The sequence below is a fragment of the Ancylobacter crimeensis genome (genome assembly GCF_023016805.1).
Classification (GTDB): Bacteria; Pseudomonadota; Alphaproteobacteria; order Rhizobiales; family Xanthobacteraceae; genus Ancylobacter; species Ancylobacter crimeensis.
The window spans coordinates 1-108,218 of record NZ_JALKCH010000014.1; the positions used below are offsets into that span (position 1 = coordinate 1).

General features: G+C 67.4%; 94 protein-coding genes. 29 read left to right on the top strand and 65 right to left on the bottom strand.

Going from position 1 to position 108,218, the window contains the following annotated elements; genetic code table 11:
- Nucleotides 1–485: 485 nt before the first annotated feature.
- From ssuD to MWN34_RS17575, 8 genes are all read right to left on the bottom strand, one after another.
- Entirely contained in the window at nt 486–1,646 is a 1,161-nt protein-coding gene (ssuD, locus tag MWN34_RS17540; RefSeq protein WP_247030607.1) for an FMNH2-dependent alkanesulfonate monooxygenase, read from the bottom strand.
- A gap of 188 nt (nt 1,647–1,834) precedes the next feature.
- On the bottom strand, nt 1,835–2,611 hold the full coding sequence (locus MWN34_RS17545; protein WP_247030694.1) for an ABC transporter ATP-binding protein: 777 nt from the start codon (nt 2,609–2,611) through the stop codon (nt 1,835–1,837).
- Nucleotides 2,612–2,809: 198 nt separating this feature from the next.
- The gene (locus MWN34_RS17550) at nt 2,810–4,141 is read right to left on the bottom strand and encodes an ABC transporter substrate-binding protein (protein WP_247030608.1); all 1,332 of its coding nucleotides are present in this window, start codon (nt 4,139–4,141) and stop codon (nt 2,810–2,812) included.
- 69 nt (nt 4,142–4,210) lie between these two features.
- Nucleotides 4,211–5,218 carry a branched-chain amino acid ABC transporter permease gene (locus tag MWN34_RS17555; protein WP_247030609.1) on the bottom strand — a complete coding sequence of 336 codons (1,008 nt, stop codon included), beginning with the start codon at nt 5,216–5,218 and terminating at the stop codon, nt 4,211–4,213.
- Between the two features lie 73 nt (nt 5,219–5,291).
- Complete coding sequence (locus tag MWN34_RS17560) at nt 5,292–6,173, bottom strand: branched-chain amino acid ABC transporter permease (protein ID WP_247030610.1); 882 nt, start codon at nt 6,171–6,173, stop codon at nt 5,292–5,294.
- A gap of 10 nt (nt 6,174–6,183) precedes the next feature.
- Complete coding sequence (locus MWN34_RS17565) at nt 6,184–6,978, bottom strand: ABC transporter ATP-binding protein (RefSeq protein WP_247030611.1); 795 nt, start codon at nt 6,976–6,978, stop codon at nt 6,184–6,186.
- Nucleotides 6,979–7,145: 167 nt separating this feature from the next.
- Nucleotides 7,146–8,273 (bottom strand): dimethylsulfone monooxygenase SfnG, encoded by a 1,128-nt coding sequence (gene sfnG / locus MWN34_RS17570; RefSeq protein ID WP_247030612.1) that lies wholly within the window; start codon nt 8,271–8,273, stop codon nt 7,146–7,148.
- Nucleotides 8,274–8,368: 95 nt separating this feature from the next.
- Nucleotides 8,369–9,757: an LLM class flavin-dependent oxidoreductase gene (locus MWN34_RS17575; protein ID WP_247030613.1), complete on the bottom strand. Its 1,389-nt coding sequence runs from the start codon at nt 9,755–9,757 to the stop codon at nt 8,369–8,371.
- A gap of 373 nt (nt 9,758–10,130) precedes the next feature.
- Here MWN34_RS17575 and MWN34_RS17580 point away from each other — a divergent pair, with 373 nt between their 5' ends.
- From MWN34_RS17580 to MWN34_RS17595, 4 genes are all read left to right on the top strand, one after another.
- Complete coding sequence (locus MWN34_RS17580; protein WP_247030614.1) at nt 10,131–11,561, top strand: LLM class flavin-dependent oxidoreductase; 1,431 nt, start codon at nt 10,131–10,133, stop codon at nt 11,559–11,561.
- A 56-nt stretch (nt 11,562–11,617) separates the two neighbouring features.
- Nucleotides 11,618–12,901 carry an acyl-CoA dehydrogenase family protein gene (locus tag MWN34_RS17585; RefSeq protein WP_247030615.1) on the top strand — a complete coding sequence of 428 codons (1,284 nt, stop codon included), beginning with the start codon at nt 11,618–11,620 and terminating at the stop codon, nt 12,899–12,901.
- 120 nt (nt 12,902–13,021) lie between these two features.
- Nucleotides 13,022–14,164, top strand: coding sequence for a helix-turn-helix transcriptional regulator (locus MWN34_RS17590; protein WP_247030616.1), 1,143 nt, complete (start codon nt 13,022–13,024; stop codon nt 14,162–14,164).
- Nucleotides 14,165–14,328: 164 nt separating this feature from the next.
- Nucleotides 14,329–14,823, top strand: coding sequence for a hypothetical protein (locus tag MWN34_RS17595; protein WP_247030617.1), 495 nt, complete (start codon nt 14,329–14,331; stop codon nt 14,821–14,823).
- Between the two features lie 278 nt (nt 14,824–15,101).
- Here MWN34_RS17595 and MWN34_RS17600 read toward each other — a convergent pair whose 3' ends face one another.
- Nucleotides 15,102–15,683 carry an NAD(P)H-dependent oxidoreductase gene (locus MWN34_RS17600; protein WP_247030618.1) on the bottom strand — a complete coding sequence of 194 codons (582 nt, stop codon included), beginning with the start codon at nt 15,681–15,683 and terminating at the stop codon, nt 15,102–15,104.
- A 101-nt stretch (nt 15,684–15,784) separates the two neighbouring features.
- Nucleotides 15,785–17,458: a SulP family inorganic anion transporter gene (locus tag MWN34_RS17605; protein ID WP_247030619.1), complete on the bottom strand. Its 1,674-nt coding sequence runs from the start codon at nt 17,456–17,458 to the stop codon at nt 15,785–15,787.
- A gap of 200 nt (nt 17,459–17,658) precedes the next feature.
- Here MWN34_RS17605 and MWN34_RS17610 point away from each other — a divergent pair, with 200 nt between their 5' ends.
- Nucleotides 17,659–18,216: a hypothetical protein gene (locus MWN34_RS17610; protein ID WP_247030620.1), complete on the top strand. Its 558-nt coding sequence runs from the start codon at nt 17,659–17,661 to the stop codon at nt 18,214–18,216.
- Between the two features lie 12 nt (nt 18,217–18,228).
- Here the strand turns inward: MWN34_RS17610 and MWN34_RS17615 are convergent, their stop codons facing one another.
- The 10 genes from MWN34_RS17615 to MWN34_RS17660 form a co-directional block, all read right to left on the bottom strand.
- Nucleotides 18,229–19,134, bottom strand: coding sequence for a DUF2950 domain-containing protein (locus MWN34_RS17615; RefSeq protein WP_247030621.1), 906 nt, complete (start codon nt 19,132–19,134; stop codon nt 18,229–18,231).
- A gap of 10 nt (nt 19,135–19,144) precedes the next feature.
- Nucleotides 19,145–20,464: a DUF3300 domain-containing protein gene (locus MWN34_RS17620; protein ID WP_247030622.1), complete on the bottom strand. Its 1,320-nt coding sequence runs from the start codon at nt 20,462–20,464 to the stop codon at nt 19,145–19,147.
- A gap of 34 nt (nt 20,465–20,498) precedes the next feature.
- A complete protein-coding gene (locus MWN34_RS17625; RefSeq protein ID WP_247030623.1) occupies nt 20,499–21,734 on the bottom strand; it encodes an HlyD family secretion protein in 1,236 nt (411 codons plus the stop codon).
- Nucleotides 21,727–22,170: a hypothetical protein gene (locus tag MWN34_RS17630; RefSeq protein ID WP_247030624.1), complete on the bottom strand. Its 444-nt coding sequence runs from the start codon at nt 22,168–22,170 to the stop codon at nt 21,727–21,729. The genes MWN34_RS17625 and MWN34_RS17630 overlap by 8 nt, the downstream gene beginning before the upstream one ends.
- Nucleotides 22,171–22,203: 33 nt before the next feature.
- Entirely contained in the window at nt 22,204–22,689 is a 486-nt protein-coding gene (locus tag MWN34_RS17635) for a hypothetical protein (RefSeq protein WP_247030625.1), read from the bottom strand.
- A gap of 39 nt (nt 22,690–22,728) precedes the next feature.
- Nucleotides 22,729–23,547, bottom strand: a complete 819-nt coding sequence (gene ppk2 / locus MWN34_RS17640) for a polyphosphate kinase 2 (RefSeq protein WP_247030626.1) — start codon at nt 23,545–23,547, stop codon at nt 22,729–22,731.
- 178 nt (nt 23,548–23,725) lie between these two features.
- A complete protein-coding gene (gene aspT / locus MWN34_RS17645) occupies nt 23,726–25,411 on the bottom strand; it encodes an aspartate-alanine antiporter (protein WP_247030627.1) in 1,686 nt (561 codons plus the stop codon).
- A 28-nt stretch (nt 25,412–25,439) separates the two neighbouring features.
- Complete coding sequence (locus MWN34_RS17650) at nt 25,440–27,140, bottom strand: aspartate:alanine exchanger family transporter (protein WP_247030628.1); 1,701 nt, start codon at nt 27,138–27,140, stop codon at nt 25,440–25,442.
- A 9-nt stretch (nt 27,141–27,149) separates the two neighbouring features.
- On the bottom strand, nt 27,150–29,879 hold the full coding sequence (locus MWN34_RS17655) for a decarboxylase (protein ID WP_247030629.1): 2,730 nt from the start codon (nt 29,877–29,879) through the stop codon (nt 27,150–27,152).
- A 136-nt stretch (nt 29,880–30,015) separates the two neighbouring features.
- Nucleotides 30,016–31,002: a hypothetical protein gene (locus tag MWN34_RS17660; protein WP_247030630.1), complete on the bottom strand. Its 987-nt coding sequence runs from the start codon at nt 31,000–31,002 to the stop codon at nt 30,016–30,018.
- 238 nt (nt 31,003–31,240) lie between these two features.
- On the opposite strand from MWN34_RS17660, the gene MWN34_RS17665 reads away from it, so the two are divergent.
- The 3 genes from MWN34_RS17665 (at nt 31,241) to MWN34_RS17675 (ending at nt 34,266) form a co-directional block, all read left to right on the top strand.
- Nucleotides 31,241–33,145 carry a sensor histidine kinase gene (locus MWN34_RS17665; protein ID WP_247030631.1) on the top strand — a complete coding sequence of 635 codons (1,905 nt, stop codon included), beginning with the start codon at nt 31,241–31,243 and terminating at the stop codon, nt 33,143–33,145.
- Nucleotides 33,142–33,768, top strand: coding sequence for a response regulator transcription factor (locus MWN34_RS17670; RefSeq protein WP_247030632.1), 627 nt, complete (start codon nt 33,142–33,144; stop codon nt 33,766–33,768). Before MWN34_RS17665 ends, MWN34_RS17670 begins: the two co-directional genes overlap by 4 nt.
- Before the next feature lie 126 nt (nt 33,769–33,894).
- Nucleotides 33,895–34,266, top strand: a complete 372-nt coding sequence (locus MWN34_RS17675; RefSeq protein WP_247030633.1) for a response regulator transcription factor — start codon at nt 33,895–33,897, stop codon at nt 34,264–34,266.
- A gap of 24 nt (nt 34,267–34,290) precedes the next feature.
- On the opposite strand, the gene MWN34_RS17680 is transcribed toward MWN34_RS17675, so the two are convergent.
- The 6 genes from MWN34_RS17680 to MWN34_RS17705 all read right to left on the bottom strand — a co-directional run bounded on the left by MWN34_RS17680 (nt 34,291) and on the right by MWN34_RS17705 (nt 38,719).
- Nucleotides 34,291–35,160 carry an IclR family transcriptional regulator gene (locus MWN34_RS17680; protein WP_247030634.1) on the bottom strand — a complete coding sequence of 290 codons (870 nt, stop codon included), beginning with the start codon at nt 35,158–35,160 and terminating at the stop codon, nt 34,291–34,293.
- A gap of 49 nt (nt 35,161–35,209) precedes the next feature.
- Nucleotides 35,210–35,599 carry a RidA family protein gene (locus MWN34_RS17685; protein ID WP_247030635.1) on the bottom strand — a complete coding sequence of 130 codons (390 nt, stop codon included), beginning with the start codon at nt 35,597–35,599 and terminating at the stop codon, nt 35,210–35,212.
- Between the two features lie 13 nt (nt 35,600–35,612).
- A complete protein-coding gene (locus MWN34_RS17690; protein ID WP_247030636.1) occupies nt 35,613–36,383 on the bottom strand; it encodes an amino acid ABC transporter ATP-binding protein in 771 nt (256 codons plus the stop codon).
- 12 nt (nt 36,384–36,395) lie between these two features.
- Nucleotides 36,396–37,061, bottom strand: a complete 666-nt coding sequence (locus tag MWN34_RS17695) for an amino acid ABC transporter permease (RefSeq protein ID WP_247030637.1) — start codon at nt 37,059–37,061, stop codon at nt 36,396–36,398.
- 10 nt (nt 37,062–37,071) lie between these two features.
- Entirely contained in the window at nt 37,072–37,734 is a 663-nt protein-coding gene (locus MWN34_RS17700; protein ID WP_247030638.1) for an amino acid ABC transporter permease, read from the bottom strand.
- A gap of 139 nt (nt 37,735–37,873) precedes the next feature.
- Nucleotides 37,874–38,719 (bottom strand): transporter substrate-binding protein, encoded by an 846-nt coding sequence (locus MWN34_RS17705; RefSeq protein WP_247030639.1) that lies wholly within the window; start codon nt 38,717–38,719, stop codon nt 37,874–37,876.
- Nucleotides 38,720–38,870: 151 nt separating this feature from the next.
- Here MWN34_RS17705 and MWN34_RS17710 point away from each other — a divergent pair, with 151 nt between their 5' ends.
- The 7 genes from MWN34_RS17710 to MWN34_RS17740 all read left to right on the top strand — a co-directional run bounded on the left by MWN34_RS17710 (nt 38,871) and on the right by MWN34_RS17740 (nt 51,066).
- Nucleotides 38,871–39,980: a D-TA family PLP-dependent enzyme gene (locus MWN34_RS17710; protein ID WP_247030640.1), complete on the top strand. Its 1,110-nt coding sequence runs from the start codon at nt 38,871–38,873 to the stop codon at nt 39,978–39,980.
- Nucleotides 39,981–40,509: 529 nt separating this feature from the next.
- Complete coding sequence (locus tag MWN34_RS17715; RefSeq protein ID WP_247030641.1) at nt 40,510–43,479, top strand: hypothetical protein; 2,970 nt, start codon at nt 40,510–40,512, stop codon at nt 43,477–43,479.
- Nucleotides 43,476–43,940 (top strand): hypothetical protein, encoded by a 465-nt coding sequence (locus MWN34_RS17720; RefSeq protein WP_247030642.1) that lies wholly within the window; start codon nt 43,476–43,478, stop codon nt 43,938–43,940. Before MWN34_RS17715 ends, MWN34_RS17720 begins: the two co-directional genes overlap by 4 nt.
- A 21-nt stretch (nt 43,941–43,961) precedes the next feature.
- Nucleotides 43,962–47,321 (top strand): CHAT domain-containing protein, encoded by a 3,360-nt coding sequence (locus MWN34_RS17725; RefSeq protein WP_247030643.1) that lies wholly within the window; start codon nt 43,962–43,964, stop codon nt 47,319–47,321.
- Between the two features lie 76 nt (nt 47,322–47,397).
- A complete protein-coding gene (locus MWN34_RS17730) occupies nt 47,398–47,868 on the top strand; it encodes a MarR family winged helix-turn-helix transcriptional regulator (protein WP_247030644.1) in 471 nt (156 codons plus the stop codon).
- Nucleotides 47,865–48,998 (top strand): FUSC family protein, encoded by a 1,134-nt coding sequence (locus tag MWN34_RS17735; protein WP_247030645.1) that lies wholly within the window; start codon nt 47,865–47,867, stop codon nt 48,996–48,998. Before MWN34_RS17730 ends, MWN34_RS17735 begins: the two co-directional genes overlap by 4 nt.
- A 115-nt stretch (nt 48,999–49,113) precedes the next feature.
- A complete protein-coding gene (locus MWN34_RS17740; protein WP_247030646.1) occupies nt 49,114–51,066 on the top strand; it encodes an EAL domain-containing protein in 1,953 nt (650 codons plus the stop codon).
- Here the strand turns inward: MWN34_RS17740 and MWN34_RS17745 are convergent.
- From MWN34_RS17745 to MWN34_RS17790, 10 genes are all read right to left on the bottom strand, one after another.
- Nucleotides 51,061–52,479 carry an amidase gene (locus MWN34_RS17745; protein ID WP_247030647.1) on the bottom strand — a complete coding sequence of 473 codons (1,419 nt, stop codon included), beginning with the start codon at nt 52,477–52,479 and terminating at the stop codon, nt 51,061–51,063. The two genes, MWN34_RS17740 and MWN34_RS17745, sit on opposite strands and share 6 nt — an antisense overlap.
- On the bottom strand, nt 52,476–53,396 hold the full coding sequence (locus MWN34_RS17750) for a DUF1028 domain-containing protein (protein ID WP_247030648.1): 921 nt from the start codon (nt 53,394–53,396) through the stop codon (nt 52,476–52,478). Before MWN34_RS17750 ends, MWN34_RS17745 begins: the two co-directional genes overlap by 4 nt.
- Nucleotides 53,397–53,405: 9 nt before the next feature.
- The gene (locus tag MWN34_RS17755; protein ID WP_247030649.1) at nt 53,406–54,110 is read right to left on the bottom strand and encodes an ABC transporter ATP-binding protein; all 705 of its coding nucleotides are present in this window, start codon (nt 54,108–54,110) and stop codon (nt 53,406–53,408) included.
- Nucleotides 54,107–55,930 (bottom strand): branched-chain amino acid ABC transporter ATP-binding protein/permease, encoded by a 1,824-nt coding sequence (locus MWN34_RS17760; RefSeq protein WP_247030650.1) that lies wholly within the window; start codon nt 55,928–55,930, stop codon nt 54,107–54,109. Before MWN34_RS17760 ends, MWN34_RS17755 begins: the two co-directional genes overlap by 4 nt.
- Nucleotides 55,923–56,759 (bottom strand): branched-chain amino acid ABC transporter permease, encoded by an 837-nt coding sequence (locus tag MWN34_RS17765; protein WP_247030651.1) that lies wholly within the window; start codon nt 56,757–56,759, stop codon nt 55,923–55,925. Before MWN34_RS17765 ends, MWN34_RS17760 begins: the two co-directional genes overlap by 8 nt.
- A gap of 91 nt (nt 56,760–56,850) precedes the next feature.
- Nucleotides 56,851–58,029: a substrate-binding protein gene (locus tag MWN34_RS17770; protein WP_425532140.1), complete on the bottom strand. Its 1,179-nt coding sequence runs from the start codon at nt 58,027–58,029 to the stop codon at nt 56,851–56,853.
- A gap of 63 nt (nt 58,030–58,092) precedes the next feature.
- Nucleotides 58,093–58,962 carry a nitrilase family protein gene (locus MWN34_RS17775; RefSeq protein WP_247030652.1) on the bottom strand — a complete coding sequence of 290 codons (870 nt, stop codon included), beginning with the start codon at nt 58,960–58,962 and terminating at the stop codon, nt 58,093–58,095.
- 242 nt (nt 58,963–59,204) lie between these two features.
- Nucleotides 59,205–59,813, bottom strand: coding sequence for an ANTAR domain-containing response regulator (locus MWN34_RS17780; protein ID WP_247030653.1), 609 nt, complete (start codon nt 59,811–59,813; stop codon nt 59,205–59,207).
- Between the two features lie 27 nt (nt 59,814–59,840).
- The gene (locus MWN34_RS17785) at nt 59,841–61,001 is read right to left on the bottom strand and encodes a transporter substrate-binding domain-containing protein (RefSeq protein ID WP_247030654.1); all 1,161 of its coding nucleotides are present in this window, start codon (nt 60,999–61,001) and stop codon (nt 59,841–59,843) included.
- 71 nt (nt 61,002–61,072) lie between these two features.
- Entirely contained in the window at nt 61,073–62,140 is a 1,068-nt protein-coding gene (locus MWN34_RS17790) for an LLM class flavin-dependent oxidoreductase (RefSeq protein WP_247030655.1), read from the bottom strand.
- Nucleotides 62,141–62,244: 104 nt separating this feature from the next.
- On the opposite strand from MWN34_RS17790, the gene MWN34_RS17795 reads away from it, so the two are divergent.
- The 5 genes from MWN34_RS17795 (at nt 62,245) to MWN34_RS17815 (ending at nt 67,804) form a co-directional block, all read left to right on the top strand.
- Complete coding sequence (locus tag MWN34_RS17795) at nt 62,245–63,255, top strand: ABC transporter substrate-binding protein (RefSeq protein WP_247030656.1); 1,011 nt, start codon at nt 62,245–62,247, stop codon at nt 63,253–63,255.
- Nucleotides 63,256–63,259: 4 nt separating this feature from the next.
- A complete protein-coding gene (locus tag MWN34_RS17800) occupies nt 63,260–64,126 on the top strand; it encodes an ABC transporter ATP-binding protein (RefSeq protein ID WP_247030657.1) in 867 nt (288 codons plus the stop codon).
- Nucleotides 64,116–64,928, top strand: a complete 813-nt coding sequence (locus MWN34_RS17805) for an ABC transporter permease (RefSeq protein ID WP_247030658.1) — start codon at nt 64,116–64,118, stop codon at nt 64,926–64,928. The genes MWN34_RS17800 and MWN34_RS17805 overlap by 11 nt, the downstream gene beginning before the upstream one ends.
- A 110-nt stretch (nt 64,929–65,038) precedes the next feature.
- On the top strand, nt 65,039–65,980 hold the full coding sequence (locus MWN34_RS17810; RefSeq protein ID WP_247030659.1) for a LysR substrate-binding domain-containing protein: 942 nt from the start codon (nt 65,039–65,041) through the stop codon (nt 65,978–65,980).
- Between the two features lie 195 nt (nt 65,981–66,175).
- The gene (locus MWN34_RS17815; RefSeq protein WP_247030660.1) at nt 66,176–67,804 is read left to right on the top strand and encodes a phytoene desaturase family protein; all 1,629 of its coding nucleotides are present in this window, start codon (nt 66,176–66,178) and stop codon (nt 67,802–67,804) included.
- A 124-nt stretch (nt 67,805–67,928) separates the two neighbouring features.
- Here MWN34_RS17815 and MWN34_RS17820 read toward each other — a convergent pair whose 3' ends face one another.
- The 11 genes from MWN34_RS17820 to ehuR form a co-directional block, all read right to left on the bottom strand.
- On the bottom strand, nt 67,929–69,320 hold the full coding sequence (locus tag MWN34_RS17820; RefSeq protein WP_247030661.1) for an aspartate aminotransferase family protein: 1,392 nt from the start codon (nt 69,318–69,320) through the stop codon (nt 67,929–67,931).
- 45 nt (nt 69,321–69,365) lie between these two features.
- Nucleotides 69,366–70,901, bottom strand: a complete 1,536-nt coding sequence (locus MWN34_RS17825; protein ID WP_247030662.1) for an NAD-dependent succinate-semialdehyde dehydrogenase — start codon at nt 70,899–70,901, stop codon at nt 69,366–69,368.
- Between the two features lie 141 nt (nt 70,902–71,042).
- Nucleotides 71,043–71,822 carry an ectoine/hydroxyectoine ABC transporter ATP-binding protein EhuA gene (ehuA, locus tag MWN34_RS17830; RefSeq protein WP_247030663.1) on the bottom strand — a complete coding sequence of 260 codons (780 nt, stop codon included), beginning with the start codon at nt 71,820–71,822 and terminating at the stop codon, nt 71,043–71,045.
- On the bottom strand, nt 71,819–72,508 hold the full coding sequence (gene ehuD, locus MWN34_RS17835; protein WP_247030664.1) for an ectoine/hydroxyectoine ABC transporter permease subunit EhuD: 690 nt from the start codon (nt 72,506–72,508) through the stop codon (nt 71,819–71,821). The genes ehuA and ehuD overlap by 4 nt, the downstream gene beginning before the upstream one ends.
- Nucleotides 72,509–72,520: 12 nt before the next feature.
- Nucleotides 72,521–73,186: an ectoine/hydroxyectoine ABC transporter permease subunit EhuC gene (ehuC, locus tag MWN34_RS17840; RefSeq protein WP_247030665.1), complete on the bottom strand. Its 666-nt coding sequence runs from the start codon at nt 73,184–73,186 to the stop codon at nt 72,521–72,523.
- Between the two features lie 109 nt (nt 73,187–73,295).
- On the bottom strand, nt 73,296–74,156 hold the full coding sequence (gene ehuB / locus MWN34_RS17845) for an ectoine/hydroxyectoine ABC transporter substrate-binding protein EhuB (RefSeq protein ID WP_425532141.1): 861 nt from the start codon (nt 74,154–74,156) through the stop codon (nt 73,296–73,298).
- Between the two features lie 127 nt (nt 74,157–74,283).
- Nucleotides 74,284–75,294, bottom strand: coding sequence for a N(2)-acetyl-L-2,4-diaminobutanoate deacetylase DoeB (doeB, locus tag MWN34_RS17850; RefSeq protein WP_247030666.1), 1,011 nt, complete (start codon nt 75,292–75,294; stop codon nt 74,284–74,286).
- Nucleotides 75,295–75,298: 4 nt separating this feature from the next.
- Nucleotides 75,299–76,477 (bottom strand): ectoine hydrolase DoeA, encoded by a 1,179-nt coding sequence (gene doeA, locus MWN34_RS17855; RefSeq protein WP_247030667.1) that lies wholly within the window; start codon nt 76,475–76,477, stop codon nt 75,299–75,301.
- Nucleotides 76,474–77,487: an ectoine utilization protein EutC gene (eutC, locus tag MWN34_RS17860; protein WP_247030668.1), complete on the bottom strand. Its 1,014-nt coding sequence runs from the start codon at nt 77,485–77,487 to the stop codon at nt 76,474–76,476. Before eutC ends, doeA begins: the two co-directional genes overlap by 4 nt.
- Nucleotides 77,484–78,491, bottom strand: coding sequence for a hydroxyectoine utilization dehydratase EutB (eutB, locus tag MWN34_RS17865; RefSeq protein ID WP_247030669.1), 1,008 nt, complete (start codon nt 78,489–78,491; stop codon nt 77,484–77,486). Before eutB ends, eutC begins: the two co-directional genes overlap by 4 nt.
- Before the next feature lie 93 nt (nt 78,492–78,584).
- The gene (ehuR, locus tag MWN34_RS17870) at nt 78,585–80,042 is read right to left on the bottom strand and encodes a MocR-like ectoine utilization transcription factor EhuR (protein WP_247030670.1); all 1,458 of its coding nucleotides are present in this window, start codon (nt 80,040–80,042) and stop codon (nt 78,585–78,587) included.
- 94 nt (nt 80,043–80,136) lie between these two features.
- On the opposite strand from ehuR, the gene MWN34_RS17875 reads away from it, so the two are divergent.
- A complete protein-coding gene (locus MWN34_RS17875; RefSeq protein ID WP_247030671.1) occupies nt 80,137–80,586 on the top strand; it encodes an Lrp/AsnC family transcriptional regulator in 450 nt (149 codons plus the stop codon).
- An 11-nt stretch (nt 80,587–80,597) separates the two neighbouring features.
- Here MWN34_RS17875 and MWN34_RS17880 read toward each other — a convergent pair whose 3' ends face one another.
- Both MWN34_RS17880 and MWN34_RS17885 read right to left on the bottom strand, forming a co-directional pair.
- Complete coding sequence (locus tag MWN34_RS17880; RefSeq protein WP_247030672.1) at nt 80,598–81,806, bottom strand: GGDEF domain-containing protein; 1,209 nt, start codon at nt 81,804–81,806, stop codon at nt 80,598–80,600.
- A gap of 225 nt (nt 81,807–82,031) precedes the next feature.
- On the bottom strand, nt 82,032–83,462 hold the full coding sequence (locus MWN34_RS17885) for an aldehyde dehydrogenase family protein (RefSeq protein ID WP_247030673.1): 1,431 nt from the start codon (nt 83,460–83,462) through the stop codon (nt 82,032–82,034).
- A 228-nt stretch (nt 83,463–83,690) separates the two neighbouring features.
- On the opposite strand from MWN34_RS17885, the gene MWN34_RS17890 reads away from it, so the two are divergent.
- Complete coding sequence (locus tag MWN34_RS17890) at nt 83,691–84,926, top strand: MFS transporter (protein WP_247030674.1); 1,236 nt, start codon at nt 83,691–83,693, stop codon at nt 84,924–84,926.
- A gap of 59 nt (nt 84,927–84,985) precedes the next feature.
- On the opposite strand, the gene MWN34_RS17895 is transcribed toward MWN34_RS17890, so the two are convergent.
- From MWN34_RS17895 to MWN34_RS19730, 3 genes are all read right to left on the bottom strand, one after another.
- Nucleotides 84,986–85,417, bottom strand: coding sequence for an organic hydroperoxide resistance protein (locus tag MWN34_RS17895; protein WP_247030675.1), 432 nt, complete (start codon nt 85,415–85,417; stop codon nt 84,986–84,988).
- A gap of 154 nt (nt 85,418–85,571) precedes the next feature.
- Nucleotides 85,572–86,942, bottom strand: a complete 1,371-nt coding sequence (locus MWN34_RS17900; RefSeq protein ID WP_247030676.1) for an LLM class flavin-dependent oxidoreductase — start codon at nt 86,940–86,942, stop codon at nt 85,572–85,574.
- Nucleotides 86,943–87,038: 96 nt separating this feature from the next.
- Nucleotides 87,039–88,328: a PAS domain S-box protein gene (locus MWN34_RS19730; protein ID WP_343311950.1), complete on the bottom strand. Its 1,290-nt coding sequence runs from the start codon at nt 88,326–88,328 to the stop codon at nt 87,039–87,041.
- 191 nt (nt 88,329–88,519) lie between these two features.
- Between MWN34_RS19730 and MWN34_RS17915 the strand changes: the two genes are divergently transcribed.
- Complete coding sequence (locus MWN34_RS17915) at nt 88,520–89,560, top strand: HPP family protein (RefSeq protein WP_247030677.1); 1,041 nt, start codon at nt 88,520–88,522, stop codon at nt 89,558–89,560.
- A gap of 8 nt (nt 89,561–89,568) precedes the next feature.
- Here the strand turns inward: MWN34_RS17915 and MWN34_RS17920 are convergent, their stop codons facing one another.
- A complete protein-coding gene (locus MWN34_RS17920) occupies nt 89,569–89,964 on the bottom strand; it encodes a group III truncated hemoglobin (RefSeq protein ID WP_247030678.1) in 396 nt (131 codons plus the stop codon).
- A 107-nt stretch (nt 89,965–90,071) separates the two neighbouring features.
- Between MWN34_RS17920 and MWN34_RS17925 the strand changes: the two genes are divergently transcribed.
- Nucleotides 90,072–90,524 (top strand): Rrf2 family transcriptional regulator, encoded by a 453-nt coding sequence (locus tag MWN34_RS17925; protein WP_247030679.1) that lies wholly within the window; start codon nt 90,072–90,074, stop codon nt 90,522–90,524.
- On the opposite strand, the gene hemN is transcribed toward MWN34_RS17925, so the two are convergent.
- From hemN to MWN34_RS17975, 10 genes are all read right to left on the bottom strand, one after another.
- Entirely contained in the window at nt 90,508–91,851 is a 1,344-nt protein-coding gene (gene hemN / locus MWN34_RS17930; RefSeq protein WP_247030680.1) for an oxygen-independent coproporphyrinogen III oxidase, read from the bottom strand. The two genes, MWN34_RS17925 and hemN, sit on opposite strands and share 17 nt — an antisense overlap.
- Nucleotides 91,852–91,963: 112 nt before the next feature.
- Nucleotides 91,964–93,790 carry a methanol/ethanol family PQQ-dependent dehydrogenase gene (locus MWN34_RS17935; protein WP_247030698.1) on the bottom strand — a complete coding sequence of 609 codons (1,827 nt, stop codon included), beginning with the start codon at nt 93,788–93,790 and terminating at the stop codon, nt 91,964–91,966.
- A 119-nt stretch (nt 93,791–93,909) separates the two neighbouring features.
- Nucleotides 93,910–94,797 carry a patatin-like phospholipase family protein gene (locus MWN34_RS17940; RefSeq protein WP_247030681.1) on the bottom strand — a complete coding sequence of 296 codons (888 nt, stop codon included), beginning with the start codon at nt 94,795–94,797 and terminating at the stop codon, nt 93,910–93,912.
- A 51-nt stretch (nt 94,798–94,848) separates the two neighbouring features.
- The gene (purD, locus tag MWN34_RS17945) at nt 94,849–96,117 is read right to left on the bottom strand and encodes a phosphoribosylamine--glycine ligase (protein ID WP_247030682.1); all 1,269 of its coding nucleotides are present in this window, start codon (nt 96,115–96,117) and stop codon (nt 94,849–94,851) included.
- A gap of 101 nt (nt 96,118–96,218) precedes the next feature.
- Entirely contained in the window at nt 96,219–98,150 is a 1,932-nt protein-coding gene (locus tag MWN34_RS17950) for a MacB family efflux pump subunit (protein WP_247030699.1), read from the bottom strand.
- A gap of 121 nt (nt 98,151–98,271) precedes the next feature.
- The gene (locus MWN34_RS17955; RefSeq protein WP_247030683.1) at nt 98,272–99,417 is read right to left on the bottom strand and encodes an efflux RND transporter periplasmic adaptor subunit; all 1,146 of its coding nucleotides are present in this window, start codon (nt 99,415–99,417) and stop codon (nt 98,272–98,274) included.
- 213 nt (nt 99,418–99,630) lie between these two features.
- Nucleotides 99,631–99,816, bottom strand: a complete 186-nt coding sequence (locus tag MWN34_RS17960; RefSeq protein ID WP_247030684.1) for a hypothetical protein — start codon at nt 99,814–99,816, stop codon at nt 99,631–99,633.
- A 25-nt stretch (nt 99,817–99,841) separates the two neighbouring features.
- Complete coding sequence (locus tag MWN34_RS17965) at nt 99,842–100,771, bottom strand: S49 family peptidase (RefSeq protein WP_247030685.1); 930 nt, start codon at nt 100,769–100,771, stop codon at nt 99,842–99,844.
- A gap of 56 nt (nt 100,772–100,827) precedes the next feature.
- Nucleotides 100,828–101,610: a tRNA1(Val) (adenine(37)-N6)-methyltransferase gene (locus tag MWN34_RS17970; protein ID WP_247030686.1), complete on the bottom strand. Its 783-nt coding sequence runs from the start codon at nt 101,608–101,610 to the stop codon at nt 100,828–100,830.
- Entirely contained in the window at nt 101,594–101,815 is a 222-nt protein-coding gene (locus tag MWN34_RS17975; RefSeq protein WP_247030687.1) for a putative signal transducing protein, read from the bottom strand. Before MWN34_RS17975 ends, MWN34_RS17970 begins: the two co-directional genes overlap by 17 nt.
- Nucleotides 101,816–101,957: 142 nt before the next feature.
- On the opposite strand from MWN34_RS17975, the gene MWN34_RS17980 reads away from it, so the two are divergent.
- Nucleotides 101,958–102,968, top strand: coding sequence for a polyprenyl synthetase family protein (locus MWN34_RS17980; protein WP_247030688.1), 1,011 nt, complete (start codon nt 101,958–101,960; stop codon nt 102,966–102,968).
- On the opposite strand, the gene MWN34_RS17985 is transcribed toward MWN34_RS17980, so the two are convergent.
- Together MWN34_RS17985 and MWN34_RS17990 are read right to left on the bottom strand one after the other, a co-directional pair.
- Complete coding sequence (locus MWN34_RS17985) at nt 102,969–103,304, bottom strand: YnfA family protein (protein ID WP_247030700.1); 336 nt, start codon at nt 103,302–103,304, stop codon at nt 102,969–102,971.
- 17 nt (nt 103,305–103,321) lie between these two features.
- A complete protein-coding gene (locus tag MWN34_RS17990) occupies nt 103,322–104,239 on the bottom strand; it encodes a 4-(cytidine 5'-diphospho)-2-C-methyl-D-erythritol kinase (RefSeq protein ID WP_247030689.1) in 918 nt (305 codons plus the stop codon).
- Nucleotides 104,240–104,550: 311 nt separating this feature from the next.
- Here MWN34_RS17990 and rimP point away from each other — a divergent pair, with 311 nt between their 5' ends.
- The 4 genes from rimP to MWN34_RS18010 all read left to right on the top strand — a co-directional run.
- Nucleotides 104,551–105,357 carry a ribosome maturation factor RimP gene (gene rimP / locus MWN34_RS17995; RefSeq protein WP_247030690.1) on the top strand — a complete coding sequence of 269 codons (807 nt, stop codon included), beginning with the start codon at nt 104,551–104,553 and terminating at the stop codon, nt 105,355–105,357.
- The gene (gene nusA, locus MWN34_RS18000) at nt 105,357–106,964 is read left to right on the top strand and encodes a transcription termination factor NusA (RefSeq protein ID WP_247030691.1); all 1,608 of its coding nucleotides are present in this window, start codon (nt 105,357–105,359) and stop codon (nt 106,962–106,964) included. Before rimP ends, nusA begins: the two co-directional genes overlap by 1 nt.
- 127 nt (nt 106,965–107,091) lie before the next feature.
- Complete coding sequence (locus MWN34_RS18005) at nt 107,092–107,844, top strand: DUF448 domain-containing protein (RefSeq protein WP_247030692.1); 753 nt, start codon at nt 107,092–107,094, stop codon at nt 107,842–107,844.
- A gap of 65 nt (nt 107,845–107,909) precedes the next feature.
- A partial coding sequence (locus MWN34_RS18010; RefSeq protein WP_247030693.1) for a translation initiation factor IF-2 associated domain-containing protein occupies nt 107,910–108,218 on the top strand: 309 nt, incomplete at its 3' end.

Consider the following 108,218-nt stretch of genomic DNA (forward strand, 5'->3'; position numbering starts at 1 on the left):
CGCCGCCCTCGACCATTCGGCCCTGGTGAAGGCGCTCGAGCTCCTCGCCAACCACACCGTCGCCCCGGATAAGTGAGATGAAAATCCCGAGGTGTGGCCGTTTAGGACGCCGGCCACGCCAAGGATATAGACTCAACAGGAGGTGCTCGTCGTGCGCAGGCACGGCGGGCGTCCCACAGGGCACGACCCACCGCTGGAATCTTCTTGCGGAGCCGGAATCAGATCCCGCCTCTCATTTCAAATGGGTCCTGATCCTGGAAACCGACCGCAGGGGGTGCTTTGCCCGCCGGCGTCGGCCTCTCATGACGCTTGCATGCTGCAGACCACCCGTCCCCCTTTCCAGACCGGCGACCGTCTTCCGGACGCCAGATTGACTGTGACCTTGCTCGTTCGACTCACCATCGCCGCCATATGAGCGACACCGGAAAAGACGGCTGCCGCTTCAAGAATGTCCCGCCAAGGCCAGCCACGCGCGTCTGCAGCGCTCAGGGCAGTTTGACATTGCCGCCATGCCCGCCCCCACCGAACACCTGACGCTCGCCGAAAGAGGAGCGCAACCGGCCGCGCGAACCGGGCAGCCCGAGCTCGGGAAAGAGCAGTTCCGAGACACGGTAAGCCTCTTCCAGATGCGGATAGCCCGACGCGATGAGCGTATCGATGCCCAGCGCCTGATATTCGCGCAGCCGCGCACCCACCGTCTTCGGTGAGCCAACCAGCGCCGTTCCGGCTCCCGAGCGCACGAGGCCGATGCCCGCCCAGAGATTCGGCGAAACCTCCAGCTGATCGCGGCGGCCATTATGCAGCGCGAGCATGCGCGCCTGACCGACGGAATCCGAGTTCTTCGTCAACCGCTCCTGCGCAGCGGCGATGGTCTCGTCGGAGAGCTTCGAGATCAGACGGTCCGCCGCTTCCCACGCTTCGTCGTCGGTCTCGCGCACGATGAGGTGCAGCCGGATCCCGAAGGAGGCTTCCCGCCCCCTGGCTGCGGCGACCTTCCGGGCGTGGGCGATCTTCTCCGCCACCTGATCGGGCGGCTCGCCCCAGGTCAGATACTTGTCGACGAACCCGCCGGCGAATGCGATGGCGGCGTCCGAGGAGCCGCCGAAATAGATGGGTGGGCGCGGCCGCTGCACCGGCGGCAGACCGAGCCGTGCGTCGATCGCCTTGATGTAGCGGCCGTCGAGCGTGGATTGCCCCGTTTCGATCAGTTCGTTGAAAACCTGGAAGAACTCGGAAGCATGATCGTAGCGCTCGTCATGCGGAAGGAAGATGCCGTCGCCGGCCAGTTCCTCCGCGCTTCCGCCGACCACGATGTTGAGCAGCAAGCGGCCATTCGAAACACGGTCGAGCGTCGATGCAAGGCGCGCATAATAGGCCGGAGTGGCGGTGCCGGGGCGAATGGCGACGAGAAAGTTCAGCTTTTCCGTCCGAGCAGCCAGATCCGCGGCGAGCACGAAGGATTCCTCGCAGGCGGCCCCCACCGGAATGAGAACGCCCGAATAGCCGAGCCGATCCGCCGCCACGGCTATCTCGCGGAAATAGCCGGGATCCGCTGGTCGGGCCAGGTCGTCGGAACCGAGATAAGAGCCGTCGCCAGAGCTCGGGATGAACCAGAGCACATCGAGCGGCGGGTGGTCTTGGACCATGAACGTCTCCTACGTGAGCATAGGCCGGGCGCTTCGCTATATTACGACGATGAGGCTCGGAGGAATCGGTCGCCGACCGACCGGCATCGGGCAGCAACACCATGAGTTATCCGGGTCCATCGGACGAAACGCGCCAGCGGCGTCATGGGGTTGACGCTCGTCCTTCCGACGACGAGCGCTGGCACATTTCAGACGCCGAGATAGATATCCGCCAAATTGCCGCGCGCCAGAAGTTCATCTGCGTTCGCCTCGATAGCCACGCGCCCGTTGTCGAGCACATAGCCGCGATGGGCATGACGCAACGAAACCGCGACGTTCTGTTCGGCAATGAGGAAAGCCGTGCCGTTGCTGCGGTTGAGCGCCGTGATGATCTCGAAGATCTCCTCGACGATGATCGGTGCCAGTCCCATGGATGGCTCGTCCAGCAGGACCAGTTCCGGTCGCGTCAGCAGGGCGCGACCGATCGCGAGCATCTGCTGCTCGCCACCGGACGTCAGCCCGGCAGGCGTGGAGCGCTTGGTCCTGAGGCGCGGAAAGTAACCGTAGATCTCCTCGATGCCACGTTCCATCTCACGCCGCCCGGGTCGCCGCAGGAAGGTACCCGCGCGCAGGTTCTCCTCGACGGTGAGGTGTCCGAAGACGTGCCGCCCCTCCAGCACATGCACGATCCCTCGTGCGGCCAGCAGGTTTGCAGCGATCCCCGCCACGCTTTCGCCGCGCAGCCTGATGTCACCGCGGCTGACGACGGCCCGATCCGCGAGCACGAGGCCCGAGATCGCCTTCAGCGTCGTGCTCTTGCCCGCACCATTGGCGCCGAGCAGGGCGACGATCTCGCCCGGCCCGACGCGGAGCGAGACATCCGCCACCGCAAGGATCGAGCTCTCATAAAAGACCTCGATCGCCGTCACCTCAAGCAAGGGAGAGATCGCGGCAACAACGGCCGGCGTCGAAGAGAACTTGGTCATGATGAAGCGTCCCCTGAGATGATCTTCACGCCGCCGGGTCACGGGCCTGGCAGGCGTGCGCATGCCGCAAGGGGCGCGCGTGGGTGGGAGGCAACGGTTAAAAGGCAGGTCATCATCGCGATCGGCAAGAGGGGTGCCGTTCGCGCGTGAGTGACAGTCGTGCCGGGACGCCCTCGGAACGCCCCGGCACCGGCTTCGTCAGTTCTCTGCGGTCGCGTTGCGCGGAACGATGTTGTGCTCCTTGGCGTAAGCCGCGGCCTTCGCCTCGATCAGGGGGCGAAGGGTCTCGCGATCCGCCTGTATCCAGTCCGTGACCAGCACCCATTTGGCGCCGTCCCACTGCTGGATCCGGGCCGCGCCGCCGCCCTCATGATCGGTCGTGCTGAGTTTGATCGGCTGCAGCAACCCTTCGAAGCCGATCTGCTTGAGGCGGGCATCGTCGATCGTCAGGTGCTCGAAGCCCCAGCGTCCCTCTTCGCCGTTCAGCGCGCGCTTGCCGAAATGAGCCTGACCGGTTCGCAATGCCTCGACCGCGAGCACCGCATTGATGAGCCCGATATTGTAATAGACCGCACCAAAGAACTTCGGATCCTTCAGGTCGCTCTTGCCCGTGTCGAGAATGGTCTTGCGCAGCCGGTCGTGAATCTCGAAATTCGCTCCGCCCGGATAAGGCGCCAGCGCCTGATAGCCTTTGGCTGCGGTCCCCGCCGGAATCACGTCCGCCTCGGAACCCGCCCAGACATCGCCTATGATGTGATCGGCCGGAATGCCGAAGCGCTGCGCGGTCTTGATCGCCACGGGCGTGGAGACGCCCCAGGTACGGAGGAAGACCCAATCCGGCTTGACTTCGCGAACCTGCCGCCACTGCGGCGACTGCTCGTTGCCCGGATCGGCCACCGGTACCTGAATGTTTTCGAAGCCGTATTTCTTTGCCAGAAGTTCGACGGCCGCCTGCGTCTCCCGGCCATAGGCGCTGTCGTGATAGACGGTGACGATCTTCTTGCCTTTCAGCTTGTCGAGACCGCCTTCCTTCTGTGCGATGTAGTTGATGCCAACCGACGCCTGGCTGAAATAGTTGAAGAGCAGCGGGAAGGCATAGGGAAACACGGTGCCGTCGGTGGACTCGGTGCGGCCGCCCGCCGGGTCGATCAGCGGAATCTGGTCCGTCGCAGCTTTCTCGATGAGCGCATAGGAAGCCGGCGTCCCGTGGGTGAAGAAAAACGCGACGGGCTCGCCGTTCTTGCCGTTCTTCACCCGCTCATAGACCTCGACGGTGCGATCCGGGCTCCACTCGGTTTCGAACTCCTCGACATCGAGCTTCACGCCGTTGATGCCGCCTTCCACCTCGTTGATATAGCGGAAATAATCGCGCTCGCCGGCCCACCACAGGGTGCCGGACGACGCATAGGCGCCGACGCGGTAGGTCGGTAGCGGCACATATTGCGCCGGGCCGTCAGCGCGAGCCGCCGGTGCCAGGAAGGTGCTGGCAAGCACCCCCGCCATCAGGGCGGAAAGCAGGTGTCGTCGCATGTTAAGTCTCCTCGAAACAGGAACGTGGCGATGTCGGTGATGGGCAACGGGCGGACGCGGCGCGCCCTTTCAGGGTCGCAGCCAGTTCGCGAGGCGTGCGCCGATGGTCTGGAACAGGCGCGCGAGGCCGTCCGGCTCCTTGATCAGGAACCAGATGATCAGCACCCCGAAGACGGCCTTCTCGATGTTCTGCAAAAGCCCGGCGTCGACATGGCCCGCGAACAGCGCCTGGGCGACATGATCGATCGCAAGCGGGAGCAGGCTGATGAAGGCGGCGCCGATGAAATTGCCGGCTATCGAGCCCATGCCACCAATGATGATGATGAACAGGATCTGGAACGAGCGGGAGATGCCAAAACTCTGCACACTGGCGGAGCCGAGATAGGCGAAGGCCCAGAGCGCGCCGGCGATGCCGAGATAGAAGGAGCTCACCGCGAAGGCCAGCAGCTTGGCCCGATACACCGGGATGCCGATGACCGCCGCGGCAGTGTCCATATCCCGGACCGCCATGAAGCTGCGGCCGGTCTGGCTGCGCATCAGATTTGCCGCAAACCAGGTGAGCCCTGCGACGATCGTGAGCGTGAGATAGTAGCGTCCCAACGTCGACCCGACGTCGAGGCCGAACACCGCGATCCTGGGCAACGCGATGGTTCCCGAGGAGCCGTAATTGTAGAACCACGGGAATTTCTGGAACAGCCACTCGAAGAAGAACTGCGCTGCGAGGCTGCTGACCATGAGGTAGAATCCCTTGATGCGGTCGCTTGGCAGGCCAAACACGAGGCCCGCGCCGGCCGCGGCAAGTCCGGCGAGGAGCAGCGCAAGAGGTAGCGGCACCCCGCCATGGACGACGAAGCCGAAAGTCGCGAAGGCACCCACCGCCATAAAGCCGCCGGAACCGATCGACGTCTGGCCCGCATAGCCCGTCAACAGGTTGAGTCCCAGCCCGGCCAGCGAAAGGACGAGGAAGGGCAGGAGGATGGCGCCGATCCAGTACTCGGTGCCGACCAGGGGCACGCCAACGAAGGCAAGCAGGAGCAGCAGCGGAATGGCGAGGCCCGCGCGGGCACGGCGCGGCACGGCGGCATTCCGTCGAGGCGGGTGATGGAGCCCTTGAGCGGAGGAACCGGAAAGAAGTGTCTGGCTCACGGCATCAGACCCTTTCGAGCGCGCGTTCCCCGAACAGCCCGGCAGGCCGGACATAGAGGAACGCGATCGCGAGGACATAGGGAAACCACGGGGTGATGCCCCCGCCGATGAACGGGCCGATATAGGTTTCCGCGAGATTTTCCGCGGCCCCCACGATGAGCCCACCGACGATGGCTCCGCCGATGGAGGTGAAGCCGCCGATGATCAGCACCGGCAGGGCTTTCAGCACCACCAGCGAGAGCGAGAACTGGACGCCCTGTCGGGCGCCCCACATGACCCCCGCGACCAGCCCCACCATGCCGGCCACCGCCCAGACGATCTGCCAGATGCGGTTGAGGTTGATGCCGATCGAAAGTGCCGCCCGGGTGTCGTCCGCCACCGCGCGCAGCGAGATACCGATGCGGGTGCGGTTGAACAGCAGTGCCAGTACGAGGGCCAGCGTGCCCGCCGTCGTCGCGGCAATGAGATCGAACTGGCTGACAAGGACGTCGCCGAAGAAGATCGGGACATCCTCGATGCCGAGATCCAGCGCATGGACCTGCGCGCCCATGAGCCCCTGTGCGGTGCCTTCGACTACATAGGAAAGGCCCAGCGTCGCCATGAACAGGGTCATGGGACTGCGATTGGCCAGCGGGCGCAGCACCGTGTGCTCGATGACCACGGCGCCCGCGATCAACACCAGCATGGTCAGCGCCGCGGAGAGAACGAAGGGCAGCCCCGCTTCGTGCAGCGTTACCAGCAGCAGCGCCGAGAACAGCAGGATGGAGCCTTGTGCGAAGTTGAAAACCCCGCTCGCCTTGTAGATCAGGACGAAGCCGATCGCGACCAGCGAATACATGGTGCCGGCAAGCAGGCCGCCGATCAGCGTTTCGAGGAAGAGGCTCATCGTCCCGCCTTCAGTGCCGCGTGCCGAGATAGGCGGCGATGACGTCGGGACTGGCCCGCACCTGTGCGGGAGTGCCGTCTCCGATCTTCCGGCCGTAATCCAGCACGACGATGTGGCCGGCGAGATTCATGACGATGCCCACGTCGTGCTCGATGAGCACGACGGTCACGCCGAGATGCCGGTTGATGGCGGCGATGAAGCCGCTCATTTCCGCCTTTTCCCCGGCATTCATTCCCGCCAGCGGCTCGTCGAGCAGCAACAATGTAGGCCGGCCGACGAGCGCGCGTGCCAGCTCCACACGCTTTTGCACGCCATAGGGGAGCGTGCCGACCACCACATGGCGATGCGGCTGCAGGTCGAGAAAGGCGAGGATATCTTCCGCCTGCTCACGCAGGCGCGCCTCCTCGCGGCGCGCCGAAGGCAGCCGCAGCCCCTGCGCCAGGAAGCTGCTGGCGGTGTGGCGGGCAAGGCCGGCCAGGATGTTGTCGATAACGCTCATCTTCTTGAACAGCGCATTGTTCTGGAACGTGCGGGCGATGCCCCGACGCGCCGCTTCCAGCGGCTCGATGCGGTGGAAATGCTCGCCGGCGAAGACGATCTCGCCGCTATCGGCGAGATAGACCCCGTTCAGGATGTTCAGCAGCGAACTCTTCCCCGCCCCGTTCGGGCCGATCAGCGCGCAGATCTCGCCGCGCTCCACGGAAAAAGACAGATCCGATATGGCCTTGACGCCCTTGAAGGCGAGCGAGACCGAGCGCACGTCGAGAAGCAGCTCGCTCGCGATGGTTGAAGTCGGGTGCGTCATCGTGGTCCTCACACCGAAGGTGCGGCTACGGCCGAGGCGGTATTCGGGGATGGTTCGACGAGATGTCGGGCAGGCGCGTTCATCCGCTCCTCCGGGCGCTGTAGCCGGCGGTTTGACGATGGGTGGTGAGTGCAGTCAGGTGGGTGGTGAGTGCAGCCTCGGCCGCGTCAGCCGACCGGCGCGGGCTCCGGGCGACATCGCGCCGCCTCGGCCTCGATCTCGCGCACCAGCGGCAGGACCCGGCGGCCGAAATATTCGACCTCCTCCTGGAAATGGAGGAAGCCGGCGAGGATGAGGTCGACGCCCGCCTGCTTCAGCGCCACGATGCGCCGGGCGACCTCCTCGGGGGTGCCGATGAGGTTGGTCCTGAAGCCGTCATTGGGCTGCACCAGATCGGCCGCGCCGGATCTCGCCCAGTTGCCGATTCCATCCTTAGTAGACGCCCCGGCCTCCTTCACCGCCTCTGCGAAGCCGGCGACGGCGGCGAGATCGGCCCGGGCGAGGATCTCGGCATGAACCGCGCGGGCCTCGGCCTCGCTGTCGCGAGCGATGATGAAGGCGTTGGCACCGACCCGTAGCTGGCGGCCGAACCCCGCGGCGCCCTGCTTCACCTGCCGGGCCTGGGCGCCGAGTTCCTCGACCGTGCCGCCATTGGTGAAATACCAGTCGGAATGGGCGGCGGCCATGTGGCGGGCGGCGGTGGAGGAGCCGCCCTGGAAGATCAGCGGGTGCGGCTTGAAGCTGGGCTTCGGGTTCAGGTGGTAGCTGTCGATGTTGTAGTGATCGCCATGAAAGCTGAAGACGTCCTCGGTCCAGATCCCCTTCAGCACCTGGATGAATTCCGCCGAACGCCGATAGCGCTCGTCATGTTCCAGCCACGGCACGCCGAGCACGTCGAACTCGTGCTTGAACCAGCCGCTGACGATGTTGAGATGCCAGCGCCCGCCGGAGATATGATCGGCGGTGGCGCCCAGCTTGGCCACCACGGCGGGGTGCCAGAAGCCTGTCATCACCGCGACGATGACATTGAGGCGCTCGGTGGCATTCAGCAGCGACATGGCGAAGGCGCTGGCCTCGTGCTGGCCGTCCGCCCGATAGCCGCCGACCAACCGCGTCGCGGTGAGCGCGAAGTCGAAGCCCGCGGCCTCGGCGGCACGGGCCAGCTTCACATTGTAAGCGAAATCCCAGCCGGTCCGCTGCTCGATGCCGCTGACCACCTGCCCGCCGGAGAGGTTCGACACCCAATAGGCGAACCGCACCGGCTCGGCGAGATAGGGGGTGAGGGCATCGGTCATGAAAAGGTCCGCGGATCCAGAAGATTTAATAATCTATGGCTAAAGTATATTTTTAGAGATGGCAAGCGGCATGCGAAATTTTTTGCACCGCCGCATCAGGGGCGTCGTGGAGCCTGCGTTCCCGACGCGCACCGCAGGCGCCCTGCGGGATGGGAGCAATCAAGGCGGGCGCGCCCGAACAGCTTCTCCCGCAAGGTTCCGGACCCGTAGCTGCGCTTGTAGCGTCCCCGGCGCGTCAGCTCCGGCACCAGCAGGTCCGCGATATCCTCGAAGCTCTCCGGCAGCACCGCGTAGCAGAGGTTGAACCCGTCGACATCGGTCGCCTGCGCGAAGGCCTCGAGCCGGTCCGCCACCTGCCCGGGATCGCCGACCATCACCGGCCCGATACCGCCGATCCCGACATGCTCGGCGACCTGCCGGACTGTCCAGACGCGGTCGGGATCGGCGCGGGTGATGTTGTCCATCGCCGTTCGCCCGGCGTCGTTCTCGACATGGCGCACCTCCTCGTCGAGCCGGAGCCGGGAGAAATCGACCCCCGTCCAGCCCGACATCAGCGCGAGCGCGCCGACCGGATCGGCATAGGCTAGGTAATCCTCGTGCCGGGCATGGGCGGCCGCTTCGGTCTCGCCGAGGATGACGGTCATCATCGCGAACACAAGGATGTCGTCGGGATCCCGCCCGGCCTCGGCGGCCGCCTGCCGGATGGCGCGCACGCGCGGGGCGACGACGGCCGCCGACGGGCCGGACACGAAGACGCATTCGGCATGGCGCCCGGCAAAGGCCCGGCCGCGGCTGGAGGAGCCGGCCTGGTAGAGCACCGGGGTGCGCTGGGGCGAAGGCTCGCTCAGATGCAGGGCGTCGAGCTGGAAATGGGTGCCGTCATGGCGGATGCGGCGTACCTTCGCCGGGTCGGTGAAGACGCCGGACGCGCGGTCGCGCAGCACCGCGTCGTCGTCCCAGCTCTCCTCCCACAGCCGATAGACGACCTCCATATACTCCTCCGCGAGATCGTAGCGCGCATCATGCGCGACCTGGCGGGGCCGGCCGGCGGCGCGGGCGGCGCTGTCGAGATAGCCGGTGACCACATTCCAGCCGACCCGCCCGCCGGTGAGGTGATCGAGCGTCGACATGCGCCGGGCGAAAGGAAAGGGCGGCTCATAGGTCAGCGTCGCGGTGACCCCGAAACCCAGATGCTCCGTCACCGCCGCCATGGCGGGCACCAGCAGCAGGGGATCGTTGGCCGGCACCTGAATCGCCGCGCGCAGGGCCGCGTCGGGCGTGCCGCCATAGACGTCGTACACGCCGAGCACGTCGGCGAAGAAGATGCCGTCGAACCGGCCGCGCTCCAGCGTACGGGCGAGATCAAGCCAATGGGCCAGGTGCCGGTAGTCCGCCGAGCGATCGCGCGGATGGCGCCACAGGCCGGGCGACTGATGACCGACCGTGTTCATCGCGAAGGCATTGAGCCGGATTTCATCTTTCATTCCAGTTGGTTCCATCAGAGTGACAGCGAGCGGCAGGACGTCGCCCGGCCGGCTGTCCCGCATCGGAGCGAAGAAAAACGAGCCGGCTCAGAGGCGGCACGCTTGACATATTATTTAGTTTATCGAATTTATATATTAATCAATGGCCGCACGGGAGTGCCGACGTGCCCCACACTGCCATCCGCCATCCGAGCGGCCCCGCCCTCCGCACATGCGGCTCGCCCGATCGGCGCGCCCTGCCGGTCCGGCACGGGTTGCCGCGCGATCCGATATCCCAGCGAGCCGGGTGTCGAAGCTCTCTCTGAGTGTCGCTCCGCACCGATCCACCCTTTCCTTTTCGACCGAACCGGCCGCCCACCGGCAGGAACACCTCATGCCGCAGACCACCCAGCGTCACATCCGTTTCAACGCCTTCGACATGAACTGCGTCGCGCACCAGTCGCCCGGCCTCTGGGCGCATCCGCGCGACCGCTCCTGGACCTACAAGGATCTCGACTATTGGCAGGATCTCGCCCGCACGCTGGAGCGCGGCATCTTCGACGGCATCTTCATTGCCGACGTGATCGGCTATTACGACGTCTACAAGGGCTCCAACCGGCACGCGATCCGCGAGGGCGCGCAGATCCCGGTCAACGACCCGCTCCAGCTCGCCGCGCCGATCGCGCTCGCCACCGAGCATCTGGGCATCGGCATCACCGCCTCGACCTCGTTCGAGCATCCCTACACCTTCGCCCGCCGCCTCGCGACTGCCGACCACCACAGCAAGGGGCGGGTCGGCTGGAACATCGTGACCTCCTATCTGGAGAGCGGCGCGAAGAATGTGGGACAGGCCGGCCTCAAGCGGCATGACAACCGCTACGAGGTCGCGAGCGAATATGTCGAGGTGCTCTACAAGCTGCTCGAAGGCTCGTGGGAAGACGGCGCCGTGGTGCGCGACCGCGCGCGCCGCATCTTCGCCGACCCCTCGAAGGTCCATGAGATCGCGCATAAGGGCACCTATTTCGACGTGCCCGGCTATGGCCTCACCGAGCCCTCCCCGCAGCGCACGCCGGTGCTCTACCAGGCCGGCGCGTCGGGGCCGGGCAAGGCCTTCGCCGCCGCCCATGCCGAATGCGTGTTCGTCGGCGCCCCCACCAAGGGCCTGCTGAAGGCCTATGTCGCCGACATCCGGCGGCAGGCCGCCGCGGCCGGACGCGATCCGCGCAAGGTCTACATCTACAATCTCGTCACCCTGATCGTGGACGAGACCGACGCGAAGGCGCGCGCGCGCTTCGAGGAGTACAGCCGGCATGCCTCCCATGACGGCTCGCTCGTCTTCATGTCCGGCTGGACCGGCATCGACTTCGGCCAATACGCCGCGACCGACCCGCTGAAGACGGTCGAGACCAATGCCATCGTCTCGATGGTCGAGCATTTCAGCGGCAAGGACCGGACCTGGACGGTGGAGGAGCTGGCCCGCTGGGGCGGCATCGGCGGGGTCGGGCCGGTCTTCGTCGGCTCGCCGGAGACGCTCGCCGATCTCCTGCAGGAGTGGGTGGACGAGACCGACGTCGACGGCTTCAACCTCGCTTATGCGGTGACGCCGGAAAGCTTCGAAGGGGTCGTCGATCTGCTGGTGCCGGAGCTGCAGAAGCGCGGCGCCTACCCCACCGCCTACCGGCCCGGCACGCTGCGCGAGAAGCTGTTCGGCGCCGGCCCCTATCTGCCGGCCAGCCACCCGGCCCACACCTATCGCGACATCGAGGCGGTGAAGCGGCGCGAGGCCGAGGCCCGCCGCTCCACGCCGCCCGTCGCCGCCGAATGACCTCCCGCCCGCCCGTTATGGGTCCGGGTCCCTTCTTCCTGAAAAGGCCGTCGTCCATGAGCCAGACCGAATCCGAAGGCCAGATCGAATCCGCCTGGGGTGCCGGGCCGAGCGCACGCTACGAGGCGCTCGCCGAACCGTTCCGCCCGGTATTCGCCCGCATCGCCGAGGGCGCGCGCGCCCGCGAGCTCAACCGCACGCGCGTTCATGAGCCGATCCGCTGGCTGAAGGAGGCCGGCTTCACCGCGGTGCGGCTTCCCGTCGAGGCCGGCGGGCAGGGCGCCAGCCTGCCGGAACTCGCCAACCTGCTGATCGAGCTCAGCGCGGCCGATTCCAACGTCACCCAGGCCCTGCGCGTGCATTTCGGCGTGGTCGAGGACATCCTCAACACCGGCGACGACGCCCGCCGCGCCCGCTGGCTGCTCCGCATCGCCGCCGGCGAGACGACCGGCAGCGCCTGGACCGAGGCGGGCGGGCCGCTGGAGGGCTTCGGCACCCGGCTGACCGAGACCGCCGGCGGCCTCGTCGTCAACGGGACGAAATACTACACCACCGGCTCGCTCTATGCGGACTGGATCGACCTCGGAGTCGCCGGCCCGCAGGGCGAGGAACTCTCGGTTTTCGTGCGCACCGATGCGCCGGGCGTCGCCATCGTCGACGACTGGGACGGCTTCGGCCAGATCGCCTCGGCGAGCGGGACGACCACCTTCACCGACGTGCCGGTGGCGCGCGAGGAGGTGGTGCCCGACGCCGAGCGCTTCCGTTATTCGGCGGCGTTCTACCAGCTCTACCACCTCGCCACCCTCGCCGGCATCGGCCGGGCGGTGACCGCCGAGGTGGCCGGCGCGGTGAAGGCGCGCACCCGCACCTACACCCACGCCAACGGCCCGCGCTCGGCGGCCGACCCGCAGGTGCTCGCGGTGGTCGGACGCATCCGCGGCGCTGCCTACGCGGCGGGCGCGATCGCGCTCAAGGCCGCCGAGTCGCTGCAGCGCGCCTTCGAGAGCCGCTTCGCCGGCGACGAGGCCGCCGAGGAACGCGCCAACGCCATCGCCGAACTCGAGACGGCGCAGGCGCAGACGGTGGTGACGAACCTGATCCTCGACGGCGCCACCACCCTGTTCGACGCGCTCGGCGCCTCGGCCACGCGCGCCCCGCTCGGCCTCGACCGGCACTGGCGCAATGTGCGCACCCTCTCCTCGCACAATCCGCGCATCTACAAGGACCGCATCGTCGGCGACTTCGCCGTCAACGGCACGCTGCCGCCCTATCAGTGGCGGATCGGACAGCCGCACCCGCAGCCGGCGGACGCCGAACCCGCGCGCCAGGCGGCGGAATAGCCGCGCCGCCGGTCGACGCCCTCGCCATGCGACCAGGCGGCAAAGGCCGATGATCCGTGTGGCGTGCTTTCCGGTACCGTGATAGGGAATGTATTCCCTCTCCTTTCCGGACATCTGTCCATGCATGCGGCCATGCCGGATGACCTGATCGGACATCTCTACGATGCCGCCGTCGACGCGCGTCTATGGCAGGGTATGGCCGGACGGATCGCCCGCGCCTTCGATTCCACCAGTACCGTCGTCAAGTTCCACGGGGCAGCCGGCGACGTGGAACTCCTGGAAACGACGGAGAACATGATCGTTCCCGAGGCCCGGCAGTCGTGGGCGGAGGACTGGCACCGGCGCGATCTCTGGGTTCAGCGCACCGTCGCGTTCGGCATGGACAGGATCGTCACCGCCGAGATGCTGGTGACCCCCGAGGAGCAGCGGAACAGCGACTTCTACCGCGAATGGCTGGCGGCTTTCGACATCTTCCATGTCGTCGGTGCCGCCTTCTCACTTGGCGAGGGCGCGGTCGGCGTGCTCGGCATCCATCGGCCGCGGCGTGGCGCTGCCTATGATGGACTCGACCGGGAGAAGACGGCGCTGCTGCTGCCGCATCTGGCCCGCGCCGTGCGGCTCGGCCGGCATCTGGCGAAAGCGGGTATCGCGCAGGCCGCCGCCCTTGATGCGCTCGATCGCCTCGATACCGGCATTCTCGTCCTCGATCGCCTCGGCCGGATCCTTCATGCCAATATGCCGGCGGAAGACATTCTGCGCGGCAGCTCCGATTTCGGCGTGCTGCACAGGCGCTTCCATCTGCGCGATCCGCTGCTTCAGGACCGCTTCGCGCTGGCGCTGCGCGAAGCCCTTGCCGTGGCGGCGGGCAAGCCGCCGGGCCGGGCCCCGGCCGCGCTGCTGGTCGGGCGTGCGGGGCGGCTGCCACTTACCCTGTCCGTCGCGCCGCTGCGCCCCCGCTGGTCGCGGGACGTCGATCCGGGCCCGATAGCGCTTGTCTTCCTGAAAGACCCGGAGCGGCCCACCTTCCAGCTTCGCCGGTTGCGCGAGCTGTTCGGCCTGACGCCGGCGGAAGCGGTCATCGCGGCGGATCTCGGCACCGGCACCTCGCCGGAGTCTATCGCGCGCCGACGGCGCATCGGCATCGGCACCGTCCGCTGGCACCTGAAGAGCATCCTCGCCAAGACCGGCACGACGCGACAGGTGGAAGCCGTCGCGCTGCTCGCGCGCAGTGTGGCGGCACTGCCGGAGAGAAACGATCCCTAGCCTTCTCGCCCCTCCCATATGGGAGGGGAAACCCCCGCTGGCGCGCGGCACTCTGGCCCGCGGAAAACCCGTCTTCGCCGGTCCCGATGCACCGCTCCCACGGCGCATGTCCGCCGCCGGGATGGACGGCGATTGGCGCAGGCGCACGCGGCAAAGAGGTTCGCATGAAGGAAGTTCGGGGTGTCCTGAAGCGCATCGGCGCCAAGGAGGGCGACATGATCGTCAATACGCAGGCCAATAGCGCCGTCGGCAATGTGCGCGTGTCGGGCAAGGTCTCGGTGATCGAGATCGGCGACACGGTGTTGCGCGATGTCGGCTGCACGCGGGACATCTACGACCTGCTCGATATCGGCAAGGAGGCGATCCTCTACGTCCACTTCAACAATTTTCGCAAGCCGATCATCCTCGGCGTCGCCTATCCCGGGCAGAGGCGCGGCTTCGTGGTGCCGCTGATGGCCGTGATCGCCAACACCATCATGTCGCTGTTCCTGTACCCGATCATCTTCATCATTCTTGGTCTGGTCCTGAGCGGGCTCAGCACCCTGCTCGGCGCCCTCGTCGCGATCGGCGGCATCGGCTTCACGATCTACGGCGTCTTCAACCTTATCCGGGGCTACATGCAGGCCTCCGCCGGCGTGCGGGCGCTGCGACCGGCATGAGCACCGCCGCCGCGAGGCGGTGGATTACCCAACTGCCGTCGGTCACCTGGATGATGCCGGCATCAACCGCCGCGACGTGAAGGTGATCGCGGCGTCTTCCTTCCGTTTCCAAGCATCCATGAGGAATGTGCGCGTCTTGCGGAAGGCGGGACGCAGGGTTCGATCGAGCGAGGAGCGCCCCAGACCTCGGCCAGCGCACCCTGCCCCAGATCCCGGAGATCGTCGGGTTGGCTGAAAACCCGGGACGCGACCGCCATGCTCCCGCTCGACCGGCGGCATCACGCCGCTTCGATGATCCGCTCGGGTTCGGTGATCCGGCCCGCCAGCGCCTGCCCGGCCTCGCGCACCAGTCGCTCGAAGCGCTGTGCCGGCGCACCCTCGGCGATGAGGCCGTCCTTGAACTCCCGCTCGGTAAAGAAGATTCCGGTACCGAGCGGCTGCGCCTGGAAGAAGGCGAAAAGCGGCCGCAACTGATGCTCGATCACCAGCGCATGGCGGTCGCTGCCGCCCGTCGCCAGCAGCGCCACCGGCACCCCGTCGAGGCCGCGATAATCGAGCAGATCGACGAAGTGCTTGAACAGCCCCGAATACGACCCCTTGTAGACCGGAGAACCGACGACGAGCAGATCGGCCGTCTCCACGGCGCGCAGAGCCGCCTCCTCCTCCGGGCCGGCGCCCGCGCGGTCACGCAGGAGACCGATGCCGGACAAAGCGGCGATGTCGACGATCCGGCTCTGTGCCTCCAGCCCCCGTCGCAGCGCGGCCTCGGAGATGCGGCGGGTGGCGAGTTGCACCAGCGACAGGGTGCGCGAAGGCGTGGAAAGCCCACCGCTCAGTCCGACGATATTGATGCCTGGCATGATCCCTCCAACGCGATGAGGAACGCAGCCTGACAGAAGATACCTGATTTGTCTATCTATATAGTATTCTATTAGCGAGACAGAGGTGTTCCGGCCTTATGCTAAGAACCGTGTTCCGGAGCGGGAGCGCGCAGAATGTCCTCAAGGTCTTCAAACACCATGTCAGGTCCGATGGCCTCCAGAACCCCGGCACGGCGCAGGATGTCCATCGGCTCCCTGTGAAGCTCGGCAATGCCGAGCAGGATGCCCTGGGCAGCAAGGTCGTTTCTCAGTTCGCCCAGCATCGTGGCCGCGGTGGAATCCATCTGGGCGATGGCACTGGCGTCGAGGATGAACCAGCGGCTATCGGCGGGAAGACCGGAGGCGACGTTCTTCAGCCGCTGACGGACGTGGTCGACATTGAAGAAGAGCAAGCTGCCCTGGACCATGAACACCGCAATGCCCGGCAGAGGCCGGGCTGCGGGCGTGCGATGCAACTTGTAGAAGCCCTGCCGACCGGGACAGCGGCCCAGCATGGCGTCTCGCGGGCGCATTTCCTTTAGAAGCACATAGGCCAGCGTCGCCACGATGGCCACGATCACGCCGCTCAAAACGCCAAGGCTCAGGACGCCCCAGAGCGCGATCAAGGCAAAGACGAACTCCATCCGGCTGATCCGCCAGAGTTCGGCAAAGCCATCCAGATCGATGAGCCCAAGCGCCGCGGCAACGAGGATGGCACCGAGCGCCGGAACGGGGAGAATACGGACAGCCTCGTTGAGATAGAGCAGCATCACGGCAAGACTGAAAGCGGCGACCAGCCCGACGCATTGCGAGCGCCCTCCCACCGATAGATTCACCGCCGTGCGGGAATCGGCGACCGTAACGGGAAAGCCGCTGAAGAGACCCGTGGCGATATTGGCCGCGCCGAGCCCCACCAACTCGGCGTCGGGATCGACTTCGAACCGAGCCCGCGCGCCGAAGCTGCGTGCCGCGACGATGCCGGATCCGAAGCTGACGAGCCAAACCGCCGCCGCCCCGAGCAGGATATCGCGGACCGAAAGATCGGCGGGATGGGGAATGGAAGGGACGGGGAAGCCTTGTGGAATTGGCCCCACGACCTTGATGCCCATGGCGTCGAAGTCGAAGAGCCACGAGGCCAGCACCGCGAGGATCACGACCACCAGAGGCCCTGGGATGGGCGATTTCCACCGCCCGAGCAGCAGGAGCAGTGTCAGCAGCGAAACGCCGAGGGCGACCGACGGCCAATGGATGCCCTTCGCCTTGGCGATCAGTTCGAGGATCGGCGGAACGAGGCCGTCGGACTGGATAGTCAGGCCGGTGAAGCGGCCGATCTGACCGACCATGATCGAGAGCGACACACCGCTGATGAAGCCGAGCAGGATAGGCTTCGACAGGAAGGCTGCTACCACCCCGAAATGAAAACGGCCGGCGACGAGACACATCACGCCGACCACGAGCGCCAGCAACGAGGCCGCCGCCACCCGATCCGGCCCGCCGGCGAAGGACATGGTGGCCAACACAGCCGCAAGCACCGTCATTGTGGCGGCGTCGGGACCGACGATGATTTGCCGCGAAGGTCCCAGCAGCGCATAGCCGAGCAACGCGAACAGGGCGGAATAGATGCCCACTTCCGGCGGCAGGCCGGCAATGGCGGGATATGCGATCGCGCTCGGCACGGACACGGTCGCAACGGCAAGGCCCGCCGGGATCTCGGCACGAAGCCCGGCAATACTCGAACCGGAAAAACCCTTCAGAAGCGGCAACTCCTTACGCATCTGAAAAACTCCGGCCTATAAATATATATCTCGTATAAACTGAAATATTATTTATGTTATTTCTATATTTTACTCGCGAAAACGCAATTCGGGAGATTGGAATGCACGACTCCATAAAATCTCCGCGAACGGAACTTAGAACGCCGAAGGCAGCCGCAGTTGCGGGGATTGTGTTCTCGGCTCTGCTCGTTCCGATACTCGTGCTGCTCCGCACCGCGGTGCCCGCCGATCCGCTCGAACCCGGCCGCTGGCTGAAGACGGGGCGCGAGGATGTCACCCTGGCGCTGAACCTGATGCCATTCGCGGGGCTTGCGTTCCTCTGGTTCGTCGGCGTGCTGCGTGATCGACTTGCCGAAAAGGAGGATCGTTTCTTCGCAACAGTGTTCCTCGGCAGCGCCGTGCTGCTGCTGGCCGTGCTGTTCGTCTCCGCCGCGATCATCGGCGCCCTTCTGCTGGTCAGCACGGCTGGGGCGGACGATTTCGCCGGGACGACCACGTTCCACATCGCACGCGCCACGATCTTCATCCTGGTGAATGTCTATGCTCTCAAGCTCGCCGGCATGTTCATGATCTCCACATCCACGGTCGTCATCTACACGCGCATCGCACCGCGGGGGATCGCAATCGTGGGCTATCTGTTCGCCCTGGTCCTGCTGTTCGGCAGCTCGCTGGTTTCCTGGGCTTTCATCCTGCTGCCGGCATGGGTGCTTCTCCTGAGCCTCCACATCGTGATCGAGACCTTCCGTCGGCCGGCATAAGCGGGTTTGACCCTATTCCTCGACCGGCCTCCACCCGGCGCCGGGGTCGAAGCTGTCGATCCCGGAGACCCGATGCGCGGTATCCGGGCCGAGATTGATCTCGTGGACATCTCCATTCTGGCCGCACAGGAAGGTCATCACCCCCGTCTCACCCCATTTCGCGGGATAGGCGAGCATCGCGAAGCCTGCGAGCAGTCGGCCCTTGACCATGTAGTCATAGGCGCCTCCGGGGGCATGCGGCCCCTGGCGGGTCAGGATACGGTAGACGTAGCCGTTGAACGCCGAAGATGTGCGCTCGCCGGCCTCGCGCGCCGCGTCGGCAAGGCCCTCGCCGAGCGGGCTGCGGTCGTCCGGCGTTTGCGGCGGCCAATAGAGGCCATCATGGCGTCCAGGCTGGCTCATGAAACGACGGGCATATTGCGCGACCGGCTCATCGTCGTGCAACGCGCCGAAATATTCGTGCTGCGCGGCGACGAAATCCGCGCAGACCCCGATCGCGGTGAGTTCGTTGCGCCCCACCGCGCGGTCGATGATCTCCTGCTGCCCGGCCACGAGGTCGAACGACCATCCGGCCTCGGTCTGCTTCAGCGGAATCGGAAAGCGCCAGCCGATCTTGCCGAACACCAGCACCTTCTCGCCGCCTTCGCCGTCGACGACATCCACCCAACCCGCCGCCAGATTGAGGAAGACCTCGCGGCGGAATGCATCGGTCTGTGAATCACCGGAACTGAGCAAGGAGCGCCCTTTGGGGCCGAAGATCCGGTCGAGTGCGCCCTCGCCCGCACGTGCACCCTCGACAAGCGCGGACGCTGCGGCTTCGGGCGAGGGAAAATGCTCCTGAGCGGATGCCGGTCCACGCCCGAACAACAGACTGCCCGCCAGCAGCCCCGCATGAAAGATCCAATGACGCTTCGACATGGCTGCCTCCTCAGCGTCCACGTCCGCCGCCGCGACCGCCGCCCCCCCCGCCACCCCGCGGCACGGGCGGGCGGCTGATGGATTGCCGGCTCGCCGCGCCCCGATGGCCATAGGACGCGGCTCGGCCACCAGCCCGGATGTCGTTGAAGGCATCCGGCCGTGGCCGGGCCCGGGCGGGTGGCCGGTTGGCAACCGGAGCCCTGGGTTGCGGCCTTGGCTGGGCTGCGGGCTTCTGGGTCGGCCTCTGCGCCGGCTTGCCGGCCGAAGGCCGGGATGCACCGTCCGGCCGCCCGGCTGCCGTCCCGTCGCGACGCGGCGGCGGCGCGGCGCCCGGAACGTTCGGACGACCTCCGGATGCAGGGCGATCCAATCCCGCGGCCCCGCCGGGCCGGGCGGCATCCGGTCGTCTGCCCGCCGCACCGGCAAGACCCGGCTTGCTCCCCTGGCCGGGATGGTAGCGGCCGGGATCCGGCCGCCATGGGCGTGCATCGCCACCGCCGTTCACGCCGGGCGGTCGCTGGCCGGGAGGTGGTCGTTGGCCGGGAGGGGGTGGGTGATGGCCGAGATAGCCGGGCCAGGGCGGTGGATAGACCCAGCCGCGGCCCCAATCCCACGCACTGTCCAGGACACCTCCGACAATGACCCCGGCCCCAAACCCGATCACCCCTGTACCAACCGTGGAAAGGCCGTCGCCATAGACCACATCGGGATCGTAGCTCGGCACGTAAATGGTGCCAGGCTCGTTGGATTCGATAACGATGTACTGGGTCTCACCCTCGGTCTGCGTCGTGACCACCTGCTGCTGCGTGGTCTTGAGAGCTCCGCTCCCCTTGGCCTGCTGGCGCAGAGCCTGAATCGCATCGGCCACATCCTTGGGCTGGTTCACGAAGGCATCCCCGATATCGCTGGTAGCGTCGAGATCATCGTTCAGCTTCGCGATCACGTCGGGAAAGCGCGCTAGGGCCTTTACCGCCGGATCCCAGGACTGGGAATCGACACCGGAAAAATCGCCGGCGGCGACGGCGGCCTTGTTCTTTTCGATCCAGCGCGAAGCCTGGACGATCTCGATCGGATAGGCGCTGACCGGCAGCACCTGCGCGAGCAGCTCGTCGGGGTAGAGTGCGTAAGGCGCGAGCAGCTTGCGCAGTTCCTCGGCCGTGAAGACGGACGGTGCCCGTGCAACGGTGCCGGCCTGCTTTTCCGCGGCCGGCGCTTCAACGGTATCGGGAGCCGCGCTCTGGGCCGTTGCCTTCCCCGACCCGCCGACGCCGAGAGAAATGACGAAGGCAAAGGCGGTGACCACACTCGCCGCTATCCTCCCGTCACCCATACTCGCCTCCCCGCCCCTGCACATGTCCCATCGTTCAATGACCCCCGCTGAAGACGAGGGTCTCGATCGGCAGAATGAGCGCCTGGATGCGCAGCAACAGGGCATGCACCAGCGCAACGGTGTCGACGACGTGCAGATAGGTCGCCCTCAAGATGCCGACGTCGCCGGACGCGATGAGGGCGTGATTGTCGGAATAGGCGTTCGCCACGCAGCTCGAGCCGGGCGGCACGTCATCGAGCCCACCCGCATAGAGCGGCTCGAGGAACACCGTGATGGTGCCGGGCTGCTGCACCTGCTGGGCATCGAGAAGCTGTTCGCCGGCACGGAATTGTCCCGCCGCGATGAAGCCCTGCACCTTGGTGACCACCATGGGTATGATGGTGAAGGGCTTGGAGATGCAGGTCGCCTCCGCCACCATGCCGGGCCTCATGATCTGCGCTTCGATCTGGCCGAAGCCGGCGATGAGCCGGTTGCGACCGATGCCATCCGGAATAAGTACGCCGGCCGGGCGCGCCAGCGGATTGACGATATCGCCGACCTGCAGCGCGAACTGTTCGACCCGCCCGCTGACGCCGGCGCGGACGACCATCTTGGCGATTTCGACCTCCGCCTCCGCCAGTGCCGCCGCCGCGCTCGCGCGCTGGGCCGGCAGCAATGTGTCGAGCCGGGCCTTAGCGCTCTCTCTCGCCGCGTCGGCGGATGCGACCGCGCCCGTGCGCTGGTCAACGACATTCTGCAGCCGCTCCATCTCCCGCTTCGTGACCACGTCCGCGTTGCGCCGAAACAGCTCCTGCTTGGTGGCGAGTTCATCGTTCGCCTGCTGCAGCGCCTCGCGGGCCTGCGTAACCCCGCCTTCGGCAGCAGCGACGTCGGACCGCGCCGCCACCATCGCGGCATCGGCTTCCGCGATCCGGCGGCGCGCGCTTTCCGCAGCGGCCTCCTGGCGCGAACTGTCCAGTCGGAAGATCGGCTTGCCGGCCTCGACATGGTCCGTCTGGCCTACATAGATCTCGGCCACCCGCCCGATGGTTTCCGGCGCGATCGGGATCGTGCGGAAATAGGCAGTCACGTTTCCGGTCGCCGGGTGATTGTAGAAGATGATGGTGATGAGCCCGACCGTGAGCATCAGGCAGGATACGATGCCGTATCGCAGCTCGTACCAGACCGAGTAGATGTTGATCTCGTATCCGAACCGCTTGCCCTGCCAATAGCGGCGATAGAGATAGTCCGGCAGAACGGTCAGCATCGAGCAGAGCAGAAGCTCAAGCATGCTCGCCTTCCCCGATTGCGCGCGGGACGTGCCCGGTACCGGATGCGTGCGCGGATGAGAGGTCTGCCCGATCACCCGGCGCCGGCGGTGGCGGCAGGCCAGCCACGGCTTCCGACGCGCGGGCGATGCGGTTCAGCGGTGTGCCGAAATCGGGCAGGTCGATGAAGGCGAGCAGCAAGGCCGCCACCCAGAACAGGTGCACATGGGTGAAGAGGGCGAGCAGGCACAGAACGCCGACGATCTCAAGCTGCAGCTTCTGGCTGCGATGGGCCATGCGCTCGGGCAGCGAATGCAGATAAAGGAAGAACACGCCGGCAAACAGCACGGCGCCGATCAACGTCAAGGCGGCGATGATCATGAGGATGTCGGCATCGCCGGGCGCCGTTATGAAGAAGGGCAGATGTTCCGGCGGGGCCGGATTGATTGCGGGTGTCATGAAATGCTCCCTCGAAATGGCACGCCGTTGCGGCTAGTTCCCCCAGGAGAGGAACATGCCGACATCGCCGGGCATGCCGTTCGGCCACTCGACGATCATGGCGGATAGCCTGTAGCCGGCGGGCTTCAGCCGCTCCTGCCAGAGTTCGAAGGCCTGGCGCGGCCGCCCTGTGAGGGTTTCGGGCCAATGGGCCTGCGTGTTGTTGATAGCCCGCCCGTGGTCGGTGCACAGACTGACCGGAAAGCGCATCACCATGATCTCGGTGTCGCCGCGCTCGGCGGCCATCTTGAGCTTGGCCAGCAGGTTTCTGGTGATTTCGTGGACCTTCTCCGGGGTCAGCGCGATGGGCGTCGCGAGTTGCTTTTCCAACTCCTTCCGTGCCTTCTGCGCCGCATCCATGGTGTCGACCGCCTCATGCGCCCGAACGGCCGCGATCTTGTCCATGTAGCCCCGCAGATCCGTTGCGGACATGAAGCTCTCGTCGCCCAATTCGGTCTGGGCTTTCGCCGCATCGCTCATCTTCTTCCTCCCTTGCAGATCGCGACCGGATATCCCGGCTCAGAACACCGCCGGCACATGATGCATGACGTCTTCCGGCTCGACATAACCATGGGGCTTCTGTCGCTTTGGCAGGGTGATCTTTTCCGACTTTGGTTTTTCATAAGGAATTTTCGACAAAAGGTGCGTGATGATGTTGAGACGCGCCTTCTTCTTGTCATTTGAGTCGGCGACATACCATGGCGCCCAGTCGCTGTCGGATGCCACAAACATCGCATCACGGGCCCGCGAATAGTCGTACCAGCGACTATAGGACCTGAGATCCATCGGCGAGAGCTTCCACGACTTGCGCGGATCGCTCATCCGGCTTTCGATGCGCCGCGTCTGCTCATCCGGAGTGACCTCGAGCCAGTATTTCAGCAGTACGACGCCGGATTCGGCGATCACGCGCTCGACCGAGGAAATACCTGCAAGAAACTTCTCGGCCTGATCTTCCGTGCAGAAACCCATCACGCGCTCGACGCCGGCCCTGTTGTACCAACTGCGGTCGAAGATGACGACTTCGCCTGCCGCGGGAAGATGAGGCAGGTAACGCTGCGAATACATCTGGCTCTTCTCGCGCTCGGTTGGTGCCGGCAGCGCCACGACACGGAAGACACGCGGACTGACGCGTTCCATGATGGCCTTGATCGTGCCGCCCTTTCCCGCTCCGTCACGTCCTTCGAAGATGATGCAGATCTTGGCGCCGGTCGCGCAGACCCATTCCTGCAAAGCCACCAGTTCGCCGTGAAGACGCCGCAGCTCCTCCTCATACGCCTTGCGGGAGAGCTTCTGCCCTGCGGGCCGCTGCTCCTCCACGGATTTCCGTTGCTTGCCCATGATACCATCTCTTGCCGATGATGAACGCCAATGGTGCGCCGGCTCCGGTCGACGGTGGGGATCGTGCGTGCCGGCCATATGATCGCACGGCATCAAGATCTCCGGGCGTATCATACTGTAGGTTACGGAGCGCCTGCTCTATCCGATCGATGCAGGTGCCCCTTTCGAAGATGTTCGCTCACGACCCGGTGGTGGCCACGATGATCGTCCCCCACAAGGTGAGCAGAATCTGCGCAATCGGATAGGCGGGCGTGTACCCCAGAACCGCCACCGGGCTCTTCGAGCGATCCTGAACGGCCGCCATGGCCGCCGTCATCGTCAATGCACCGGCAACTCCGCCAAGCAGGAGGATAGGATTCATGCGCAATACGTAGCGACCGAAATAAAGACCCACCAGAAGAGGCGTAAGCGTCACCACCGCTCCCCCGATCAGAAGGCTGATCCCGACCTCGCGGATCGCCGACAGGAAGACCGGCCCGGCGTGAAGTCCGGTGAGCGCGACGAAGGCGGCGAGACCAAGCGAGGTCATCAGCGACACCGCGCTATCGGGAATGCGGCCGAAGAGCGGATATGTGGTGCGCAGATGCCCCACCACGAGACCTGCCATCAGCGCCCCGACGCTGGTACCGAGCGACACTAAGATACCGCCGATTGGGATCTGGATGAGCGCGCCGACGAGACCGCCCAGAAAGATGGCAAAGCCCAGCGTCACGAAGTCCGTCGCCGTTGTGCTGGTGATCAGCGAGCCGAGCTCGCCGGCAGCCCGCGTCACCACCCCCTCGGGACCCACAATGGTCAGGATGTCGCCCCGCTGCAGGACCAGATCGGGGATCAGCGGCAGCTCGGCACCTCCCCGCGTGACCGAACGCAGGTAGAGATAGCGAGCCCACTCCTCCTGTGACGCATCCAGCACCGTCATGCCGTGGCGCCGCGTCAGCAGCACGTCGCTGATCAGGAAAGGGAACTCAAGAAGCGTTCGGTCCTCCACCTCTTCTGCTTCCGCGCCGAGCAACTGGACAATGGCCTCGCGACGCCCGCTCACCGCCACGACATCACCGATCGCGAGACGCAGATCGGGTGTGGCGTCTCGCGTGGCGCCGCCACGATTGACGCGCAGGATGAACAGGCGGCTGTCCGGAACCAGATGCTCGGCCTCGATGACCGTCTTGCCTGCGGCCCGGCCGCCTTCCACGACGCGATAGGCCCGGAATTCGAACTGCCGATAACCGGATACCGTATCTGCAAGCGGACGTTTGATGCCCAGCGCTTTTTCGAGCTTGCCAGCCTCCGCCTGCAAATCGATGCCGAGCAGGCGCGGCGCGGCGGCACTGCAGAACCAGATCGCACCCGCGGCTCCGAAGAGATAGCAGACGGCATCGGCGACAGCGACGTGGGCGATGAGCAGGGCCCTCTCGGGCTCGCTAATTGGCAGGGAACCGATGGCCTCCGTTGCGGTGCCCATCGCCGGGCTCTGGGTCAGGGCTCCCGACAGCAGCCCCGCCGCGAAGCCGGCATCCAGATGGAGCAGGCGGGCCACGACGAGAGCGGTGAACAGGCCGGTGACGGTACACACCAGGGCAAGCGCCACCGACCTCAATCCGTCCTTCCGGAGGGTCGGCAGAAATTGCGGACCTACCGAATATCCGATGCCGAACAAGAACAGCAGGAAGAGAAAGGCCTTCGTCATGGCCGAGATCGGCACCTCGGCGAATTGGCCGATCAGAATGCCCGCGAACAGCGATCCCGTGACCGGCCCGAACGAAAACCCTCCGAACCTCATGGACCCGATCAGATAGCCCATCGCAATGGTGAGGTAGAGTGCGAGCTCGGGATATCTGACGAGGAAGGACGCGACAGCGGCCATCTGGGAAGACTCCGGACGCGGCGGCAGATCAGCCGGCGAGGACCATGGCGAAATAGCCGAACACGGTCAGCAGAACACCCGACACCGCGTATCCGACCGGGAATCCGATCCAGGGCACGTTGGACTGGATCTCCACCGTCGCCTCGCGGCAGGGGCCGCTATGGCTGCGCGCACCGGCGACACCCCCCATCAGCACGGCCGGATTGATGCGGAATATGTGATAGCCGATCGCCCACACGACAAAGGGCGGGATCGAACAGGCGAGGAAACCGATCACGAAGATCTTCAGTGCGATCGCGCCGGTCAACTGCGAGAGCAGGGATGCGCCCGCATTGATGCCGACGATCGACACGAAGACCACCAGACCGAGATCCTCAAGCACGTTGCGCGCCGCCGTGGGCGTGTTCCCAAAGAAGCGCAGCCGCGCCACGATCGAGGACACGATCACGCCCGACACCAGAAGGCCACCGGCATTGCCGAGCCCAACCGACGCGCCAAAGGCCGGGAACTCGATGGATCCGATCAGGAAACCGAGGATCATGCCGAAGGAGAGCGTCAAAAGATCGGTCGCGGTGGATGGACGCACGATGCGCCCCACCAGGCCGCCCACCTGCTGGACCGCACTCTTCAGGCCGATGACCGACACGATGTCCATGCGCTGCAGCCTGGTGTCGTTGCCGACCGGCAGCGGCACGCCACCGCGCTCGACGCTGGTCACCTGCAGTTGGTCCACGCCGGGAAGGGCACGCAGCTCCGCCTGCGACATGCGGGTGACGTCCCTGTTGGCCACCACGATCTCGGCGCGATCGAGCGGCACGTCCAATGCGAGGCGGTCGGCGACCTCCGGCCCGATCAGGCCCATTTTCTCCATCATGGCCTCGCGTCGGCCACCAATCGCGATGATGTCGCCGCGCTTGAACGTCACGTCGTCGGCCAGATCCACGACGCCGCCATCGCGGACCAGATTGACGACGCGGTACTCGGGATTCGCCCGCACGAGATCCTGCAGGGAACGTCCCACCAGAGCCTCGTTCTCCAGGCGATAGGCGCGCAGGGAGCCCGGCCGCCAGCCTGTCAGCACGGGCCCGTCGCCGCTCGCAACGCCGTGCTCCTTCTCATAGGCCCGTGCCGCCTCGGCCGCGTCGACCCCCCACCATTTCGGCAGATATTTGGTGATGAGGATGATGCCGACCGTACCCCAGATATAGGTAATGCCGTAGGACACCGCAATCATGGCGGTCGCCTGTTGGGCGGTCGAGCCCGGCGGCAGGGTGACGACACCGCTGGTCACGGCCTGCTCCGCCGACCCGATGGCCGCCGACATTGTCATGGCGCCGGCAAGCATTCCGCCCGCGGCACCCACCGGCAGGCCGAACATCTTCGCGCCGAGGACGACGATGGCGAGACCGATGACGGAGCTGACAACGGCCAAGAACGTAAACTTCAGGCCGTCACCGCCCAGGCTGTTGATGAAGGAAGGACCGACACGCAGGCCCACCCCGTACATGAACAGATAGTAGAAGAGGCTTTTGGCGAAGTTATCGATCGCGAGCTTGATGTCGTAGGTCGACGCCACGATTGCAAGGCCGGCTCCGATGACGATCGCGGCGGCCACCATGCCGAGCCCGTAGCCGCCGATCGACTGGCGGCCGAGCCAGACCGCAAGACCAACCGTCAGGAACAGAAGGATGAACGGATTGACCGCAAGCCACTGGAAGAAAGACTGCATGTGATCCTCCTATGCCCGTGCTTTCGCAGCGATGACATCCGGCTGGAGCAGTTTCAGCCCCTTTGTCCGCTCGTAGCCGTGGATTTCCTTGACATCGAGCTTGCGCATGAAGTCGATGGTCTCTGCAGTGATCACCTGGCCCGGGACCATGATCGGAAAGCCGGGGGGATAGGGGATCACGAAGTTCGCGGAAACCATCTCAGGCCCTTCTTTCAGTCGTCGGTCGCATTCCTCCGAAAAGAGGGGGACATATTCGGTGGCCGCCCGGTCATAACCTCCGTAGAAGGCCATCCTCATATCCCCCTCGGGCGTGAGATCTCCGGCATCGCGGCGAAATACTTCGTGGAAACGGCTGAAATTCGGCAGATCCGGCACATCCGTCATCAACGACTTGACGCGATTCCCGAAGGCCTCGCGGCTCGGTCCGCCGTTTCGTGCGAGGCGCTCTTCGATGTCCTTGCTGATCTCCAGCAAAACCCGGATGAGATGCGCAACGTCGCTCCGCGTATTGTTGATGTTCGACTGCAGGAGAACCGAATTGCGCGATGTCTTGTTCAACTGGATATCGTAAGTATTGGCCAGCAACGCCTTGAATTCGGTGCCGTCGAACCCCGCCAGGCCGCACACGAGCGTCATACGAGTGGGATCGAGGCAGAATTCGTCCTCGTGCATGCTGCGGACCTGATCGACCCAGGTCATGCCGGGATCGAGGAAGTCCGTGAAGCCGCTGCTCCGGTATTCGGGCGGCACCATCTGGTCCGCGCCGAGCACGCGGAAATATTTCGAGATGAGCGGATGACCATTCACCTCGCGCCGGATGTCGAGCGCGATCTCGATGGCATTCGCGACCAGCCCGTACCCCTCGAGTTCCATCTGCCGCCGCGCAATGTCGAGGCTGGCGATGAGCTGCTGGTTCGGGCTGGTCGAGGCATGGGTGAAGACGGCCTCGCGGAACTGCGTCTCCACCGAGGGAAAGTCCACATCCTTGACCAGAACCATGGAACCTTGCCGAAGTGCCGACATCGATTTGTGGGTGGAGTTGGTCTGATAGACGCGGAGACGGATCTGCCGCGGATCGGGAATCAGTCGCATCGCGAGCAGATCCTCCCGTCTCGGCGAGGGTCGGAGTTCCTGCTGCTGGCGCTCATACTGGGTGATGGCTTCGGGGGTCTTCATCCAGTTCTCGATCTCCCCGGCGGCGCCCATTGCCGTGCGGGCGCGCAAGAACGGCGAGAACCGCGCGAAGCCGAACCATGCCTCGTCCCATAGGAAGATCAGGTCCGGCTTTATCGCCAGACACTCTTCCATCACGCGGCGCGTATTGTAGATGTGACCGTCGAAGGTGCAGTTCGTCAGATCGACGATCTTGAGACGATCGAGCCGACTCTCCTCCTTCAGGTCAAGCAGAGCTTTCTTGATGCTGGCGAGCGGAACCGCGCCATACATCGAATACTCGACCATCGGAAAGGCTTCGACATACAGAGGCTGGCCGCCGGCGAGCACCAGGCCGTAATGGTGCGATTTGTGGCAGTTGCGATCGAGGATCACGATGTCACCTGGCGCGACCAGCGCCTGATGCACCATCTTGTTCGAGGTGCTGGTGCCGTTGGTCACAAAGAACACCCGGTCGGCGCCGAAGGCACGCGCCGCCATTTCCTGGGCTTCCTTGATGGTGCCGGTCGGCTCCAGCAGGCTGTCGAGCCCACCAGTCGTCGCGCTGCTTTCGGCAAGCAGAAGATTGAGGCCGTAGAATTCGCCCATGTCGCGGATCCAGTCCGATCGCAGGATGGATTTGCCGCGCGCCAGGGGCAGGGCGTGGAATGTGCTGATCGGGCGCCGGGCGTATTTCTTGAGGTTGTCGAAGAAGGGCGTGCGGTAACGGCCAGCGACCCCTTCCAGCACGGTCAGATGAAGTTCCAGCAGTTCCTCGACCGAATAGAGCACGCGACGTATCGCGCTGGACCTGTCATCGCCGGCGAGCTTTTCGACCTGGCGGTCCGCCAGCAGGTAGATGTCGAGTTCCGGCCGGATGCGCTTCAGCGCGTCCGCCAGGGCGAGCGGGCGATCATCCCGCGCAACATGCTGCGCCCCGAAGCCGATGGCATCAAGGAAGCTGCGCAGGAGAGGCGTTTCGTACACCGATGTCTGGCCGAATCCTTCATACAGCGTCACCGCCGCGATCGACGGATTGATGATGATGGCGCAGATGGCATCCTCGAAGGAGGAAACCTGTACCGCCTCGTAGATGAAGTCGTCTTCAGTCCGACGCAGCCGCCGCATCTCGTCGATCAGCCGGTTGCTGCGCATCGATGCCTCCGGCGTGACCAGCAGCATCTCGAAATAGGGCCGCTCGCCTCCGCCCTGGATCGGGGTGTCGACGGTGGATTCATCGAGCTGGACGGTGAGGTCGTCGCTCTCCCAATCGGCGGCGCTGTGCTTGTACTGCCGTGTGATGATCGAGCGCGAAATGCGCCGCGCGAGCTCCGCGAATGCACTCGGCACGCCCATATGGAGGGACTCGCGCAGACTCGCCATAAGCCGGCGGCCGGGGAATGCGTGAAAATTCTCGATGGATCCGAGCGCATCCAGAGCCTGGACGACCCCGGAGCTATCCGCCTCTCCTCTCGCCCAATCTCCGGCGATCCCTGTGAGATCCCGCCACCGGTCCGCGCGGGCTGCCGGCATGGAAAAGAAGTGGTCGATGCGCTGTTGTTCCGTGGAGGACTGGGCAGTCGTCATGGTACGCCCCTATCGCGTTCGGCGTTGGTTCAGGCGTGCGGCACCCTACGCCCGGCGGCTACTGCCGGGGCAAAAAATAGATCCGACGCTGATCTTGGAAGATACGTCCGATAAATATCAATAAGCGCAGTGTATCTTACGGTATTTTCGGAAATAACCGCGAACGATCGCGGATGTAACTCAGGGATGCTACCCCGCGTACCGCATGATCATTTTCTTGATCCTGTGCAGGTGCCGCTTGTTCACGATACGAGCCGATCCGTTCGACCAGCTCGTCGGGCGTGGGAAGGGCCTGCACGATGCAATGCGCCAACGCATCACGGGCATGAAGCAGGCCTCCGGGACAGATGGAGCGCTGAAAGCTGCAGCCCCAGAGCACCCTTCCCGGACCGGCGTGGAGCAGGACGGCCTTCACCTCCATCGTCCTGTCGGAGACGATTCGACTGCCCGTGAGCACGAGATCGGCCCCGGCATCCGAGCCCTGTCTTGGCGTGGGCCACGTGCGCACCCATTCTCCAACGCCTGCGTCGATGACGCCGAGCCGCGGGTATCGGCTGAGGCCGATCATGAGCTGATAGGCGAGCCCGAGGTCATGGGCATGTAGTCGCGTCTCATCTCCTTCGATCGCGAATGGCCCCACGACGATCGAGGCGAGGGTTGCGTCACAGGATGGCGCAAAGGCCATAGCGGGCGCCGTGTCCGAGACGTTGCGTGGTGCCTCCTGGAAATCCGGGACATATCCACCCTTAGGCAGCGCAATCCTCACGCCGTTTTCGCGACCTTCCGTCAGATAGAATCGCTCGAGCGCCCGGCGCAAACGCTGCGCTTCCATGCGAACCACGGGATCGATCTGGGGATTGAAGTCCATGCCCCGGCCGAAGACGCTCGTGGCGATGACATAGGCCTTGATGCGATCACCTCGACCGGCCAGCGTTTCCTCCACGACATAGCGCAGAAATCGACGGTTTCTCTCGGATGCATCGAAAGCCGGGGAAGAATTGATCCGGCGCAACTCGTCCCTGACACCATGTGCAAAAGCAGACTCGATGCAGGTCGATCGTTTGCGCGCATCCAATATGTCGGCTTCGTACCCGTCTGCGAGATCGTTATTGCCGTTTTGCATGCTTCCCGCCCTCCAGGGTATTGACCGGCGCCTCTCGAAAGATGTCCGGCTTATTGACATTCCCCACAGTGACAGCGAGCCTAATCCTCGGGAGGAATGCCTTGTATTGAACATTTAGGCCTTGTACCGAGGGACAATGTCTCGAAGGACCCGCGATGTTCGATACTCCGGCAGGCTGGGATACGAATAAGAGTTCTCCAGCAATCAGGCTGGTCTCATGTGGGTAAAGGGGAGCCTTATGTCGTGGCCTGCGCGTGCGCAGGTGCAGCGGTGTTTTGCCCACCGCTTGCTGGAGACGATCTTCCTCGGCGCTCTTTGCGTCCTCTGTGCCGGCCATTCGCTGCCATGCCGCGCAGATCAGGCACCCAGATCCATCCTCGTACTGGAACAATCCGATGTACGAGGACCGTTCTACGCCGCGATCTTCTCCGGACTGCGTTCGATTGTGAACAGCACGGCAAAGGCGCCGGTCACGATCTACGTCGAAAATCTCGATCTCAACAGGTTCAGCGGCGAGGATTACGAACAGAGTCTTCGACAGCACCTGAACGTGAAGTACAAAGACAAGCCGATCGGCGTCCTCGTCTCGGTGGGAGCCGGCGCGCTCGATTACGCGCTTCGCCTCCGCGAAGCCCTCTGGCCCGGCACGCCGCTCGTCTTCAGCTTCATCGACGAGGCGAGCCTTGCGGCACAGACGCTTCCACCCGGCGTGACCGGCCAAACCGTCCGGCTGCGGCTCGAGGACATGGTGACGGCGGCCGCAATCATTGTGCCGGATCTCGCACATGTCGCGCTGGTGGGAGACCGCTTCGACACCCAGCCGGTGTTCAGATCGTTCGGAGCGGAGGCCCGCGGGATCGCGGAAAGGCTGGACGTTATCGACCTTACGGGTCTGCCGATGACCGAACTTCTGGAGCGCGTGGCTCTATTGCCGGAGCGAACCGCCATCCTCTACACCGCGGTCTATTCCGACGGTCGCGGCACCTATTTCACACCCGCCGATGCGATGGCGATGATCGCGGCCAAGGCGAACCGGCCGATCATCGGGCCGGTGGAGAGCTATATCGGCCGCGGCACGACGGGAGGATTCGTGGCCATTCCGACGACGATCGGCGAACAGTCGGGCGCATTGGCGCTCCGGATCATCGACGGCGAGACCCCCTCACTCCCGCCGGTGGCATCGGTGGCGGACCCGACGCCCGTCTTCGACTGGCGCGAACTGCAGCGATGGGGCGTCGACGAGGCCCGGCTGCCGAAAGGAAGCGACATCCGCTTTCGCTCGCCACGCATCTGGCAGGAGTACCCGCTGCAGATCGCCGGCACGATCGCCGTGGTCGTGTTCCAGAGCGGTCTCATCGCGGCGCTTCTTTATGAATATCGCCGCCGGCGGCTTGCCGAGGTCGAAGCCCGCACCCGGCTCGACGAACTGGCACATGTGAACCGCTACGCGATCGCCGGAGAGTTGTCGGCGTCGATCGCTCATCAGGTGAACCAGCCGCTTGGGGCCGTTCTGGCGAATGCAGAGGCCGCCGCACTGCTGCTCGACCGGCCCGTTCCCGACCGCGACGAGATCCGGGAGATTCTCGATGACATCAAGCGGGACGGCCTGCGGGCCAGCGGCGTCATCGCCGGGCTGCGCCGGATGCTCAAGAAGGCGGATTCCGTCCAGCACCATGTCGATCTCAACCAGGTTCTCGACGAAACCTTTCGCTTCGTCGCGGCGAAGGCGGCCGATGCGCATGTCGATCTCGTCCGGGATCCCAGCCCCCGGCCGCTCGTGGTTCACGGCGATCCGGTCCAGCTCCAGCAGGTGGTCCTCAATCTGGCGATCAATGCCATCGAGGCCATCGGCGCCACCAACAGGGGCTCGGGCAAGATCACCGGCCGGGTCCGCTCACCGGAGCCGGGAATCGCGGAACTCTCCATCTCCGATAATGGCCATGGTCTCCCCGACGAAGACAGGCGGCAAATTTTCGAGGCATTCTACTCCAGCAAACCCGACGGCATGGGGATGGGCCTTTCGATCGCACGCACGATCGTCGAACGTCACGGCGGTTCGATCATGGCCGAGAGCAACCCCGGCGGTGGCAGCGTCTTCCTTGTGAAGCTGCCGCTCGGCCGGGAGGGGATGGGAGCGTCATGACAAGACGGGTACACATTATCGACGACGAGGAAACCTTCCGAGTGGCGATCGGCCGGCTGCTGCGTGCGCATGGCTACGACACCGCCGAATATCCCTCTGCAGAGCGCTTCCTTGAACAGGTGAGCGGACGGACCAATGGCTGCATCCTGCTGGATGTCGCCATGCCCGGCCTGTCGGGTCCCGAGCTGCAGGCGCGGCTGAGCGCTGCGAGCATCCATCTGCCGATCGTCTTCCTCACCGGGCATGGCGACGTGCCCACCTCGGTGAGAGCGATCAAGGCGGGCGCCGAGGACTTCCTCGTCAAGCCAATCGCCGGAACGGAACTGATCGAGATCATCGAGAAGGCATTGGCGCGCCACGACAAGCAACATGCGCACCTCGAATGGATCGATGACGCGCGCGCGATGCTCGCAACGCTCACGCCACGCGAGCGCGAAGTGTTCGATCAGGTCGTGCGCGGCAAGCTCAACAAGCAGACGGCGCATCTGCTCGGAATAACGGAGCGCACCATCAAGGCGCATCGGCAACGTATCTTCGACAAGCTGAAGGCGCATACCGTAGCGGAACTGGTATCCTTGGCCGAACGGCTTGGAATTCTTGGTACCGAGGGCGCAGAACGGTAGGCCGCGCATGGGAGCCCTGTCCCTCGGGACGATTTACAGCAACGCCGTGCTCGCCTTATCTGGGAAAAGACGTTCAGGCTTGAACCTCAGTCAGCTCTCATAAGTGATCGGCGGCGCCGGAAAGCAATGCTTGCAGGCAAGCGCATCTATATCGTCGACGACGATAGCGGATTCCTGAAAGGGATCGAGCGCCTGCTGCGCGCCCATGGACTGAGAGCCCGGACCTTCCTCTCCGCGCAGGCGTTCGAGGCGGAAGCCGACCTGAGGGACGCCGCCTGCCTGATCGTCGACGTTCACCTCGGCGACGTATCGGGGATCGACCTGATCCGAAGAATGCTCGCCGGACCCGCCGCCGTTCCCTTTATCGTGGTGACGGGAAACAGCAGCGAAACCACGCGGCTGGCAGCGGCGGCGGCGGGATGCTGCGCCTATCTGGAAAAGCCATTTTCTTCCAAGGCGCTTCTCGATTCCATCCGGTCCGCCATCGAGCTCCACTGATGCCCGCCGGTGGAGAGGCCTGCATCATCGGGTACCGGCGCGTGCGGCGTCCCCCGCCGTTGCACCAGGCGTGCGGCGGCCGGCATAGCCGAGCTGCTCGGACAGCTCTCCGGCAGCCGCCAGCAGGCTGCCCAGATAGGCGTCGCGGTGGCGAAGCCCATCCTCGCGCGGCGTCACGAGGCAGAGCGTGGCAATGCAGGCCCCGTCCGCCTGGAAGACGGGCACGGCGAAGCAATAGGTGAAATTCTCCACCGCGCTGTTGAAGGTGAAGAAGCCGTCTTCGGCCGCCCGCCGCACCTCGGCGATGAACCGGGCCGGCTCCAGAAGCCGCCCGTTCGGCAGCACGAAATCCTCTGGCGGGATGAAGGCGATGATCTCCTCGTCGCTCATGTGGCTGACGAGCAGCCGCCCCGACGCCGTCCACGGCACCGGAACCACCTCACCGACATCGGAGGAGATACGGAACGGACGCAGCCCCTCGCGCATCATGGCGACGGTGTATTTGTTGCCGTCCAGCATGCACATCTGCGAGGTCTCGCGGGTTTCCTCCGCGAGGCGCTGCAGCAGCACGGCGCTTTCCCGCATCAGATCGAACTGCGCGGAATAGGCCATGCCGAGGAAATAGAGACGGCGACCCAGGAAAACCCGGCCCTCGCCGCCGGAATATTCCAACATCCCTTGGCGCAGCAGCAGGTTCACCAGTTCGTAGACCGACGAGCGCGGGCCACCCATCGCAAGCGCGATCTCGTTTGGACGCATCGGCTGGCGCCGGGCGCGCAGGAATTCGAGGATTTCGAAGGCGCGGTCCAGGCCGCGGCTGCGCTTGCCCTCCTTACGAACGTCCTCTCCGGACGCTTCGCCGACAAGCGAACCCTCGTCCTCACTTTTCCTCATCTGCGCTCCTGCTAGAAAGACCCGCCGTTCCCGCAAAGCGGGAAGCTCTTCACACCTTGTCCGCGCGGAAGGCGATGCAATCGATCTCGACCTTGCAATCGACCATCATGCGGGACTGCACGCAAGCGCGGGCGGGCGGGTTGTCGGAGAAATACTCGGCATAGACACCGTTGAAGCTCCAGAAGTCGCGCGGGTCGTCGAGCCACACCCCGCAGCGCACGATATCCGCGACGCCGTAGCCCGCCTCATGGAGAATCGCGATCATGTTCTCGATCGCCTTGCGGCTCTCGGCAACGATGCCGCCACGCACGATCTCGCCCTTCTCCATCGCCACCTGCCCTGAGACGTGGAGCCAGCCATTGGCCTGCACGGCGCGGGCGAAGGGCAGCTTCTGGCCGCCTGCACCGACTTCGCCGGCGCCGAAACGAGTGATGGTCATGGTACCTGCTTCTTCACTGGAAACTCGAGGACTTCAGAAATTCCGCCAGCCGTTCGGTGCCGGGGCGAAGGAACATCTCCTTCGGGTCGCCCTGCTCGACGATCACTCCCTGATTCATGAAGATGACGCGGCTGGAAACCTCATAGGCAAAGCGCATCTCGTGCGTGACGAGCAGCATGCTCATGCCCTCGGCGGCGAGACCCTTGATGACCTGCAGCACCTCGCCCACCAGCTCGGGATCGAGGGCGGAGGTCACCTCGTCGAACAGCATGAGGCGGGGGTTCATGGCGATGGCACGGGCGATCGCGACACGCTGCTGCTGGCCGCCGGAGAGCTGGCCGGGATAATGGTCGGCGCGTGCCGACAGGCCGACGCGGCCGAGCCACTGCTCGGCGACCACCCGCGCCTCGTCGCGGCTCATCTTCTTCACCTTGATCAGGCCGAGCATGACGTTCTGTGCCGCGCTGAGATGCGGGAACAGGTTGAACTGCTGGAACGCCATGCCGGTGAGCGCCCTCTGGCGGGCGATCTCCTTCTCGCTCTTGCGGCGGCGGACCCCGGCGATCTCGTCATAGCCGATCGCCTCGCCGTCGATGAGAATGCGACCGCCCTGAAATTCCTCCAGCATGTTGATGCAGCGGAGCATGGTGGTCTTGCCGGAGCCGGACGAACCGATGATCGAGATCACCTCGCCCTGCCGCATGGTGCAGTCGACGCCTTTGAGCACCTCGACGGTTCCATACTGCTTGCGCAGGCCCTGCATTTCGAGAAGCGGCTTGGTCATGAGCGTGCGCCTTCAGGACGGCACGGCGGTCTTGCGCTCGACATATTTGCCGAGGCGCTCGATGCCATAATTGATCAGGAAATAGAGGAAGCCGGCGAGGAAATAAAACTGCAAGCTCAAGAAGTTACGCGAGATGATCTCCTGCGTGCGGAGCAGCAGCTCAGCCACGCCGATCACCGAGAGAAGCGTCGAGGCCTTCACCATCTCGGCAGCCGTATTGACCCAGGTCGGCAGGATCTGCCGCAACGCCTGCGGCCACAGCACGGAGCCGAAAGTCTGGCCGAAGGTAAGCCCGATCGCCTTCGCCGCCTCGGTCTGGCCGATCGGGATCGCCTGCAGCGCGCCGCGCAGGATTTCGCCGACATGCGACGAGCAGAACACCGCAAGCGCCAGCACGCCGGCCTGGAACGGGCCGAGATCGAGGCCCACGGTGGAGAAGATATAATAGCTCGCCAGCACCAGAACGAGCACCGGCGTGCCGCGGATGATGTCGGTGTAGCCCCGAAAGACGAGGCGCAGCAGTCGGTTGCCATAGACCAGGCCCAGCCCGACGCCGACGCCGAGCAGCGAGCCGGCGAGGATCGCGAGCAGCGAGATCGACACCGTGACGCCGAGCCCTCGGAGAAGGGCGAGGCGGGCGATCCACACCTCGTTGAGGAACAGCATGAGATCGTTCATCGCCGCCTCCTCACTTCGGAATCGCCAGCCGGCGCTCGATGAGGCGCATCAGCGCCGCGAGCACCGCGCAGGTCACGACATAAAGCGCCGAGGTCACCGTCCACACCTCGATGACGCGGAAGGTCTCCACATTGATCTTGCGCGCTTCGAAGGTCAGCTCCGGCACCGCGATGGCGGCGGCGAGCGAGGTGTCCTTGAACAGTGAGATCAGTGTGGAGGACAGTGAGGGTAGAACGTTGCGGATCATCAGCGGCACCACGAGCGAGGTGCGGATCTGCATCGGGGTCAGGCCGATGGCGAGCCCCGCCTCCTTCACCCCCCGCGGCACCGACAGCAGGCCGGCGCGGAAGACCTCCGCGAGATAGGCGCCGGCATAGATGGCGAGCGTCAGGACGAAGCTCGGGTTCTTGTCGAGCCGAATGCCGAGCTGGGGCAGCGCGAAATAGGTGAAGAGGATCAGCACCAGGATCGGCAGGTTGCGGATCACCGTGACATAGAGCTGCGCCGGCCGGCGCAGGAAGGCCGGGCCGCCGGCGAGCGCGAAGGCGACCACGAGGCCGATCGCGGCGCCGATCACCAGCGCCACCGCCGCCAGCTCCAGACTGAGCAGCAGTCCACCCAGCAGCAGGTCGAAGCTGCGCCATACCGCAGCGAAATTGAGCGTGTAGCCCATGGCGGATTCCCGGAAAAGCGAACCTGCGGGACGCGGCGGTCGCGAGGCCATCCAAAGGTCCATCATGGACCGCCGGATGAGCGGAGGAAGGGCGGGAGGAGCGGCGGGCGCTCCCTCCCGCGTCAGCCATTTGGACGGCTCACTTGAACTCGACCGGGAAGCCGATCTGCGGCGGCGGCAGATCCTTGCCGAACCAGGTCTTGAACGACTTGGCATAGGTGTCGAACTCGACGCCGCTCATCGCCTCGTGCAGGGCCGTGTTGACGAAGTTCAGCCAGTCCTGGTCGCCGCGCTTCACCGCGCAGGCATAGGTCTGCGGACCCCAGCCATAGCCGGCATCGACATAGCGGCCGGCATTCTGGATCATGAACCAGCCGATCGAGGACTGGTCCGTGGCCACCGCGTCGGCGCGGCCGGAGTTCAGCGCCTGATAGATCAGGTCCTGCGCGTCGTACTGGTCGACCTTTGCCTGCGGCAGGGCGGCGTGCACCATGTCCTCGGCATAGACGTTCTGCAGCACGGCGACGGTGACCTTGGAGCCCGCCGCCTTCAGCTCGGCGTAATCCTTGTACGCGCCGCCCGCCTTCATCATCAGGCCGACGCCTTCGCGGTAATAGGGAATGGTGAAGGCGACCTGCTGGGCGCGGGCGCCGGTCACGGTCATGAACTGGCAGGTGATGTCCACCTTGCCGGTCGTGATGTTCGGGATACGGGCATCCGAGGACTGGTTCACGAACTCGACCTTGTCGGGATCGTTGAACAGGGCCTTGGCGATGATGTGGCCCATATCGACGTCGAAACCCTGCAGCTTGTCGTCTGCGCCCTTGAAGTGCCAGGGGGCATTGGTGGAGCCGGTGCCGACAATCAGATGGCCACGCGCCAGCACCTCGTCGAGGCGGCTGGTGGCCTGCTGCGCGAAAGCCGCGCCGGAAAGGAAGATGCTGGTCGCCAGCGCGATGGCGCCGGCACGAAGGATCGCGTTCATGCCAAGTCCCCTGCGGTTTTTGTTGTCCAATATATTAGACACACGTCCAAATTATTGGATTGACCTATTCACGCCCGCGCTTCATGGCTTGTCAAGGTTGAATTTGGACGCCAGCCTCCACCTGCTTCGCCAGCCCTCGCAAGGATCGACAATGACCGAGCCTTCCGCACCGATCGCCGTGCCTGCCGGCCTCCCGTCCGCCGGCTCGCTCCCCTCGACCCCCGCTGTGCTGGTGGACCTCGACATCGCGCGCCGCAACATCCGCCGGCTTCAGGACTATGCCGACACGCATGGGCTGAAGCTCCGCCCGCACATCAAGACCCACAAGCTACCCGACATGGCGCGCCTCCAGCTCGCGGCCGGCGCGGTCGGGATCACCTGCCAGAAGATCTCGGAGGCGGAGGCGATGCTGGAAGGCGCGCCGGAGATCGCCGACCTGCTGATCACCTACAACATCGTCGGCACCTCCAAGCTCGATCGGCTGAAGGCGCTGGCAAGGCGGGTGCGCCTGTCGGTGGTGGCAGACAGCGCGGCCGTCGTGGACGGCCTTTCCGCCGCTTTCGCCGACGCGCCGGCGCCGCTCGCCGTGCTGGTGGAATGCGACACCGGCGCCCATCGCTGCGGCGTCGCCACCCCGGCGGAGGCCAACCGCCTCGCTCACCGCATCGCCGCCTCGCCCGGCCTCGTCTTCGGCGGGCTGATGACCTATCCGCCAGCGGGCGGCGAGGCGCGGGTGGAGGCGTTCATGGGTGCGGCCAAGGCGCTGATCGAAGCCGAGGGACTGGCCGTGGCGGTCATCAGCTCGGGTGGCACGCCGACCATGATGGACGCCGCCCACGCGCCGGTGACGACCGAATATCGCGCCGGAACTTACATCTACAATGATCGTTCGCTGGTCGCCCGCGGCGCGTGCGCCTGGGAGGATTGTGCGCTCACGGTCCTCGCCACGGTCGTCTCGGTGCCGGCACCCGGCCGTGCGATCATAGATGCCGGATCGAAGACCCTCACCTCCGATCTGCTGGGCCTCACCGGCTACGGCCATGTGCTCGGGCGCCCCGATATCGTCATCGACCAGCTCTCGGAGGAGCATGGCCGGCTGGTCAGCGAGGACGCCATCGGCTTTGCGGTCGGCGACACCGTCCGCATCGTGCCCAACCATGCCTGCGTGGTGACGAACATGGTCGACGCCGTCCATGTGGTGCAGGATGCCGAGCCCCGCATCGCTCCATGGCCGGTCGCGGCGCGCGGCCGGATCGTCTAAGGCGGCGGTCCCCCGCCGCCCGCATCCGCACCCGCCGGCCGGCGATCCGCCGCGTGCCGGAGCCGCCCGGACCGAAATGCAGCCGGCTCAGCAGACGGCCGATGGTCAAGTCCCGAGCCGGGTGATCGTCTGTAGCCAGCTCCACGCCGCGGCTGCCCGCGTATGAGCCGCCATCGGGCGATCGAACGCGGCGGCGATCCGGCCCCCGGTACTCATGTTGGCCCACATGGCATCGACGGCGATGCCCGCGATCAAAGAGCCCGGCGGCGACCCGCTCGGCTTCCCAGGCCGGCACGCCGGGGCGCCGAACGGACCCGCTGCGGGCCACGCCGGCCGCCGCCTCCCCCTCCGGCGGCAGCGGCCGAGGCGACTCCACGACCTCCGCTTTCTCGGCTAGTCTCGCGTGCAACGCCGTTGCTCCCGGGGAGAGCTTCAGGATGGTCGCTCGCCGTGCCTCCCGCGGAAGATCCGAGGTGTGGCCGTCCCGGCCCACATTCCGGTCGATCTCGCTCGGCCGACGGGGGCGGCGATGAAGCAACTCCTCGCCATCGCCGAACAGGGCGCGACCTCCGAAGAGCGGCTCGCCATGGTGCTGGCGGCGGCCGGCGTGCTCACCGCGGCCGGCTGGGACTGGAGAAGCCCGTTCGACCCGGATCGCGCCGCGCGAACCATGGCCGCGTTCGGCGCAAAGCGGCTGTGGATGCCCCCGCCGCCGAGCGCCTATCGCCTCATCGGCGCGCTTGCGGCCGAGCTCGTCGCGGCATGGGAACGCTCCTTCGGCGATGCCGCGGGACAGGGACCGACGCGGCTGCTGCTGTCGCCGCACCGCGCATGGACCGAGGACGAACGCCCCGCACTCGCCGCCATGTCGCACGCCATGCTGGGCGGCCTGCTGCGCTGGCGGGGCCGCGTGCCGGAGTGGCGGCACATCGACCCCGCAACCATCGGCTCCATCGCCATCCGGTCCAACCCGGCCGCCGGCGGAAGCGGACATTGGCGCTGGCCGCTGCGCCTCGCGCTCGAAGGCATCGAGCCGGCGGACATCGAAAACGGCTTCGGGCCGATCGGACGCGGCATCGCCCGCCCGGTCACGCTGCGCGCGCCGTCCGAATATGCCGTCGTCCGCAGCCTCGATGGGCTGGATGCGGCCCGGGCCTCCCTTGCGACACTCATCTCGGCCCGTCGCGAGGCTGTCGGCGAACCCCTGCTGCGCTCCATCCTCGAGCGCGCGACCACGCCGCTCGCATGGATCGAGGACGCGCAGCTCGATCCCGAAGGGTTCGCCAGCGCGCTCATCTATGAGACCGCGCATGACGCGGCGCCGGATCTCGCGCTGACGCTCGCCTGGCTGCGCGAGGGCGGACAGAGCACGCCGCCGATCGTGTTCGCCGGCCATGACTTCTTCGCGCAGATGGATGCCGCCCGGCTCTCGCAAAGCGTCCAGGACCTCTCGCGGCAGCTCCAGGCCCTGGGTAGCGCGGACGACACCCCCCTGCCGATACCGCCCGGCGCCGCTCATTCCTTCGGCATTGTGCAGGGAGGCGACCTGCGCCCTTCGCAACTGGCCGACGCGATCAGCCGGGCGGTGGAGGCGGACGCCATCTCCTATGCCTCGGAAGACCACGCCGCGCGAGCCACGGCCGAGGTCAGCAACCTGATCGACGCACGCATCGTCGATACAAGGCGATCGGCGGAAGTGGCGGCCGAGCCGGAACCCGCGCACATTCCCCCGACAGGAGGGCGCAGCGTCGAGGCCGACCGGTATGGTGACGCATGCCTGCTCGACGGGCACTGGTGGCCCGGCGATGTCTTCGGGGACGAGGATCGCCACCCGCTGGACGCCCCTCTGGACCCGGACAGCCAATACACGCTGGAGGTCGCGATCCGGGCGGAGACGCTCGCCCCCGGCGAGGAGCGAACCCCGGTCGAGCCGCCCCGCGAGGGCAACGAGACGGTCACCCTTTATGCCCGGGTCATCGCGCGTACCGACATAAGGCTGGAGGACGAGCTTCTTCCCATCACCTGGCCCTTCGACGAGGACAGCTCTTCGGCCCTGTTCCGCTTTTCGACGGACCGGGGCTTCGAGGACGGGGCGCTGATCGAGGTGCGGCTGCTGACCGGCGACCTGCGGTTGCTCGACCAGTTCAAATATGTGTTCGAGGACCGGACCTGGCGCCTGCGGCAGGTCGACCGCTGCGCGAAGATGGGGCGGCCCGCGCCTGGCACGGCACGCGACGCGCTCTCCCTTGCGGTGAGCGGAACCGCCGGCGGATATGCCGTGCACGCCGAACTCGTGCGCGACGGCCAGCCGCCGCTGGCGCTGTCGCTGCGCCAGTCGATCCGTCCCGCCGACGTGGCGAAACTGCTCGGCGAGGTGCGGCGGCACTGGACCCGGCTCGTGCTCGGCACGATGAGCAACAGCGACGGGCTGAGCGAGCCCTCCTTTCGGCAGACCGGCGAGGCGCTGGCCAGATATGGTCGGGCGGCGTGGCGCCTGCTCTTCGGCAACCGGACGGGCAGCCAGGCCGGCGCCGGCGAGGCGTTCGGCGCGCTGCTCGCACGGCATCCGCTGCCCCGCGACGCCTTCGTGCGCATTTCCTTCTCCGACGACGCGCTGGACTTCGCCTTTCCATGGACGATCCTGACACCGCCGCCGCAGCCAACGGACAAGGCCGCGCGGGAGCCCTGGGGGCTGTCCTACCAGATCGAGATCGCACGCCCGCAAGGGCGCACGCCCGCGCCGCGAAGCAGCGCACTGCGCATCACCGCGCTGGTCGATGACGGCTTTTCCCGCTTTGTCGACCACCGCCGCACGCTGGCCGAGATCGTGACCGCTCGTCGCGGCATCGAGCTGGCGCCGGCCGATGTCAATCGCGAGATCACCGCCGCGCTCGGGGCGGAGAATCCCTCGGACATCTTCTATTTCTTCTGCCACGGCATGATGGCGAGCGCGCAACCGGCGCTGCTGGCGGAAATGCAGGCCGAGATCACCACGGCGCTGCAGCCGCTCGACGAAGCAGCCAAGGAACCGTGGCGCTTTCTTCTCGGTGCGCTGGCCGGCACGGACGGCGGCGCGCGCATCTCCAGCAGCCGCGCCGACCTGAACGAGATGGCGCTGGGCGACATCGAATTCTTCAAGAACAGGTGCCGGCCGCTGGTGTTCCTGAACATGTGCCATTCGGTGTCGAGCGTTCCGGGCTCGCGCATGGGCCTGCCGGCGATGTTCCTCGACCGGGATGCGATCGCCGTCATCGGTGCGGAGGCGCCGATCACGGCGCGGTTCGGCGATGCCTTCGCGCGGCACCTGCTCGGCCAGCTCTTCGACGGCGAGGCGCTCGGCACGGCGATGCTGTCCGCGCGCCGTGCCTTCGACGCGCAGCGCAATCCGCTGGCGCTGATCTACACCCTCTACGGGCGCAGCGACATGCGCTTCGTACCGCCGGTGCCGGGATGCGCACCTTTTGTCCCCGACGCTCCGCAGAAGGAGACCACGCCGTGAACACACTGCAGGATATCGCCAGCCAGTCCGTCACGGTGGCGAAGGGCCTCATCGATGATGACGAGGAAGCGCTCTATGTCCGCATCGGACGGCTCGAGAAGGCGATCGAGAAGGATCCGATCCTTGCCTATTCGCCGCTGCTCGACCCTCCCTATGAGAAGGAGCAGATGGGCCCGCTCGACGGCGTGCGCGAGCTCGGCCGCCGGATCGTGCGGAAATGGGCCGCCGCGCTCCACGATCTCGTCTGCGGCAGCAAGGACGACACGGCCCGCGAGCAGCTTCTCGACGCGCTGAATGTGAGCGAGGCGGCAGCGATCGGGGTGGTGACCACCCTGCTGCTGCCGGTCCTTTCCCCCGCCATCGCCGCTGCGGTCGCGGTCGTGATCGTCAAGAAATTCCTGGTCCCCGCCGGCGGCGTGTTCTGCGACTACTGGGGCGAGCAGCTGAACGCGGCGCCGTGAGGGGGCGGGAGGCCGACCGCCATGAGTCGCTCCACCGTGAGTCGCCCCACCACGATCGGCATGACCGATCTCTCGCTCGCCGACACCTATCGCGCGCGATGCCCGCTGTGCGGCACCGCGTTCGACGCGACGATCTGGCGGATCATCGATCTCGATGCCCGCCCGGATCGGCAGCCCGATATTCGCGACGGAAGCCTGCAGCGCAGCTTCTGCCCGGCCTGCATCGGTCCGGGGGTGGAGCGGCTCGGCGCGCTCTGCGTTGTCGGGACCGGTCCGCAGGGGCGGCAGCACATCAACGTCGCGTTCGAGAAGAAGAACGCGGCAGAAGCCATCCAGACCGCACATGCGCGTTTCGTGAAGCGCTGCTCCGACCTCGGCATCGACCCGGCTGGCATCATTCCCGGCGGCGGCGGGATCGCACGCTCGATCGCCGAACTGGCCGACAGCCTCGCCGCATGTTCCGGCATAAAGGTGAAGAGTGCCGGAGAGGAACGGCTGCACCGTTCCGTCGAGCTCGTCTTCGCGCGGGATTGCGAGGAACGCCGTGCCATCCTGACGGCGCACCCCGATCTCGTGCGCCCCGGTACGATCCGTTTGCTCGCTTCCCTGCCCGACACCGCGCCGGACATCCCGCGCTTCCGCGTCCGGCCGATCCTCGCCCTGCTGACCGCCGCGACACGCGAAGGCATCGACGCAGCCATCGCCCTCTGCCGCGCCGACCATGAGGCGCTGGCGGCGCTGCGCCGCCTGCCCGGGCCGGTCGCCGACGCCTATCTCGCCACGCTCCCGGAAACGGACGAGCCTTCCGTGGAGGAATTGGAGGCGCGCGGCGCGCGCATCCTGCGCTTCATCGCGGAACATCCCGATCTGCACGGCGACCTGAAGGCCACCGTCTTCCTCGCACTCGGACGGGGCTGGCAGGCACAGGTGCCCCGGCACGGCGACGCGGCGGGCGAGCGCGCGAGAAGCTGGTTGTCCCGCATTATCGAAGATGACGATCCCGCCATCCGGCGGCTCTCGCGGCTCGAGGCCCGGCAGGGACTTTCCGCCTCATGGGACGCGCGGCTGGAAGGCAGCGCGATCGAGAACAACCGACAGGCGCTGGCCCATGCCGAGGCGGCGGTGGCGATCGCCGGCACGATGTCGGACGAGGATCAGGCGGGCGCCCTCATGGAGCTCGGCATCGGCTACACGCGAAGGATGGTGGGGGACACCTTTGCCAACCGGGCGCTGGCACGCGAAGCGTTCGCCCGCGCGCTGCTGCCCGGCGCATCCCACCTCACCCTCCAGATGGTTCGCTACAACGAGGCGCTGACATGGATCGAGGAAAGCTCGGGCGACATCATCGAAAAGATCGACACCGGCCTCGCGCGGCTGGAGCTGCTGCGCACCGAAGGCGCCGATCTGTTCCGTCCCGACCAGCAGCAGCTCATCCACCACAGCCTCGGCGCCGCACTGCTGCGGCGGGGCAGCCTGACCGACGATGTGGATGATTTCGGCGAGGCGGCGCAGCAATTCTCCATCGCCTATGGGCTTGCCGTGAAACAGCGGGATCATCGGGCCAAGGCCCGCCTCGCCTATCTGCACTATGCGGCGCGGACGGAGTGCATGATCCGCGGCGGGGAGCCGCCGGACGCCGGACGCGTGCTCGCCGCCATCGACACCATCCAGACGGACTACGACCAGCAGCGCGCGCCGGCCTTCTTTCTGGAGACCGAACGGCTGCGGGCCCTCGTTCTGGAACGGTTTGCGCCAGCGGACGGATCGCGCGACGCCGTGCTGGCGGCGCGCCGGCGCATCGTCGACACGCTGCGTGCCCATGGAATGGAACAGGCCGACTGGCGCGATATCTTCCGGCTCGGCGTCGAGCAGGAGCGCTCCCTCGACCTTGCTAGCGCCGCACGCAGCTTCGAAGCGGCGGCGGCCGCCGCCGAAACCACGCTGGCGTCGGCAAGTACCTCGTTGCGCCGCGACGAGGAGATCGTGCACGCCTCGCACATCTTCTCCCCGCTCATCGCCGTCCTCGCCAGCCTCCATGAACGCGGCGAGGCCGATGGCTGGCGGGTTCTCGCCGCGATGGAGCAGGGGCGGGCACGCGACCTGCTCGATGAACTGGGCAACCGGGAGCTTCCTTGTCCCGAGAACGTGCCGGATGTTCTCCTGGCGACCGAGCGGGAGCTGCGCGAGGCACTGGCTGGCGAGCCGGACGACAGCGTCGCCCGCATGATCGGCAGCGAGGCCGATATCGGCCGTCGGGTGCAGCAGCGACAGGCGCTGTACGCCCAGCTCGGGGAAACCTATGGACGGATCGCCGCCACGGGCCCGGCCGGCGCAGCCTATGTCGCGCTGCGGCGGCCGGCGCCGCCGGAGGCCGCCGCGCTCCGCATCCTGATCGACGGCCTTTCGGACGACACCGGCGTTCTCGCCTACTGGATTGACGACCCCAGCACCGTGGCGGTCTTCGTCCGTCCGCACACCCCGCCCCTCATTCGCACGCTGGCCTTCACACCGGCGGATGCGCGCGATCTGCTCGAAGGCCTCAAGGCACGGGTGGATGCGCCGGTGCCGGCGCAGGAACAGCCGCCCGAGGCCTGGCAACTCTATGGGCAGCATCTCATCGAACCATTCGTGGGAGAGATCCGGCACTGTCGCCGGCTCATCATCGTTCCGCACGGCCCGGCGCATCGCTTTCCGTTCCACGCCCTGCAACTCACCCCGGGAGAACTTCTCGTCGATGCGGTCGCGACGCAGCACATTCCCTCGCTGGCGATCCTGCGCGACCTCGCCCCGGCCGCGATCCTGCCGGGCCGCATGACGGCACGGGTGCTGTGCAGCGCGCCCGGCCCGAAGGAACGCCAGAGCTTTCAGGCCGAAGCGCTAACGGTCGCCGCGGCGCTCGGCACGCAGGCCGATCTTGAGGCGACGCGCGAGACGCTGCTCGCGAGTGCGGGGGATGCCGACATCCTCCATCTCATCTGCCATGGCCGGTTCGACGAGGAGGATCCGCTGGCCGGCGAACTCCTGCTGGCGGACGGACCCGTCACCGTGCGGGAGCTGCTGGCCCTGCGGCTGACGGCGTCTCTGGTGTCTCTGGCGGCGTGCGAGACGGGCAAGATCGCTGCGGCCAAGGGCGATCGCCTCAAGGGCTTCGCGCAGGCCCTGCTTCTTGCGGGAGCACGCACCGCTCTGCTGACGCTGTGGAGCGTCTGGTCGGAGCCGACCCGTTTCTGGATGGAGCAGTTCTACGGGGCGCTCCGGGATACGGAAACCTCGACGCACCCGATCGCCTCGGCCCATCGCGTGGCGACGCTCGCCACCCGCCACCGCTACCCGGACCCGACCTGCTGGGCGCCGTTCATCGTGCTGGGCCGAACGGAGTGAGCATGCCGGCACCGTTGTGGTATGCAGATCATATGATTTGAATTGCAAATCAAATCATATGATCTTACGTTCAGTCATGGACAGCCAGCCTTCCCCCCGCCTGCGGTTCGGCATCACCTTTTCCCTTCTCGCCCGGCGCTGGCGCAGGACGCTGGAGGCGCATCTGTCGGCCGCCGGCCTCTCCGGTGCCACATGGGTTCCCCTTGTCCATCTGCGGGAAACGGGCGGGGGCATCAGCCAGAAGGAGCTGGCCGCCCTTGTCGGCGTCGACGGTTCCAGCCTCGTGCGGGTGCTCGACATTCTCGCGCGCGAAGGGCTGATCGAACGCCGAAAGGACGAGAGGGACGGACGGACCAACCTCATCCATCTGACCACGCCGGGAAAGGAGCGCGTCGGCGAGATTCGCCGCACGCTCGGCGCAGCCGAGGAAGCCATGCTCGCCGATCTCGCGGATTGCGATCTTGCAGCGATGCTCGGCCATTTCGAGGCGATCGGCCGCCGCATGGCGCAGATCGAGGCATCCGCCGCGCAGGAGGCGCGCTCATGAGCGAGACCGGCCCGCCATCGCCCCCCGAACCGGATGGCGGGCGTTCCCCGCGCCGCCGCGACGCGGTGCGCCATCTCCTTCATCCCGATCAACTGAGGGACAGCCTCTCGCTATCGGCCCAACCCTCGCTGCGCAACGCCACTCTGGCCGGCCTTCAGGCGGCGCTCACGGCCGCCATCGCCCTGCCGCTGGTGCATCTCTCGCCGTGGTCGCATCTGGTCGGCTTCGCCGCACTCGGGGCGCTGGTCGCGCTGTTCGGCCGTTTCGCGCCGTCCCGGCGGCGGCTGCGCATCCTGCTGCTCTCAGGGCTCTGTCAGGTACTGGCGGTGTTCGGCATGTCGACGGCGGCTTGGCTCGGCGCGCCGATGGCCGCGCAGCTCCTTTTGCTTGCACTGGCCTGCGGCCTCTTCCTCTTCATCAGCGTTACCGGCCGCTTCGGCGCGCCCGGCCCCCTGATCTTCGTGTTCGCGGCCGGCGCCTCCATGTCGGGCGGACTTGAGTTCGGAAAGGTGGTCGAGCGGACCGCCGCGACCGCGATCGTCGCCGTGCTGGCATGGATCGTGTGCCTTGCGAGCGAGGCGTTCCGGCATCTTCCCTCGCCGGAGCGCCCGCTCCCGGCCGACCCCGTGCCCGCGCTCGGCCCGCGGCTGGTGGCCGCCGCACGCAGTGCCGTCGGCGCGGGCATCGCCATTTTCGCCGGCCATGCCATCGGCGCGAACCATCCGGCCTGGGCGGCGATGGGCGCGCTCGCGGTCATGCAGGGCACGCATCTTCACATCACCATGAACCGCGCCCTCCAGCGCATGGCCGGGACCATGGTCGGCGCGGTGCTGGCCTGGGCCCTTCTGATGCAGCACCCCTCCGTCTGGACGGTGATCGCGGTGATCGTGGTCCTGCAGCTTCTCACCGAGATGGTAATCGGCATCAACTACGCCTTCGGCCAGTTCTTCGTGACCCCGATGGCGCTCCTGATGACCTATCTCGGCGCCGCGGGGGCGGTCGGCCCGGAAATGGCGCCCGAGCGGGTGCTCGACACCCTTCTGGGCGCAGCGGTCGGCATCCTGATGGCGGTTCTTTTCTCGACGCTCGACGACCGCCGCCATCTCGCCGGACGGCGCCCGGCGACCTAGCCGCGGCAGGCATCCGGGGAAAACGCTCCGGCATGTGCGGCGCAACAGTTGAAGCTGTTGGCGCCTCTGCCAAAATCGTTATTCTTGCGGGAGCATCACGCTCGGCGGGAATGGCATGCTGACGCTCCACGGCAACTCCACCGAGGCTTTTGCCGCCGCGTTGTCGGGTGGACGGGTGCGGCCGCATTTCCAGCCCATCATCGCGCTGCGCGAGCAGCGGATCAGCGCGATGGAGGTGCTGGCGCGCTGGCACGAGCCCGGCTACGGCATGATCAGCCCGACGCTGTTCATCCCCCTCGCCGAGCGCAGCGGCCTGATCGACGCCGTGATGGAAAGCCTGATGCGGCAGGCCTTCGACGCCGCGCGGAACTGGCCCGAACATCTCGCCCTCGCCTTCAACGTCTCGCCGCTGCAGCTTCGCGGGCGCGCCCTGCCGGAGCGGATCGCCAGCCTGGCGAATGAGGCCGGCTTTCCCCTGTCGCGCCTGGAGATCGAGATCACCGAAACCGCCATCATCGAGGACGTGGCGCGGGCCGAAGTGACGCTGAACGTGCTTCATGCGCTGGGCTGTTCGATCGCCCTGGACGATTTCGGTACCGGCTATTCCAGCCTCGCCTGGCTGCAGACCCTGCCTTTCGACAAGATCAAGATCGACGCCAGCTTCGTGCGCTCGATGATGGAGCAGCGCCAGAGCCGCAAGATCGTCGCCGCCCTCGTCGGCCTCGGCCAGAGCCTCGAACTCGATGTGGTGGCGGAAGGCGTGGAGACGGCGGAGGAGGCCGATTTTCTGCGTCGCATCGGCTGTTCGCATGTTCAGGGATATTTCTTCGGCCGTCCCGTTCCCGCCGCCGAAGTGCCGGAGCGGCTGGCGACGCCGGTGCCCTCGGCCGGCAGTACCGGTATCAACCATGCCTCGCTGGAGCAGCGGGCCGCCCACATCTCCGCCCTTTACAGGGCACCCGAGACATCCATCGGCTTCATCGACACGGCATTCACCGTCGTGGATGCCAGCGAGGCGTTTGCGCGCTGCCTCGGCCGACCGCTCGCCGAGGTCGTGGGACGCAGCATCCATGAACTGACGCCCCGCGAGGGGGAATTGCTGGCATGGCTGCGCTCGTTCCGGGAGCGCGGCAAGCCCTATCCCTCCTTCGAATTCCCGCGGCCCGACGGCGGCACGGATCTGGTCACGCTCACCCGCGTCACCGACGAGGCCGGCGAGCTTCTCGGCTACGGCGTCCTCGGCGTGGACATCACCGACCGCAAGCGCGCAGATGACGCCCTGCGCGAAAGCGAGGAGCACTATCGGCTGACCGCCCAGCTCAGCATGCGCATCTGCTGGCAGCTCGATCCCGAAGGAAAGTTGATCGCCTTCGACGACGCCCGCTATGGCGCGCTCCTCGGCACCACGACCGCAAAGCTCCTGGGCTATGGCTGGTTCGACCTCGTCCATCCGGACGATCTGACCGATGTTCTGGCGGCACTCCGGCGGGGAATTGCGACCGGCGAGGTCTGCGAGGCCGAGATGCGCTACCGGATGGCCGATGGCAGCTATCGCTGGGTCCGCGGCTTCGCCGCCCCCGAGAAGGACGCCGATGGCCATGTGGTGCGCTGGTTCGGCCAGACCGAGGACATTCATGAGCGCCGGCAGGCAGAGGATGCGCTTCGGCGCAGCGAGCGCGAAGTCCGCTTCATTCTCGAGAACGGCCCGAGCTATTACTGGACCGCGTCGTCCCAGGGCGTGATCGAGAGATCGAGCGCCCAGCTCTGCGCCCTGACCGGGAAATCGCCCGAGGAGCTGACCGACGATGGGTGGATGGCGTTCGTCCATTCCGACGATCAGGACCGAGTGTTCGCCGCCGTGAAGCAGGCCCGCCTCACCGGCGAGACCTTCGACATGGATTATCGCCTCAGGATCGCGGACGGTTCCTATCGGTGGGTGCGCGGCTGGTGCGCGGCGCTGCGCGAGGAGGACGGCAGCATTGCGGGCTGGTACGGCACCATCACGCCGATCCTGCCGCCGCGCGTGTCCGGGACGGAGACCGGAAACGAGGAGCGGCCAGCTTCATGATCCCGCCAGCACCGGCCGGCATGCGGCCCAGCCATGGGCCCGCTCATAGCGATCCGCCACCCGCAGCAGCACCTCTTCGGCAAAGGGCCGCGCCGCGATCTGCAGCCCCATGGGCAGTCCCCGGCGATCGAAGCCGCAGGGCAGGCTGATGGCCGGTAGGCCGGTGAGATTGAACGGATAGGTGAGACGCCAGGAGATGGCGAGCACGCTCTCTTCACGGCCGCCGATCTGCACAATGCTCTCGTCATGCCGCCAGGCGGTAATCGGCGAGGCCGGCGTCACGATGACATCCGCCTGCGCCAGCACTTCGGCCATCTCGTCCATGATGCGGGCCCGCATCTGTTCCGCCTTGAGATAGTCCGGACCGGTGACGAGCCGTCCCATCTCCACCAGATCGCGCACGTCGGCGGCGAACCCCGCGGTGTGGCCGGCGGCGAGGCTGGCATCGTGATAGGCGGTGGAAGACGCGAGTTCGATGGCGAAGATGCTGCCGAGCCCGTAGCGCAGCGAGGGCACGTTCACCTCGCGCACCGTGCAACCCTCGCCGGCGAGGAAGTCGATGGCACCCTCCACCGCCGCCGCCACCTCGTCGTCGATCGCCTCGAAGAAATGATTGCGGATCACCGCGACCCGGAGGCCGCGCACGCCTTCGCCGAGGGCTGCGGCATAGTTGGGAACCGGCGCCGCGCTGGCCGCCGGGTCCTCGGCGTCGGGCCCAGCCAGCACCTGGAGCAGATGAGCGGCATCGGCAACCGAGCGGCCGAGCGGACCCGCATGGTCGAGCGACCAGGAGTGCGGCACGATGCCGGAACGCCCGATGCGGCCATAAGTCGGCTTCAGCCCCACCACGCCGCACAGCGCCGCGGGAATGCGGATCGAGCCTCCGGTGTCGGAGCCGAGCGCCGCCGGGCAGAAACCGGCGGCCACCGCGGCGCCCGAGCCGCCGCTGGAACCGCCCGGCACACGATCGAGGTCCCATGGGTTGCGTGTTGGCGGTGTCACCATGCCCCACGCGAATTCATGCATCCGCGTCTTGCCGAGGATCACCGCCCCCGCCGCCCGCAGGCGGGCGACGCAATGGCTGTCGCGCTCCGGAAAGGTGAGCGCCGCGACGCCGGTGCCGGCCCGCGTCGGCTGGCCTTGCGTTGTGTAATTGTCCTTGATCGCGATCGGAACGCCGTGGAGCGGCCCGCGCCATTCGCCGCGTGCGATGGCCGCATCGGCGGCCGCGGCTTCCTCCAGCGCGGAGGCGGAGAGATGGACAAAGCTCTGGATCGCGGGGTCATGCCGGCCGAGACGCGCGAGACTCTCGCCGACCAGATCGACGCTGGAGAGACGGCGCCCGCGCAGCAACGGGGCGAGTTCGCTGATGGTCAGCCCGCACAGATCGACGCTCGAAAGGGATGGGGTCATGGCTGCATCCGCCGATAGGGGAGCGTCGGGTCGAAGATCACGGGCGGATGGACGGCCGCGAGATCGACGCTGCGCAGCAGCTCGATCTCGCGAAGGATCGGCGCGAACTGCGCCAGCAAAAACTGCAGCCGGCCGGCGTCCGGCGGCAGGCCGGTGGCGGCAGCGAGGCGGGCGGCGGTGCCGTTGTCGCCGGTTCCCCCCGGCCGGTCCTGCGGCGCGCGCGCCAGCAGCTGCGTCACCTCCTCCGGTGCCGGGCCGGGCGGCGCGCCCCGCTTCGGCATGCCCTCGACGAAGGGCACCAGCTGCCGCACCGCGATGTCGAGCACGCGGCGCAGCTCCTTCACCGGCTCGGCATGCTCATCCACCCGCAGATCAAGCGCAGGATAATCCTCCGCGCCCTGGATGCGCAGGGCGGCGGACTGCTTGCCGCGCTTGTCGCCGCCGGCCCGGTCGCCCGCCTCCATGGCCCGCATCAGCCGCTCTCCGAGCGCGCGACCGGCGCCGGCGCGCCAGGCTTGCGCCATGGCGGCGATGACCTCCGGACCGGTGAGCATGTTGCCCTGGACGGCGAAGCCCTCCCCCACCTCATGGCCGAACCAGCCGGTGCAGCCGCTACCCGACCACGACGCCGCGCGCCCGGCGGCATCCACCACGCCGATCTGGCGCAGCTCGCGAGCGGGGTCGTCGAAAAGGGCGCGAGCCAGCGCGTCAGATGCGGTGGCGCCGCCGGCCATGGCATCCAGCACCGCGATGGCGAGATAGGGGTTGACCCAGGACTGGGTCGAAACCGCCCCGACGCCCGGCCGCGTGAACGGGCACATCGAGCCTACCGCCGGCACGGCCGTCGCGACCGCGACGCCGACGCACCTCGTCTCGGGGCACTGTCCTACGATGGAGAAGGTATTCAGCTCGGGCATGGCTCTCCCTTACACGCTGAGGTGGCGGAGAATGCGTGCGGCCGCGTCGGGCTCTCCCGCCGCACCGGTGTCGGCGATCTCCCCGCGATCGAGCACCGCCCAGCGGTCCGCAACGGCAAGCGCGAAGGGCAGATGCTGCTCCACCAGAAGCATCGTGGTGCCATGCCGGGCGCGGGCGTCACGGATGACACCGGCGAGACGGTCGATCACCGAGGGCTGGAGGCCTTCGGTGATCTCGTCGATGAGCAGCACCTTGCCACCCACCGCCAGCGAGCGCGCCATCAGCAGCATTTTCTGTTCGCCTCCCGATAGCGTGCCGGCACGCTGCTTGAGCCGCTGCAGCAGGAAGGGAAAGGCCCGCTCGACCTCGGCCAGCGCCACCTCGAAATCCGTGCGGCGGACGGCGAGGCGCAGGTTCTCCTCCACCGTGAGGTCCTGGAACAGCGCCTTTTCCTGCGCCACATAGCCGACCCCGAGCCGCGCAACCGCGTAAGGCGGCAGCCGCGTGGCCTCCCGGCCAGCGAACCGCACGCTGCCGCCCATGCGCGGCAGCAGGCCCATCATCGCCTTCAGCAGGGTCGACTTGCCCATGCCGTTCTTGCCGAGCACGGCAAGGATCTCGCCCGGCGCGGTGGCGAGGCTGACCTCGCGAATCACCTTGGCGCCGGCATAGCCGCTGGAGAGCTGCTGGACCTCGATGCCTGAGGCGCTCATGCCGGAGCTCCCGTCTGGATCGGTTGGGCGGAATGGGCGATGCCGGCATGGCCGGAGCCCGCATAGACCTGCCGGACCAGCTCCGAATTCACGACCTCCTCGACCGAACCGTCGAGCACGATACGGCCCTGATGCAGCACGATGATGCGCGAGGAGATTTCGCGCACGAAGTCGAGGTCGTGCTCCACCAGCAGGATGCACAGCCCCTGCCGGCGGGTGAGTTCGGTCAGGATGCCGCCAATCTGCATGCGCTCGGTCTTGGTGAGACCGGCGGTCGGCTCGTCTAGCAGCAGCACGCGCGGCTCGAGGGCCAGCACCATGGCGAGTTCGAGAGCCTGCTTCATCCCGTGGGAGAGCAGGTGCGCCGGCGTTCCGAGCTGGCGGTCGAGCCCCGTGGTGGCGAGCACGTGGAGCGCCGCCTCGGGCAGCGGCAATGTGCGCGAGCGCTTCCAAAAGGAGGGACGGGCATGGCGCACGCGCGCGACCTGCAGGCATTGCGCGACGGTCAGCGTCTCGAACACGTTGGCCATCTGGAACTTGCGCCCTACCCCGAGCGCGACGCAGGCCTCCGGCGGGCGCCGGCCGATGTCGTGGCCGTTCACCACGATGCTGCCGGCGGAACGCTCCGACCCGTCGGCGATACAGCGCATCAGCGTGGTCTTGCCCGCACCGTTGGGACCGACCAGACTGACCAGTTCGCCGGCACGGGCCGAGAAGTCGATGCCGCTCAATACGCTGAGGCTGCCGAAATGCTTGGCGACGTCCTTCACGGCCAGCGCCGCACCGTCGCCGGGCGCCTCGCCCTGAGTCAGCGTCGGATCGAGCCGCACGAGGCGCATCTCGCCTGCCGGGGAAGCCGGCCCACGCGCCCTCGCCAGCAGGCGCCGCGGCAGCGCGACCACCATCGGCAGAAGCCCCCGCGGGAAGGCGACGATCACCAGAACGAAGACGATGCCGATGATGAGCTGCCAGACGAAGGGATAGTCCCCGGATAGCTGGGCGCTCTCGTAATCGACGATCAGCGCGCCGAAGACCGGCCCGAGCAGCGTGCCGCGCCCGCCCAGTGCGGTCCAGATCACCAGTTCCGTGCCGAACACGAAGCCCGCCAGCTCGGGTGCCACCACCATCGAGTAGCCGGCATAAAGATAGCCCGCCACCGCGCCGATGGCGGCGCAGGCGAGATAGACCGCGATCTTGAGCCGCGAGGTGTCGAGCCCGAGATATTTGCAGCGCTGCTCGTTCTCCCGCACCGCGACCAGGAGCCGGCCGGCATCGCTCTTCACGAAGATGAAGGCGCCGGTGGTCACCGCCACGAGGAAGAAGCCGGCGATCCAGAACCAGCCTTCCATCGAGACGTCGAAGCTGGTGAAGCCGGACAGGCCGCTGGACGAGCCGGTGAAGGTACCGCCGGAGTAGAGCAATTGCGTCGCCACGATCGGCAGCACCAGCGTGATGACCGAGGCATAGAGCGCCGAGGCGCCGTGCCAGAAGGCGAGCCAGCCGACGATCGCTGCGGTCAGCAGCGCGGCCCCGATGCCCAGTCCCAGGGCCAGCACGGCATTGGCGTTCGAGAAATCGAGATGCGTGAAGACCAGTCCCGCCGCATAGGCGCCTATGGCGAAGAAGACGGACTGGCCGAAGGTGAGGATGCCGAGATAGCCCCACAGCAGGTCCACGGTCAGCGCCACCGCGGCGTAAAGCAGCGAGCGGGTGAGCACGTTCACCGAATAGGTGTCGAGCAGATAGGGCCCGGCTGCGACGATCGCGCAGGCGAGAAGGGCGGCGGCGAGGATGAAGCCGAGGCGACGGGATTCAGTCACGGGCGAACCCCTGCGGACGGATTCGAAGGATGATGGCGGCCAGCACGGCAATGGTCAGCCCGCCCAGCACCGGGCTGAGATGGGTGCTCACCAGCACCTGCGCGCCGCCCAGCACGAGGCACGAGACCAGCAGGCTCACCAGCGAGGCCCCCGACACCAGGACCAGCATGAAGGCATTGACCAGCCACGGCACGCCCATGCCGGGATCGACGCTCGACAGCGGCGTGATCAGGGTGCCGGCAATGGCGGCGAGCGCCGAGCCGAGGGTGAAGGTGAGAAAGCGCACCAGCCCGCTATTGATGCCGAGGCCGCGGGCAAGATCCTCGTTCATGATGACGGCGCGGGTCTCCAGACCCAGCCGCGTGCCCTGCAGCAGCGCGGTGAGGCCGGCACCGAGGATGAGCGCGATCGGCACGAGGGCGAGGCGATAGGCGGAATAGCTTTCGCCGAAGACATCCAGCGTGCCGTCGAGCGGAGCCTGCGCGAACTGCACCCCGCGACCGAAGGCGATGGTGATGAGCTGCCCGATGACGATGCTGAGGCCCCATGTGGCGAGGATCGCGTCGAGCGGCCGGGCATAGAGCGGGCGCACCACGAAGCGCTCGATCGCCATGCCCGCCACGGCGCCGAACAGCGCGGCCGCGGGAATGGCCAGCCAGGGATTGAGCCCGAGCTGCGTGGTGACGAGCGCCGCGTAGCCGCCCAGGGTCATCAGCCCGCCATGGGCGAAATTGATGATCTTCATCACGCCGAAGACGAGCAGCAGGCCCGTCGCGACCGCATAGAGGATCGCGGCCGTGGTGAGGATGTCGAGTGCCTGTGCGATCATGGGCGCTGTTCCCGGGCCGGCGCCTCATGCACGCCGGCCGGTGGATGGGAGGCGCCGCGAGCGGCGCCCCGTGGTTCAGGGAAGCGAAGGCTCACTTCAGCTTGGGGCACTGCTCGCCCGGATCCACGTCCTTGAAGGTGGAGAGGATCTTGACCCCGCCATCCGCCTGCACCTGGCCGAGATACATGGTGAGCGGCGCGTGGCGCTGCTTGTTCATGGTGATGGTGCCCCGCGGACCCTCGACACTGACCTCCCCCAGCGCCCGGATGACCTTGGCCGCATCCGTGGTACCGGCCTTCTCCACTGCCGCCTTGTAGGCGTATACCGCCTCATATTCCGGCACGGAGAGATCGTTCGGCGTCTTCAGCCCGGCGCCGAACTTCTTGTCCATCGCGGCGAGGAACGCCTTGTTGGCCGGGGTGTCGATGTTGGTGAAGTAGGAACCGGAGATGTAGATGCCCTCGGCATCGGCCCCCATGCTCTTGGCGGTGCCTTCATCGACCGCGAGATTGCCGTAGAGCGCCTTGACGCCCGCGGCGCGCAGCTGCTTGGTCAACGTCACATTGGGCGCGCCGCCGGCGGTGGAGGTGATGATGGCGTCGGGATTGGCCGCCTTCACCTTGGAAAGGATGGCGGTCCAGTCGGTGGCGTCCATCGGGGCGTATTCGTCACCCACCACCTTGCCGCCGATCTTTTCGATATAGCTCTTGGTGAAGGCCAGCATGCCGCGCCCGAAGGCGTAATCGGAGCCGATGAGGAAGTAGGTCTTGGCGCCCTTGTCCTTGAAGTAGTCGACGATCGGGGCGACCTGCTGGTCCGGCACCCAGGCGTTCACATACATATACGGGCTGCAGGAACGGCCCTCGTAGAAGGACGTGTAGATGTAGGGGGTCTTGCCGCGGTTGACGATCGGCAGGCCGGCATTGCGGGCGGCCGAGGTTTCCATCGAGATGAGGACGTCGACCTTCTTCTGGAAGATCAGCGAGTCGAACGCCTTCTGCGCACCGGCGGCGCCTGATGCGTCATCGGCGACCTCAAGCTTCACCGTCTTGCCGAGGATGCCGCCCTTGGCATTGATTTCCTCGACGGCGAGTTCGGCGGACTGCACGACGGATGGCGCCACCACGCTGTTGGCGCCGGACAGGCCGACCGGGATGCCGATGGTGACGGTATCGGCGGCGAAGGCCGGCATGGTGGGAAGTGCAGCGCCAAGCGCGGCGGCGAGCACACCGGCCAGCACGGTGCCGGCAAGCAGGTTCCTGCGGGACATCACGTTCTCCTCGAGACAGCGGAAGGGGGTCGGGAAGGTTGGTTCTTGTTGTCGCAGGCGCGGTCAGTACCAGCCGCGCCTGATGTCGGAGCCGAGCATCTCGGCATAGAGGTCGGTGCGACGGTCGCGCAGCGGCTGGTTGAAGGCGTTCCAGTTGCGGTCCCGCCGTCCGGCACCGAGGTCGATCTCGGCGACAAGCACGGTTTCATCCGTCGGGCTCGCCGGCCCTGCTGCCGGCCAGCCGGTATGGGCGATGATCAGGCTCTGCCCGATGAAGAGCTGGCCCCGCTCGGTGCCGATACGGTCGGCGCAGGCGATGGCGAGCGAGTTGGTGTGGGCCGCCGCCATGGCGAGGATGTTGGCCATCGCCTCGCGTCCTTCGGCCTGGCCGGGAATCGGCACCCAGTTGGTGGGCACGCAGACGATGTCGGCGCCCTGCAGCGCCTGCAGCCGGTAGAGCTCCGGGAACCAGCCGTCGTAGCAGATGGCGACGCCGATCCGCCCGATCTCGGTCTGGAAGACCGGCGCGCCGCTGTTGCCGGGCTCGAAGAACAGGTTCTCCGCGCCCCAGAGATGGTTCTTGCGGTAGGTGCCGATGGCCCCTCCCGGGCCGACCACGATGGCGCTGTTGTACAGCACGTCACCGTCACGCTCGGCGAGACCTGCGACGATGATGAGGTTGCGCCGCGCCGCCACGTCGGCCCAGGCCTTGGTCGAGGGGCCTTCCGGCACCGGCTCGGCGAGGGAGAAGGCCTCCGCGCGGGTCTCGAACATGTAGCCGGTGTTGCAAAGCTCCGGCAGCACCACAAGATTCGCGCCCTGGTCCGCCGCCTGCTCGATGAGGGCAATGCTGTGCGCGACATTCGCCGCAGTAGCCCCGAAACGGGGTTCCATCTGGATGCAGGCGACACGAACCGAACTTGAACCAGCCATCGGGACACACCTCTCCCGGCGCCGCGGCACACCGCGTCGCGAAAACAAAAAGCCCCCGGGCGACGTCTGGCGGACGTCGAACGAGGGCTGCACAGCCTTGATATGAAGCGGCAACGCTGCCGCTGCGTCCGCGCCTTGACGATCGGACCCACCTAGCCAAACGCAGGAACGCCTCGAAGTCAAGCGACTTTTGCACCATCCTTCGGCAGGCGTCGATGCTGCCTATATCGCGGGCATTCTGCCTATTTTTCGCCGTCGCGGTCCAGCTCGGCCAGCATCGCGCTGGCATTGATGATGGAACTGGCGATCACGCCCAGCGAGACCCGCTTCGCCGTCGCCTGCCGCCGGATGAATTGGTAGGCATCGTTCTCGGAGAGGTTGCGCAGGCTCATCAGAAGTCGCGTCGCCTTCTCGATGTCGCGGCGGGTGCGCAGCGTGTCCTCGAGCTTCGAGATCTTGGTCAGCAGCCGCCCCTCATAGCCGCGGATCGACAGGGCTAGGACCAGGTTGGACAACACGCCGGTCGCGCGGATGGGGCGCAGCAGCACGCCATGGGCATTGGAATCCAGCAGCGCCTTCAGTGCGGTCGGGTTCTCGTAGTCCATGATGGCGATATGGGCGACGTTGAGGTCGGCCATGCGCCATGGCATCGCGCTGCGGATGTCGCTGTCGAGCAGGAAGAACACCGCGTCGAGCGGAAGCGGAAGCTGAGCCGGCGGCGGCCATACCGCCTGCACCTGGCAGCCGATGCGCTGCAACTGGCGAATGAGGTCGTCGCCGTCCTGGTCGCGGGGATGGACCACCGCGACGCGGGTGTTCCGGAGGTTCTGGATCAGAGCCGACGCACTCATGCCGCCGCCCCGGTGCCGGATACAGGCCTATGCATGGTCATAGACATGATCGACCAGATAGGGATCAGGCTTGGCGGACGCCTTAGCCTCCCACACCACGTCGAAAGCGCCGTGGTCGTTGACCACGCCGATGCGGGGCCGCAGGAAGGTGTGGTTGTTGTCGGGGTCGATCTGCACCCGCCCCTGCGGCGCGTCATAGGCGGTGCCGAGCGTGGCATCGGCAAGGCGCTGGGTATCGAGCGAGCGGGCCCGCCCGAGCGCATCGGCGAAGAGGTGCACCTGGAAGTAGGCCGCCTCGGCATACATCGTCACCGGCGCGTCGACCCCGAAGCGGGAGCGGTAGGTGGTGACGAAGGCCCGGTTGCGCTCGGTGTCGATGGTCGAGAAATAGGGCGCGGAGGTGATGTGCCCGACGCACAGCTCCGGCCCGATCTCGCGGATCTCGCCCTCGCCCATCGTCAGGCTGGCGATCGGCAAAATGCGGGGATCGAGCCCGGCCTCGCGATAGATCCGGTAGAATTCCTGGGCCCCCTCACCGACCACGGTCGAGAAGACCACCGCCGGCTGCCGGCGCCTTATGTCCTCGACCACCCGGCGAAGCAGGTCGGGATGGGGCACGACCGGCACATAGGTCTCGGCGACCACCTCGCCGCCCTCCCGCAGCACGACATCACGCATGATGCGGTTCGATTCGCGCGGATAGATGTAGTCCGAGCCGACGAGGTAGAAGCTCCTGCCATAGGTGGCGAACAGATAGCGGGCGAGGTGCAGGCTGTTCTGGTTCGGCACCGCGCCGGTATAGATGACGTTGGGCGAGTATTCGAAGCCCTCATAGAGCGAGGAATACCAGAGCAGCGCATTGCGCCGTTCCACCGTGGCGAGGATGGCCTTGCGGCAGGAGGATGTGCAGCAGCCGAAGATGGTGCTGACCCCGTCTTCGGTCAGCAGCCGCTCGGCATGGGCGCGGTACAGCTCCGGGCTGGATTCGGGATCGTAGCAGACCGGCTCGATCGGCAGGCCCAGCACGCCGCCGGCGAGGTTCAACTCCTCGATGGCCAGCGCGGTCCCGCGGAAATGTTCGGTCTCGGGCACCCGCATGTGCCCCTTGCGCGAGAACAGCACGCCGATCCGCCAGGATTCCGCCGGCCTCGAAGATGCTTTCCCCCGGTTCACTCGATCTGCCGACATGGACGCCTCGCCGCTGCCGGTCTCTTAGAGCATTTCGCGCGAAAGTTCATCGTCCTGTGTGAAACCGTCCCTTACCCCTTGAGCAACGGCAGCAATTCCCGGCCCTGGCGCTCGATTTCCCTGAGATAGGGCGTGTCGGAGAGGATGAAGGTGGTGATGCCGAGGTCCCGATATCGCGCCAGCGAGCGGGCGACGTCCTGCGCCGAGCCGACAAGCCATGTGGTGCCGGCCCCGCCGCCGCCGACCCGGCCGGGCGCGGTGTAGAGGTTGTCGTCGAGCACGTCGCCGCGCCCGGCGAGTTCCAGGAGGCGCTGCTGGCCGACCGCGACCGGGCCCCGATGATCCTGCCAGCCGGCCCCGCGGGTGCGCGCCATTTCGGCGACCTTGGCCTCGGCGTCGGCCCAGGCCTGCTCCGTGGTATCGCGCACCAGCGTGGTGATGCGCAGGCCGAACCTCAGCGGCGGCAGGTCGCGGTCCAGCGTGCGGCTGAGGTCCTTCAGTCGGGCGATGCGCTCGGCGATCTGGTCGCGCGGCTCGCCCCAGAACAGCTGCACGTCAGCCTGCGTGGCCGCCACCTGCTCGGCCGCCTCCGAAGCTCCGCCGAAATGGAACAGCGGATGACGCCGCTCGCCGCGGACGGTGATGCGCGGCGCAGCCGTCGATCCGCTCACCTGGAAATACTCGCCCTCGAAGGTCACGTTCTCCTCGGTCCAGAGGCGGCGCACCAGCCGCATGAACTCCGCGGTACGGGCGTAGCGCTCGACGGGACCGCCCTCCCGGTCGCCGTAAGCGGCGAGATCGTCCCGGCCGGACACGATATTGATGCGCACCCGGCCTTCGGAGAGCTGATCGAGCGTCGCGGCGGCCGAGGCGAACGGCGCCGGCTGCCAGTAGCCCGGGCGAATGGCGATGAGCGGCTCGAAACGTGTGGTGCGGGCAACGAGGGCACTTGCCACCGTGAAGGTGTCGGGCCTGCCCCAGCCGGTGCCGATGAGCGCGCCCTTCCAGCCATGATCTTCGATGGCGCGGGCCTGCCGGGTCAGCGCGTCGAGACTGCCGGGGTCGCCCGTCGCCGCATCGCCGCGATGTCCGGCCTTCACATCGTTCGGGATGTACCACAACAGATCGGTGAAACTCATTTCTTATTCCGTACCAAAAATGGGAATTTGATGAAATAACGTATATTCCATTGGAATTCTATTCTATAGGAGACATTCGATCGAGCTGTCCACGGAGACCCGCCATGCGCCTTCGCGCCCTTCTTGCCGCAGCCACGCTGGCCCTCGCGCCGGCTCTCGCCCTGTCGCATGTCACGCCGGCCCTTGCCGAAAGCGGGCAGCTGCGCATCGCCCAGCAATTCGGCATCGCCTATCTGCCGCTGATCGTGGCGAAGGAGCAGCACCTCATCGAGAAGCAGGCCGAGAGCGCCGGCGTCGCGGACCTGAAGGTGGAGTGGCTCCGCCTCTCCGGCGCGGCGGCGATGAACGACGCGCTCATTTCCGGCGGGCTCGACTTCGCGACCGCCGGCGTCGCCCCGGCGATCCTGACCTGGGACAAGACCCGCGGAAAGGTCGACATCACCCTCATCGCCTCGCTCGGCTCCATGCCGAACGTGCTCACTACCAACAATCCGAAGGTGAAGACGCTCAAGGACTTCACCGACAGCGACCGCATCGCCCTGCCTTCGGTCAAGGTCGGCTTCCAGCCGATCGTGCTGCAGATCGCGGCGGAGAAGGCCTTCGGCCAGTACGACAAGCTCGACCGCCTCACCGTGAGCCTGCCACATCCGGACGCGACGGCCGCGATCCTTTCCGGTACCGGCGGCATCACCGCCCATTTCACTTCGCCGCCCTTCTTCGAGCAGCAGCTCGAAAGCGACAAGGTCCACGCCGTCCTCAACAGCTATGACGTGCTGGGCGGCCCGCACACCTTCAACGTCGTCTATGGGACGAGGAAATACGCGGAAGAAAACCCGAAGACGATCAATGCCTTCGTCGCCGCGCTCGACCAGGCCAATGACTGGATCAAGGCCAACCCGAAGGAAGCCGCGTCGCTCTATATCGCCGCCGAAAAATCAAAGCTCGATCCGGCCTTCGTGGAGGCCATCATCCGCGATCCGCAGATCCGCTTCACCACCGTGCCCGAGCGCGTCGACGTCTTCACCGACTTCGAATACCGCATCGGCCTCATCAAGCAGAAGCCGGGCTGGAAGGACCTGTTCCAGCCGGGCCTTCACGCCCGCAACGGGAGCTGACCCGATGGGCTGGTCCCCGGAACGTGACGCTCCGGCAGCGGCCGTACCGCCTTTGTCGGTGGAGCGCGTGACGTTGCGCTACCATACCGACGCGGGCGTGGTAACGGCGGTCGAGGACGTGTCCTTCACCATCGCCGCCGGCGAGAGGCTGGCCTTGCTCGGTCCCTCCGGCTGTGGCAAGTCCACGCTGCTGCGCGCCGTGGGCGGCTTCCTCAAGCCGTCATCCGGCGAGATCCGGCTCCGCGGGGTGCCGGTCAGGACACCGGGCCCGGACCGCATGGTGGTGTTCCAGGAGTTCGACCAGCTTCTGCCGTGGCGCACCGTCGCCGGCAATATCGCCTTCGCGCTGCGGCGTGCCCGTCGCCTCGGCCGAGCGGAGGCCGATGCCCGCGCCCGCGAATGGGCCGGTCGGGTAGGCCTCGGCGCCTTCGCCGACGCCTACCCCCACACGCTGTCCGGCGGCATGAAGCAGCGTGCAGCCATTGCCCGCGCTTTCGCCGTCCAGCCGGACATCCTGCTGATGGACGAGCCCTTCGCCGCTCTCGACGCCCTCTCGCGACGCCGCATGCAGGACGAGTTGCTCAATCTCTGCGAGGAAACCGGCGCCACCTGCCTGTTCGTGACCCATGCCATCGACGAAGCGATCCATGTCGGGACCCGAATCCTCGTCCTGACGCCGCATCCCGGCCGGGTCGGCGCCGAATACCGCGTGTCGGACGATGCCCGTGAGCGTGGCTCCGCCGCATTCGGCGCGCTCGAGACCGAGATCCAGCAACGCATCTTCGGCACCCTCGCCTCCCGGCCCGCCTCCGGGCGCGAGGGCCGGGCCGCACACGCGCCCGACGCACAGGTGATCGCCCATGTCGGATAGCGCTCTCGCCCCCACGGCCCGCCACGTTCTGCCCACCCTCGGGCCCGGCGCACGCCGCCTCGTGCTCCTTGTCGCGCTGGCACTCGGCTGGGAACTCTATGCTCGCTGGCTCGGCAATTCGCTGCTGCTGCCCACCTTTCTCGAAACGCTGGCCGCGCTGTGGGAAAACCTGCGCAACGGAGAGCTGCCCGAGCGCGTGCGCGCCTCGCTCGCCATCCTGCTGTCCGGCTATGCCATCGGCATCGTCCTCGCGGCGCTGCTCACCGCGCTCGCCGTGCTCAACCGCTGGGGCGAGAGCCTGCTCGGGCTGCTGACGGCCATGTTCAACCCGCTGCCTGCGATCGCGCTGCTGCCGGTCGCGCTGCTCTGGTTCGGCATCGGCGGGTCGAGCCTCATCTTCGTCACCGTCCACTCCGTGCTGTGGCCGCTGGCGCTGGCCTGCCATGCCGGGTTCCGCGCGGTTCCGGCGACGCTGCGCATGGCCGGACGCAATATCGGGCTGACCGGCCCGGCCTACATCGTCCACCTGCTGATCCCCGCCGCCCTTCCCTCCATCCTGTCCGGCCTGCGGCTGGGATGGGCCTTCGCGTGGCGCACCCTCATCGCCGCCGAGATGGTGTTCGGCGCCAGCGCCAGCGAAGGCGGCCTTGGCTGGTTCATCTTCACCAATCGCTCGCAGCTTGAAACCGCCAATGTCTTCGCCGGCCTCCTGACCGTGATCCTCATCGGGCTGGCGGTCGAAACCTTCGTCTTCGCCACGCTGAACCGCTTCACCGTGCAGCGCTGGGGGCAGGAAGCGTAACATCTCCGCACGCCGGCGGCAGGCCATGGGCGGAAGCCGCCGGTGAACGCCTCGCTTGACGACGCGTCGAATCCCGATATCCGAAGGTCGTCCTCGCCGGAACGAGATCGATGCGCCTGCCCTCGACCCAAGCCCTGCGCGCGCTGGAAGCCTTTTCCCGCCATGGCACTCTTTGGCAGGCTGCCGCGGAGCTGAACGTCACACGCAGCGCCGTCAGCCACCAGCTCCGTTTTCTGGAGCAGGATCTGGGCTTCGCCTTGTTGCAGCGCGCGGGAAAGGGCGTCGTCCTCACCGCGCAAGGACGGCATTATGCGGCCGAGGTGCGCAAGGCGCTCACCACGCTGACAGACGCTGCCGTCCAGTATGGCGATCGCGGCGTGCTGCAGGGCTCCCTCACCGTCAGCTCGACGCCGGGCTTCGCCTCCTTCTGGCTCTGTACCCACGCCGCCGAGTTCAAGCAGCTCCATCCCGACGTCACTCTTCGCATCGTCACGCCGCACCGGCTTCACGACGTCGCGGCGCCCGGGGTTGATGTCTACATCGCTTATGGCGACGGCGACTGGCCCCGCCATTCGGTTGAGCTGCTCAGCACCGTCGATTGCACCCCGGTCTGCAGCCCCGCGCTTCTCAATCAGCTCGGCGGCCTCAACGAACCCGCTGACGTGCTGCGCGCGATCCTGCTCCATCTGAGCGGGCTCAGTGAATGGACGAGCTGGTTTGCCGCGGCCGGCATCATCGGGCCGGATCCCGAGCGCGGGCTCATCTTCTCCGACATGAACCTCGTGCTGGCGGCGGCGATGGCTGGCCAGGGCATCGCGATCGGCGACAATTTCGTCTGCAGCCACGTGCTGGAGACCGGCCGGCTCGTGCGGCCCTTCGACCTGTCGGTGCGTGTGGCATCGGCCTATTATTTCGTCACGCAGCGCGACCGCTCCGGCAATCCCGCGATCCAGGCCTTTGCCATCTGGCTCAAGGGGCGCCTCGCGCAGACCACGCCTCTGCGGGCGCCCCAGCCATCGGCCCTTCCGCCGGCCACGCCTCCTTTGCCGTGAATTTTATGCGCACGAAAGGGCAGAATTCTTCATTTGAGGTGAGGAAACGCCGACGTTAGCATGCTCACGCCCTTACGGAGCTGGTGCCGGAACGTCGTCCGCGAGGCCTCGAGCCGCAGGTACCGCCGCGCGGCAGCGCGGCTGGCGCAACCTTCCGGTACCCTCCCGTCCATACCCGTCGCTGAGGATGAAACGATGCGTGCCGCCGACATCACCGTGGGTAAAACCTATGACGCCATCATCATCGGCGCCGGCCATAACGGCCTGGTCTGCGCCAATTATCTCGCGCGGGCGGGCCAGAAGGTGCTCGTGCTGGAGAGGCGCGACGTCGTTGGCGGAGCGGCGGTGACGGAGGAGATCGCGCCGGGCTTTCGAGCGTCCATCTTCTCCTACCTCATGAGCCTGCTTCATCCGCGCATCATCCGCGAGCTGGACCTCAAGCGCCACGGGCTGGAGGTGTTGCCCTGCTCGGACATGGTTTCCCCGCTCGGCGGCGACGATTACATCCTGTTCTCGGACAATGTGCAGAAGTCGCAGGCGAGCTTCGCGCGCTTTTCGAAGCACGATGCCGAGATCTACCCCGCATTCGACCGATATCTCAGCGAAGCGGCCAACATCGTGCGCAAGCTGCTCTGGGAAACCCCGGTCGACCCGACCCGGCGCGACTGGCGTACCTTCAAGGACGGCGCCTCGCTGCTGTGGCGGCACCGCAAGATCGGGCGCAAGATGTACCGCATCGTCGACATGCTGACGATGAGCGCCTACGACTTCCTGCGTGAATGGTTCGACGATGAGCGCGTCATGGCGGTGCTCGCCTACTACGCCTCGATCGGAACCTTTGCCGGGCCCAAATCGCCCGGTTCGGCCTATGTCATCATGCACCACATCATGGGCGAGCATGAGGGCGCCGGCGGCTGGGGGTTCATCAAGGGCGGCATGGGCTCCATCACCCAGGCGCTCGCGGCGGCCGCCCGGGAAAAGGGCGTCGACATCGTGACCGGCGCGGCGATCGAGGAGGTGCGGGTCTCCGGCGGGCGGGCAACCGCCGTCTCCACCAAGGGCGGCGAGACCTATGCGGCGAAGACCATCATCTCCAATGCAAGCGCCAAGATCCTCTATCTCGATCTGGTCGGTGCCGAGCATCTGCCGGAAGAGGTGGTGCGGGAGATCCGCGGCTACCGCACCTTCTCCACCGCGTTCAAGATGAACATCGCCTGCGAGCGCCCGCCGCAATACCGCATGCTGGAGCGGGTGCGCCGCGAAGGCGGGCTCGGCAACTTCACCTACCCCACCTACATGCACATCGCGCCCGACATCGACTATCTCGAACGGGCTTATGACGACGCCAAGCACGGCTGGTATTCCTCGCGCCCTTTCATCACGCCGGTGGTGCCGACCATGGTGGACACCACGCTCGCACCCGAAGGCAAGCATGTTGTCAATCTGTTCGGCGGCCATGCGCCCTACACGTTGAAGGACGGCGACTGGACGAAGGAGAAAGACAATTTCCGCAAGGTGGTGTTCGACACCATCGAAGACTACGCACCCGGCTTCTCCAGTGACGTGATCGAGGCGCAGTTCCTGCTGCCGCAGGACATCGAGAACATCGTGAACCTGCCGCAGGGTCATATCTTCCACGGCGAGCTCTCGACCGACCAGCTTTTCTTCCAGCGCCCGGTCTCCGGCTATGCCGACTACCGCACGCCGGTGAAGGGTCTCTATATCTGCGGCTCCTCGATGCATCCGGGCGGGGGCGTTTCCGGCATTCCCGGCTTCAACGCCGCGCGGGAGGTCCTGCGCGACATTGGCGGGCGCCGCGCCTGATTGCCGGCGACCGATGAGTCCAGTGTGGTGGGTAGTCAGGTCAGCCGGCCGGTCCGCGACCGGTGGGTGGGACGAGACGACCCGCACCGGCGAGGTGCAGGTCGTCCGGTCCTGTCGGCAGGCGTCAAAGAGCCGCGGCCACCGTGTCGATGGCCGTCTTCGTGGCGTCGACCACGAGGTCGGCCTCGGCCTTCGTCAGGCAGAGCGGCGGGGCGAAGCCGAGGATGTCGCCCTGCGGCATGGCGCGGCCGATGACCCCGTTCGCCAGCAGCGCGGCCGCCACCTTCGGGCCGACCTTCTCGGCAGCGTCGAAGAACACCCGGTCGTCACGGTCGCGCACCAGCTCGACCGCCGCCATCATGCCCTCGCCGCGCACCTCCCCGACGAAGCGGTGGCCGCCGATGGCCTGCTTCAACGACGCATTGAGATAGGCGCCGACCTCGCGGGCATTGGCGACGAGGTCGAGCTCGTCCACCAGTTCCAGATTGGCGACGCCGGCGGCGGTGCCGAGCGGGTGCGCGGCATAGGTCCAGCCATGGCCGATCGGACCATATTCATCCGAACCCTGCTCCAGGATCCGCCACACCTTCTCCGATACGATGACGCCGGAGAGCGGCGCATAGGCCGAGGTGAGGCCCTTGGCGATGGTGATGAGGTCGGGCTCGATGCCGTAATGGTCGGAGCCGAACATCGTGCCGAGGCGGCCGAAGCCGGTGATGACCTCGTCGGCGATCAGCAGGATGTCGTGCTTCTTCAGCACCGCCTGGATCTTCGCCCAGTAGCCGGCCGGCGGGGGCACGATGCCGCCCGTGCCGAGCACCGGCTCGCCGATGAAGGCGGCGATGGTGTCGGCGCCCTCGGCCTCGATCAGCGTCTCCAGCTCGGCGACGCAATGATCGGTGAACGCCTCCTCGCTGAGGCTGCGGTCCTCGCGGCGGTAGTAATAGGGCGCCACCGTATGCAGGATCGGGGCCCGCGGCAGGTCGAACAGATTGTGGAAGCCGGCGAGGCCGGTGAGGCTGCCGGTCATCACGCCGGAGCCGTGATAGCCGCGCCAGCGCGAGATGATCTTCTTCTTCTGCGGCCGGCCGAGCACGTTGTTGATGTACCAGACCAGCTTGATGTTGGTCTCGTTGGCGTCCGAGCCGGACAGGCCGAAGAACACCCGGCTCATGCCCTTCGGCGCGCGGTCGATCACCATCTTGGCGAGTTCGATCGAGGGTTCCGAGCCGTGCCCGGCATAGGCGTGGTAATAGGCGAGCTTTCCGGCCTGCGCGGCGATGGCGTCGGTGATCGAGGTCCGGCCATAGCCGACATTCACGCAATAGAGCCCGGCGAAGGCGTCGAGGCTGCGCTTGCCTTCGCGGTCCACGATGTAGACCCCCTCGCCGCCGGTGACGATGCGGTTCGGGGTCTCGCCGCGGGCGTGCTGGGCCATGTGGGTGGAGGGATGGAAGAAGTGGTCGCGATCCCAGCTGTGCAGTTCGTTGTCGGAACGGGCGGCGTTGTCGAGCATCTCAATGATCCTTGCAGATAGGGTCGAACGGGGTCTGCGGCGCCCTCAGCCGAGGTCGAGGCAGACATATTTGAGGTCGGTGAAGGCCTCCAAGCCGTGGCGCGAGCCCTCGCGGCCGAGGCCGGACTGCTTCACCCCGCCGAAGGGCACGGGGGCGCCGGTGATCTTCACCCGGTTGATCGCCACCATGCCGTAATCGAGCGCTTCCGCCATGCGGGCGGCGCGGGCGCCGTCGCGGGTCACGACATAGGCGACAAGCCCGTATTCGGTGGCGTTGGCGCGCCGGACCACCTCGGCCTCGCTGTCGAACGGCGCGAGCGCCGCCACCGGGGCGAAGGTCTCCTCGCGCATGATGAGGGCGTCGTCCGGCACGTCGGCCAGCACGGTGGGTGCCAGGAAGAGCGGGCCGGGCATCGTCCGCTCGCCGGCGAGCCGGCGCGCCCCGCGGGCCAGCGCATCGTCGATCTGGGCCTGCGCCTTCTCCACCGCGGCGCGGTGCATCAGCGGGCCGATCTCGCTGGCTTCGTCCAGCCCCGGCCCCACCTTCAGCGCCTCCACCCGTGCCGCGAAGGCGCTCGCGAAACGCTCATGCAGCGGGCGTTCGACATAGATGCGGTTGGCCGCGAGGCAGTCCTGTCCCGAGGTGGCGAACTTGGCCGCAACCGCGATCTCGACCGCGCGGTCGAGATCCGCGTCGGCGAAGATGATGAGCGGGGCATGGCCGCCCAGCTCCATCACCACCCGTTTAATCGTGGCGGCGGCATTGCGGGCGACGAGGCGCCCGATCCCGGTGGAACCGGTGAAGCTGACCGCCCGCACCCTTACATCGGCGCAGAAGGTCTCGGCGATCGGCGCCGGTTGGCCGGTGACGATGTTGACCACACCCGCCGGGAAGCCGGCGCGGTCCGCCAGCTCGCCCAGCGCCAGCGCCGAGAGTGGGGTCTGCGAGGAAGGATGCGCCACCACGGTGCAGCCGGCGGCGAGGGCGGCGGCGGCCTTGCGGGTGAGCATGGCGGAGGGGAAATTCCACGGGGTGAGCAGCGCGGCGACGCCCACCGGCTCGCGCCGCAGCATCATCTGCGCGCCCGGCAGGTGGCTGGTGACGCCCTCGACATTCACCCGCAGCGCCTCCTCGGCGTAATAGGCGATGAAGGAGGCCGCATAGGCGATCTCGCCGCGGGCTTCGGCCAACGGCTTGCCCTGCTCCAGCGTCATCAGCACGGCGAGGTCTTCCGCCGCTTCCTGCATTAGGTCGTGCCAGCGCCGCAGCAGGCCGGCGCGCACCTGCGGCAGCAAGGTCTTCCAGGCGGCGAAGGCACGGTCAGCCGCCGCCACCGCCTCGCGCGCCTCATCGGCGCCAAGCGCCGCGACCCGGGCGACAAGCGTGCCGTCGGCGGGATCGGTGACCGCGAAGCGCGCATCGTCGCGCGCCGCGGTCCAGCGTCCGTCGATATAGGACAGCTCCTTGAGCAGCCGGCGATCCGCCAGCCGGGCCAGACCGGGATGAGGCAGCGGCTTGGCCGGATGATCACCGGTGCGATGGCTGGAGGCGAAGTGATCGGTACGGATCGGCGCGGTCATGGGGCAGCTCCTCCCTCGATGCCGCGAAGACTAGGCGGACGCTCGGCGAGAGGGTTTTCGAAGTGTCGGCCCGCGGCCGAAGGGTTGTCGAAAGATCGCCGGCCCGCCGACAGAGTATCGGCAGGCCGCCATGCGACACGCTCAGCCGAGCACCGAGGCGAGGAATTCGCGGGTGCGCGGCTGCTGCGGGTTGGTGAAGATCTGGTCCGGCGCGCCCTGCTCGCAGATGCGGCCCTTGTCGAAGAAGCACACCCGGTCCGACACCTCGCGGGCGAAGCGCATCTCGTGCGTCACCAGCAGCATGGTCAGGTCGTGCTCATGGGCGAGGCTGCGGATGACCGACAGCACTTCGCCGACCAGTTGCGGATCGAGCGCCGAGGTCGGCTCGTCGAACAGCAGCACCCGCGGGCGCATGGCGAGCGCGCGGGCGATGGCGACGCGCTGCTGCTGGCCGCCGGAGAGCTGGGCCGGGAAATGGTCCTTCTTGTCGGCGAGGCCGACCAGCGCCAGCAGGTCCACCGCCCGGCACTCGGCCTCGGCGCGCGAGAGCCCGAGCACACGCACCGGAGCCTCCACCACATTGCGCATCACGCTCATATGCGGGAACAGGTTGAAGCTCTGGAACACCATGCCGACATGGCTGCGGATCTGCCGCAGATGCCGCTCGCCGGCCTTGAACGGGCCGGTCCCGTTCGGCTGTTGATAGGACATGCCGGCCAGCGTGAGCGTACCCTCCTGGAACGGCTCCAGCGTCATCAGGATACGCAGGACGGTCGACTTGCCGGAGCCGGAGGGACCGATCAGCGTCACCTTCTCGCCGGGGGCGACGGTGAAGTTGAAGTCGTCCAGCACGGTCAGTGCGCCGAAACGCTTGGTCACGCGGTCGAAGGCGATGATGGGAGCGGGAGCGGTTTGGGTCATTGCAGCGGAATCCCGGCTTTGGGAAGGGCCCTCTGCAGCCAGTGCAGCCCGGCCGAGCAGACGAGGGTGAGGAGCAGGAAGATCACACCCACCATGGTGAGCGGCACCAGATAATCGAAGGTGCGTTCGCCGATCATGTTGGCGAGGCCCATCATCTCAAGGATGGTGATGACCGAGAGCACCGGCGTCTCCTTGAGCATGGCGACGAGGTAATTGCCCATGGCCGGCAGGATGCGCGGCACGATCTGCGGCACCACGATGTCGCGATAGACATCGGTGCGCGAGAGGTTGAGCGCCGTCGCCGCCTCCCACTGGCCGCGCGGCACCGCCTCGATGCCGCCGCGATAGACCTCCGACGTATAGGCCGAATATTGCAGCCCCAGCGCGATCGCCCCGGTGAGGAAGGCCGGGAGGGTAAGGCCGTAATCCGGGAGCACGTAATAGAGGAAGAAGAGCTGCACCAGCAGCGGGGTATCGCGCAGGAACTCGACCACCACCGAGGTGGTCCATGCGATCGCCTTCACCCGGCTGCGGCGCAGCAGCGCGAAGACGAGGCCGAGCACCAGCGCGATCGAAAAGCCGGCCGCGGCGGCCTTGAGCGTGACGGTGAGGCCGATGAGGATGATCGGCAGGATCGACCACGCATAGGTCAGCGGGGTCGCGGTGTCCCATTCGAAACCGTACATCGTTCCGGCTCCCTAGGAATGGGCCGCGCGCGGGAAGGCCGCGCCGCGCCGCACCAGCCGCTCGAGGAGGCGCATCAGCCCCATCAGCACCAGCGACATCAGGAAATAGCCGAGCAGCGTCAGCGTGTAGACGGTGGTCGAATCGAGCGTCAGGTTGCGGATCGACTGCGCCCGGAAGGTGAGGTCGGCGATCGAGATCAGCGAGACCAGCGAGGACAGCTTCAGCGTCTCGATGGCGAGATTGCCGAAGGCCGGCATCATCTCCACCAGCGCCTGCGGCAGGGTGATGTGGAGCAGCGTCTGCATGCGGCCGAAATTCAGCGCCCGCGCCGCCTCGTGCTGCTGCTGGGCGACCGAGGCCAGCGCGCCGCGCACGATTTCCGAGCCATAGGCGCCGACATGCAGCGCCAGCACGACGATGCCGGTGGTCACCGGCTCGAAGCTGATGCCGACGAGCGGCAGCGCGTAATAGAACCAGAAGAGCTGGACCAGCAGCGAGGTGCCGCGGAACAGTTCCGTGTAGCAGAGCGCAAGCGTCGCGACGATGCGACCGCCCTCCACCCGCGCAATGCCGGCGACGAAGGCCGCCGCCCCGCCCAGCGCGATGGCCGCGAGCGTGATCGAGGCGGTGACGAGCGCGCCGCGCCCGAGCGAGGGCAGATAGGAGATCCATTCCATCGGTCTTGCTCCTCGATGTGGAAACGGAGCCGGCCGTGCCGGAACGCGTGAGGCTCCGGCGCCCGTTGCGGGGCGCCGGAGACAGGAGGCCGTCAGCGGATGCGCAGGCTCACTTGCCGGCGCACAGATCCGCGACCTTGCGGTCGGCGGCGGCCTTGATGCTCTCGTCCGACAGGCCGTAGTTCTTCAGGATGGCCTTGTATTCGTCGGTCTTGCGGAACTCCACCAGCGCCGCGTTGAAGGCGTCGTGCAGTTCCTTGTCTTCCGGACGGAAGGCGAAGCCGCCGAAATTGCGCACCGGCTTGCCGTTCACCACCGGATCGGTGAAGGGCTTCACCTGCTCGACATTGGTTGCGCCCTTGGCGAGCGAGGCGACGGTGAGTTCGGTGGCGGCATAGGCGTCGGCGCGGCTCTGCACGGTGGCGGGGGCGTCGGCATTGGCGGTGATGAAGATCACCTGGTCGTCCTTCACCCCGACGGCGCGCAGGAAGTCGATATTGTTGGCGCCCGACACCACCGCGACCTTCAGCGAGGGATCCTTGGCGATGTCGGCATAGGTGGTGAGGTGCTTCGGGTTGCCCTTCTTCACCAGCAGGCCTTCGCCATAGGAGGAGTTCGGCTCGGTGAAGGCCACCTGCTTGCAGCGCTCGGGCGAGATGTTCTGCTCGGCGGCGACGAAGTCGAAGCGCTTGGCCTTGAGGCCGGGGATCAGGGTGCCGAAGGGCGTCACGGTCCAGTTGACCTCGGTGATGCCCATCTTCTTGAGCACCGCATTGGCCACGTCCGGCCCGATGCCGGCCGAGGTGCCGTCGTCCTTCATGTAGGAATAGGGCACCTCATTGGCGGTGGCGGCGCGGATATAGCCCTGGTCCTTCACCTCCTTGAGGGTGGTGGCTCCCGCAGCGGAGAGAGAGGTGGCGAGGGCGAGACCGGCGAGACCGGCGAGGCCGGCGATCTTCAGGAACGACATGACGAAACTCCTCTGGCTGGTTGGGGGCGCGTGCCGGTTTTCCGGGCTTGCGCGGGGGTGCGATGCTGCCTGCGTTTCGGCTCCCCGCGTCGCGCGATGATGTTGGGCCGCCGCGCGGCCGGGGCGTTCAGGCGTCCTTCACAACGGCGAGGACGGAGAGGCAGTCGCCCGACGTGACGAGGCCGGGGACGTGGCGGGCCGCCAGGACGCCGTCCATCGCCGCCCGGTATTCGGCGGGCGCAAGGCCGGTGCGCCCGATCGGATAGACCCGGGCGATGAGGTCGCCCCTCCTCACCGGCGCCCCGAGATCGCAGGCGAAGGCGACGAGCCCGTCATCCTGCGCGAAGGCGAAGCAGTCGGCGGAGGGCATGTCCAGCCAGCGGGTCGGGCCGGTCTCGGGCTCCCCGGCGAGGATGCCGGCATGCTTCAGCAGGTTGAGCGCGCCACGCCGGGCGATGCCGATGCTGGTGGCGCTCGCGGTGCCGGCGCCGCCCAGCTCGGTGGTGACGAACACCTTGCCCATCTCCTCGACGGTGGTGTCCATCATGCCGACGGCGTCGATCTCCAGCATCCGCATCGAATAGGGCGCGGAGAACGCCGCCACCGCCGCGAAGCAGCGCGCCTCCTGCGCCTTGTCCGGCAGTTCGTGGGCGGCGCCATAGGGCAGGAAGTCGAGCGTCTTTCCGCCCGAATGGAAATCGAGCACCACATCCGCCTGCGTGACGAGGTGGCGCGTCACATAGTCGGCTATCTTTTCCGTCACCGAACCGTCCGGGCGGCCCGGAAAGCTGCGGTTCAGGTTGCCGCGGTCGATCGGCGAAGTACGGGTGCCGGCCCGGAAGGCGGGGTAGTTCATAGCCGGCACGATGATGACGCGGCCCTGCACGGAGGCCGGGTCAAGGGTGCGCGCCAGCTCGAACAGCGCGGCCGGGCCCTCATATTCGTCGCCGTGATTGGCGCCGGTAAGCAGTGCGGTCGGGCCCTCGCCATTGGCGATGACGCAGACCGGGATCATCACCGAGCCCCAGGCGCTGTCGTCGCGGCTGTAGGGCAGGCGCAGATGGCCGTGCTGCACGCCCCTGGCCGAAAGATCGACCGTGGGCGTGACCGGTGAGGGGCGAGCGGAAGCGTCGAGCATCGCCTTACCCCTTCACGAAGAGCTGGCGCGGCACGTTGGACAGGCACTCCATGCCCGTTTCGGTGATCGCGATGCTCTCGGTGATCTCGAGCCCCATATCCTCCAGCCACAGGCCGGTCATGAAATGGAAGGTCATGCCGGGCTTCAGCTCGGTGCGGTCGCCGGGGCGCAGGCTCATGGTGCGCTCGCCCCAGTCCGGCGGATAGCTGAGGCCGATCGGATAGCCGGTGCGGTTGTCCTTGATGATCCCGTATTTCTTGAGCACCGCGAAGAAGGCGTTGGCGATGTCCTCGCAGGTGTTGCCGGGCTTCGCCGCGGCAAGGCCGGCCTCCATGCCCTCCAGCGTCGCCTTCTCGGCATCGAGGAAGGCGTCCGTCGGCTTGCCGAGGAAGACGGTGCGCGAGAGCGGGCAGTGATAGCGCTTATAGGCGCCGGCGATCTCGAAGAAGGTGCCCTCCCCGGTCCGCATCGGCTTGTCGTCCCAGGTGAGATGGGGGGCCGAGGCGTCCGCGCCCGAGGGCAGCAGCGGCACGATGGCGGGATAATCCCCGCCGAACTCGGCCGTGCCGCGAATGCCGGCGTCGTAGATCTCGGCCACGAGGTCGCATTTGCGCATGCCGGGCTCGATCACCTCGACGATGCGCTTGTGCATCAGCTCCACGATGCGCCCGGCCTTGCGCATATAGTCGAGCTCGGTCTGGCTTTTCACCGCACGCTGCCAGTTCACGAGGCCCGCGGCATCCGTGAAGCGGGCGTTCGGCAGGTTTTTTACCAGCGAGGCATAGGCCGCCGCCGAGAAATAGTAATTGTCCATCTCCACCGCGATGGAGAGCCTGTCCCAGCCGCGCTCCGCGATGATCTGCGACAACAGGTCCATCGGATGGCGCTCGGTGGACTGCACATAGTGGTCGGGATAGCCGATGATGTTGTCATGGGCCAGATAGGCGGTGCGCTTCGCCCCGTTGGCGTCCTGCTTGCGGCCATACCAGATCGGCTCGCCGGTCGGCGGCACCAGCACGCACTGGTGCACATAGAACGACCAGCCGTCATAGCCGGTGAGCCAGTGCATGTTGGACGGGTCGGTGACGATCAGCAGCTCGATGCCGGCACGCTCCATCGCCGTGCGGGTCTTGGCGAGGCGCGCGGCATATTCCTCGCGCGAGAAGTTCAGGGTCACGGTCACGCGGCGTCTCCTGCTGCGGCTTTGGTGTCGATGGCCCGCCCGGCCCCGGCGCCCACGGCGCGGCTGCGGGCGAGATTGGCGATGGCGGTGTCCTGCACGCCGGTGCCGGTGAGATCGGCGAAGGTGATCTCGTCGGCGCGGCTGCGGCCGGGCCTGATGCCGGCGATCACCTCGCCCAGCTCGGCGAAGGCGGTGCCCTCGGCCACCGCGCCGGCGCGGATGGCATGGGCCAGCTCGCCGAGCCGGCGGGTCTGGCTCAGGCGGTCGGGGACATAGGTGGCGCGGGCGAAGACGGCGGGGTCGATCTCGTTCTTGTGCTCGCTGTCCGAGCCCATGGCGGTGATGTGCTGGCCGGGCTCCAGCCACGCGGCGTTCAGCACCGGCTGCTCGGCCGGGGTGGTGGTGACGACGATGTCCGCCCCCGTCACCGCGTGCGCCGGATCGGCCACCGCTTCCACCCGGATGCCGAGCGAGCCGGCCAGATCGGCGGCGGCGGCGCGGGCCTTGCCGACGTCGCGCGCCCAGATCCGCGCGTCGCGGATGGGCCGCACCAGCGTCAACGCCTCGAGCTGGAGGCGGGCCTGCACCCCAGCGCCGAAGATCGCCGCCACCGCGGCATCGGGACGGGCGAGATGGCGGGCAGCAACCGCCCCGGCGGCGGCGGTGCGCACATCGGTGAGGTAGCCATTGTCCAGCAGCAGCGCCTCGACCAGCCCGGTGCGGGTGCTGAACAGGATCATCAACCCGTTGAGGCTCGGCAGGCCGAGCGCGGGATTGTCGAAGAAGCCGGGACTCACCTTGATGGCGAATCCGTCCAGGCCCGGCACATAGGCGGTCTTCACATCCACCTCGCCGCGATGCTCGGGAATGTCGAGCCGCAGGATCGGCGGCATGGCGACCGGCTTCGTCGCCAACGCGGCGAAGGCCTCCTCCACGCACGCCACCGCGCTCGCATCCAGCGAGACGATGCGGCGCAGATCGGCCTCGGTGAGAACGAGCATCCGGCTCATACGGCGGTCTCCTTCACGATGCGGCGATGCAGGGTCTCGTCGATGTTGCGGCCGGAGAGGATGAGCGCGGCGGGCCCATCAAGGCTGACCTTTCCGCCGATGAGAGCGGCTATGCCCACCGCGCCGGCGCCCTCAACCACCTCGCCCTCGGCCTCAGCGGCGTGGCGGATGCCGGCGGCGATCTCGTCCTCGGTCAGCAGCACCACCTCGTCGAGCAAGGCGCGGCACAGCGCGAAGCTGTAGCGGTTGGAAAGGCCGATGCCGCCGCCGAGGGAATCGGCCAGCGTGTCCTCCTCCACCACCTCCACCGGGTGGCCGGCCCGGAGCGAAGCCGCCATCGCGGCGCCGCGCGCCATGGAGATGCCGATGACGCGGGCGGACGGACGCAGCGCCTTCACCGCCAGCGCGACACCCCCGGCGAGGCCGCCGCCGGACAGCGGCACGAGGACCGCGGATACCTCCGGCAGGTCCTCGACGATTTCGAGCCCGATGGTCCCCTGCCCGGCGATGACGTCGGGATGGTCGAAGGGCGGGATGGCGGTGAGGCCGCGCGCGGAAACGAGGCGCTCAACCTCGGCCTGCGCGTCGTCCTGCGAGCGGCCGACGATCCGCACTTCGGCCCCCAAAGCGTGCACCGCCTCGACCTTGTTGGCGGGCACCAGCGCCGACATGCACACCACCGCCGGCACGCCGGCCTCGCGGGCGGCATGGGCGAGCGCGCGGCCGTGATTGCCGGTGGAGGCGGTGACCAGCCCGCGCCGGCGGGCCGCCTCGTCCAGCGCCAGCACCGCATTCATCGCCCCGCGCAGCTTGAACGCGCCGATCGGCTGGCGCGTCTCCAGCTTGAGAAAGACAGGATGTCCACTGGCGCGGGACAGCGCGGCGGAGGCGACCAGCGGCGTGCGCACGACCCGCCCGGCGATGCGCCGCGCCGCAACCTCGACCTCGGCCGGGGAGACCGGGAGGGTGGCAGGACCGGCGGCGATGGCGGACGGGCAGGACATGGATTGGTTTTCCCTCTCACTTGTCATGGTGAGAGGGCGATAAAATCATGTCAATTATTATATTGTCATGATCCAATCATCGAGGTGGACGCTTCAGGCACCGTCATCGGCATCCGGCAGCCAGCCCAGCGCGCCGATGTCGAAGACCGGCGGCAATTGCTCGAAGGTCTGGCGGAGGGTGGTGAGCGCCTGCTCCAGCGCCCCATGGCTGAGCTGGCCGCCCAGGCAGATCCGGATGCCCCCGCCATGGTTGCCCCCCGCGATGAAGGGATCGGACGGGGTGACCGCCACCCGCCGCTCGGCCAGCGAACGCACCAGCCCGTCCTCGGTCCAGTGCGCCGGCACCTTCAGCCAGGCGCAGAGCGACAGCGGGTGGCTGGACGCGACGTGCGGTCCCAGCACCTGCGCCACCACGCGCTGGCGCGCCCGCGCCTCGTGGCGCTGCACCTCCAGCAGCCGCTGTGCGGTGCCGTCCTCGATCCAGCGCGAGGCGATCTCGCCGGCGAGATAGCTGCCGCTCCAGCTCGTCACCCGCAGGATGGAGGCGGCGCGGATGGAATAATGCGGCGGCACCACGAGATAGCCGACCCTGAGGCCGGTGAGCACGGTCTTGGTGAAGCTGGTGGCGAAGAAGCCGAGATCCGGCAGCATGGCGGCGATGGAGGGCAGCTCCACGTCGATGAGCGGCTTGTAGACTTCATCCTCGACCACGAACACGCCGTGCCGCCGCGCGATCGCGGCGATGTCCCGCCGCCGCTCCGCGCTCGCGACGTGGCTGGTGGGGTTGTTGAGGGTCGGGATCAGCACCAGCGCCCGCACCGTGCCGGCCTCGCAGGCGGCCTCGAAGGCCTCGGGGCGGATGCCCTCCCCATCGGTGGGCAGGCCCTTCAGGTTGAAGCCGAGAACGTTGGAAACGCCGATCACCCCATGGTCGGTGAGATTCTCCGTCAGCACCACGTCGCCCGGCCGTGCGATGCAGCTCAACGCCAGGAACAGCGCATGCGCCGCGCCATTGGTGAGGAGGATGCGCTCCGCCGGCACGTCCACCCCGAGCGGGCGCAGCCACGCCCGCGCCGCCTCGCGATGCGCGTCGAGCCCGGCAATGGGACGGCAGGGCCGCATGAAGGCGCTATTGTCCTGCCCGCCCAGGGCGGCGAAGGCGGCGCGCGAGGCGTCCTCATGCGCCTCGGTGTAGACGCCGCGCACGATGGAAAGGTCGACCGCCTCGTCCGGGTTGCGATCCAGCATCAGCCGGCCGGCCCGCTCGGTGACTCGCGCCTTCACGAACGTACCGCGCCCGACTTCGCCGCTGAGATAGCCGAGACGCTCCGCCTCGCCATAGCTGAGACTCACCGTCTGCACCGAGACGCCGAGCACGCGGGCGAGGTCGCGATGGGTCGGCATCTGGTCCATGGGCCGCAGGATGCCGGCGTCGATATCGGCGATGATCCGCTCCGTCAAAGCGGCGTGCTTGGTGCCGCCCTTCGGCTTCGCCAGCACCGGCCGCCAGTCGACCGGCCGGCCTGCCGTCTCGGCAAGCGACCCGGCCATGGGGTTCCCGGCGCGCCTGCCAGCTTGACGAAGCATGAATTGTCTCGTTCTGTGAGTCACGATTTCAGGACATTATGCACGCCGGCGACCGAAGATGAAGCTCGATGCCATCGACCTGAGGATCATTGACGCGCTGCGCCGGGACGGACGCATGACCAAGCTGAAGCTGGCGGAGGCGGCCGGGCTGTCGCCTGCGGCCTGCTGGGAGCGGCTGCGCCGGCTGGAGGATGGCGGCGTCATCCGGGGCTACACCGCCATCGTCGATCTCGACGCCGCGGCGCCCCGCACCACGGTGATCGTCGAGATCAGCCTGAAGAGCCACCAGCAGGCCGATTTCCGCCGCTTCGAGCAGGCAGTCGGGAAGGAGCCGGCCATCGTCGCCTGCGACGCCACCGGCGGCGGTATCGACTACGTCCTTCGCGTGGTGGTGCCGGACATCGACAGCTACCAGCGCCTGATCGACCGCCTGCTCGATCCGGCCATCGGCATCGAGCGCTATTTCACCTATGTCGTGACCAAGAGCGTGCCGGTGGGCGGCGGCTGAGCGATGTGATGTCAGGCGGTGGGCGGCGCTGGCAGGCCGGCCGCGTTGGACGGCGCCACGCTGACCCGGTTGCGGCCCGCATTCTTGGCCGCATAGAGCGCCGTGTCGGCGCGCTTCACGATGGAGGATGGCTCGGAATCGCCTGCGCCGCCCATCGCCAGCCCGACGCTGACGGTCAGATCGAGGCTCAGCGGGCCGAGGAGGAAAGGCGTCGCTTCGATCGCGTGGCGCAGCGCCTCGGCGAGCTGCGTGGCGGCTTCGATCGTCGTGTCCGTATGGAGGCAGAGAAATTCCTCGCCGCCATAACGGTACAGGGTCGCCCCAGCCGCATGGGAGAGCCGGCCGCAGCGCCGGGCGAGTTCCACCAGCACCTCGTCGCCGACATCGTGGCCATGCGTGTCGTTCACGGCCTTGAAGCGGTCGATGTCGATCATGAACACCGCGACGGCGCCGAGCGTGCGCCCCGTCAACCCGCCCATCGCCTCGCCCAGCGCCCGGCGGTTCAGCAGCCGCGTCAGCGGATCGACCAGCGCGATGCTTTCCAGTTCGCTGCGTCGACGCCACGCCGCCATGAAGATCAGGGCGCAATAGATCGCCGCTCCGACGAACTGATCCACCACGAAGAAGACGGGCATTGGAACGCCTTCTGCGCCGCCGGCCCATCCAAGATAGAACCGCAGGAGAGCGGTGACGAGCAAAGCGAGCGCATAAAGGCACAGGCCGGCGCCGGCCACGAGTTCGGGCAGGTTGCGGATCCCGCGCCGGGCCGACCGCAGCAGAAGGTGGGCCGCGCTGGCGGAAATGAACGCCAGCCCCACAAGGCCGAAAGCCATCGCGAAATAGGCCGCGCCTCCCGCGGCACGAACGCCGATAAAAGCAAGCACCGGCACGCCCGCCATGCCGGCTGCGCCCAGAATGTCGCCGCGTGTGATGCGGGACGGCGCCGGACGCTCGAACAGAACGATGCCGAACCGGAGCAGGGCCAGGCTGGCAGCCATCAGCAGGATCACAAGAAAACTGAGGCTCGCGGAGCGATCGACGAGGGCAAGGCCCTGCTTGCGGCTCGCCATCGTCAGCCCGGCCGCGGCGCACAATGCCCCGAGGGCCCATGCCGCCAGATACGTCTCGCGCCGATTCTGCCAGAGCCAGGCGAAGACCAGCGAAAAGACAAGGGCCGTCACCCCGCCGCCAAAAGCAAGGGATGATCCGTCCAGCGTCATGGCAGGTTCCCCTCGCCTTCTTGCAGGCCACGCTGATGTACTACGTCCGCGGTGGCGGATTCGTGCGGATATCCGGCCTGCGCCCCGCTTCCCATGAGCGGCGGGCTCGGACCGGAGGATTCCGTCTGTCAGACCCCGCCGGATGCCATCCGGCGAGGTCGCACTCATGAAGCGATGGAACTGCGCCGGGATTTCGGCAGTCGTCACCGCCGCGGCGAAGCCGGATCAGGCGGCGTAGCCGACGATCCCCTTGATCTCCATGAAATCCCGCAGGCCGAAATCGGCATATTCGCGGCCGTTGCCGGACTGCTTGTAGCCTCCGAACGGCGCGAACAGATCCCAGTCGGGATAATTGAGATAGATCGAACCCGCCCGCAACCGGGCGGCGACGCGACGGAGCTGCTCGACATCCGTGCCCTGCACATAGGCCGCGAGGCCATAGGGCGTGTCGTTGGCGATGGCGATGGCCTGCTCGATGCTGTCATACGGAATGATCGACAGCACCGGGCCGAAGATCTCCTCGCGCTCGATCCGCATGCCGGGCTTCACGTTCCCGAACACGGTCGGCTTGACGTAATAGCCGGTCTCCAGCCCTTCCGGCTTGCCGGTGCCGCCCACCACGAGGGTCGCGCCCTCCTCGATGCCGGCGGCGATGAGGCCCTGCACCTTGTCGAACTGCATCTGGCTGACCAGCGGGCCGATCTCGGTCTCGATGTCGGTCGGCTTGCCGACGCGCACGGAAAGCGCGGCCCGCCGCGCGATCTCCAGCGCCTCGTCATGGCGGTCGGCCGGCACCAGCATGCGCGTGGGGGCGTCGCAGGACTGGCCGGTATTGCCGAAGCAGCCCTTCACGCCCTGGGTGACGGCGGCCTCGAGATCGGCGTCCGGCAGCACGATGTTGGCCGACTTGCCGCCGAGCTCCTGCGCCACGCGCTTCACCGTCGCGGCGGCGTTGCGCGCGACATCGGTGCCCGCGCGGGTCGAGCCGGTGAAGGACACCATGTCGATGTCGGGATGCGAGGAGATGGCCGCCCCGACCTCGGGCCCGGTGCCGTTGACGAGGTTGAAGACGCCCTTGGGCAGGCCGATCTCGTCCACGATCTCGGCAAACACCATGCCGGAAATGGGGGCGATCTCGCTCGGCTTCAGCACCATGGTGCAGCCCGCGCCGATGGCAGGGGCGACCTTGCACATGATCTGGTTGAGCGGCCAGTTCCACGGGGTGATGAGGCCGACCACGCCGACCGGCTCATGCGTCACCAGCGTGCCGCCGCGCATCTCGTCGAACGGGAAGGCCTTGAACGCCTCGATGGTCGCCTTCAGATGGCCGAGCCCGGCATAGGCCTGCGAATCGCGGGCGCGGGCGATGGGCGAGCCCATCTCGCGGCTGATCGCCTGCGCGACATCCTCGTAGCGCCGCTCATAGACCTCCAGCAGCTTCTCGAGGAAGGCGAGGCGCTCCTCGCGGCTGGTCTGCGAGAAGCTGTCGAACGCGGCGCGGGCGGCGGCGACGGCACGATCGACGTCGGCGCCGGTGCCGATCGAGATGGTGGCGAACACTTCCTCCGTCGCGGGGTCGATGACGCCGAGCGGACGGGGCTCGATCGGATCGACGAAGGCGCCGTCGATGTAGAACTTGAGATAATCGGACGTCATGGTCTCTCTCGTTTCTCTGGCCGTGGCCCGCAGTCTTTCAGATCGCGACGCGGTTGCGTAGTCGTCCCGAAGCGTGGCGGCGCCCGGACGCGCGGGAAGCTGTGGAATGACCCTCGCTCCCCTGCACGACGACGCATGGCGCACATGCCCGCGTGGGGCTTTTCCCGGTCGCCGGGCCGGGGCACAAGGGGCACCGGCCCCGCCCCGTGGCCGAGGATCGGAATCGGCATGACCACGGACGCGGACCAAGAGCAGAAGCCGGAGACGTTCGAGAGAGCGTGGCAGCGCAACCTGTGGGTCTGCACCTTCGGCTCCTTCACCACCATCGTGGCGATGACGCTGCTGCTGCCCTTCCTTCCGCTCTATGTCGAGCAGCTCGGCGCGCAGGGGCACGCCGCCATCGTCCAATGGTCCGGCATCGCCTATGGCGCGACCTTCTTCAGCGCCGCGCTGACCGCCCCGCTCTGGGGCCGGCTCGCGGACCGCTATGGCCGCAAGCTGATGCTGATCCGCGCCAGCCTCGGCATGGCGGTCGCGATGTCGCTGATCGGGATGGCGGATTCGGTCTGGGAGCTGGTGGCGCTGCGCCTGCTGGCCGGGCTGCTGGGCGGCTACGCCTCCGGCTCCATGGTGCTGGTGGCCGCGCAGACCCCGCGGGCACGCACCGGCTGGGCGCTCGGCGTGCTCTCCTCGGGCATCATGGCGGGCAATCTGGTCGGCCCTCTGGTCGGCGGACTGCTGCCGCCGCTGATCGGCATCCGGGCGACGTTCTTTCTGGCGGGCGGGGTCATCTTCCTCGCCTTCCTCGCCACCACCACGCTGATCCGGGAAGAACGGCGTCCCGCCGCGGCACGGGCGGGCGGCTCGGGGCGGGTCTGGTCGCGGATCCCGGACCGGCGGCCGATCCTCGCCATGCTGGCGACCGGCACGCTGCTAATGGTCGCCAACATGTCGATCGAACCGATCATCACTGTCTATGTGGCGCAGTTCGTCCCCCCGGCACAGGTCACGCTGATGGCCGGCGTCGTGATGTCGGCGGCGGCGCTGGGCGGCGCGCTGTCCTCGGCCCGGCTCGGCCGGCTGGCGGACCGCATCGGGCACTGGAACGTCGTGATCCTGTGTCTCGCGATCGCCGCTCTGCTGCTGATCCCGCAGGCCTTCGTCACCACGAGCTGGCAGCTCGTCGGCCTGCGGTTCCTCATGGGGCTGGCGCTCGGCGGCTTGCTGCCCTCGATCGCGAGCGTGATCCGGCACAACGCGCCCGAGGCGCTCACCGGCACGGTGCTCGGCTATTCGGTCTCGGCGCAATATGTCGGGCAGGTGGTGGGGCCGCTCGCCGGCGGCTTCATCGGTGGCCATATCGGCATGCGCGCCGTGTTCCTCGGAACCTCGGTGCTGATGGCCCTTGGCGCGGCGGTCAATGTCATGGTGGCGCATGGGCGCCGGCGAGATCGGGTCAGCTAGGACCTTTCATCTCATAGGACACTCCGGGCGGCCGGCGCGGCCGCCCGGAGTGAATCCGCTCAGGAACGCGTGGTCGTCTTTACATCCACGCTCGCCTTGATGGCGTTGGAATAGGGGCAGATGGTGTGGGTGGTCTCGACCAGCTTGGTCGCATCCGCCTCGGACAGGCCCGGCAGATAGACGTCGAGCTCGGCGGTGATGCCGAAGCCGCCCTCGGAGCGCGGGCCGATGCCGATGGTGGCGGTGACGGTGGTGCCTTCCGGCACCTTGATCTTGGTCTGGCCGGAGGCGACCCGCAGCGCGCCGAGGAAGCAGGCGGAATAGCCGAGCGCGAACAGCTTCTCCGGGTTGGCGCCATCGCCGCCCGGGCCGCCGAGCTCCTTCGGCACCACGAGGTTGAGGCTCATCGTGCCGTCAGCCAGCGCGGTCGTGCCGTCGCGGCCGCCGCCGGTCGCCGTTGCGGTGGTCTTGTACTTGGCATCCACGGACATGTGATTTCTCCTCTTGCGCGAACGAACGGTTTCGAACGGCGTTGAAAGCGGCAGGACCATATCCAGCACCCGACAGCATGTCAAGCGTATACGATATTATCGTGTGCGATGTATTTTGACGCTTCCATGACGCGGGGAGAAGGCCGCTGGCGTCTTAGCCGGGCACGACCTCGACACGCCGGGATGTGGCGGCGGCGCCGACATGGCGGTTCGCCGGTCGCGGCAGGCCGATGAGATCGCGCAGCGTGCCGCCTTCGTACTCCCGCCGGAACAGCCCGCGCCGCTGCAGCTCCGGCACCACCTTGTCGACGAAATCGTCGAGGCAGCCCGGCAAGGTGAGGAAGGACAGCATGAAGCCATCGCAGGCTTCCGACGCCACCCACTCCTCCATCATGTCGGCGATTGCGACCGGCGAACCGCAGATGACGGCCCGGCTGCGGTTGTAGCGACGGCAAATCTCGCGCAGCGTCAGCCCCTGCCGCACCATGGCGATGATCTCGTCGGAATAGGCCTTGTGCAGCCGGGCCTGCAGGGGAATGCGGTCCTGCGGGATCGGGGCATCGAGAGGAAGGTCCATGAGATCGGCCTCCAGATCCTCGCCGATCCGGACGCGGGCGACATCCGGGTGCACATGGTCATGCCACGCGTCGAGCCGGGCGCGGGCCTCGGCCTCGTCTTCGCCAAGCACCATGGAAACGCCGGAGACGATCTTCAGCGCGTCGCGCGCCCGGCCGAGGGCCGGCAGGCGGCCCTTCAGGTCGCGATAGAAGGTCTGCGCCGCCGCCATGCCGGCGCTGGGGCCGAAGACGAGTTCGGCGGTCTCCGCGGCAAGCTGCTTGCCCGTCTCGGAAGCGCCGGCCTGGATGACGACCGGCCGGCCCTGCGGGGCGCGGGCGATGTTCAGCCCGCCATCCACCCGGAAATGCGTACCGGCATGACGGGTGGGGTGGAACTTCTCCGGCAGATAGACGCGCCCCTCGGCATGGTCGTGGACGAAGGCGTCGTCTTCCCACGTATCCCACAGGCTCAGCGCCACCTCCACGAACTCGCGGGCGCGGTCGTAGCGCACCTCATGTGACGGCAGCTGGTCCATGCCGTAATTGCGGGCGGCATCGTGGCTCGCGCCCGTCACCACGTTCCAGGCGGCACGCCCGCCGCTGATATGGTCGAGCGAGGCGAACTGCCGGGCGATGGTGTAGGGCTCGCAGAAGGTGGTGCAAGCGGTGGCCCCGAGGCCGATATGCCGGGTCGAGCCCGCCACCGCGGCGAGCAGGGTGATGGGTTCGAGGATGTTGGTATAGGACGGCGCCCGGCTCCACACCTCCATCCGGTCCATGCGAACCGCCGCCTGGTCGGCGATGAAGAAGAAATCGAACTTGCCGCGCTCCGCCGCCTGCGCCAGCCGCCGGTAGTGCTCGATATCGACGGAGGCCCCGTCCTGCGCGCCCGGCAGCAGCCACGAGGCGGAATGCGAGCCGTTGGGCAAAGCGAGAAGGCCGAGGATCATGTGCCGGGGATCGGCCATCAAGGAACTCCATGCGTGGGAGGCAGCAACGCGGGAACCCCCTGAAAACGCAAGAACCGCGCCAGCTTCCAACCCCTCGAGCGGCGCAGGCCCCGCTCAGGCGTCCGTCCGCTCCCGCACGGCCTTGCGCAGCGCCTTCATCTCCTCGAAGCGCGCGGTCACGTCGCGCAGGCTCGCCACCATGCCGCTGACCGTGCCGGCGGCGTCCTTCACCAGCACGATGGTGAATTCCAGCGAGATCCGCGCTCCGTCCTTGCGCAGGCCGGGCACGGCCAGCATGTCGCCGGCGCCGTAGCGGCTGACGCCGGAGGCGACCGTCTCCCGATAACCCTCCCAGTGCCGGGCGCGGAAGGGCTCGGGAATGATGATGTCGAGCGAGCGGCCCAGCGCTTCGTCCTCGGTGAAGCCGAAGATGCGCTCCGCACCGGCATTCCACAGCACGATGTCGCCGGCCGCATCGCTTGCCACCACCGCATCCGCCGCACTGTCGAGCAGCGCGGCGCCCAGTTCCTCGCGGGTGAACCCCGCGCTCGCGCGGGCGTGACGGGCATCGACCGTCGCGGCGGCGCTCGTAGCGCTCGGCCCGGCGGCGGCCGCATCCGGCTCGAACAGGTCATCGACGGCGCCGAAGAATTCGCAATGCAGCCGCTCGCGCGGAACGCCGCGCGCCGCGAGGCCGCTCGCCATATCGCGCAGGAAAGGAAGCGGGCCGCACAGGAAATACTCCGCCTCGTCCAGCGGCGTGTGCCCGGCGAGCCAGTCGACGGTCACCCGCCCGGCGACATCGTGGTCACGACCCGCGACATCCTGCGAGCGAGGCTGCGAATAGAAGACCGTGACCTGCGCATCCGCCTGCTTCGCCAGTGCGCGCACCTCGCCGGCAAAGGCATGCGCCCCGCCGTCCCGGCTGCCATGGACGAAGTGAATGCGGCGCGGGGCATGGCTGCGCGCAACCTCCTCCAGCATCGCCACCATGGGTGTGAGACCGACGCCGGCGGAAACCAGCACCACGGGCCGCGCCGAATCCACGGGCAGCACGAAGTCGCCGGCGGGAGCCCCCACCCCGACCTTCGTCCCGACGGATGCCTCGTCGTGAAGCCAGCGGGAAACAGTGCCGGCCGCCTCGCGCTTGACCGAAATCCGGTAGCTCTCCCCGTTCGGCGCGGCGGACACCGTGTAGTTGCGCTTGTGCCGGCCGCGGCCCGGCAGTTCGGCGAACAAGGTGAGATGCTGGCCGGCGATAAAAGGCGGGAGGCGGGAGCCGTCGGCCGGACGCAGCACGAAGGAGGTGACGACGTCGCTCTCCCGATGGCGGCTCGCGATCGCGAAAACCGTCGGTGCAGGGTCCGCGCCTCCTGTCGTGCCTTCCGGCATCCGGTTCACCATGCTGGACACTCCCTATAATGATGCATACCATATTCATGTTTTCGAGATTGGAAAGGCTCCGATCTCGCAGCGCCTCCTCCGACCGCCGCCGGCGCGCCGTCTCCGCTGCGGATTCGCCCGCATTGCCATGCGGTCACGTACCCTCTCCTGCCCGCGCCACATGGCGGACGGGCCATCTCTCGGAGTCGGCCTTGCCCAGTTTCCAGCTGTTCCGGCCCATCCTGGCCGGCGCGACCCTCAAGGACCGCGCCCTCGCCTGCATCGCCGCCGCCATCGGCATCGGTGTTAGCGCCCTCCTTGTCGGCATCCTTGCACCGGATTCCGCACATCATTTTCTCTGGATCGTGCCTCCCATGGGCGCGTCCGCGGTGCTGCTCTTCGCGGTGCCGGCCAGCCCGATGGCGCAGCCCTGGCCGGCAATCGGTGGAAATGTCATTTCCGCGCTGGTGGGGGTGATCATTGCCCACCTCATGCCTCAGAGCTTCCTCGCCGCCGGACTGGCGGTCGGTCTGGCCATCGGCGCGATGTCGTTGCTGCGCTGCCTGCATCCGCCGGGCGGCGCAGCCGCGCTGGTCGGGCTGTTCGCCGGCGCCTCGACCAGCTTCCTGTTCCCACTGCTGCCGGTCGGGCTCAATGCGGTCGTGCTGGTGGCCTGCGCCTATGCCTATCACCGGCTCTGCGGCCGGGCTTATCCGCATGTCCCTTCTCCGGCCAAGCCGGCCGCGCCGGCGGCCACCGCGCCCTGGACCTTCCGGCCCGGGGACATCGCCGCCACGCTGGAGGAAGCCGGCCTCGCGCTCGACGTCGCGCCCGGCGATCTGGAAGAATTGCTGCGGCAGGTCGAACGGCGGGCACTGGTCCGTGCCTATCACGAGCTTCGCTGCACCGACCTGATGACCTCCGGCGTGCTTTCGGTAACGCGGGAGACGCTGCCCGGAACCGCACGCGACCTGCTGGTCGAGCGCGACATCCGCCGGCTGGCCGTGGTGGATGAGGACGGCCGGCTCATCGGCGCCATCGGTCTGCGCGAGCTGGTGCAGCCGGCGGATCGGATCGGCGCGATCATGTCACCCGCAGCGGAAGCGACGCCGGACACCCCGGCCATCGAACTGCTGCCCCGCTTCGCGCAGGACCGCATCCATGCGGTCTTCATCACCGACGCCGAAGGCCGCCCCGTCGGCGTGGTCACCGAGGCTGACTGGCTCAACGTGCTGACGCGTGGAATGAAATGAGGCGCGGTTCAGCCCGGCGGCATGAAGACCGGACCGCCCATGGGCTGGCCGAACAGCATCGCCTGAAGGCTCTGCGCGATGCGCAGGGCCCGCTCGCGCAACGCCTGCGCATCCTCCGGCGCCATCAATTCGTCGGCGGTGCGGCCCCACAGGCCGAGCCAGCGGGTGAACATCGCCGGCGAGATGCGCGCGCGATGGCGGAAATGGGCGGGCATCGGCCGCCCCTTGTAGCGCCCGGTGCCGAGCATCACCGAGGACCAGAAGGCGGCGAGCGTATCGAGATGGGTCGGCCAGTCGGCAATAGCGTCGTTGAAGACCGGTCCAAGCTCGGGATCGGCGCGGACCCGCTCGTAGAACGCCCCGACAAGCGCCCGCAACCCCGGCTCGTCCAGCTTCAGGACCATGGTGTCTCCCACTTCAGCCACCGTCAGCCGCGCCTGTCTGCGCGGCGTGAAACATGCAACATTGATACTTCTTTTTGCGGCACGATGAACCTCCTGGCAAACCGGCCATGCGCCTGACGCGCTATACCGACTATGCGATGCGGGTGCTGCTGTTCCTCGGCGCGGAGCCGGAGCGGCACCATTCGATCGCCGCGATCGCACACGCCTATGCGATCTCGCAAAATCACCTGATGAAGGTGGTCAACGACCTGGTGAAGGCCGGCTATCTGCGCAGCATACGCGGGCGCGGGGGCGGCATCCGGCTCGCCCGGCCGACGGAGGCGATCAATATCGGAGCGCTGGTTCGGCACACCGAGGACGGCTTCGACCTCGTGGGATGCGGCACCTGCCGGATCGCTCCGGCGTGCGGATTGTCCTGCGTCCTGTCCGAAGCGCTGGAAGCGTTCCTCGCCACGCTGGACCGCTACACGCTGGCGGACGTGCTGGCGAAGCGCGGCGACTTCCGACACCTGCTTCTGCCTCCTGAAAGGCCCGCGCCCGAACTCACACCGCCCGGCTGAACCGCCGGGCACCGCCATCGAGATAGGCATCGAAGATCGAGGCGACCTTGCGCACCCGCAGCCGCCCCGCTTCCAGCACCCGCAAGCGGCGCCCGTCAAAGGCGATGACGCCCGCTCCTCGCAAGGCTTCGAGCGCCGGAAAAACCGGCGCCAGCGCACCGCGCGCGACGCCATGCCGGGCGCAGACCGTTTCGATATCCACGGCGAGATCGCACATCACCCGCTCGATCAGCTCGGCCCGCAGCCGGTCGTCGGCGCTGAAGGCGTGGCCCTTCGCGACGGGTAGCTCACCGCGCCGCACCCGCTCGGCATAGGCGCGCAGGACGGTCTCGTTCTGCACATAGCCTTGCGGCAGCCGGCCGATCGAGGATGCACCGAGCCCGACCAGTGCTTGACAGGAATCGGTGGTGTAGCCTTGGAAGTTGCGGCGCAGCCCGCCCTCGCGCATCGCCGTGGCCATGGGATCGTCCGGCCGGGCGAAATGGTCGAGCCCGATACGGACATAGCCCGCTCCAAGGATGGCCTGCGCGAAGGCCACGGCCTGCGCCAGCCGCTCCCGCCCGCCTGGCAGGTCAGCGGCATCGATCCGGCTCTGGTGCTTCTTGAAGCCCGGCAGATGAGCATAGCCGAACACCGAGAAGCGATCCGGGTGAAACGCAAGACAGGCCTCGACCGTCTCCCGGCAGGAGGCGAGCGTCTGCTTCGGCAGCCCGTAGATGAGGTCGAGATTGATCGCGCCGATCCCTGCGGCCCGGAGCCCGTCCACCACCGCGGCCGTCTGCCCGACGCTCTGGATGCGGTTGATCGCCGCCTGCACCGCGCCGTCGAAGCTCTGCACGCCGAGGCTCGCCCGGTTGACGCCGGACGCCGCGAGCGCCGCGATCATGGCCGCATCCAACCGACGCGGGTCGATCTCCACCGCGATCTCGGCCCCGGGATGCACGGCGAAGCGGGCGCGCAGCAGATCCATCAGGGCACGGAAATCGTCCGCCGCCAGTATGGTCGGGGTGCCGCCGCCGAAATGGATGTGGCGGACATCGGCCGCCCTCCCGCAGCGTGCCGCGACCAGATCGATCTCCGCGCGCAGCGCCGCGAGATAGTCCAGCACCGGCCGGTCGCGCAGGGCGACGGTGGTGTTGCAGCCGCAATACCAGCACATGGAGCGGCAGAACGGGACGTGCACATAGAGCGAGGTCGGCGTGCCGGGCGCCAGCATGTCGAGCCAGGCGCCGTAAAGGCCGGCCCCGACGGCCTCGCCGAAGACCGGCGCGGTCGGATAGCTGGTGTAGCGCGGCAGGCGCTCGTCGAGTGGGGCGGTGTCGGTCATGGATAGCGGGCCCGGCGAAAATAAAGCACCGGACGAGGCTAGAACCGCCGAGCCGCCATCGCCTTGCCCCAGCGCAAATCACGCCGGAGCCGTCTCCCGACGGACGAGGCTTTTACGGCGTGTCGGGCAGGGCAAAAACGGTGAGCTGGCCGCCCAGCGCGGTGTAGCTGTTGAGCCCGGCATAGGCGTCCTTGGCGCCCGAGCCGGCATTGGGATCGGTGAGGCCGGCCGCGAGCCCGATGCCGGCCCAGCCGCCGATGCCGGACAGCACCGCCACATATTGCCGGCCGCGATGCTGGTAGGTCATCACGTTGCCGACGATGCCGGAGGGAGTCTTGAAGCGATAGAGTTCGCGCCCGGTCTTCGCGTCGATCGCCTTGAGATAGCCCTCCAGCGTTCCGTAGAACACCACGCCGCCCGCGGTCGCCAGCACGCCGGACCACACCGAAAAGCGCTCCGGCACGGTCCAGACCACCTTGCCGGCCACATTGTCCCAGGCGAGCAGCGCGCCGATGCGGCCCTGCGTGCCGGGCGCGGGGTACATGTTCAGCGTCGCCCCGACATAGGGCTGGCCGACCTTGTAGTCGACGTGGAACGGCTCGTAGTCCATGCACATGCGGCTGGCGGGCACGTAGAAGAGCTGCGTCTGCGGCGACCAGGCGGCCGGCTGCTGGTTCTTGGTGCCGATCGCCGCCGGGCAGATGCCACCATAGGTGACGTCCTCGCCCTCGGCCTCCGTGCTGTATTTGGGATCGCGCACCGGACGGCCGAAATGCGCGCTCGCGGTGTCCAGGTCGATACCGGAAGCCCAGTTGACGGTGGGATCGAGCTTGCCCGCGGTCAACAGCTCGCCCGTGGCGCGATCGAGGGTATAGCCGAAGCCGTTGCGGTCGAAATGGGTAAGCAGATGCCGGGTGCGGCCGCCCATGTCCTGGTCGGTCAGGATCATCTCGTTGACCCCGTCGAAGTCCCATTCGTCGTGGGGCGTCATCTGGTAGACCCAGCGGGCCAGCCCGGTATCGGCGTCACGGGCGAAGATGGCGTCCGTCCAGCGATTGTCGCCGGGCCGCTGCGAGGGGTTCCACGAGCCGGGATTGGCGGTGCCGTAATAGACGAGGTTCAGCGCCGGGTCATAGGAGAACCAGCCCCAAGGTGCGCCGCCGCCGATCTTCCACTCCTCGCCTTCCCAGCTCTTCAGCGAAGAGTCCGGGCCGATCGGTCTGCCGAGCTCGGTGGTCTTCTCCGGGTCCACGAGCATCTCGGCATCCGGGCCGGTGGAATAGGCTCGCCAGGCCAGCGAACCGTCCTTGATGCGATAGGCGCTGAGATGGCCGCGGGCGCCGAACTCTGCGCCGGCGATGCCCACGATCAGCTTGTCCTTCACCGGCATGACGGTCGCGGTGTTGGATTCGCCCGCCTTCGGATCGCCATTGGCGACCTTCCAGCGCACCGCGCCGGTTTTCGCATCGAGCGCGACGATGGTGGTGTCGGCCTGCGCGAGGAAGACCATTCCGTCGGCATAGGCGAGACCGCGATTGACGAGGTCGCAGCACATGATGGCGGCGACGTCGCTGCTCTGCCGCGGCGCGTATTGCCACAGCATGCGCCCGTCATGATCGAGATCGAGCGCGTAGACATTGTTGGGGAAGGGCGTGTGCACATACATCACCCCGTCCACCACCAGCGGGCTACCCTCATGGCCGCGCAGAACGCCGGTGGAAAAGGTCCATGCGACATGGAGGCGGCCGACATTGCCGGCATTGATGGCATCGAGCCGGGAGTAGCGGGTGTTGGCATAGTCGAGGGTCTGGATGACCTGCTGGGCGGGATCCCTGCTGCGGGCGAGCACATCGTCATTGGCACGGGCGCCGGCGAGGCCCGCCGCCAGAAAACCGAGCGCACACAGCGCGCTCCCACACGCCTGACCAGACCACCCCATCATCCGCACCGCTCCTGCTGCCTCGGGCGGCGGACGCTGGACCAGCGGGACGGCCGCGTCAACCCGACGAAGGAAGCCGCAAGGCATTGCCGCAGCGTCAGATTCGGAAAGGACGGGCTTTAGCCGAGGGCCGCCTCCAGCCGGCGCTTCACCTCGTCCTTGACGGGCTCGGCAGCCTTCAGGATGGCGACGGCGCGGAAGAAGTCGAGCACGCGGAAGGCATCGACATTCGGGCGGATCAGGATGTCCGGCGCACCTGATTTCAGCTTCTCGCTGACGATGGTGCTCGCCATGATCTGCAGCGCCGCGAACATCGAATCGAAGGCCCGCGGCACCGCTCGCGCCTCCCCGCTCGGTCCGCCGGTCACGTCGACCGCCAGCACGAGGTCGGCCGAGCTGCGCAGCAGGTCGAAGGGCAACGGATTGACCGCCCCGCCATCCACCAGCACACGCCCGGCATGATTCACCGGGCGGATCAGGCCGGGAATGGCGATGGAGGCCGCGACCGCCGGGCGGAGCGCGCCGTGGACGAACACGGATTCCCCCCGCGCCCAGTAGTCCGTCGCCACCACCTTCAGCGGAATGGCGAGTTCCTCGAAGGTCGCCGGCACCGCGCCGGGCAGCATGGTCTCGACGAAATGCTCGCCGTCGATCAGCACCGGATTGCCGAGCCCGCTGAACAGGTCCGCGATACGCCCGACCCGCGCCGCCAGAAGCTGGCCCATCACCTCGCCGCGGTTGCGCAGATAGCCGGTCGCCAGCGCGCGCAGCTCCTTCGCCGGCACGCCCGCCGCATAGACGCTGCCGACCAGCGCGCCGATGGAGGCGCCCGCGATCGCGACCGGGCGCAGGCCCATCTCGTCGAGCGCTTCCAGCACCAGAATATGCGCAAGGCCCCGCGCCCCGCCCGAACCGAGCGCCACCGCGATGCGCGGGCCGGTCGGCGGGGCCGGGGGTCGGGGCTGTTCGGGGGGCGGGGTCAGTCGGTCCGGGCGCAACGTTTCCATCTCGCACCCCTTAACCCGCCAAGGCGGCGAGAGTTTGAAGGTTGTGCAGCCTCAGCCGCCGAGCGCCCGCCACGCGATGTCGCTACGGCAGAAGCCTTCCGGCCAGTCGATCCGCGCCACCGCATCATAGGCCCGCTCGCGTGCCTCGGCGATGTTGGCGCCGACCGCGGTGACGTTCAGCACCCGCCCGCCATTGGCGAACAGACGATGCCCGTCCGAGCGCGTGCCGGCATGAAACACGCGGACGCCGGGAATCCGCTCCGCCGCCGAGATACCACGGATCTCGCTGCCCTTCTTGTAGTCGCCGGGATAGCCATTCGCCGCCATCACCACGCTGATCGCGGTATCCGGCTTGAGCAGCACCGTCTCCTCGGCGAGCCGGCCCCTGGCCACCGAAAGCAGGAGCGCCAGCAGGTCGCCTTCCAGCCGGCTCATCAGCACCTGGCATTCCGGGTCGCCGAACCGGACATTGTATTCGATCAGCTTCGGCCCCTCGCGGGTGATCATCAGCCCGGCAAACAGCACCCCGCGAAACGGACTGTCGGCATCGGCCAGCGCCCGCGCGGTCGGCTTCACGATCTCATGCAGCGTGCGGCGCTCGATCTCGGCGGTGAAGACCGGCGCCGGCGAATAGGCGCCCATGCCGCCGGTGTTGGGGCCGGTGTCGCCGTCAAAGGCGCGCTTGTGGTCCTGCGCCGAGCCGAGCGGCAGCACGGTGTCGCCATCCACCAGGCAGAAGAAGCTGACCTCCTCGCCCTCGAGGAATTCCTCGATCAGGATCTCGGCCCCCACGCCGCCCCCCATGGCAAAGACCTCGTCCACGGCGGCGTTGGCTTCGTCCAGCGTCATCGCCACCACGACGCCCTTGCCGGCCATGAGCCCGTCGGCCTTCAGCACGATCGGCGCGCCGCGCGCAGCGATGAAGGCGCGGGCCGCCACCGGCTCGGAGAAGCGGCCGAAGGCGGCGGTCGGGATGTCGTGGGCCTTGCACAGCTCCTTGGTGAACAGCTTGGAGCCTTCGAGCTGCGCGGCGACCCGGCTGGGGCCGAAGACCGGTATGCCTTCCGCGATCAGGCGGTCGGCGATGCCGTCCACCAGCGGCGCCTCGGGGCCCACCACGACGAGGCCGATGCCGTTCGAGGCGCAGACGCTGACGATGGCGTCATGGTCGGTCAGCGGGACGGAGGGGATGCAGGTCGCGAACTGCGCGATGCCCGGATTGCCGGGTATGGCGAAGAGCTGGCCGAGCTCCTCGCTCGCCGACAGCTTCCAGGCCAGCGCATGCTCGCGGCCACCCGAACCCAGCAGAAGGACATTCATCCGCGATCCTCTCCCCATTGCCAGCCGCCTCTGGCTAGCCGCGCACGCGTGCCGGGGCAAGCGGTCATCTCGACCTTTGTTGATATCCGCCCCCGCGCCGCTCACTCATAGGCCAGCGCCACCACCGGATCGAGCCCGGCCGCCTTGCGGGCCGGCAGATAGCCGAAGATCAACCCGGTGAGGAAGGCGCAGGCGAAGGCGAGCAGCGGCGGGGCGAGCGAGAGCGCGACATTCACCCCCAGCGCCGCCAGCCCCAGCGCCGCGCAGATGCCGAGCGCGACGCCCACGGCGCCGCCGACCCCGCACACCACCAGCGCCTCCGTGTTGAACTGCAGCATGATGTTGCTCATGCGCGCGCCGGTCGCCATGCGGATGCCGATCTCGCGGGTGCGCTCCGTAACGCTCACCAGCATGATGTTCATCACCCCGATGCCCGCCACCAGCAGCGAGATGGCCGCGACGCAGCCGAGCACGAGGGTCAGCGTGTTCTGGGTCTCCACCGCGGTTTCGAGGAACTGGGCGGTGTTGCGGAGCTGGAAATCCTCGGCCTGATGGCGTTCGACGAGCACCTTGCGCAACTGCTCCTCAACCTTGGGAATGTCGTTGCTGTCGGTGACCTTCACCGTGATCGAGTTGACGAAGCGCCGCCCGAACAGCCGCATGAAGCCGGTGGAGAGCGGCACCAGCGCGATATCGTCCTGGTCCTGCCCGAAGGCGTTGGCACCCTTGGCGGCCAGCACGCCGAGCACCTCGTAGGGTACGTTCTTCACCAGAATGTAGCGGCCGACCGGGTTGTCCTCGCCGAACAGGTTCTGCGCCACCGTCTGGCCGAGCACGATCACCGGCGCATAGCCGCGCACGTCGTCGGCGCTGAACATAACGCCTTTGGCGAGCGGCCAGTCGCGCGAGGCGAGATAGTCGGCCGAGGTGCCGGAGACCTGCGTGAAATAGTCCTCCGAGCCGTAGCGCAGCGTGTAGCGGCCGGAACGCTCCGGCGCGACGGCGGCAATGCCCGGCACCGCCCGCAGCGCCTCGGCATCCTCCGGCAGCAGGGTCGCGTTGTCACCGGAAGAGCGTATGCCGGGCGCACCGGGGCGCACGATGAGCAGGTTGGTGCCGATCTGCGAGATGCGCTCCAGCACCCGCGCCTTTCCGCCATCGCCCACCGCCAGCATGGTGATGACCGAGGCGACCCCGATCACGATGCCGAGCAGGGTCAGCGCCGTGCGGAACAGGTTGGTGTACATGGAGGAAAACGCCATGCGTACCGCCTCGGCGAGATCCGGCAGGAAGCGCATGAGACCGGAAGGCCGCGCCGGCGGATGAGCCGGCAAGGGCGTCACCGTGCATGTCTCCACCGTCCGGCGCTCATCATCGACGATACGCCCGTCCTGGAACCGCACGATCCGGTGCGCATGGGCCGCGACGTCGGGATCATGGGTGATGAGGATGACGGTGTGGCCCTCAGCGTGCAGTTCGGTGAGCAGGGCCAGCACCTCCTCGCCGCTATGGGTGTCGAGCGCTCCGGTGGGCTCGTCGGCCAGGATGACGGGAGCCTTGTTCATCAGCGCGCGGGCAATGGACACACGCTGCTGCTGGCCGCCGGAGAGCTGGCTCGGCCTGTGTTCCGTCCGCGGGGCGAGCCCCAGCCGGCCGAGCAGCCGGTGCGCCCGCTCTTCCCGTTCCGCTTTGGCGGTGCCCGCATAGACCGCGGGAATTTCGACATTCTCGGCGGCGGTGAGGGCCGGCAGCAGGTTGTAGCGCTGGAACACGAAACCGAAGGTCGAGCACCGCAGCGCCGCCAGCTCGTCGGCGTCGAGACCCGAGACATCGGCGCCGGCAACCCGGTAGCTGCCGGTCGACACCCGGTCGAGGCAGCCGACGATGTTCATCAATGTCGACTTGCCCGAGCCGGACTGTCCCATGATGGCGACGAACTCGCCCGGCATGATGCGGAGCGACACCCGGTCGAGCGCCCGCACCACGCTCTCGCCATTGGGGTAGATGCGGCTGACGTCGATCAGCTCTATCATCGGCACGCCGGGCCTGCCCTGCGCATCCGCGGAGGCCGGCACGTCGAGGGGTACCGTCACGCCTGCCGGCTCCACCACCGTTCCGGCCTCGCTCTCCGCCCCGTCCGCCATCGCAATACCCTTACCCGAGGCGCGGCGTCATGGGCGGTCGTCCCCCGGGTCCACCCGGCCCGCCGCCCGAAGGACGCGTGGAGCCTCCCTCGCCGACCAGCACGACATCGCCCACCTTCAGCCCTTCCAGAACCTGCGCCACCGCCCGGTTGGACAGCCCGATCCGAACACGCCGCCGCTCGATGCCCTTGTCGGTCACCACCATGACGAAACGCCCGCCATTGGGTCCGTTGCGCAGCGCCGGAATGGGAACCAGCGGCACGCCCTTCGCTTCGCCGAGGCGGAAGAAGACCTGCGCGGTCATGTTGGTCATCAGGGTCAGGTCATCATTGGGCACGTCGATCAGCACGTTGTAGAGCACGACGTCGTTCACGATGGTCGGCGTGGGCTCGATCTGCCGGACCTGCCCTTCCCAGCGCCGGTCGGGAAGGCCGAGCGTGGAGAAATAGACGGGGGTGCCGACCTTCACCTTGGGAATGTCGCCCTCGGTGACCTGCGCGGTCACGGTCATCGTCTGGAGGTCCGCGATGCGCAGCACGATCGGCGCGCTCTGGTTCGCATTCAGGGTCTGGCCCGGCTTCGCCGAGAGGCTGACCACGGTGCCGTCCATCGGTGCGTAGATCTTGGTATAGCCGAGATTGGCGAGGTCGCCGTCCAGCGTCGCCTGGGTCTGCGCGATCTGCGCCTTGAGGGCGTCGATCTTGGCAGCGCTGATCCGCATGGTGGCGGAGGCGGCATCGGCCTCGTCGCGGCTTACCGCCTGGTTGGTCACGAGGCGCTGGGCGCGTTCGTTGCGCAGCGTGTCCAGCGTGAGCTGGGCCTGCGCCTGCGCGAGCTGGGCCTTCAGGTTGTCGAGATTGGCGCGGTCGCCGGTCACCCGGGTCTGATAGACGGTGGGGTCGATCTCGGCGAGCAGGTCGCCCGTCTTCACCACGTCCCCGACATCGGGCTTCACCGTACGCAGCTGGCCGGACACCTGCGTGCCGACATCCACATAGGTCTTGGGCTGGATGTTGGCGATCGCGGTGACCGTGGTCTCGATGTCGCCGGTGCCGATCGTCGCCGTCTCCCGCACCGGAACGGCTGCGGCCTCCTGCGCGGTGCGCCAGTAGACATAGCCAACCGCACCGGCCCCCGCGAGCAGCAGCAGCGTCACAACGGCCGGCCAGCGCCTGCGGCGGCGTCTACGAAGTGTGACGGGCGCATCTGGGGCAGGTTCGGTCCGTTGCAGCATGGAAGCTCCGCTGCGTGAGGTTCACGCGGAGCCAGCATTAAACGGCCTCCAACGGCCATTAAAATGAATTCGCGGTAATGAAGCAGGAAAAACCGGCGGTTTTATCACTCTGGAGCCGGTCCAGCTTTATGGGTTTTACTGTGGACGATAGTCACCGGTCTGCGGATCGCGCCGCAAGGTCGGGCGGGCGTCGCCCTCGGGTGCGGGGGTGCCGCGCGTCTCGTCGAGCTCGGCATTCACGCGCTTCGATTCCTTCGCCAGCAGCTTCACCAGCGCCGCAGCGCCGATGGTTCCCAGGGCGACGATCAGGAAAGGCGGCATTGATTTCGGTCCTTCGATCAACGGATCACAGGCCGTAGCGGCCCCAGAGGGCGCGCTCCTCGGCGCTCGCCACCAGCCGGTCCGCCAGCCCGGCCCCGACGGACGAGCCAAACGGAGCGAGATCGGCACTGAACCATTCGGTCCCTTCAAGCGCGGCCAACGCGCCGACGCCGGGCCGACGCCGCCCGAACCAGCCGCCGGCCGTCTCGATCAGCGGGGTCTCGACCTTCTCGCCATAGCGGGCGCGCAGGAAAGAGCGCATATCGCCCACGGCGTCGATCAGCCCATGTTCCAGCGCCTCGCCGGAGGCCCAGAACTCGCCGGAGAACAACGTGTCGTCCGACCCCGACAGCACCCCGCCCCGGCGTTCCTTCACGAGGTCGACGAACTGCTCGTGGATCTCCCGCTGTATGGTCTTCAGCTTGGCCACATCCTCGGGATGCTCCGGCTGGAAGGGATCGAGGATCACCTTGCGGGTGCCGGCAGTATAGACGCGCCGGTCGATCCCCAGCTTGTCGATCGCCCGGTTGAAGCCGAAACCGGCGCTCACCACGCCGATCGAACCGACGATGGAAAAACGGTCGGCGACGATCTCGTCCGCAGCGCAGGCCAGCATGTAGCCGCCGGATGCCGCGACATCCTCGACGAAGGCGAAGACCGGAATCTCCTTCTCCTGCGCCAGTGCGCGGATGCGCCGGAACACGAGATGGGACTGCACCGGCGAGCCGCCGGGCGAATTGATCAGCAGCGCCACCGCCTTCGCGCCCTTGACGGCGAAGGCCCGCTCCAGCGCCTTCGCCACACCGGAGAACGTGATGCCAGGGCGCAGAGGCGTCGCCATGCCGATAGCGCCATGCAGGCGCACGACGGGCACGGTTATCCCGGACCGCATCCGGGCTGGCAGGAGCGGCTCGAGACCGCGGCGGAAGCGGGAGAAAAGCGATCCATCAGACATGGTGCACAGATAGGGCGTGTGCCCGCGCCCCTCAAGCGGCTTTGCGTCGGCGCCGTCTACAAGCCTTCGCCACCCCGCAGCAGGACGTCGGCCGCCGCGCTCGGCCGGCCCGCGGCATCGGCGAGGACGAGCGGCGGCAGCAGCGCGAGCGGTGTGCGGCGGCCCTTCACCGCCTGCACGAGAATGCGAATCGCCGGGGCATCCGGGCGTGGATGGACGGGGCGGATGGCGGCGGCGCCAAAGCGGCCGGCCAGCGCCTCCAGCACCGCCGCAAGCGCCTCCGGCCGGTGGATCAGGGCGACCGTCCCGGCCGGCGCCAGCAACCGGTCCGCCGCCTTCAGCCACAGATCGAGCGCGGCATCTCCGGCACTGTGGGCGCGGGCTCGGCCGGCGCGCGGGGAGATGCGATGGCGCGCCGGATCGTTGAAGGGCGGGTTCATCAGCACCGCGTCCGCCCATCCCGCGGCAGGGAGAGGCGGCCCGGAGAGGCGGCCGAGCCGGTCGATATCGGCCTCCACGACATGGGCGCGCGCCGCGAGTCCGTTCTCCGGCCGGCTGGCATTGAGCCGGGCCAGGGCGGCGGTAGCGGGGTCGATCTCGGCCAGCCAGACCTCGGCCTCCGGCAGCCTGAGCGCCGCCGCGAGGCCCGCCGATCCGACGCCCGCGCCGAGGTCGACCAGCCGGCGCGCGCCGTCCGGCACGCTGGCCGCGAGCAGCATCGCGTCATGACCGACCCGATGCCCGCGGGCGGGCTGCCACAGCCTCAGCCGACCGCCGAGAATGGCGTCGTCGGTGTGTTCCTCGGGATTCGCGGGACGACCGTCAGGAGACGAGGACATTGGAGAATCCGGCCTCGGTGAGAAGCCGGCGGGCGCGCAGCCCGTCCTCCTCCGGCACGATGAGCCGGCGCGGCAGGAAACCGAGCGAGCCTTCCAGCGCGCTCATATGCCCGTCGAGCACATGATGGGGGATATCCGCCGCGGTCAGCAGGGATTCCACGGCGGACAGCAGGACGAGATCATTGGTGCGCAACAGTTCCAGCATCGCGGCATCATGGCATGCCGACGCAGGCGGCGCGAGATGGCCCGCAAGCGCCATACGGTATCTGGATAGCCTCGACATAGGAGATACTTGAAGTTGCGGCCGCGACAGCTTTTAGTGCAGCCTCATTGTCTGGGAACATGCCGTGGCCGTCATCTTGCCGTTCGATCCCGTTGCCGAACCCTCGCTGGAGGGAATCATCGACCTCGTGAAGACCGGCATGGAGCAGGTCAATACGCTGATCCTGTCGAGGACCGGCTCCGAGGTCACCATGATCCCGGAGGTTGCGACCCACCTCATCTCCTCCGGCGGCAAGCGGCTGCGGCCGATGCTCACTCTCGCCACCGCCCGCCTCGCGCGCTACCAGGGCGACGGCGACGTGAAGCTCGCGGCGGCGGTCGAGTTCATGCACACCGCGACCCTGCTGCATGACGACGTGGTCGACGACAGCGAGATGCGCCGCGGCAAGCTCGCCGCCCGCATGCTGTGGGGCAACGAGGCGAGCGTTCTCGTCGGCGACTTCCTGCTCGGCCAGGCCTTCCGCATGATGGTGGAGGTCGGCAACCTGACCGCCCTCGACATCCTCTCCACCGCCGCGGTGGTGATCGCCGAGGGCGAGGTCGCCCAGCTCGCCGCCGCCAAGAACACCGCGACCACGGAAGACGCCTATCTCAATGTCATCCGCGGCAAGACGGCCGAACTCTTCGCCGCCGCCTGCGAGGTCGGGCCGGTGATCGCCGAGCGGCAGAAGGCCGAGCAGGCCGCGTGCCGCAGCTATGGCATGAATCTCGGTATCGCCTTCCAGCTCGTCGACGACGCCCTGGATTATGGCGGCTCGCGCGCCAAGCTCGGCAAGAACGTCGGAGATGATTTCCGCGAGGGCAAGATCACCCTGCCCATCGTGCTGGCGTTCCGGCGCGGCAATGACGAGGAACGCGCCTTCTGGCGCCGCTGCCTCGAAGAGGGCGACATTCAGGACGGCGACCTCGAACACGCCATGGAGATCCTGACCCGCCATCGCGCGCTCAGCGACACGGTGGACCGCGCCCGCCACTATGGCGCCATCGCCAAGGATGCCCTCGGTCTGTTCGAGGACGGCGAGGCCAAGCGCGCGCTGCTCGACGTCGTGGATTTCTGCGTCGCCCGCGCGCGATGATCAGCCGCGGGGCCCGAGCAGGATGATCGCGGTGCCGGCGAGGCAGACCAGCCCGCCGGCGAGATCCCAGCGGTCCGGCCGGACGCCTTCCACCGCCCACAGCCAGCCGAGCGAGGCTGCGACATAGACGCCGCCATAGGCCGCGTAGGCTCGCCCCGCCGCGGTCGCTTCCACCTGGGTGAGCAGGCCGGCGAAAGCGACGAGGCTGGCGATGCCCGGTGCCAACCAGAACAACGAAGCCCCGGAGCGCACCACCGCCCATACCGCGAAGCAGCCGGCGATCTCGGCCAATGCGGCGAGCGCGAAGAACAGCGCGCTGGCGAGGGGGCCCGTCATCATGCGCCCGCCCCTTCCTAGCCCAGCACCGTCGGCTTCACCCACCAGCCGGGATGGCGGGCAGCTACAATCTTCGCCGCCGCCACCGCCTCGCGGCAATTGTCATAGAGCCCGAAGAAGGTGCCGCCCGATCCCGACATCCGGGTCAACCGATTGCGCGGCGTGGCGGCGATGCTCTCCGCCACGGCCCCGAGCTGCCCGACCAGCCGGCGCGCCGGCGGCTCCAGATCGTTGGGCAGGACGGCAAGTGCGCGGACCAGTTCGCCGCGCTCGCGCGGCAGGCGGGTGGGCGCGGGATGATCCGGCCCCGGCAAGACATCGCCCGGCTCCAGCGCGAGCCCCGCGAAGACCGGGCCGGTCGGCACCGGCAGGCGCGGATTGACCAGCAGCAGGCCGAAACGCGGAAGGTCGACCCGCTCGACCCTTTCGCCGCGCCCGCTCATCAGGCTGCTGCGCCCGGCGAGGCACACCGGCACGTCGGAACCCGTCGCCTCCGCCGCCGCGTGGAGGACGGGATCGTCGAGGCGCATCCCGTTCGCCCGGGCCAGCAGCCGCAGCGCCGCCGCCGCATCCGACGAGCCGCCCCCGAGGCCGGCGGCGACCGGCAGATGCTTCACCAGATGGAATCGCCCCACACGCAGGCCCGGCCGTCGCTCCGCGAGATGGCGTGCCGCGCGCAGCACCAGATTTTCGTCCCCCGCGCCGGCCTCCGCCGCGTTCGGACCGCTCACCGTCAAAGCGAGGTTCTCCCCGGGCAGAAGTTCGAGCCGATCCCCCATACCGGCGAAGGCGACGAGGCTGACGAGCTCATGATAGCCGTCGACCCGCCGCCCGAGCACCCGAAGGGTGAGATTGACCTTGGCCGGCGCCCGCTCGCGCAGCGCGTCGGAGGCGGTTGGGGTGCAGGCGGCGGAGAACGTCTCGGGCGGGCTCATGCCTTGCTTATGCGTGAGCAGAACAGCAACCGCAATTTCGCGTGTGGATTTTGTGTGCATGAGGGCGCCGGGCGGCGGATGGAACGGGCTGAGCCCTGATACGTCGACGGCGTGGATGATTCCGGCTTGCAGCGACAGGTGCCCCGAACCGTACGGAGGTTCGTTAACACGTCTTTGACTTACCGGACGCCTTGGCGTATAAGCGCCTCCATCACGCACATCTCATAGCGATCGTCTCGGTCGGTTGAGAGTGGGTTCCGCCGCCGGGACCCGCTCTTTTTGCATTGCCGCCCCGACATCGGACAGGGATCATGAGCGACATCGACACCGCCCCTACGACCACTGCGGAATTTCCCGCCGACGAACCCCGCCTCATCATCGAGACGGGGCCTGCGGCGCGCGTCGCCGCCATTGTCGGGCCGGTGCTGGACGGACTGGGCTTCCGCCTGGTACGCGTGCGCATTTCCGGCACCAACGGCGTCACCGTGCAGATCATGGCCGAGCGCCCGGATGGCGGCTTCGGCATCGACGAGTGCGAGGCGGCGAGCCGCGCCATCTCGCCGGTTCTCGATGTCGAGGATCCGATCGCGGGCGCCTATCATCTTGAAATGTCGTCTCCCGGCATCGATCGTCCGCTGGTGCGCCTCGGTGATTTCGCCCGCTGGGCCGGCCATGAACTGAAGATCGAGATGGCGGTGCCCCTCGACGGGCGCAAGCGTTTCCGCGGCCTGCTGCTTGGCGTCGAAGGTCAGGAAGCGATCCTCCGGCTGCCCGACGTCCCGGCCGACCAGTCCGATCGCGTGCGCCTGCCGATCGCCGATATCGGCGAAGCTCGTCTGGTGATGACCGAGGCCCTGATCCGCGACGCGCTGCGCCGCGACAAGGCGGCACGCGAAGGCGTCGATGCCGACGATCTCGGCGATGACGACATCTCCGACGAGGAGATCGCGGAGGCCGCCCGCAGCGCCAGCGACGAGGCCGCTCCGGCCCCGCGCGCGCCGATCGCGAAGAAGATGCCGGTCCGTGGCCAGCTCAAGAAGGTCAAGGGCCCGCCGGGCGCGAAGCCCGGCAAGAAATCCAACGCCAAACGGAAATCCACCGTGAAGGAGACGCACTGATGGCTGTCGTCAGCGCAAACCGGCTCGAACTCCTGCAGATCGCCGATGCGGTCGCGCGCGAGAAGTCGATTGACCGGGGCATCGTCATCGCCGCGATGGAGGATGCGATCGCGAAAGCCGCGCGCTCGCGCTACGGTGCCGAGACCGACATCCATGCCGAGATCAGCCCCCGGACCGGCGAACTGCGTCTCGCCCGGCACCTGCTCGTCGTCGACCAGGTCGAGAATCCGGCCATCGAGATCGACCTGATCGGTGCCCGCCGGCTGAACCCGGCCGCCCAGATCGGGGATTCCATCGCCGACACCCTGCCGCCCTTCGATTTCGGGCGCATCGCCGCCCAGTCCGCCAAGCAGGTTATCGTGCAGAAGGTGCGCGAGGCCGAGCGCGACCGGCAGTATGAGGAATACAAGGACCGCATCGGCGAGATCGTGAATGGCGCTGTGAAGCGCGTCGAATACGGCAATGTGGTCGTCGATCTCGGCCGCGGCGAAGGCTCGCTCCGCCGTGACGAATTGCTGCCCCGCGAGGTCTTCAAGACCTCCGACCGCATCCGCGCCTATGTCTATGACGTGCGCCGCGAGCCCCGCGGCCCGCAGATCTTCCTCTCCCGCACCCATCCCCAGTTCATGGCGAAGCTGTTCGCCCAGGAAGTGCCGGAGATCTATGACGGCATCGTCGAGATCAAGGCGGTCGCCCGCGATCCCGGTTCGCGCGCCAAGATCGCGGTCACCTCGCGCGATTCCTCGGTGGATCCGGTCGGCGCCTGCGTCGGCATGCGCGGCTCGCGCGTGCAGGCCGTGGTGAACGAGCTGCAGGGCGAGAAGATCGACATCATCCCGTGGTCGCCCGACGTCGCGACCTTCATCGTGAACGCCCTTGCGCCGGCCGAAGTGGTGAAGGTGGTGCTCGACGAGGACCGCGAACGTATTGAAGTCGTGGTGCCGGATGCCCAACTAAGCCTCGCGATCGGCCGCCGCGGCCAGAATGTCCGCCTCGCCTCCCAGCTCACCGGCTGGGATATCGACATCATGACCGAGGCGGAGGAGAGCGAGCGGCGGCAGAAGGAATTCGCCGAGCGCACCAAGATGTTCGCCGAGGCGCTCGATCTCGACGAGATGATGGGTCAGCTGCTCGCCTCGGAAGGCTTCGCCTCGGTCGAGGAACTGGCCTATGTTCCGCTTTCGGAGCTCACCGGCATCGAGGGCTTCGACGAGGACACCGCGCAGGAGCTGCAGAGCCGCGCCCTCGCCCACCTCGCCCGGATCGAGGAGGAGCTGGATGCGCGGCGCCGCGAGCTCGGCGTCGAGGACGCCCTGCGCGAAGTGCCGGGCGTCACCTCGCCGATGCTGGTGGCGCTGGGCGAGAACGACATCAAGACCGTCGAGGACCTCGCGGGCTGCGCGACCGACGACCTGACCGGCTGGACCGAGCGCAAGGACGGCGAAACCGTCCGCATCGCCGGCGCGCTGGACGGTTTCGAGCTTTCCCGCGAGGCGGCGGAAGCCCTGATCATGCAGGCCCGCGTGAAGGCCGGCTGGATCGACGAAGCGGAACTCGCCGGCGAGCCAGAAGGCGACGAGATCGACGCCGGCGAGGCACAGGACTGAGCGGCGGGGCGGACCGATGTCCGGGACGCGCCGCATGATGGAAACGGACGGGGACGGCGTCGCCGATGACACCGCCCCCGGGACCGTTCCGGCTCCGGCCGGGATACGGTCCGATGAGTCCGATGGGGTGGACGATGAGTCCGACGCCGGCCCGGTCGAGGAGACCGATGCCGGCCCGGCCGCCGCCCGCCGCGAGACGAGCCGGCTGTGCATCGCCACCCGGACCGTCAGGCCGGTCACGGAGCTGATCCGCTTCGTGCTCGGTCCCGACGGGCAGGTGGTGCCGGACCTCACGGCCCGGCTTCCGGGACGCGGCGCCTGGCTCACCGCCAGCCGCAGCGCGCTCGGCGAGGCGATCCGCCGGAAGGCGTTCGCCCGCGCCTTCAAGGGCAAGCTTCGGAGCGATCCGGGCAGGCCCGCGAAGAAGGCTCCTCGCGGGGAGCCTCACGCGCAGGTGACGTCGGCGCAGGTGACGTCGGCGCCGTTGACTTCGACGGATTCCACCCTCCCGGCCCTGGCCGGTCTGGTGGAGGCGCTGATGGAGAAGGACGCGCTCGGCGCGCTCGGCCTCGCCAAGAAGGCGGGTCGGGTCGTGACGGGGGCCACCAAGGTGGCGGAAGCGATACGGAGCGGGGATGTCGCCATCCTCATCCACGCCTCCGACGCCGCCCCGGACGGGGTCGGTAAGCTGGACGCTCTGGCGCGCCGTGTCGGCGAGGACACGGGTCGCGAGATCGCCCTCATAACGATCCTTTCCGGGCTGCAATTGGACTTGGCGCTAGGGCGGGCAAATGTGGTACATGCTGCGCTGCTCGCGCATCCGACGAGCGCGGGTTTCCTCGCGCGGATAAGACGGCTCGAGCGCTGGCGCGCCGATTAAGCAGCCGGCGCACAGATTTGACGCATCCCGGCATGAGGCAGGGGATGCCGAGGAACGGATACCGAATGACCGATACGAAGAATCCCGGCGAGAAGACGATGGGCGTGGGCCAGGGCAAGACCCTCACGCTCAAGAGGCCTGTCGAGCAGGGCGTCGTCCGCCAGAGCTTCAGCCATGGCCGGTCGAAGGCCGTCGTGGTGGAAAAGGTGAAGCGTCGGGTGATCGGTCCGGGCGACAGCAAGCCCGAGGCGCCGGCGCCCGTGCAGAGCCCCGCTCCGGCGGCGGCCGCACCGCGCCCGGCGGCTCCCCCGCAGGCGCCGCGCCCGGCGGCGTCGGCTCCGAGCGCGCCCGCGGCGACCCCGCCCGCGGCTACG

Coding starts and splice junctions, on each gene's coding strand:
- MWN34_RS17695 (WP_247030637.1), bottom strand. CDS start 37,061: ATGAACGATCTCATGCTGTTCCTCAACGAGGTGTGGATCGCCCGCCTC.
- MWN34_RS17650 (WP_247030628.1), bottom strand. CDS start 27,140: ATGCAGTCTTTCTTCCAGTGGCTTGCGGTCAATCCGTTCATCCTTCTG.
- MWN34_RS17715 (WP_247030641.1), top strand. CDS start 40,510: ATGAAGCAACTCCTCGCCATCGCCGAACAGGGCGCGACCTCCGAAGAG.
- MWN34_RS17825 (WP_247030662.1), bottom strand. CDS start 70,901: ATGACCGCGCCGATCCGTACCGATCACTTCGCCTCCAGCCATCGCACC.
- MWN34_RS17755 (WP_247030649.1), bottom strand. CDS start 54,110: ATGAGCGCCTCAGGCATCGAGGTCCAGCAGCTCTCCAGCGGCTATGCC.
- nusA (WP_247030691.1), top strand. CDS start 105,357: ATGGCTGTCGTCAGCGCAAACCGGCTCGAACTCCTGCAGATCGCCGAT.
- MWN34_RS17815 (WP_247030660.1), top strand. CDS start 66,176: ATGCGTGCCGCCGACATCACCGTGGGTAAAACCTATGACGCCATCATC.
- ehuD (WP_247030664.1), bottom strand. CDS start 72,508: ATGTACGGTTTCGAATGGGACACCGCGACCCCGCTGACCTATGCGTGG.
- MWN34_RS17710 (WP_247030640.1), top strand. CDS start 38,871: ATGACCGAGCCTTCCGCACCGATCGCCGTGCCTGCCGGCCTCCCGTCC.
- ehuA (WP_247030663.1), bottom strand. CDS start 71,822: ATGACCCAAACCGCTCCCGCTCCCATCATCGCCTTCGACCGCGTGACC.
- MWN34_RS17680 (WP_247030634.1), bottom strand. CDS start 35,160: ATGAGGAAAAGTGAGGACGAGGGTTCGCTTGTCGGCGAAGCGTCCGGA.
- MWN34_RS17545 (WP_247030694.1), bottom strand. CDS start 2,611: ATGACCAAGTTCTCTTCGACGCCGGCCGTTGTTGCCGCGATCTCTCCC.
- MWN34_RS17675 (WP_247030633.1), top strand. CDS start 33,895: ATGCTTGCAGGCAAGCGCATCTATATCGTCGACGACGATAGCGGATTC.
- MWN34_RS17775 (WP_247030652.1), bottom strand. CDS start 58,962: ATGGCTGGTTCAAGTTCGGTTCGTGTCGCCTGCATCCAGATGGAACCC.
- MWN34_RS17730 (WP_247030644.1), top strand. CDS start 47,398: ATGGACAGCCAGCCTTCCCCCCGCCTGCGGTTCGGCATCACCTTTTCC.
- MWN34_RS17800 (WP_247030657.1), top strand. CDS start 63,260: ATGGGCTGGTCCCCGGAACGTGACGCTCCGGCAGCGGCCGTACCGCCT.
- MWN34_RS17765 (WP_247030651.1), bottom strand. CDS start 56,759: ATGATCGCACAGGCACTCGACATCCTCACCACGGCCGCGATCCTCTAT.
- MWN34_RS17605 (WP_247030619.1), bottom strand. CDS start 17,458: ATGCGTAAGGAGTTGCCGCTTCTGAAGGGTTTTTCCGGTTCGAGTATT.
- MWN34_RS17820 (WP_247030661.1), bottom strand. CDS start 69,320: ATGCTCGACAACGCCGCCCGTTCCGACAACGAACTGCACAGCTGGGAT.
- rimP (WP_247030690.1), top strand. CDS start 104,551: ATGAGCGACATCGACACCGCCCCTACGACCACTGCGGAATTTCCCGCC.
- MWN34_RS17895 (WP_247030675.1), bottom strand. CDS start 85,417: ATGTCCGTGGATGCCAAGTACAAGACCACCGCAACGGCGACCGGCGGC.
- MWN34_RS17925 (WP_247030679.1), top strand. CDS start 90,072: ATGCGCCTGACGCGCTATACCGACTATGCGATGCGGGTGCTGCTGTTC.
- MWN34_RS17630 (WP_247030624.1), bottom strand. CDS start 22,170: ATGACACCCGCAATCAATCCGGCCCCGCCGGAACATCTGCCCTTCTTC.
- aspT (WP_247030627.1), bottom strand. CDS start 25,411: ATGGCCGCTGTCGCGTCCTTCCTCGTCAGATATCCCGAGCTCGCACTC.
- MWN34_RS17880 (WP_247030672.1), bottom strand. CDS start 81,806: ATGACGCTGGACGGATCATCCCTTGCTTTTGGCGGCGGGGTGACGGCC.
- MWN34_RS17585 (WP_247030615.1), top strand. CDS start 11,618: ATGAGCCAGACCGAATCCGAAGGCCAGATCGAATCCGCCTGGGGTGCC.
- hemN (WP_247030680.1), bottom strand. CDS start 91,851: ATGACCGACACCGCCCCACTCGACGAGCGCCTGCCGCGCTACACCAGC.
- ppk2 (WP_247030626.1), bottom strand. CDS start 23,547: ATGGGCAAGCAACGGAAATCCGTGGAGGAGCAGCGGCCCGCAGGGCAG.
- MWN34_RS17960 (WP_247030684.1), bottom strand. CDS start 99,816: ATGCCGCCTTTCCTGATCGTCGCCCTGGGAACCATCGGCGCTGCGGCG.
- MWN34_RS17565 (WP_247030611.1), bottom strand. CDS start 6,978: ATGACGCACCCGACTTCAACCATCGCGAGCGAGCTGCTTCTCGACGTG.
- MWN34_RS17950 (WP_247030699.1), bottom strand. CDS start 98,150: ATGATAGAGCTGATCGACGTCAGCCGCATCTACCCCAATGGCGAGAGC.
- MWN34_RS17745 (WP_247030647.1), bottom strand. CDS start 52,479: ATGACCCCATCCCTTTCGAGCGTCGATCTGTGCGGGCTGACCATCAGC.
- MWN34_RS17780 (WP_247030653.1), bottom strand. CDS start 59,813: ATGAGTGCGTCGGCTCTGATCCAGAACCTCCGGAACACCCGCGTCGCG.
- MWN34_RS17635 (WP_247030625.1), bottom strand. CDS start 22,689: ATGAGCGATGCGGCGAAAGCCCAGACCGAATTGGGCGACGAGAGCTTC.
- MWN34_RS17600 (WP_247030618.1), bottom strand. CDS start 15,683: ATGCCAGGCATCAATATCGTCGGACTGAGCGGTGGGCTTTCCACGCCT.
- MWN34_RS17920 (WP_247030678.1), bottom strand. CDS start 89,964: ATGGTCCTGAAGCTGGACGAGCCGGGGTTGCGGGCGCTTGTCGGGGCG.
- MWN34_RS17900 (WP_247030676.1), bottom strand. CDS start 86,942: ATGGCCGATCCCCGGCACATGATCCTCGGCCTTCTCGCTTTGCCCAAC.
- MWN34_RS17975 (WP_247030687.1), bottom strand. CDS start 101,815: ATGCTGGAACTGTTGCGCACCAATGATCTCGTCCTGCTGTCCGCCGTG.
- MWN34_RS17875 (WP_247030671.1), top strand. CDS start 80,137: ATGAAGCTCGATGCCATCGACCTGAGGATCATTGACGCGCTGCGCCGG.
- MWN34_RS17670 (WP_247030632.1), top strand. CDS start 33,142: ATGACAAGACGGGTACACATTATCGACGACGAGGAAACCTTCCGAGTG.
- MWN34_RS17725 (WP_247030643.1), top strand. CDS start 43,962: ATGAGTCGCTCCACCGTGAGTCGCCCCACCACGATCGGCATGACCGAT.
- MWN34_RS17620 (WP_247030622.1), bottom strand. CDS start 20,464: ATGGGTGACGGGAGGATAGCGGCGAGTGTGGTCACCGCCTTTGCCTTC.
- ehuR (WP_247030670.1), bottom strand. CDS start 80,042: ATGGCCGGGTCGCTTGCCGAGACGGCAGGCCGGCCGGTCGACTGGCGG.
- sfnG (WP_247030612.1), bottom strand. CDS start 8,273: ATGACCGATGCCCTCACCCCCTATCTCGCCGAGCCGGTGCGGTTCGCC.
- MWN34_RS17935 (WP_247030698.1), bottom strand. CDS start 93,790: ATGGGGTGGTCTGGTCAGGCGTGTGGGAGCGCGCTGTGTGCGCTCGGT.
- MWN34_RS17575 (WP_247030613.1), bottom strand. CDS start 9,757: ATGAAAGATGAAATCCGGCTCAATGCCTTCGCGATGAACACGGTCGGT.
- MWN34_RS17985 (WP_247030700.1), bottom strand. CDS start 103,304: ATGACGGGCCCCCTCGCCAGCGCGCTGTTCTTCGCGCTCGCCGCATTG.
- MWN34_RS17580 (WP_247030614.1), top strand. CDS start 10,131: ATGCCGCAGACCACCCAGCGTCACATCCGTTTCAACGCCTTCGACATG.
- MWN34_RS17690 (WP_247030636.1), bottom strand. CDS start 36,383: ATGACCAAGCCGCTTCTCGAAATGCAGGGCCTGCGCAAGCAGTATGGA.
- MWN34_RS17590 (WP_247030616.1), top strand. CDS start 13,022: ATGCATGCGGCCATGCCGGATGACCTGATCGGACATCTCTACGATGCC.
- eutB (WP_247030669.1), bottom strand. CDS start 78,491: ATGTCCTGCCCGTCCGCCATCGCCGCCGGTCCTGCCACCCTCCCGGTC.
- MWN34_RS17660 (WP_247030630.1), bottom strand. CDS start 31,002: ATGCAAAACGGCAATAACGATCTCGCAGACGGGTACGAAGCCGACATA.
- ssuD (WP_247030607.1), bottom strand. CDS start 1,646: ATGGTCCAAGACCACCCGCCGCTCGATGTGCTCTGGTTCATCCCGAGC.
- MWN34_RS17685 (WP_247030635.1), bottom strand. CDS start 35,599: ATGACCATCACTCGTTTCGGCGCCGGCGAAGTCGGTGCAGGCGGCCAG.
- MWN34_RS17965 (WP_247030685.1), bottom strand. CDS start 100,771: ATGTCTGATGGATCGCTTTTCTCCCGCTTCCGCCGCGGTCTCGAGCCG.
- MWN34_RS17785 (WP_247030654.1), bottom strand. CDS start 61,001: ATGTCGGCAGATCGAGTGAACCGGGGGAAAGCATCTTCGAGGCCGGCG.
- ehuB (WP_425532141.1), bottom strand. CDS start 74,156: ATGTCGTTCCTGAAGATCGCCGGCCTCGCCGGTCTCGCCGGTCTCGCC.
- MWN34_RS17740 (WP_247030646.1), top strand. CDS start 49,114: ATGCTGACGCTCCACGGCAACTCCACCGAGGCTTTTGCCGCCGCGTTG.
- MWN34_RS17705 (WP_247030639.1), bottom strand. CDS start 38,719: ATGAACGCGATCCTTCGTGCCGGCGCCATCGCGCTGGCGACCAGCATC.
- MWN34_RS17890 (WP_247030674.1), top strand. CDS start 83,691: ATGACCACGGACGCGGACCAAGAGCAGAAGCCGGAGACGTTCGAGAGA.
- MWN34_RS17550 (WP_247030608.1), bottom strand. CDS start 4,141: ATGCGACGACACCTGCTTTCCGCCCTGATGGCGGGGGTGCTTGCCAGC.
- MWN34_RS17735 (WP_247030645.1), top strand. CDS start 47,865: ATGAGCGAGACCGGCCCGCCATCGCCCCCCGAACCGGATGGCGGGCGT.
- eutC (WP_247030668.1), bottom strand. CDS start 77,487: ATGAGCCGGATGCTCGTTCTCACCGAGGCCGATCTGCGCCGCATCGTC.
- MWN34_RS17625 (WP_247030623.1), bottom strand. CDS start 21,734: ATGCTTGAGCTTCTGCTCTGCTCGATGCTGACCGTTCTGCCGGACTAT.
- MWN34_RS17940 (WP_247030681.1), bottom strand. CDS start 94,797: ATGGAAACGTTGCGCCCGGACCGACTGACCCCGCCCCCCGAACAGCCC.
- ehuC (WP_247030665.1), bottom strand. CDS start 73,186: ATGGAATGGATCTCCTATCTGCCCTCGCTCGGGCGCGGCGCGCTCGTC.
- MWN34_RS17750 (WP_247030648.1), bottom strand. CDS start 53,396: ATGCCCGAGCTGAATACCTTCTCCATCGTAGGACAGTGCCCCGAGACG.
- doeB (WP_247030666.1), bottom strand. CDS start 75,294: ATGCTCGACGCTTCCGCTCGCCCCTCACCGGTCACGCCCACGGTCGAT.
- MWN34_RS17810 (WP_247030659.1), top strand. CDS start 65,039: ATGCGCCTGCCCTCGACCCAAGCCCTGCGCGCGCTGGAAGCCTTTTCC.
- MWN34_RS17795 (WP_247030656.1), top strand. CDS start 62,245: ATGCGCCTTCGCGCCCTTCTTGCCGCAGCCACGCTGGCCCTCGCGCCG.
- MWN34_RS17885 (WP_247030673.1), bottom strand. CDS start 83,462: ATGACGTCCGATTATCTCAAGTTCTACATCGACGGCGCCTTCGTCGAT.
- MWN34_RS17700 (WP_247030638.1), bottom strand. CDS start 37,734: ATGGGCTACACGCTCAATTTCGCTGCGGTATGGCGCAGCTTCGACCTG.
- MWN34_RS17655 (WP_247030629.1), bottom strand. CDS start 29,879: ATGACGACTGCCCAGTCCTCCACGGAACAACAGCGCATCGACCACTTC.
- purD (WP_247030682.1), bottom strand. CDS start 96,117: ATGAATGTCCTTCTGCTGGGTTCGGGTGGCCGCGAGCATGCGCTGGCC.
- MWN34_RS17615 (WP_247030621.1), bottom strand. CDS start 19,134: ATGTCGAAGCGTCATTGGATCTTTCATGCGGGGCTGCTGGCGGGCAGT.
- MWN34_RS17805 (WP_247030658.1), top strand. CDS start 64,116: ATGTCGGATAGCGCTCTCGCCCCCACGGCCCGCCACGTTCTGCCCACC.
- MWN34_RS17595 (WP_247030617.1), top strand. CDS start 14,329: ATGAAGGAAGTTCGGGGTGTCCTGAAGCGCATCGGCGCCAAGGAGGGC.
- MWN34_RS17665 (WP_247030631.1), top strand. CDS start 31,241: ATGTCGTGGCCTGCGCGTGCGCAGGTGCAGCGGTGTTTTGCCCACCGC.
- MWN34_RS17790 (WP_247030655.1), bottom strand. CDS start 62,140: ATGAGTTTCACCGATCTGTTGTGGTACATCCCGAACGATGTGAAGGCC.
- MWN34_RS17990 (WP_247030689.1), bottom strand. CDS start 104,239: ATGAGCCCGCCCGAGACGTTCTCCGCCGCCTGCACCCCAACCGCCTCC.
- MWN34_RS19730 (WP_343311950.1), bottom strand. CDS start 88,328: ATGGTGAACCGGATGCCGGAAGGCACGACAGGAGGCGCGGACCCTGCA.
- MWN34_RS17770 (WP_425532140.1), bottom strand. CDS start 58,029: ATGTCCCGCAGGAACCTGCTTGCCGGCACCGTGCTGGCCGGTGTGCTC.
- MWN34_RS17560 (WP_247030610.1), bottom strand. CDS start 6,173: ATGAGCCTCTTCCTCGAAACGCTGATCGGCGGCCTGCTTGCCGGCACC.
- MWN34_RS17970 (WP_247030686.1), bottom strand. CDS start 101,610: ATGTCCTCGTCTCCTGACGGTCGTCCCGCGAATCCCGAGGAACACACC.